Origin of the sequence: Allomuricauda sp. XS_ASV26, from assembly GCF_041224615.1 — a bacterium.
Taxonomy (GTDB): domain Bacteria; phylum Bacteroidota; class Bacteroidia; order Flavobacteriales; family Flavobacteriaceae; genus Flagellimonas; species Flagellimonas alginolytica.
On the sequence record NZ_JBGFGK010000033.1, the window covers coordinates 346,029 to 461,371 of the forward strand.

91 protein-coding genes and 2 tRNA genes (2 of these 93 cut by a window edge) are annotated in these 115,343 nt (G+C 40.5%); 41 read left to right on the top strand and 52 right to left on the bottom strand.

Translation table 11 applies throughout. The features are described from left to right. The 9 genes from AB9K32_RS13720 to AB9K32_RS13760 form a co-directional block, all read right to left on the bottom strand. Positions 1–354, bottom strand: the 5' portion of a protein-coding gene (locus AB9K32_RS13720; RefSeq protein ID WP_224835950.1) for an acyltransferase. 231 nt of this gene lie to the left of the window's left edge; the window shows 354 of its 585 coding nt (coding positions 1–354); its start codon is at positions 352–354; the stop codon falls past the left edge of the window. 104 nt (positions 355–458) lie between these two features. Beyond that, the gene (rfbC, locus tag AB9K32_RS13725; RefSeq protein ID WP_369885904.1) at positions 459–1,004 is read right to left on the bottom strand and encodes a dTDP-4-dehydrorhamnose 3,5-epimerase; all 546 of its coding nucleotides are present in this window, start codon (positions 1,002–1,004) and stop codon (positions 459–461) included. Further along, complete coding sequence (gene rfbA, locus AB9K32_RS13730; RefSeq protein WP_369885501.1) at positions 1,004–1,873, bottom strand: glucose-1-phosphate thymidylyltransferase RfbA; 870 nt, start codon at positions 1,871–1,873, stop codon at positions 1,004–1,006. Before rfbA ends, rfbC begins: the two co-directional genes overlap by 1 nt. 5 nt (positions 1,874–1,878) lie before the next feature. Then, the gene (gene rfbB / locus AB9K32_RS13735) at positions 1,879–2,940 is read right to left on the bottom strand and encodes a dTDP-glucose 4,6-dehydratase (RefSeq protein ID WP_252081020.1); all 1,062 of its coding nucleotides are present in this window, start codon (positions 2,938–2,940) and stop codon (positions 1,879–1,881) included. 31 nt (positions 2,941–2,971) lie between these two features. Next, on the bottom strand, positions 2,972–3,754 hold the full coding sequence (gene rfbD / locus AB9K32_RS13740) for a dTDP-4-dehydrorhamnose reductase (protein WP_369885502.1): 783 nt from the start codon (positions 3,752–3,754) through the stop codon (positions 2,972–2,974). A gap of 20 nt (positions 3,755–3,774) precedes the next feature. Beyond that, on the bottom strand, positions 3,775–4,707 hold the full coding sequence (locus AB9K32_RS13745; RefSeq protein ID WP_369885503.1) for a hypothetical protein: 933 nt from the start codon (positions 4,705–4,707) through the stop codon (positions 3,775–3,777). A gap of 66 nt (positions 4,708–4,773) precedes the next feature. Continuing rightward, on the bottom strand, positions 4,774–6,462 hold the full coding sequence (locus AB9K32_RS13750) for a hypothetical protein (RefSeq protein WP_224835955.1): 1,689 nt from the start codon (positions 6,460–6,462) through the stop codon (positions 4,774–4,776). A gap of 50 nt (positions 6,463–6,512) precedes the next feature. Beyond that, entirely contained in the window at positions 6,513–8,012 is a 1,500-nt protein-coding gene (locus AB9K32_RS13755; RefSeq protein ID WP_369885504.1) for a GH3 auxin-responsive promoter family protein, read from the bottom strand. Further along, the gene (locus AB9K32_RS13760) at positions 8,013–8,882 is read right to left on the bottom strand and encodes a M23 family metallopeptidase (protein ID WP_224835957.1); all 870 of its coding nucleotides are present in this window, start codon (positions 8,880–8,882) and stop codon (positions 8,013–8,015) included. A 168-nt stretch (positions 8,883–9,050) separates the two neighbouring features. Here AB9K32_RS13760 and tatA point away from each other — a divergent pair, with 168 nt between their 5' ends. The 3 genes from tatA (at position 9,051) to AB9K32_RS13775 (ending at position 11,948) form a co-directional block, all read left to right on the top strand. Next, positions 9,051–9,248, top strand: a complete 198-nt coding sequence (gene tatA, locus AB9K32_RS13765) for a twin-arginine translocase TatA/TatE family subunit (RefSeq protein ID WP_286037776.1) — start codon at positions 9,051–9,053, stop codon at positions 9,246–9,248. A gap of 218 nt (positions 9,249–9,466) precedes the next feature. Further along, positions 9,467–11,527, top strand: coding sequence for an OmpA family protein (locus AB9K32_RS13770; RefSeq protein ID WP_369885505.1), 2,061 nt, complete (start codon positions 9,467–9,469; stop codon positions 11,525–11,527). Positions 11,528–11,777: 250 nt separating this feature from the next. After that, positions 11,778–11,948 carry a DUF6747 family protein gene (locus AB9K32_RS13775; RefSeq protein WP_224835958.1) on the top strand — a complete coding sequence of 57 codons (171 nt, stop codon included), beginning with the start codon at positions 11,778–11,780 and terminating at the stop codon, positions 11,946–11,948. 76 nt (positions 11,949–12,024) lie between these two features. Here AB9K32_RS13775 and AB9K32_RS13780 read toward each other — a convergent pair whose 3' ends face one another. The 3 genes from AB9K32_RS13780 to pgk all read right to left on the bottom strand — a co-directional run bounded on the left by AB9K32_RS13780 (position 12,025) and on the right by pgk (position 15,947). Next, positions 12,025–13,023 (bottom strand): DUF4837 family protein, encoded by a 999-nt coding sequence (locus AB9K32_RS13780; protein ID WP_338197517.1) that lies wholly within the window; start codon positions 13,021–13,023, stop codon positions 12,025–12,027. Positions 13,024–13,035: 12 nt separating this feature from the next. Next, entirely contained in the window at positions 13,036–14,637 is a 1,602-nt protein-coding gene (locus tag AB9K32_RS13785) for a LysM peptidoglycan-binding domain-containing protein (protein ID WP_369885506.1), read from the bottom strand. Positions 14,638–14,756: 119 nt separating this feature from the next. After that, on the bottom strand, positions 14,757–15,947 hold the full coding sequence (gene pgk, locus AB9K32_RS13790; RefSeq protein WP_369885507.1) for a phosphoglycerate kinase: 1,191 nt from the start codon (positions 15,945–15,947) through the stop codon (positions 14,757–14,759). Positions 15,948–16,128: 181 nt separating this feature from the next. Here pgk and AB9K32_RS13795 point away from each other — a divergent pair, with 181 nt between their 5' ends. The 4 genes from AB9K32_RS13795 to AB9K32_RS13810 all read left to right on the top strand — a co-directional run bounded on the left by AB9K32_RS13795 (position 16,129) and on the right by AB9K32_RS13810 (position 19,214). Further along, positions 16,129–17,280, top strand: a complete 1,152-nt coding sequence (locus AB9K32_RS13795; protein ID WP_293298033.1) for a DNA polymerase III subunit delta' — start codon at positions 16,129–16,131, stop codon at positions 17,278–17,280. A gap of 15 nt (positions 17,281–17,295) precedes the next feature. Next, on the top strand, positions 17,296–17,691 hold the full coding sequence (locus AB9K32_RS13800) for a DoxX family protein (protein WP_293298036.1): 396 nt from the start codon (positions 17,296–17,298) through the stop codon (positions 17,689–17,691). A 147-nt stretch (positions 17,692–17,838) separates the two neighbouring features. Further along, positions 17,839–18,561 (top strand): nitroreductase family protein, encoded by a 723-nt coding sequence (locus AB9K32_RS13805; RefSeq protein WP_224835964.1) that lies wholly within the window; start codon positions 17,839–17,841, stop codon positions 18,559–18,561. Between the two features lie 56 nt (positions 18,562–18,617). Next, the gene (locus AB9K32_RS13810) at positions 18,618–19,214 is read left to right on the top strand and encodes a hypothetical protein (RefSeq protein ID WP_369885508.1); all 597 of its coding nucleotides are present in this window, start codon (positions 18,618–18,620) and stop codon (positions 19,212–19,214) included. Positions 19,215–19,245: 31 nt separating this feature from the next. Here AB9K32_RS13810 and AB9K32_RS13815 read toward each other — a convergent pair whose 3' ends face one another. From AB9K32_RS13815 to AB9K32_RS13840, 6 genes are all read right to left on the bottom strand, one after another. Then, a complete protein-coding gene (locus AB9K32_RS13815) occupies positions 19,246–19,752 on the bottom strand; it encodes an OmpH family outer membrane protein (protein ID WP_252081009.1) in 507 nt (168 codons plus the stop codon). Between the two features lie 238 nt (positions 19,753–19,990). After that, positions 19,991–20,821: a class I SAM-dependent methyltransferase gene (locus tag AB9K32_RS13820; protein ID WP_369885509.1), complete on the bottom strand. Its 831-nt coding sequence runs from the start codon at positions 20,819–20,821 to the stop codon at positions 19,991–19,993. Beyond that, positions 20,799–21,344 carry a hypothetical protein gene (locus tag AB9K32_RS13825; protein ID WP_369885510.1) on the bottom strand — a complete coding sequence of 182 codons (546 nt, stop codon included), beginning with the start codon at positions 21,342–21,344 and terminating at the stop codon, positions 20,799–20,801. The genes AB9K32_RS13820 and AB9K32_RS13825 overlap by 23 nt, the downstream gene beginning before the upstream one ends. A gap of 94 nt (positions 21,345–21,438) precedes the next feature. Further along, positions 21,439–23,307, bottom strand: coding sequence for a tRNA uridine-5-carboxymethylaminomethyl(34) synthesis enzyme MnmG (gene mnmG, locus AB9K32_RS13830; protein ID WP_369885511.1), 1,869 nt, complete (start codon positions 23,305–23,307; stop codon positions 21,439–21,441). 2 nt (positions 23,308–23,309) lie between these two features. Beyond that, positions 23,310–23,729, bottom strand: coding sequence for an rRNA maturation RNase YbeY (ybeY, locus tag AB9K32_RS13835; RefSeq protein ID WP_293298059.1), 420 nt, complete (start codon positions 23,727–23,729; stop codon positions 23,310–23,312). Continuing rightward, positions 23,722–27,048: a hypothetical protein gene (locus tag AB9K32_RS13840; RefSeq protein ID WP_369885512.1), complete on the bottom strand. Its 3,327-nt coding sequence runs from the start codon at positions 27,046–27,048 to the stop codon at positions 23,722–23,724. The genes ybeY and AB9K32_RS13840 overlap by 8 nt, the downstream gene beginning before the upstream one ends. A 261-nt stretch (positions 27,049–27,309) precedes the next feature. Here AB9K32_RS13840 and gltX point away from each other — a divergent pair, with 261 nt between their 5' ends. Both gltX and AB9K32_RS13850 read left to right on the top strand, forming a co-directional pair. Further along, the gene (gene gltX / locus AB9K32_RS13845; RefSeq protein ID WP_369885513.1) at positions 27,310–28,806 is read left to right on the top strand and encodes a glutamate--tRNA ligase; all 1,497 of its coding nucleotides are present in this window, start codon (positions 27,310–27,312) and stop codon (positions 28,804–28,806) included. A gap of 92 nt (positions 28,807–28,898) precedes the next feature. Beyond that, a complete protein-coding gene (locus AB9K32_RS13850; protein ID WP_293298067.1) occupies positions 28,899–29,837 on the top strand; it encodes an SPFH domain-containing protein in 939 nt (312 codons plus the stop codon). 65 nt (positions 29,838–29,902) lie between these two features. On the opposite strand, the gene AB9K32_RS13855 is transcribed toward AB9K32_RS13850, so the two are convergent. From AB9K32_RS13855 to AB9K32_RS13870, 4 genes are all read right to left on the bottom strand, one after another. After that, the gene (locus tag AB9K32_RS13855; protein WP_252081002.1) at positions 29,903–30,118 is read right to left on the bottom strand and encodes a DUF6327 family protein; all 216 of its coding nucleotides are present in this window, start codon (positions 30,116–30,118) and stop codon (positions 29,903–29,905) included. After that, positions 30,115–30,465 carry a phage holin family protein gene (locus AB9K32_RS13860; RefSeq protein WP_293298071.1) on the bottom strand — a complete coding sequence of 117 codons (351 nt, stop codon included), beginning with the start codon at positions 30,463–30,465 and terminating at the stop codon, positions 30,115–30,117. The genes AB9K32_RS13855 and AB9K32_RS13860 overlap by 4 nt, the downstream gene beginning before the upstream one ends. A 3-nt stretch (positions 30,466–30,468) precedes the next feature. Beyond that, the gene (locus AB9K32_RS13865; RefSeq protein ID WP_224835976.1) at positions 30,469–30,798 is read right to left on the bottom strand and encodes a YtxH domain-containing protein; all 330 of its coding nucleotides are present in this window, start codon (positions 30,796–30,798) and stop codon (positions 30,469–30,471) included. A gap of 297 nt (positions 30,799–31,095) precedes the next feature. Beyond that, positions 31,096–32,781 (bottom strand): glutamine--tRNA ligase/YqeY domain fusion protein, encoded by a 1,686-nt coding sequence (locus AB9K32_RS13870; protein ID WP_369885514.1) that lies wholly within the window; start codon positions 32,779–32,781, stop codon positions 31,096–31,098. A gap of 265 nt (positions 32,782–33,046) precedes the next feature. On the opposite strand from AB9K32_RS13870, the gene AB9K32_RS13875 reads away from it, so the two are divergent. The 6 genes from AB9K32_RS13875 (at position 33,047) to AB9K32_RS13900 (ending at position 53,108) form a co-directional block, all read left to right on the top strand. After that, positions 33,047–35,305 carry a gliding motility-associated C-terminal domain-containing protein gene (locus AB9K32_RS13875; protein WP_369885515.1) on the top strand — a complete coding sequence of 753 codons (2,259 nt, stop codon included), beginning with the start codon at positions 33,047–33,049 and terminating at the stop codon, positions 35,303–35,305. Positions 35,306–35,311: 6 nt separating this feature from the next. After that, on the top strand, positions 35,312–37,381 hold the full coding sequence (locus tag AB9K32_RS13880) for a PorP/SprF family type IX secretion system membrane protein (RefSeq protein ID WP_369885516.1): 2,070 nt from the start codon (positions 35,312–35,314) through the stop codon (positions 37,379–37,381). Between the two features lie 11 nt (positions 37,382–37,392). Then, positions 37,393–51,606: a T9SS type B sorting domain-containing protein gene (locus AB9K32_RS13885; protein ID WP_369885517.1), complete on the top strand. Its 14,214-nt coding sequence runs from the start codon at positions 37,393–37,395 to the stop codon at positions 51,604–51,606. A 19-nt stretch (positions 51,607–51,625) separates the two neighbouring features. Continuing rightward, complete coding sequence (locus AB9K32_RS13890; protein WP_224835981.1) at positions 51,626–52,585, top strand: type IX secretion system membrane protein PorP/SprF; 960 nt, start codon at positions 51,626–51,628, stop codon at positions 52,583–52,585. 44 nt (positions 52,586–52,629) lie between these two features. Then, positions 52,630–52,989, top strand: coding sequence for a dihydroneopterin aldolase (gene folB / locus AB9K32_RS13895; RefSeq protein WP_369885518.1), 360 nt, complete (start codon positions 52,630–52,632; stop codon positions 52,987–52,989). Positions 52,990–53,037: 48 nt separating this feature from the next. Then, positions 53,038–53,108, top strand: a tRNA-Cys gene (locus AB9K32_RS13900). A gap of 29 nt (positions 53,109–53,137) precedes the next feature. On the opposite strand, the gene AB9K32_RS13905 is transcribed toward AB9K32_RS13900, so the two are convergent. From AB9K32_RS13905 to rnr, 3 genes are read right to left on the bottom strand one after another with little or no spacing between them, the layout of a single operon-like run. Continuing rightward, positions 53,138–53,794 carry a LysE family translocator gene (locus AB9K32_RS13905; protein WP_224835983.1) on the bottom strand — a complete coding sequence of 219 codons (657 nt, stop codon included), beginning with the start codon at positions 53,792–53,794 and terminating at the stop codon, positions 53,138–53,140. Between the two features lie 2 nt (positions 53,795–53,796). Then, positions 53,797–54,477 (bottom strand): head GIN domain-containing protein, encoded by a 681-nt coding sequence (locus AB9K32_RS13910; RefSeq protein WP_224835984.1) that lies wholly within the window; start codon positions 54,475–54,477, stop codon positions 53,797–53,799. A 52-nt stretch (positions 54,478–54,529) separates the two neighbouring features. Next, a complete protein-coding gene (rnr, locus tag AB9K32_RS13915) occupies positions 54,530–56,713 on the bottom strand; it encodes a ribonuclease R (RefSeq protein ID WP_369885519.1) in 2,184 nt (727 codons plus the stop codon). A gap of 593 nt (positions 56,714–57,306) precedes the next feature. Between rnr and AB9K32_RS13920 the strand changes: the two genes are divergently transcribed. The 3 genes from AB9K32_RS13920 to AB9K32_RS13930 are packed head-to-tail and all read left to right on the top strand — an operon-like array spanning position 57,307 to position 59,098. Further along, a complete protein-coding gene (locus tag AB9K32_RS13920; protein WP_224835986.1) occupies positions 57,307–57,738 on the top strand; it encodes an RpiB/LacA/LacB family sugar-phosphate isomerase in 432 nt (143 codons plus the stop codon). Between the two features lie 5 nt (positions 57,739–57,743). Continuing rightward, a complete protein-coding gene (locus AB9K32_RS13925) occupies positions 57,744–58,658 on the top strand; it encodes a cation diffusion facilitator family transporter (protein WP_252080992.1) in 915 nt (304 codons plus the stop codon). Continuing rightward, positions 58,658–59,098, top strand: coding sequence for a GNAT family N-acetyltransferase (locus AB9K32_RS13930; protein ID WP_369885520.1), 441 nt, complete (start codon positions 58,658–58,660; stop codon positions 59,096–59,098). Before AB9K32_RS13925 ends, AB9K32_RS13930 begins: the two co-directional genes overlap by 1 nt. Before the next feature lie 103 nt (positions 59,099–59,201). On the opposite strand, the gene AB9K32_RS13935 is transcribed toward AB9K32_RS13930, so the two are convergent. The 9 genes from AB9K32_RS13935 to AB9K32_RS13975 all read right to left on the bottom strand — a co-directional run bounded on the left by AB9K32_RS13935 (position 59,202) and on the right by AB9K32_RS13975 (position 69,881). Next, entirely contained in the window at positions 59,202–59,732 is a 531-nt protein-coding gene (locus tag AB9K32_RS13935; RefSeq protein ID WP_369885521.1) for a hypothetical protein, read from the bottom strand. 55 nt (positions 59,733–59,787) lie between these two features. Next, positions 59,788–61,035, bottom strand: coding sequence for a DNA (cytosine-5-)-methyltransferase (gene dcm, locus AB9K32_RS13940; RefSeq protein ID WP_224835990.1), 1,248 nt, complete (start codon positions 61,033–61,035; stop codon positions 59,788–59,790). A 172-nt stretch (positions 61,036–61,207) separates the two neighbouring features. After that, positions 61,208–62,191 (bottom strand): DUF2157 domain-containing protein, encoded by a 984-nt coding sequence (locus AB9K32_RS13945; protein WP_369885522.1) that lies wholly within the window; start codon positions 62,189–62,191, stop codon positions 61,208–61,210. 48 nt (positions 62,192–62,239) lie between these two features. Continuing rightward, positions 62,240–63,196, bottom strand: a complete 957-nt coding sequence (locus AB9K32_RS13950; protein WP_338197480.1) for a hypothetical protein — start codon at positions 63,194–63,196, stop codon at positions 62,240–62,242. 111 nt (positions 63,197–63,307) lie between these two features. Beyond that, positions 63,308–64,933: a S41 family peptidase gene (locus AB9K32_RS13955; protein ID WP_369885523.1), complete on the bottom strand. Its 1,626-nt coding sequence runs from the start codon at positions 64,931–64,933 to the stop codon at positions 63,308–63,310. Further along, on the bottom strand, positions 64,917–65,303 hold the full coding sequence (gene rnpA, locus AB9K32_RS13960; protein ID WP_224835994.1) for a ribonuclease P protein component: 387 nt from the start codon (positions 65,301–65,303) through the stop codon (positions 64,917–64,919). The genes AB9K32_RS13955 and rnpA overlap by 17 nt, the downstream gene beginning before the upstream one ends. A 176-nt stretch (positions 65,304–65,479) precedes the next feature. Beyond that, positions 65,480–67,333: a M1 family metallopeptidase gene (locus AB9K32_RS13965; protein ID WP_369885524.1), complete on the bottom strand. Its 1,854-nt coding sequence runs from the start codon at positions 67,331–67,333 to the stop codon at positions 65,480–65,482. Between the two features lie 3 nt (positions 67,334–67,336). Continuing rightward, a complete protein-coding gene (locus tag AB9K32_RS13970) occupies positions 67,337–68,986 on the bottom strand; it encodes a S8 family peptidase (protein ID WP_369885525.1) in 1,650 nt (549 codons plus the stop codon). 28 nt (positions 68,987–69,014) lie between these two features. Then, positions 69,015–69,881, bottom strand: coding sequence for an MBL fold metallo-hydrolase (locus AB9K32_RS13975; protein WP_369885526.1), 867 nt, complete (start codon positions 69,879–69,881; stop codon positions 69,015–69,017). A gap of 221 nt (positions 69,882–70,102) precedes the next feature. Here AB9K32_RS13975 and AB9K32_RS13980 point away from each other — a divergent pair, with 221 nt between their 5' ends. Continuing rightward, entirely contained in the window at positions 70,103–71,950 is a 1,848-nt protein-coding gene (locus AB9K32_RS13980; protein ID WP_224835998.1) for a sodium:proton antiporter, read from the top strand. A 120-nt stretch (positions 71,951–72,070) separates the two neighbouring features. Next, on the top strand, positions 72,071–72,307 hold the full coding sequence (locus AB9K32_RS13985) for a hypothetical protein (protein WP_224836000.1): 237 nt from the start codon (positions 72,071–72,073) through the stop codon (positions 72,305–72,307). Between the two features lie 7 nt (positions 72,308–72,314). Here the strand turns inward: AB9K32_RS13985 and lepA are convergent, their stop codons facing one another. After that, on the bottom strand, positions 72,315–74,111 hold the full coding sequence (lepA, locus tag AB9K32_RS13990; RefSeq protein WP_338197463.1) for a translation elongation factor 4: 1,797 nt from the start codon (positions 74,109–74,111) through the stop codon (positions 72,315–72,317). A gap of 151 nt (positions 74,112–74,262) precedes the next feature. Here lepA and AB9K32_RS13995 point away from each other — a divergent pair, with 151 nt between their 5' ends. Both AB9K32_RS13995 and dusB read left to right on the top strand, forming a co-directional pair. Next, on the top strand, positions 74,263–76,683 hold the full coding sequence (locus tag AB9K32_RS13995; protein ID WP_369885527.1) for an outer membrane beta-barrel protein: 2,421 nt from the start codon (positions 74,263–74,265) through the stop codon (positions 76,681–76,683). Between the two features lie 52 nt (positions 76,684–76,735). After that, positions 76,736–77,728: a tRNA dihydrouridine synthase DusB gene (gene dusB / locus AB9K32_RS14000; RefSeq protein WP_369885528.1), complete on the top strand. Its 993-nt coding sequence runs from the start codon at positions 76,736–76,738 to the stop codon at positions 77,726–77,728. On the opposite strand, the gene AB9K32_RS14005 is transcribed toward dusB, so the two are convergent. Both AB9K32_RS14005 and rbfA read right to left on the bottom strand, forming a co-directional pair. Next, positions 77,725–78,930 carry an ABC transporter permease gene (locus AB9K32_RS14005; protein WP_369885529.1) on the bottom strand — a complete coding sequence of 402 codons (1,206 nt, stop codon included), beginning with the start codon at positions 78,928–78,930 and terminating at the stop codon, positions 77,725–77,727. The genes dusB and AB9K32_RS14005 overlap by 4 nt on opposite strands. A 2-nt stretch (positions 78,931–78,932) precedes the next feature. After that, complete coding sequence (gene rbfA / locus AB9K32_RS14010; RefSeq protein ID WP_369885530.1) at positions 78,933–79,328, bottom strand: 30S ribosome-binding factor RbfA; 396 nt, start codon at positions 79,326–79,328, stop codon at positions 78,933–78,935. 101 nt (positions 79,329–79,429) lie between these two features. Here rbfA and mce point away from each other — a divergent pair, with 101 nt between their 5' ends. From mce to AB9K32_RS14030, 4 genes are all read left to right on the top strand, one after another. Continuing rightward, positions 79,430–79,837, top strand: coding sequence for a methylmalonyl-CoA epimerase (gene mce, locus AB9K32_RS14015; RefSeq protein ID WP_369885531.1), 408 nt, complete (start codon positions 79,430–79,432; stop codon positions 79,835–79,837). Positions 79,838–79,896: 59 nt separating this feature from the next. Beyond that, positions 79,897–79,973, top strand: a tRNA-Ile gene (locus AB9K32_RS14020). A gap of 306 nt (positions 79,974–80,279) precedes the next feature. Further along, positions 80,280–80,549 (top strand): helix-turn-helix domain-containing protein, encoded by a 270-nt coding sequence (locus AB9K32_RS14025; RefSeq protein WP_138256705.1) that lies wholly within the window; start codon positions 80,280–80,282, stop codon positions 80,547–80,549. A gap of 2 nt (positions 80,550–80,551) precedes the next feature. Then, positions 80,552–80,797: a hypothetical protein gene (locus AB9K32_RS14030; RefSeq protein WP_138256706.1), complete on the top strand. Its 246-nt coding sequence runs from the start codon at positions 80,552–80,554 to the stop codon at positions 80,795–80,797. 309 nt (positions 80,798–81,106) lie between these two features. On the opposite strand, the gene AB9K32_RS14035 is transcribed toward AB9K32_RS14030, so the two are convergent. After that, positions 81,107–81,349 (bottom strand): hypothetical protein, encoded by a 243-nt coding sequence (locus AB9K32_RS14035; RefSeq protein WP_138256707.1) that lies wholly within the window; start codon positions 81,347–81,349, stop codon positions 81,107–81,109. A 474-nt stretch (positions 81,350–81,823) separates the two neighbouring features. Between AB9K32_RS14035 and AB9K32_RS14040 the strand changes: the two genes are divergently transcribed. The 6 genes from AB9K32_RS14040 (at position 81,824) to AB9K32_RS14065 (ending at position 93,782) form a co-directional block, all read left to right on the top strand. Beyond that, positions 81,824–84,574, top strand: a complete 2,751-nt coding sequence (locus AB9K32_RS14040; protein WP_369885532.1) for a substrate-binding domain-containing protein — start codon at positions 81,824–81,826, stop codon at positions 84,572–84,574. A gap of 244 nt (positions 84,575–84,818) precedes the next feature. Then, positions 84,819–86,186 (top strand): sugar porter family MFS transporter, encoded by a 1,368-nt coding sequence (locus AB9K32_RS14045; RefSeq protein WP_369885533.1) that lies wholly within the window; start codon positions 84,819–84,821, stop codon positions 86,184–86,186. Positions 86,187–86,206: 20 nt separating this feature from the next. Next, positions 86,207–87,820 carry a glycoside hydrolase family 32 protein gene (locus tag AB9K32_RS14050; protein ID WP_369885534.1) on the top strand — a complete coding sequence of 538 codons (1,614 nt, stop codon included), beginning with the start codon at positions 86,207–86,209 and terminating at the stop codon, positions 87,818–87,820. A gap of 11 nt (positions 87,821–87,831) precedes the next feature. Continuing rightward, entirely contained in the window at positions 87,832–90,990 is a 3,159-nt protein-coding gene (locus AB9K32_RS14055; RefSeq protein WP_369885535.1) for a SusC/RagA family TonB-linked outer membrane protein, read from the top strand. Positions 90,991–91,005: 15 nt separating this feature from the next. Next, positions 91,006–92,748, top strand: a complete 1,743-nt coding sequence (locus AB9K32_RS14060) for a RagB/SusD family nutrient uptake outer membrane protein (RefSeq protein WP_154917782.1) — start codon at positions 91,006–91,008, stop codon at positions 92,746–92,748. A 98-nt stretch (positions 92,749–92,846) separates the two neighbouring features. Next, positions 92,847–93,782, top strand: a complete 936-nt coding sequence (locus AB9K32_RS14065) for a carbohydrate kinase (protein WP_369885536.1) — start codon at positions 92,847–92,849, stop codon at positions 93,780–93,782. Between the two features lie 274 nt (positions 93,783–94,056). On the opposite strand, the gene AB9K32_RS14070 is transcribed toward AB9K32_RS14065, so the two are convergent. Continuing rightward, positions 94,057–94,233: a hypothetical protein gene (locus tag AB9K32_RS14070; RefSeq protein ID WP_369885537.1), complete on the bottom strand. Its 177-nt coding sequence runs from the start codon at positions 94,231–94,233 to the stop codon at positions 94,057–94,059. Between the two features lie 151 nt (positions 94,234–94,384). On the opposite strand from AB9K32_RS14070, the gene AB9K32_RS14075 reads away from it, so the two are divergent. From AB9K32_RS14075 to AB9K32_RS14085, 3 genes are all read left to right on the top strand, one after another. Then, on the top strand, positions 94,385–94,771 hold the full coding sequence (locus AB9K32_RS14075; RefSeq protein ID WP_369885538.1) for a hypothetical protein: 387 nt from the start codon (positions 94,385–94,387) through the stop codon (positions 94,769–94,771). Then, positions 94,768–97,068 carry a relaxase/mobilization nuclease domain-containing protein gene (locus AB9K32_RS14080; protein ID WP_369885539.1) on the top strand — a complete coding sequence of 767 codons (2,301 nt, stop codon included), beginning with the start codon at positions 94,768–94,770 and terminating at the stop codon, positions 97,066–97,068. Before AB9K32_RS14075 ends, AB9K32_RS14080 begins: the two co-directional genes overlap by 4 nt. 101 nt (positions 97,069–97,169) lie before the next feature. Continuing rightward, positions 97,170–97,691 carry a hypothetical protein gene (locus AB9K32_RS14085; RefSeq protein ID WP_260572766.1) on the top strand — a complete coding sequence of 174 codons (522 nt, stop codon included), beginning with the start codon at positions 97,170–97,172 and terminating at the stop codon, positions 97,689–97,691. Between the two features lie 278 nt (positions 97,692–97,969). Here AB9K32_RS14085 and AB9K32_RS14090 read toward each other — a convergent pair whose 3' ends face one another. From AB9K32_RS14090 to AB9K32_RS14135, 10 genes are all read right to left on the bottom strand, one after another. Then, positions 97,970–99,283, bottom strand: coding sequence for a phage integrase SAM-like domain-containing protein (locus AB9K32_RS14090; RefSeq protein ID WP_369885540.1), 1,314 nt, complete (start codon positions 99,281–99,283; stop codon positions 97,970–97,972). A 376-nt stretch (positions 99,284–99,659) separates the two neighbouring features. Further along, entirely contained in the window at positions 99,660–101,072 is a 1,413-nt protein-coding gene (locus AB9K32_RS14095; RefSeq protein ID WP_369885541.1) for an alkaline phosphatase, read from the bottom strand. Positions 101,073–101,096: 24 nt separating this feature from the next. Then, positions 101,097–101,534 carry a hypothetical protein gene (locus AB9K32_RS14100; RefSeq protein WP_224836008.1) on the bottom strand — a complete coding sequence of 146 codons (438 nt, stop codon included), beginning with the start codon at positions 101,532–101,534 and terminating at the stop codon, positions 101,097–101,099. Further along, on the bottom strand, positions 101,524–102,858 hold the full coding sequence (locus AB9K32_RS14105; RefSeq protein WP_252080967.1) for an ABC transporter permease: 1,335 nt from the start codon (positions 102,856–102,858) through the stop codon (positions 101,524–101,526). Before AB9K32_RS14105 ends, AB9K32_RS14100 begins: the two co-directional genes overlap by 11 nt. Beyond that, on the bottom strand, positions 102,855–103,484 hold the full coding sequence (locus AB9K32_RS14110) for an ABC transporter ATP-binding protein (RefSeq protein ID WP_224836010.1): 630 nt from the start codon (positions 103,482–103,484) through the stop codon (positions 102,855–102,857). The genes AB9K32_RS14105 and AB9K32_RS14110 overlap by 4 nt, the downstream gene beginning before the upstream one ends. Before the next feature lie 41 nt (positions 103,485–103,525). Beyond that, positions 103,526–104,953 carry a DUF3526 domain-containing protein gene (locus tag AB9K32_RS14115; protein WP_369885543.1) on the bottom strand — a complete coding sequence of 476 codons (1,428 nt, stop codon included), beginning with the start codon at positions 104,951–104,953 and terminating at the stop codon, positions 103,526–103,528. 2 nt (positions 104,954–104,955) lie between these two features. Further along, a complete protein-coding gene (locus AB9K32_RS14120; protein WP_369885544.1) occupies positions 104,956–106,362 on the bottom strand; it encodes an ABC transporter permease in 1,407 nt (468 codons plus the stop codon). Beyond that, complete coding sequence (locus tag AB9K32_RS14125) at positions 106,359–107,075, bottom strand: ABC transporter ATP-binding protein (protein ID WP_369885545.1); 717 nt, start codon at positions 107,073–107,075, stop codon at positions 106,359–106,361. Before AB9K32_RS14125 ends, AB9K32_RS14120 begins: the two co-directional genes overlap by 4 nt. Before the next feature lie 197 nt (positions 107,076–107,272). Further along, positions 107,273–107,524, bottom strand: coding sequence for a hypothetical protein (locus tag AB9K32_RS14130; protein ID WP_338197436.1), 252 nt, complete (start codon positions 107,522–107,524; stop codon positions 107,273–107,275). Between the two features lie 133 nt (positions 107,525–107,657). Beyond that, positions 107,658–108,044 carry a MerC domain-containing protein gene (locus tag AB9K32_RS14135; protein ID WP_224836015.1) on the bottom strand — a complete coding sequence of 129 codons (387 nt, stop codon included), beginning with the start codon at positions 108,042–108,044 and terminating at the stop codon, positions 107,658–107,660. Positions 108,045–108,197: 153 nt separating this feature from the next. On the opposite strand from AB9K32_RS14135, the gene AB9K32_RS14140 reads away from it, so the two are divergent. The 4 genes from AB9K32_RS14140 to AB9K32_RS14155 all read left to right on the top strand — a co-directional run bounded on the left by AB9K32_RS14140 (position 108,198) and on the right by AB9K32_RS14155 (position 110,385). Further along, the gene (locus AB9K32_RS14140) at positions 108,198–108,569 is read left to right on the top strand and encodes a Fur family transcriptional regulator (protein WP_224836016.1); all 372 of its coding nucleotides are present in this window, start codon (positions 108,198–108,200) and stop codon (positions 108,567–108,569) included. Positions 108,570–108,815: 246 nt separating this feature from the next. Next, positions 108,816–109,232: a GreA/GreB family elongation factor gene (locus tag AB9K32_RS14145; RefSeq protein ID WP_293298177.1), complete on the top strand. Its 417-nt coding sequence runs from the start codon at positions 108,816–108,818 to the stop codon at positions 109,230–109,232. A 42-nt stretch (positions 109,233–109,274) separates the two neighbouring features. After that, on the top strand, positions 109,275–109,634 hold the full coding sequence (locus AB9K32_RS14150) for a hypothetical protein (protein WP_224836018.1): 360 nt from the start codon (positions 109,275–109,277) through the stop codon (positions 109,632–109,634). 148 nt (positions 109,635–109,782) lie between these two features. Beyond that, positions 109,783–110,385: a hypothetical protein gene (locus tag AB9K32_RS14155; RefSeq protein WP_224836019.1), complete on the top strand. Its 603-nt coding sequence runs from the start codon at positions 109,783–109,785 to the stop codon at positions 110,383–110,385. Positions 110,386–110,394: 9 nt separating this feature from the next. Here AB9K32_RS14155 and AB9K32_RS14160 read toward each other — a convergent pair whose 3' ends face one another. The 3 genes from AB9K32_RS14160 to AB9K32_RS14170 are packed head-to-tail and all read right to left on the bottom strand — an operon-like array spanning position 110,395 to position 113,562. Beyond that, a complete protein-coding gene (locus AB9K32_RS14160; RefSeq protein ID WP_224836020.1) occupies positions 110,395–110,841 on the bottom strand; it encodes a 3-oxoacyl-ACP synthase in 447 nt (148 codons plus the stop codon). Positions 110,842–110,845: 4 nt separating this feature from the next. Then, on the bottom strand, positions 110,846–112,198 hold the full coding sequence (locus tag AB9K32_RS14165) for a PAS domain-containing sensor histidine kinase (RefSeq protein WP_224836021.1): 1,353 nt from the start codon (positions 112,196–112,198) through the stop codon (positions 110,846–110,848). Continuing rightward, on the bottom strand, positions 112,198–113,562 hold the full coding sequence (locus tag AB9K32_RS14170; RefSeq protein WP_369885546.1) for a sigma-54-dependent transcriptional regulator: 1,365 nt from the start codon (positions 113,560–113,562) through the stop codon (positions 112,198–112,200). Before AB9K32_RS14170 ends, AB9K32_RS14165 begins: the two co-directional genes overlap by 1 nt. 203 nt (positions 113,563–113,765) lie before the next feature. Between AB9K32_RS14170 and AB9K32_RS14175 the strand changes: the two genes are divergently transcribed. Then, positions 113,766–115,106: a TolC family protein gene (locus AB9K32_RS14175; protein ID WP_369885547.1), complete on the top strand. Its 1,341-nt coding sequence runs from the start codon at positions 113,766–113,768 to the stop codon at positions 115,104–115,106. An 8-nt stretch (positions 115,107–115,114) separates the two neighbouring features. Next, positions 115,115–115,343 carry the beginning of an efflux RND transporter periplasmic adaptor subunit gene (locus tag AB9K32_RS14180; protein ID WP_224836024.1) on the top strand. The gene runs 1,022 nt beyond the window's last position, so 229 of the gene's 1,251 nt are visible here — the first part of the coding sequence; the start codon lies at positions 115,115–115,117; its stop codon lies beyond the right edge, outside the window.

The window sequence follows — 115,343 nt, forward strand, 5'->3', positions numbered from 1 at the left end:
TGCATTGGCGCCAATGGTGGCGCCTTTTCTCACAATGGTCTTCATATACTCATCGCGCCTATTAATGGCGCTTCTTGGGTTTATTACATTGGTAAAAACCATGGATGGCCCTAAAAAGACATCATCTTCACATATAACACCTGTATAAATCGACACGTTGTTCTGTACCTTAACGTTGTTTCCTAGCACAACTTCGGGGGAAACAACTACATTTTGTCCTATATTGCATGATTCACCTATTTGACAATTGGACATAATATGGGAAAAATGCCAAATTTTTGTTCCTTTTCCAATTACGCAGTTATCATCTATTACTGCTGTTTCATGAGAGAAAAAAAGAGATTCGCTATCCATTGGGAATATTTCTAATTTTAGGGCAATGTATTTAAATTGGTTTCTAACGAAATTTGATCAAGGTTAAACTCTAGGACACAGAAATTAGACCTTTTATTCATAGTTTACGTGTCCATTTTATCCCAAAAGGGCAACTTTCTGTCCTTTTCAATAAGGACCAAATCACTGGTATTGAGCTGCCATTCCAATTTCAATTTTTGGTCATCGTACCTTATACCTCCCTCTGCACTTTTATTATAATAATTATCACATTTATATAAAACTCTTGCGGATTCGCTCAAAGTTAAAAAACCATGTGCAAATCCTCTTGGCACAAACAGTTGTCTTTTGTTCTCATTGCCCAGTTCAATGGATAAATGCTCGCCAAAAGTAGGGGAATTTTTACGTAAATCGACCACTACGTCCTGAATTCTTCCATCCAATACGGAAACCAACTTGGCCTGGGCATGTTCGCCTTTTTGAAAATGCAGTCCTCTTAACACTCCCTTTTTGGAATAGGACTGATTATCTTGCACAAAATTTACCTCTTGCCCAATGGCTTTACAAAATTCTTTATGATTAAAACTCTCGAAAAAATAACCTCGGTCATCCTTAAAGATTGTAGGTTCGATTACAAAACATCCTTTTAATTTGGTCTCCGTCGCCTTTATCATCCCTCTTTCTTCAAAATACCCAATAAACGTTCACCGTAGCCGCTCTTTATTAAGGGCTTGGCCAATTCTTTAAACTGATCTGCATTTATATATCCCATTTCAAATGCTGCCACTTCTATAGATCCGACCACAAATCCTTGGCGTTCCTCGATTACTTCTATAAACTGCGAAGCCTGCATTAGGGCCTGAAAGGTTCCTGTATCCAACCAGGCAGTGCCCCTGTCTAAAATACTTACGCTCAGTTTTCCTCTTTCTAGATACGCCCTGTTTACATCTGTGATTTCCAATTCGCCCCTTTTGCTGGGCTCAATGTTTTTGGCAATGTCCACGACTTCATTGTCATAAAAATAAATGCCCGGTACTACGTAGTTGGATTTGGGTTGCTTGGGCTTTTCTTCGATACTAATTGCCTTGCCATCCTCATCGAACTCCACAACCCCATATCTTTGTGGGTCGTTTACGCGATAGGCATAAACAATGCCCCCCTCGGGGTTATTGTTGCTCTGCAATAACTTGGACAATCCCGCTCCATAAAAAATATTATCGCCCAAAATAAGTGCCACCTTATCATCCCCTATAAACTCTTCCCCAATAATAAATGCTTCCGCCAGCCCGTTGGGTGAATCTTGGGCCGCATAGAAAAATGAGCAACCATATTTGTGGCCATTGCCCAACAATTCTTTAAAAAGTGGAAGGTCTTTGGGTGTGGAAATAATCAATATTTCCTTTATTCCTGCATACATAAGGGTAGACAAGGGGTAATAGATCATCGGCTTATCGTAAATGGGCATCAACTGTTTGCTCACCGATAAGGTAAGTGGGTGCAATCTACTGCCTGTTCCTCCTGCCAATACAATTCCCTTCATCCTATTTATGCTTGATATTGCTTTTTATAATATTCCAAGTAGTCTCCCGAAGTAACATGGTCTAGCCATTCCTTATTATCAAAATACCACTCTATTGTTAGCTCCAAACCTTCTTCAAATGTTACCGATGGTTCCCACCCTAATTCTTTATTAATTTTCGAGGCATCGATGGCATATCTTAGATCGTGTCCTGGACGATCCTTTACAAAGCTTATGAGCTTTGCCGAAGTGCCTGCCTGCCTGTCCAATTTTTTATCCATTAATCTGCACAATAATTGGGTCAGTTCAATATTCTTCCACTCATTAAAGCCGCCAATATTGTATGTTTCCCCCTTTTTTCCTTGATGGAACACCAAGTCTATGGCCTGGGCGTGATCTTTTACAAAAAGCCAATCCCGAGTATAGTTGCCATCACCATAAACGGGCAATGGTTTTTTTTGAATGATATTGTTGATGAACAGAGGAACCAACTTTTCTGGAAATTGGTTTGGCCCATAGTTGTTGGAACAATTGGAAATTACAAAAGGAAGGCCATACGTTTCCCCATATGCCCTTACAAAATGGTCCGAACTTGCTTTAGAGGCCGAATAAGGGGAATTGGGAGCATATGCTGTAGATTCCTTGAAAAAGCCATGACTTCCCAAACTACCATAGACCTCATCGGTGCTGATGTGATAAAACACAAACCCTGGATTATTCCGGAACAACCCCAAGGATGCATTCAGCAAATTAACGGTTCCAAAAACATTGGTCCTTACAAACGACAACGGGTCTGTGATCGAACGATCTACATGGGACTCTGCCGCCAAATGGATCACACCATCAAAATGATGTTTGGAAAAAAGCTTGTTTACAAAGTCCGTATCGGTAATATCTCCTTTGATGAAGGTATAATTGTCCGCGTCTTCAATATCTTTAAGGTTTTCCAAATTTCCTGCATAGGTCAGGGCGTCCAAATTGAAAACTTGATAATTTTCGTATTCGGAAACAAATCGCCTAACAACATGTGAGCCTATAAACCCGGCACCGCCGGTAATAAGAATGTTTTTGGAAATATTGTGCTCCATTAATATATGCTTAAAGCCCCTTAGGTTCTAATTATGTAGCAGCGAGAACACTATTCCTAGGTCTCCTTGCTAAGGTACGATAATTCCTGTCCAAAATAAGGTTGGCGGTTTCTTCCAAACCGTTTTCCTTGAGTATTTGTTGTGCAAAACCATACCATGTTGTAGGCTCCCCATCGGTATAGTGATAGGTTCCAAATGGCCTTTCTCCACAAACAATTTCATTTAAAATATAGTTGGCCAGGGCATCCGAATTGGTCGGGCATCCTTTCTGAGCATCTGTAATTCGCAATTCCTCTCCCGCCTTTGCCTTGTTCAAAATGGTACGGTAAAAGTTATGTCCATGTTTTTTATTGTACAACCAAGATGTCCGAACAATAAAATGGTTGGGTATTATTTTTTGAATAAACTGCTCTCCTTTTAATTTGGATGCTCCATAAACATTGATCGGGTTAGGCCTATCGTCTACCAGATAAGGGCCTTCCTTTTCACCATCAAAAACATAGTCTGTGGAAATATGTACCAATGTAACGTTATGGTCATTACAAAGCTCTGCTATATTTTTTGCCCCCTCGGCATTAATCTTAAATGCCAAATCAGGGTGTTTTTCGGCCTGTTCTACATGGGTGTATGCCGCACAGTTGATACAATAGCTATACGTGCTTTGGTGAATTACCTTGGCCAGATCTTCCCTGTTGGCAATATCAAGTTCATTAGAGGCTTTAAAATCGAAATCCAGGTTTGGAAAACCTTGTGCCACATGCATCAAGGAAAGCCCTAATTGTCCTTTGGAGCCCGTAACCAAGATTTTAGACATTTTGATGGAAAAACTAAGTGTTAAACTTCTATCTGTGAAGCTTTCTTGTTGAGATATTTAAGGAATGATAACAAAAAGAACAATCCTACTAACAACATGGGCAATAATATAATTTTCTTGCCAAAGAAAGCCTTGGTGACCTGATGAGGTTTGCCAAAGTTAATTATACTTATTGTGTTCGAAAATTCCTTGAGCTCTTTTTGCTTATCTTCAATGTCTTCAATTAACCTTGTTTTAAGGCTGAGTAAACTTGAGACATTCAGATTATCTTCATTTTGCAATATGAGTTTTCCGCTCTCAAATGTTTTGCTCGAGCCGTTAAATTTTGAAGAATATCCTTTTATAATCGTATCAATCTGTCCAATTAAGACTTTATTCTGATTTATTCTTGAAATTGAATTCTCTGTATGGACTGCTAAAAGTTCTTTAAAATAAGTATTTGAGTTAATAAACTTCATTATTTTTTCTGCAACAATTGCCCCTGAAGGATTCTTATATTTAAAAGTGACCTTGTGATTTAATTCGGAGTTTTTTAGAAGTTCATCGCGCAATACATCTGCTACTAAGTCTGTATTTTGAAATTTTTGAAGCGTCTCCAGATACTCCAATTCTTTTTCTTTTGAATTTTCTATATCTTTTTTTGTCGGCTCTATTGTTACTTGAAAGCCTTTTACTTCTTCCAACGTAACCCCTAATTCATCCAAAAAAGTTTTGTTTTCGGATTTAAGGTTTATATCAATTTCATCTATTACATCATACAAATAGTCTTTACTGTCCAGGTTGGGCCTAACGATTACATCCAACTGCATTTTTTCAGAAGTAATAAATTTTAATCCATACCCGATTGCCCCGCCTAGTACAACCAAAGCCGCGAGAATTATTGCGTTTTTCTTTAAATATAGAAAAACGCGCAAAAAGAAAATTCCAAGTTTATTGAACCATTTTCCAATCATTTGGAACAATTGCCCCAAATCTATTTCGTCTGAACTATTCTGATTTACTGGTTGGTCCGCCATTTTTTATGTATTGAATATTTGTTTAAGAATTCTGTCCGTAATCAAGTAAGTGGGTTTAACACCTGTAGTGCCCAGTCCGCCAGAAGCCAAGGTGCTCCCAGTTTCCAAGGGGTTGTCCGATGCGTAATAGGCATAGCGCACCTTAACTTCTTTGTTTATGCTTTTTCGTATTTGAGAAGCCGATTGTATAGCTTTTTGATAATGTACACCCTCCATTTCCAATCCGATCACGTTCCAAGTGGACTCGTGGAAAAACTGGAGTATGTCCCTGTTCTGAAGCGAGGTTCCCAACACTGTGACCATGGTACCTTCCATTACTTTTAGTCCATGTCCCTTAAAATCGGAGGCGCAGAGTTCGTTGTTAAAGGGGTAATTGTCCGCAGTTCCTTCGAAAATATGGGCGGATGGAATCATTAAATCTCCTTTGCCTCCTTCCAGAATTCCGGCCTTGCCCATAATGGAGACAGAATCCACATTCAAGAAAATCTTTTCACCATCCTCTTCCAAGGGCTTCAACAGTTCATCTATGGTTTCGTATGCTTGTTCCCCAAAGGCATAATCCATTACGAATATAACCGGCTTTTCGTCCTCGGAGATACCTTCCGGCAAATTGTAACAGCAGCTTTCCCCACCAAACTTTGCAGTATCAAATATTTGGACATCGATATTGGCCCCGGATTCATCGTCCAAGAAAATCATCCCATTGCTCTGTGCCAGTTCCTTTACTTTTTGGTTCAGCGATTTGTGTTTTTCGGAACCCAATGCTACATAAATGTCCAGGGAATCGTTGTCCGGAAATTCTTCGGCCAATGCCTTTTTGGCAAAAAGGGAATTCATTACACTGTGCATATTGGCACTGATGATATGCAATGGCCTATGTATTAAATTGTTCTGCTTTAAGGTGTTCTTTATTTTGTTGGCCCACTTTTCCCCATGAATGTGGTGCCCTAACCGTTCGCGCAACAACGGACTAAATGTAATGGTTCTTTTATTGCCAGTTGTTTCTTCCTCAATGGCCAATTTGCCCAACCAGTACATCACATTTAAAAAACGGTCTGGATCTTTCTGGGTTTTTAGCTTGTTCTGAATATCAACTACCTCATCAAAGGTTCTGCCCAAGATATTGGCACAATGTATCAGGGCCACTTCTCTTTCTTCATTATCTTTTTCCTCGCTCAGTACAAACTCGGTAAGTTTGTCCCAATCTCTAATGGTTGCATTCCCATCGTCCACCAAAACTCTTTTGGAAATTTTTCCGGACTCAATGAACAAGAAGGTAAGGTGGGTCAAAATATCGTAAATATCACTACGTCCACGGGTTATTTCTATGTTCATCTGTTCGTCGTCAATGCGGTAACAGTTTCGTCTTCTTTTTGGGGGAACAATAGGTTTTAAATGCGATTTGGCAAAGCCTTCATCCGAGGTAAGGTTAATAAATCGACATTCCTCAATGCCTTCTGGAAGACGTTCCAATACATAGATCAATCCGTTGAGCTCTGCCTTTTCCTCGGCAATTGTACCATATATTTCGGGCCTGAGCAGCAAAAGTGCACTGCGGAGGGCGTTTCCCGAAACGCCCGATGGTTTATAAAAACCGCGATTGAGCAAATGGCGCATGGTAATGTACAAGCGTTCGATCGCATTGGTAGATTCCTGTGCCCTGGTAGTCTGTTTTACTTCTGTTGCCATCATATCTTCTGGCAAAAATAAGTGAATTCCTATGAAAGTTAAACTGTTATGAGTCAACTAATTTTAAAGGACTGCAATCCGTCCGCCACTTTTCTATCGTTCGCAAGTCGCTGAACCTTGTTCTGCCCGCCCAGTTTACCGATGGATTTCATGTAATCCTGAAAGCCATTTGTTTTGACACTACTGATTTTTAAGGGCTGAAGGATATGTCCATCGATCAAGTCGAGATAGTAACTGTTCTGCTTTTTCATACTTGCCTCAATAATTCCGGCAAATTTTAATCGGTCAGTTGGTTCCCTTTCAAATTCAATGAACCATTCGTGATACGGGAGTTCCCCTTCTGGCGGATTGGTCTGTGGGGCAACGGTAAATTCGTTTACAAGGGCATCGGTCTGTTCCACTGCCAATCGAAGGGCTTCTTCCACTTCTTTGGCAATTACATGCTCACCAAAAGCGGAGATAAAGTGTTTTATGCGGCCGGAAACCACAATTTTATACGGGTCTTTGGAAATAAACCGAATGGTATCCCCAAGGTTATAGCCCCAAAGCCCCGCATTGGTAGATATTACCATAGCATAGTCCACACCCAGCTCAACCTCGGCAATGGTCAATCGTTTTGGGTTTTCGTCGAAAAACTCGTCTGCTCTTACAAATTCATAAAAAACACCCGCATCCAGCAACAGCAACATTCCTTTTTCCCTTTGGGAATTCTGATAGGCAAAAAAACCTTCGCTAGCGGGGAACAGTTCAATGCTGTCCACTTTTCTGCCGATCAGGTTTTCGAATTTTGCGCGGTATGGTTCATAATTTACGCCTCCGTAAATAAACAGTTGGAATTCTTTAAAAAGCTCCCCTACTTTTTTGCCCGTTTTTGCATTCAGCTTTTCAAAATACATTTGGACCCAAGAGGGAATGCCCGCTATAACGGTCATACTCTCCTCTTCGGTTTCCTCTACAATCTTGTCCACCTTTGTTTCCCAATCCTCGATACAATTGGTCTCCCAACTGGGCAAGCGGTTTTTTTGAAGGTAATTGGGAACGTAATGTGCCGATATGCCCGATAATCTTCCCAATTTTATGCCGTTCTTTTCTTCCAACATGGGGCTGCCCTGAAGAAAAATCATTCTGCCGTCCACAAAATCCGCATTACCGGTTTCGTGGATGTAATTGAGTATGGCATTTCGAGAGGCTTCTACCTGATTTTTAATTGATGGTTTGGTGATTGGAATATATTTGGCGCCAGATGTTGTCCCGGAAGTTTTGGCAAAATATATGGGTTTCCCGGGCCAGAGCACATCGCTTTTGCCATCAAGAATTTGCTGAACATAGCCTTTGAGCTCTTCATAATCCCTAATAGGAACTCTTTCCGTAAATTCTTGATGTGATTTAATGGTGTCAAAGCCATGGTCCCTGCCAAAAACAGTGTTCTTGGCTTCGGTTATCAATTGGTTAAAAACCTTTTGTTGGGTCTTAACGGGCTGCTTTACCCATTTATCGGTCTTTTTTGCAATTCGATTCGCAAATATTTTAGCTGCAAATGCTTTTAAGGACATTTAATTGAAATCAATATAGTTTTGTGGGTCCACTGGTTTGCCTTTTCTCCAAAGTTCAAAGTGTAGGTGTGGTCCTGTAGTAAGCTCTCCTGTATTTCCTATTGAAGCTATTACCTCGCCTGCCTTTACCATATCGCCTTGAGCTTTGCTCAACGAGCCGTTATGTTTGTACACCGATGTAATGCCTTCTTGGTGTTCCACGATGATCACATACCCTGTTTCGGTGGTCCATTCAGCAAAAAGAACGGTGCCGTCCGCAATTGCTTTGACCGGTGTATCTCTTGGCGCTACCAAATCCACAGCATAGTGCTTTGTTTTTGGGTCGAACCCTTGGGTCAAAGTACCGTTAACGGGAGAAAAGAAAAGTGTTCCAAGGTTTTCCACATCCCTTTCAAAAAGATTGTACTTGTCTTCCAGTTCCACTTCTTCACGCAAAAGCAAATCTTCGCGTATGGGTGTCAGGTCTACTGTGGAGGGGTCCAATTTGTACTGTTCGAACAGGGAATCCCTATTCGTCTGGTTATTCTCGATATCGCCGCGCAGTACTTTTCTAACATTGTCCAAGTACTTATTTGTATAGTTAAGAACAGTGACCAAAGAATCTGTTTTATAGGTAAGTTCCGTAGCCTGTCTCTTTAATTTTGTTGAGGAGTATCCCGGAATATATTCTCGAAGGGGCGTAAAGGCAATGATCAATGTCGTGAGCCCTATCAATACAATTATAAATAAGGTTCCGGTAACAAAAACATTGAGCCGATTGAGTTTAAACGAAATTTTCTCCTCAAAGGTGCTTTCATTAAGAATTACCAAGCGATACTTGTGCAGTAGCTTACGTTTTATCTCCTTTCTTTTCTTTTTGTCCTTTGCCATGGTCAACAAAGATAGTCTTAGATTTTAATATGGATGTTAAGCTTTTTAAAAAGCTACGCTGCTTACAAGTCTAAAAATCAGTTTTAAATCCTAAATTTCGTTAATCGAATATTCTCTTCCACTTCTTTTTAGTACCTTTACCTTTCTAAATTAAAGGTTTTTGAAGATATGATTGCTCAAACTATATTACTTGGAATGTTGGGCCCTTGGCAGATTGTCCTGATTGTTGCCGTGGTAGTTTTGCTTTTCGGAGGCAGAAAAATTCCGGAACTTATGAGAGGGCTTGGTAGCGGCATCAAAGAATTTAAGGACGCGACCAAAGAAGACGAGAAACTGGAAGGCGGAAAAAACGAATCTAATTCCTAAACGGATTTTTTGGGCGTTGAAACGCACTGGTTTTTAATTGGTTTTCGACCAACGACCACATATTTTAAGGTTTCAATGTCGATATTTCAGCCTTTCACAACAAAAAATTATCCCCCCAATTACCTTATCCTATTTTAGCGGTTACAACTAAACTGTTAGGCTTGCATGCTTAACCTCCAAATGAGCCTTTTTTGTTCATTTGTGCAGACGGAGTGGTAATGAAAAGATTGATCTTGCTTTTTTTCTTCTCATGCTTCCTAGGGTCAAATGCCCAGGAGCTTGCCCTTTCCAATATTGGAGAGGATACTTTGTTGTCCGATACACTGATGGACAATAACAGCGATGAATCCCCAAGTGAATTTGTAAAATACCTCGACGGGCTCAATAATAAAAAGCTCAATAAATACCTTGGTAAAAAAGGAGTGGCCGAAAAACTGGTCCAAAGAGGCAATTCGTACTTTAACAAAATGTGGTATGCCGAAGCTGCCCGCATTTTTGATATTGTCCTCGAAAAAACCGATACAAAGCACACCTACGAAATACTTTCCAAAGCTGGCGATTCCCATTATTACACAGGTAATCTGGAAAAATCGTACAAGTGGTACAACGAGCTGTACACATTATACGAAGATGAAATAAATACAGACACCTTTTTTAAATATACCCAAACCCTAAAGGGAACGGGAAAATATCGTAGAGCGGCAGCTTTGACCAAAATATTGAGGCAAAAAAGGGACGAGCCCCTGAACGAACTGGAATCGTTAAACACCAATACTTGGAAAGGCGCAACACAAGTGACGATCAAGAATTTGGATATTAACTCCAAGTATTCCGATTTTTCGCCCATGTTCCATAATGATTCGGATATCGTTTATGCTTCCGCAAAGGATTCTTCCATTTTGACCACACGTCGTTATCGCTGGACCAATCAGCCTTTTCTTGATCTCTACGTTTCAAAAAAGAAAAATGATGATGGTGATCTATTGCCGCCCAAAAAGTTTTCCAAGAAAATCAATACAAAATACCACGAGGCATCATCTGCCTTTTCTCCCGACCAAAAAACCATCTATTTTACCAGAAACAACTATGGTAAACGATTGAAGCGAGGTAAAAATGGTATTAACCACCTCAAGATCTATCGCTCACAAAACATAGATGGCCAATGGACCAGCGCAGAAGAACTTCCCTTTAATAGTGAAGATTATTCAACGGGACACCCTACTGTAAGTCCTGATGGCAAAAAACTATATTTTGTTTCCGATATGCCCGGCGGTTTTGGCGAAACGGACATCTATGTGGTGGATATTCTAGAAAATGGTGCGTTTTCCGAGCCCAAAAACCTGGGTAGGGCCATCAACTCGGATGCAAAGGAAATGTTCCCGTACGTAACGGAAAACATTCTTTATTTCTCGTCCAACAGACCAATGGGATATGGCGGGCTAGATGTTTACAAATCCGATGGTTCCGATGAGACTTTTGCAGGCGCGATGAATTTGGGCGAGCCCATTAACAGTAATAGGGACGATTTTTCGTATATCGTGGACGCCTCTAGCGGGAAGGGCTATTTTGCATCTAACCGAAAAGGAGGCAAAGGTGATGACGATATTTATTCCTTTGCCTACACTCCAAACCTAAATGCGATCACAGGGGTTGTGGAAGATTTGGCGTCAGGTGAAGCGTTGCCGAGCGCTACCGTATTACTATTGCAAGAAAATAGAATGATAAATGAAACAACCGTAGATGAAATGGGTCACTATTCCTTTCCCAACCTAAACCCAACTTCCAATTATATGGTGGTGGCGAAAAAGGAGGGGTACCTAAACGATAGTCTTGCGATACAAACCGCCGATAACAAAAATATAGTGGTGACCCAAAAGCTGAAGGCAGAGATCAAACAATCCGCTGCAGAGGCCATTGTTAAAACATTTGAACCCAACAATGTTTATTTCAACTTTGATAGCTACGAAATAACCCTGAGTTCCGCACAAGAATTGGATAAACTGATTACTGTGCTAAAATCGAACAAAGGGCTATCCTTAAAGATTGAATCCCATACCGATGCTATTGGTTCCAAGGCTTACAATAAATATCTTTCCGAGAAGCGGGCCAAGTCTACCAAAGACTATATGGTTTCGCAAGGTATAGACCCGAGCCGAATTATTAGCACCTCTGGATTTGGTGAAGACCGTTTATTGAACAATTGTGGAGATAGCCAATCCTGTCCTCCTGGTCAGCACCGTTTAAACAGAAGGTCGGAGTTTATCCTAATTGCCGAATAAGCTCTTACAGGCCTTAAAAAACTGTGTTTATCCGACTTAAAAACACAGAACTTCTACTGTTTATCGATGAAATTGATCGTATAGCCGATCAGGGCAATATGTAGTTTATCGATCAAAAGCACAATCTTACGGATTTAACACTTTTCACAACAGCATTCACCCCTTTTTTCCTGCGTTTCATCCCTTTGTTTTCGGTTCTCACCTTCGTAGTCGAATCTTTGACATGTCTTTAAATCTTAAAATCAAGCTTATGAAAAAATTAGTACTCGTCAAAGAAATCTATATGGATGCGTTCCGCAACTTGGGGCACATCATCGTGGAAAAATACTTTAAAATATTTGCCTGGTTCAGCTTTGTCATGTTCTTTATTGTGCTTTATGCCTTTATTTACAGGATAGCAACAGGCTTTGCGTTTGATTAATCAACCTAAGTTTTAAAGAACGAAAAAGCCCAGGCAATGTGCACTGGGCTTTTTTGATATTTGAATTTGGTTGTTCCTATCCTTTTGGAAGATCGGAATCAAACTTTATGGTCTTTAAAATGGCTTCCAGCTCGAACATGTAGTCTCTTTTTGCTTCGGATGGAGCAAAAGTGAATCCCTCGATAATCATTTTTCTATTGTTCTCCTTATCGTTGATAATGTAGGTTAAGAACGGACCCGCCATTGGGTAACCATGTATTTCCCAAACGCCTTTTACCTCAGCCGCTTTTTTGCCACCTATTTCTGCAGGAAAAACATAAGGGGCAAAAGCTTTTTCCGTAATCATATACGTGTTTTCATACGGGCCGGGAATAAAGCTTTTTCCAATGGAATCCCTCATTCTTACAATATCCTCCACAAAGGTAGAGTCGTTATTAAAATAGTCCCATGGCATCTCATAAGCAATAATGTTCATGGTTCCTTTTGGGATTTGAATGTCCATCCAAACAAATTTGTTTTCCCTTCTGCCCACTTTGTAAAGCGAGGGCACGTTAAGTTGTATTCCGAACTCTTCTTCTAGTGCTTTGTCCTTGCTCAAGGAACGCTCAAAGCGCTTCTGGGCCTCGGCAATCTCGTTTGCTTTGAATTCTTTTATTGCCCTATCGGCCAACGAATCCAGGTTTTTGATCAACACCTCTTCTGTAGGCCCGGTTACAACGGCTACTTTTTGAGGTTTTGAATATGCATCGTTTTTAATGTGGGCCAAGGAGGTAGAGTCTTGCTCCACATACAACAGTGATCGGGAATGGGTGGTTGTTCCCTTAAACACTTTTGGTGGTATCTGGGTTAGGCTGAACTTTGGTTCTATTTGCGGTAATCCTACAATCTGGGCCGCAAACTCTTCCCTTATTTTTTCGCCAACTGGGCCTCGCCAGAGTTCAGTATCCATAACTACCATTAAGGAGTTGATCCCTCCTGTGGATGGCGGTAAAAACCTTTCTTTTGATCCCGAGCTGTTACAAGCTCCCAATGCCAGCAATACGGTGACAATAAATAGTGTTCCTAATTTTTTCATCTTGTGTTAAATTTACGAAGAACAATCGCACAATTTTAGTTTTGTGCCCGGTTTTAGATTATTACCGCTAATACCGTTCCATTCTCGCAAATTTTCGATGGAAACACCGGGGTATTTTTTGGAAATGGTCCAAAGGGAATCCCCAGATCTTACTGTGTGGATTTTTGAGCCGTCCGCTACCTTTCCATTTGACTTGGAACTACTGCTATTGCTGCTTTTTTTAGCGATATACGGTTTTCTTGGAAAAATAGTTAAGCGCTGTCCGACCCTTAAATTATTGCTCCTAAGTCCGTTCCATCTTTTTATCTGGCTTACACCAACCCCATAGCGCTCCGCTATCTTGCCCAGATAATCCCCACTTTTTACACGATATCTTATTTGATCCTGTGCCTTGATCATACTGGGCAATGGTTTCTCCATGGAATCCAATTCCTTTTTGGCATAGGCATAGATTTCTTCCTCGTTGGAGACAAATTTTCCAATTTTTGAAACCGGCAGACGGAGTGCATAATTCTTCCCTTCCACTTTTGGGATAATATTCAATTTATAGGCCGGGTTCAACATTTCCAGCTCCTCTTTACCTATATCCACCAATTTGGATATTTGATCAAACGTTATCAGGTTTTTTACATGAACCGTGTCGGTTTCAAAATAAGCGCGTTCTGCTCTTTTATATTGTAGCCCATGTTCCTCCGCATATTCAAAAATGTACATGGTAGCCAAAAACGCAGGGAGGTATCCTGCTGTTTCACGTGGAAGAAACGGTCGGATGTTCCAATAGTTCTCATATCCCCCGGAGCGCCTTATGGCCTTATTTACATTTCCCGGTCCCGAGTTATAGGCCGCAAGGGCCAAATCCCAATCCCCGAAAATATCATACAATCTGGACAAGTACTTGCTCGCCGCTTTGGTGGCCATGATCGGATCATGCCTCTCATCAACATAACTGCTCACATCCAGCCCGTACATTTTTCCGGTGCTGTACATAAATTGCCACAGGCCCTTTGCCCCAACCCTGGACCTTGCCTTGGGATTGAGTGCGGACTCAACAATTGCCAAATATTTTATTTCCAAAGGAATGTTCTGGTTGTCCAGTTCTTGTTCAAACAGTGGAAAATAAAATTGACTGGCGGTCATCATCCGTTGCATTAAGTCCCTCCTTCGTGTTAAAAAGGATTTGATAACGCTTTCCAACGATGGGTTGTATGAGATGTGGAAGGGTGTTTTTTCATCCATTCGGGCTAAACGGGCCTTTAGTGTATCGGTGGGCAAATCCAGTAAAACAGCCGGCTCTTGTTCCGGTGCACTTTGGATTTCCAACAACATATCACTGAATAGCTCTGCGTTACTGTGAAGCTCTTTGAGCCAAAGGCTATCGTATCTCCATGCCTCTTCCAGATCGCGCAGTCTAAATTTGCCGTCCTCTTGCGTTTCAAGAGCCATCAATTGCCCATCTATTTTGATGTTTGATACGGCAATGGTGGCATTTTCACTCTCCTGATCCTTGGTTGAATCTCCATCAACATTCTGCTGATCATCCACTTGTTGTGCCGCCATATTCGAAGCTACGCAAAGAATGGCCGCAAAAACAGCTTTTTTAATTTTCTGGTTCATTTGGACAAGGTTTGATTTTTTTGGGGCGAACTAAATTGGCTTTTTTTTCTGAAATAGTAAAGCCAAGAGATAAAATTCTCTTTCTTTTAACGTTTCCCCAATATCTCAAAACGTGAGACTTAGCCAATTATTGCAGCAATTCCGGGCAAGGTCTTGCCCTCCAAGCTTTCCAACATGGCCCCACCACCTGTAGAAACATAGCTCACCTTGTCCTCGAAACCAAACTGTTTTACGGCCGCAACGGAATCACCTCCGCCAACTAGCGAGAACGCTCCACTTTGAGTGGCTTCGTCTATATAGTTGCCAACGGCTATGGTTCCTTTGGCGAAGTTTTCCATTTCGAAAACTCCAACGGGTCCGTTCCAAAGAATTGTTTTGGAAGCAAGAATTACTTGTTTGAAAATTTCAAGGGTTTTAGGTCCGGCATCCAAGCCTTGCCATCCATCCGGAATTTCGTTTACCTCCACAAATTGGGTGTCGGCGGCATTATCAAAATCATTGGCGGCCAAAACATCTACCGGTAAATATACCTGAACGTTCTTGGCTTTTGCCTGTTTTAGAATATCGAGCGCCAAATCCATTTTGTCATCCTCGCAGATGGAGTCCCCGACTTTACCCCCTTGGGCTTTTATAAAAGTGTAGGTCATACCCCCTCCGATGATCAAATTGTCCACCTTGTCCAGAATATTCTCAATAATGGTGATTTTGGAAGAAACTTTAGCGCCGCCCAAGATTGCGGTTACTGGTTTTTCCCCGGTTTCCATCACCTTGTCTATTGCTTTTATTTCTTTGGCCAACAAATATCCGAAACACTTGTTTTCGGGGAAAAACTTGGCCACTATTGTTGTAGAGGCATGGGCTCTATGAGCTGTTCCAAAAGCATCGTTCACATAAACATCCCCGTGTTTGGACAACTGTTCGGCAAACGATTCGTCTCCAGCTTCTTCCTCAGCATAAAACCTTAGGTTTTCCAGCAAAAGAACCTCGCCGCTTTTTAACCCTGCTACGGCTTCATCCGCTTTGTTTCCAACACAATCCTCCACAAATTTCACCTGTACCCCGATAATATCGGATACGGTTTCGGCGATATGCGATAGCGACATATCCGGATTTGCTTTTCCTTTTGGCCGGCCCAAGTGACTCATTAAGACCGCAGACCCGCCGTCTTCCAAAACTTTTAGTATGGTGGGTTTTGCAGCATCGATCCGGCTGGTATCGGTTACATTGAAATCGCCATCCAACGGCACGTTGAAATCTACTCGTATCAATGCTTTTTTTCCTTCAAAATTAAAATCGTCTATCGTTTTCATCTGTGTGTCCTTTTTTGAGAATTTCAAAAGTAAAGATTTCCTGCTTTTTCGGCTATTCATCCGGACTATTATTTAAAAGTTTCAGTGGATTTAACCTTTTCGTTGAATTCTGTTAAACCTTCTTTGGGATACCCTGTTTTCCTTAGGGAAACTTCAGCCGTTAAAAATGTATCTTTGGGACATGCTTTTTAAAAATGTTTTAGGCTTAGAGCACATCAAAAACCATTTGGTGACCACAGCTGAAACCGGAAGGGTGGCGCATGCTCAATTATTTGTGGGGCCAGAGGGTTCCGGCGTTCTGCCCATGGCAATTGCCTATGCCCAGTATCTGTTGTGTGGCAACATCGGTGGCGAAAATGAAGGAGGACATACCGATTGCAATACCAAATGCAACTCATTGTCGCATCCCGATCTTCATTTTGCTTTTCCCGTTTCCAATTCGGACAAGATAAAATCGCATGCGGTAAGCGACCATTATTTGGAAGAGTGGCGCCAATTTGTAAAAGAGCAACCATATGGAAACCTGTTCGACTGGTACCGGCATATCGGCATTGAAAAAAAACAGGGCCAAATCGGGGTGGACGAAGCCCAGGACATGGTTAAAAAGCTATCGTTAAAGTCTTATGAGGGCGGATATAAGATCTTGATTGTCTGGATGGCGGAAAAAATGAATGTCTCCGCTGCGAACAAGCTGCTAAAATTGATCGAGGAGCCTCCAAACAAAACCATTTTGCTCCTTTTGGCCGAAGATGAAGAACAAATCATAAACACGATCAGATCCCGTTGTCAAATTTTGAATTTTCCCCCACTTGCGGAACAAGCGATTACCGATGCGCTCCTCCTAAAAGGTGTGGACCAGACCGAAGCGTTGACCATTGCCTTGGAGGCAAACGGGAATTTTAATAAAGCTTTGGACCTATTGAACAAGGATTCCGAGGATTTGGTTTTCGAAAGATGGTTTGTACAATGGGTGCGCAGCGCATTTAAGGCCAAAGGTAACAAAGCTGCGGTACAGGAACTGATCTTGTGGAGTGACGAGGTGGCCAAAACGGGACGTGAGGTGCAAAAGAAGTTTTTGAATTACTGTCTCACCATGATGCGCCAAGCACTTTTGCTAAATTATAGCGCCACGGAACTGGTACATGCGAAAATACATATGGAGGGCTTTGACCTCAACAAATTTGCTCCTTTTGTACATGAAAACAATATTTTGGATATTGTAAAGGAGTTGGAACAGGCTATTTTTCACGTGGAACGTAACGGAAATTCCAAATTGATCTTTACGGACCTGTCCATAAAACTTACAAGGCTTTTGCACGCCAAGGCCGCCTAATTTAAAATATAGTTTATGAACAATGTATTCGCGAACGCCACAGAAATCCTCTTATTATTGTTTTTGACAATTACATTTTTGCAAAGTGGAATAGATAAAATTTTAGATTGGAAAGGCAATTTGGATTGGTTGACCGGTCATTTTTCCAAATCCATTTTTAGGGGAATGGTCCCCGGACTTCTGGGAATTGTTTTGGTATTGGAAATGTTATCGGGAATACTGGCCGGTGTCGGCGCTTTTCAATTTATTGTTGATGGTGAGAGCAGTTATGGCTTTTACGGCGCCATTCTGTCGGGAATTACCTTGCTGATGTTGTTATTGGGTCAGAGGGTCGCCAAAGATTACGTAGGTGCCCAAACTATTGTTGTGTACTTGATACCTACCCTATTTTTAGTGTTTTTAATGCAATAAGACACGTTTGGAGCACGCTCCCATATATGATTAAGAATAACCCTAAATGGAAATTGATATGGGCTGCAAGAACTCTTTGGTTTCTCATACAAAATCGTTTGATTTTCGTTTTTAATTTTAATCAACTCTACTTAATCCACCACCCCAATGACATTTGAAGAAGCCGTAATCCATCGTCGCTCCGTCAGAAATTATAAAGAAGAATCCATTGATGAAGAGGTCGTGAAACATTGCCTCCAAATGGCCACTTTGGCACCCAATAGTTCCAATATGCAGCTTTGGGAGTTTTACCATATCACAAATCCTGAGGTGCTTAAAAAACTTTCGGTGGCGTGTTTGGACCAACAGGCGGCCACAACAGCCCAACAATTAGTGGTTTTTGTTACACGCCAAGATCTTCATCGGACAAGGGAAAGAGATATGCTAAAACTAGAAACCAAAAATGTCCAAAAGAATAGCCCAAGAGAAAAACAAGAGGCCCGCATAAAGAGATGGCAGCTGTATTATGGAAGGGTAATGCCATTTTTATATGCTCGTTTTTTTGGTGTGCTTGGAGTTATCAGAAAAATTATGGTAAACATAGTCGGGTTGTTCCGACCTATGGTTTACCAAGTATCCGAAAGCGATATGAATGTGGTTGTACATAAAACATGTGCACTGGCCGCCCAAACCTTTATGCTGGCCATGTCTTCCAAAGGGTATGATACCTGCCCCATGGAGGGTTTTGATAGCAAACGGGCAAAGCGCATTTTAAAATTGCCCTATGGAGCACAGATCAACATGATTATCTCGTGTGGCATTCGTGCAGAAGGCGGGGTATGGGGCGATCGCATGCGTATTCCATTTAAAGAAGTTTATACGCGTGTGTAGCCTAAGTTTCATTATTTTATTTGGTTAATCTTTTTAAAAACCTAACCCCATTTTATATGGACACAGCAAGTAACAATTCCTGTACGCAAGACCTAAACCATATTAATGTTGCCCAATCCGACCTTCGCAAGGGTTACGGTTATGGGGCGTTGGGTGTATTGTCATCCGGATTGGTTTGGCTTGTTTCTGGATCAGTGGCGTTTTTGGTCAATGGCCAAACTGCGGTTTGGACACTTTTTTTCGGCGGCATGCTTATTCATCCTTTAGGATTGTTGTTGGCTAGGTTAACCGGTGTTCCTGGTAAACATTCCAATCAAAATGCATTGGGAAAACTGGCCATGGAGGGTACATTTTTTATGCTCATGTGCATTCCTCTGGCATTGTTGCTATCTGTGCAGGAGCATACGTGGTTTTTTCAAGGTATGCTTTTGATCATTGGTGGAAGGTATTTGACCTTTACCACGCTTTACGGGATTAAGATATATTGGATATTGGGCGGGCTTTTGGGAGCTACTGCCTTTGGGTTGTTTTTCCTAAATGCATCTCCCGGCCTTTCAGCACTTAGTGGTGCCGTGGTTGAACTTGCGTTCGGTGCTTTTTTATTCACATCATATAAAAAATCAAAGGCACAAAAACAAAAAGCCCGCTCTTAAAAGCGGGCTGGTGTACAACTGAACTATAATTTTATTTTTCGTATTTATCGTTCAATATTTTTAGAATGGCATCGGTAACGTCATTTGTTTCGTCCCCATAAATAACGGAGCCCCCGTCGCCACCTCCAAGGATGTACGTGAAACCATTTGCCTCGCCATAGGCTTTTATTTCTTTTTTCACCTTTTTTACCAAGCTGTCCATCTCTGCCTGACTGGATTGCTGTAACTGCTGCTCTTCTTGTTGCAACTGTTGACCAACAAATTGCCCACGCTGTTGTAGTTGTGCGTATTCCTCTTGTGCATTTTTCTGTGACATTTTCTGCGCCTTGGTCTGAAACTGTTGCAATTCCAATTGAAAAGCTTGTGAAATACTATCTCTTTTTTTGCCCATGGCATCCGCTTTGGTTTTGAACCTGGCCTCAACATCTACTTTCTCTTGATACTCGTCCATGATTCGTACACTATCCACAAATGCGATTTTGTTCTGCTGACATGCCATGGCGGTTATGGCAATTACAAGCACTAGTAATTTTTTCATCATTAAGTTTTTATAGATGGCAAAAATAGAAAAGGTTTTCAAATAGGGATAATTAAGTTGGAACGTTCTAAAAAGTTAAAATTGGAACTATAAGCTTTTCTTATTTATAGTTTCAATTTCTATTGAGCTCACTTATGTTCTGTGCGCTCAGAAACGCCCCTCTGAAAGCGTTTCTTTTTTGGCCAATGTAATTGTCCTATTTGGTGTGAAATGAGCTGTCCAAAAGGCTTAAAACGGCCTATTGCTTCTTTTTGAGGATATAAATCAGTGAAGAGTGTTCTTTGGTGAAGATGGCACTTAAATTTGACCATAGTCCAATAAAAAAGGCTTTGATCAGATAAAGCTTGTTGCCTTTGTATTTTTCTGAAAGCATGGAAACGTAAAATGCATCGAAGAGCATGGGTCTAATCTTTACCAATTCCATTTGATGTGCAGCAAATATTTTGGCGATCGCTGTTTTTGAAAAATGCCAAAGATGCCTAGGAACATCGTAACCGGCCCAAAACGACCCATAATGGTTTGCATCAAACGATTTAAAATTTGGGACAGCGATTACCATTACGCCGTCCTCTTCCAAAAGACCCACCAAAGTTTTAATATCTTTTTCCAAATCCGGTAAATGCTCTAGTACATGCCAAAGAGTGATGGCTTGGAACCTATTAGTGTTTATCTCTTCTATTTTGGCGCTTAGCCCCACACCTTTTTTTAGAGCTAGTTCCCTAGCCTTGTTGTTGGGCTCCACCCCAAAGGCTTCAAATCCTTGTTTTTCCGCTGCAAGCACAAAATCACCTGTTCCTGCACCTATATCGAGTAGCTTTTTTGATTTATTTATCTGATTATCAACTATTTGAGTTTTATTTTTTAAATTCCTTGACTTTACTAGCTGATATAATTTGTCTGTAAATGAGTTTTTGGCATCGGTATGCGAAATATAATCCTCACTTTCGTAATATGGGTCAAGGTTTTTTGGTTGTGGTTTAGTAACCAACATATCCAGGTCTTGATCATGATGTAGTTCAAATTCTTCGCCTGAAACAGAAAAGTCTTTAGTTTTTAAAAACAAGCTCATTATAATTATCGGTGGCCAAATATTCTTTCTTCAAATCCCGAAGATAGGACAAAACCAATTCTCTTGAAACTGAATCGAACGATAAACAATCTTCTTCTGTTGCACTGAATATTTCTATGGCGATGTACCAATTTCCTATTCGTGTAGCATGGACATCCTCAAACATGGGATCCATATCGGCCGCTCGGCTTAATGCCACATCCAACGCCAAAGGAACCAGGTTTATGGTTTTGGTCGGAATCTCGACTTCGTAAAATGAAAAATAAAAGGTTTGGTCATTGATTGTAAATGGTACTTGCACATCCACGTAATAATCGTCCAGTTGATATTTTATATTTACATAATGGTAAAACTCGTCGGCATCTTTTGGGTCTTCGAAAACAAAAACTGTTTTTTTGGGCAGTCCCCTTTTAAACTTTTTCCCTTGGGTTATTTTATAGTTTTTTATAGTGGGGGCAATACGCAGTGGTATACATGAATGCAAAAACATAACCGCTAACGCAAGAAGTAGATGCTGTTTCATTTTACAAGTTGATTTGCAAATACAAATCAAAAACTGAGCCAATTACATCCAGCCAAAAAGATAACAGTTGTTCCACGTGGAACAGTTTGGCTCCTTATCGCCCCAAAAAGACTAAAAGGACGCTTATATCGGCAGGAGAAACGCCACTTATACGTGAAGCTTGTGAAATGGTCACCGGGCGAATATTCTCAAGCTTTTCTCTTGCCTCATATGAGAGTGACTTTAATTTTGAATAATCGAAATTATCCGGGATTCGGACATTTTCCAACCTCTGAAGTTTATCCGCGTTTGTCTTTTCTTTCTCTATATAACCTGAATATTTTACTTGGATCTCGGCTTGCTCCAGCACTTCGGTATCGAGCTCGTTTTCCTTCACAAATTGTGCGACAGCATCCAATTGAAGCATGTGATCCATAGTAACCTTTGGTCTTGAAAACACCTTGAATAGTTTATCCGACTGCTTTACCAAAGATGAATCGAGCCCTTCTAAAATGGGGTTGATTTCTTCCGTATTGAAACTGGTTTTCTTGAAAAAATGAACAAAAGCCTCAGACTTTTTCATCTTTTCTTCCATCCTGTTTACCCGTTCTTCTTTAGCTAAACCGATTCGATATCCCTTTGGTGTTAAGCGTAAATCTGCGTTGTCTTGGCGTAGCAATGTTCTATATTCCGCCCTTGATGTGAACATACGATAAGGTTCCTCCGTCCCTTTGGTAATCAAATCATCGACTAAAACCCCAATATATGCCTCATCTCTTTTAAGTACAAAAGGTTCCTTTTCGTTAATTTTAAGATGAGCATTTATCCCGGCCATTAACCCTTGGGAAGCCGCTTCTTCATAGCCAGTTGTGCCATTAATTTGTCCTGCAAAATAAAGGTTGTTCACCAACTTGGTTTCAAGGGTATGCTTTAATTGTGTTGGAGGAAAATAATCGTACTCGATTGCGTAACCAGGTCTAAAAAACTTTACATGCTCGAATCCCTTTACGGATTTTAAAGCTTTATATTGAACATCTTCGGGCAACGAGGTTGAGAAGCCATTTACATAAACTTCCACAGTATTCCAACCCTCGGGCTCAACAAATATTTGATGAGAATCTTTATCTGCAAAACGATTGATCTTGTCCTCAATAGAGGGGCAATATCTGGGCCCTATACTTTTAATCCTACCATTGAACATTGGAGACCTTTCAAACCCTTCTCGCAATAAATCGTGAACCAATTTACTCGTATGCGTCATGTAACAATCTCTCTGTTCAGTAAGAACCGGTGTGTTTAAATACGAGAATTTTTCCGGCTGTGAATCTCCTGGCTGGGGAATCATTTTGGAGTAATCCAGGGACCTTCCATCCACTCTTGGCGGTGTTCCAGTTTTCATTCGTCCACTATCGAAACCAAGGTCAACTAACTGTTCAGTAATACCTGTCGCTGCTTTCTCGCCAGCTCTTCCTCCTCCCAATTGTTTTTCCCCGATGTGGATCAACCCATTTAAAAAAGTTCCATTGGTCAAAACAACCGCCTTGCCTCTAATTTCGAGCCCAAGACTTGTTTTTACGCCCACTACTTTATCCCCTTCAATCAACAAACCATTTACCATTTCCTGATAAAAATCGGCATTTGGTGTATTCTCCAAAGCCATGCGCCATTCCTCAGCAAACCGCATTCTGTCGTTCTGTGCTCTTGGACTCCACATAGCGGGGCCTTTGGATTTGTTCAACATTTTAAATTGAATGGCCGACTTGTCCGTGATGATGCCGCTATATCCGCCCAATGCATCTATTTCTCGAACAATTTGACCTTTTGCAATTCCACCCATTGCAGGGTTGCACGACATTTGCCCAATCGTTTGTAGGTTCATAGTGACCAGCAAAGTGCTTGAGCCCATATTCGCGGCGGCAGCGGTAGCCTCCGCCCCAGCGTGTCCTCCACCAACAACAATTACGTCATATTCCTTTTCAAACATAGCTATGGTTCCACGTGGAACATTTTAATTTTTTCATCTTCCTTTTTGCGCATTAACTCTTTTTCGGCAACCGTTTTATCTTTATATCCAGTAAGGTGCAACACCCCATGGCTCATTATTCTGCGTAGCTCATCCAAAAAATCTTCCTTAAACTTTTTAGCGTTTTCTTCAACACGCTCGGTAGAAATAAAAACGTCGCCAGAAATAACCGATCCATCTGTATAATCGAAAGTAATGATGTCCGTTAACGTATCGTGATTCAAGTACTCCTTGTTCAATTGTAACAAGTAATCATCTGTGCAGAAAATATAATCGATCTGACCCACCGAATAATCTTCTGAATCTACTACCCTAGTTATCCAATCTGAATACTTGGGTTTGTTCTCTAAAACAAAATCACTTTTAAAATGAAAATCAATCATTATCGAAATAAACCTTTACCTTCTTTTCAAAATTTTGGCGCAAAGGTAGTGCTTGTCTATTTAATATTTCAATGCTATTTCTATAATCCCGAAGGAGCTCCGGTCGTGTAGTAATGGGGTTATCGAATCTTTTAATGCTAGTGCTACTTTCCCTTTCTTTTTTCTCACCTTGTTCCATAGCTGCATTTTCGAGCTTCATCAATTGATGTTGAATGTTGTTAGCCTTACTCTGGGTGCGTTCCGTAATACCGTTCTGCAATAGGTCATTCTCAAATTCTTCCATTAAGTGAACCAGCTTTTTAGCGAGATTTTTATCAGACTCTTGTAACATATCCTCTAATTGCTGTTCCAACTTTTCCCTTAAATATTGCTGTTCCTTATAAATTTCGTAAACCTCGTTCAGGTCCATTTCACCAATACCATTGCCTCCCTCTTGCTCGCCTTTTTGCTCCTTCCTCTCAGAACTTCCCGTAGAACCAGATTCTCCTTTCTCTCCTTTGTTTCCCCTACCTTGGCCGCCTGCATTCCCCTCTTCTTGACCGCCACTACTCTTACCGGACTCCTGGCCTTCACTTTGGGATTGTTGTCCCTGTTTACCACTCCCGTTCATTTTTTCCTGGATATCCTTTTGCCCTTGAATGATATCCGGTAATTGAAAATCCTGACCAGACCCCTTACCCTGTCCGGGTTGCATATTTTGTTGCATATTATCCAGCACATTGGCCAAAAAATCAGCCAATGCATTTGTGGCATTAATAACATATTGCTGATAAGATGCTCCTTGATAAACCTGATTTTCGGCTATACTTTCCAATGATTTGTCTATGTTATAATACACTTCGGTTATTTGCTCATTAACAAATTCGGACAATTCTGCCCTCCGCAGTGAAAGCGCAAATAGACTATCATCCACATGTTCGAACAACCTACGTAAGTTTTGTTGGCTTTTTACTGTTCTTGAAAATTGAGAAATGTCAACATCGGCGTTCTGAATGTTATCGTATAGATTTTCTTGTTGAAAAGAAAATGTTACCAAATTATCCAATATTTGCCTTAACATTTCCGCGTCCTCAGCATCTGTTTCACCTCCGGCGGAGCTGGCGCTGGATTTCATGGACTGGCTCATTTCTTTCATTTTCTGGGCTGCGGACTTTTGCTTTTTGGAAGCGTTGCTTCCAGCTTGTTGTCTCTCTTCCGTTTGAGAAGATTCTTCCAATCCTTGATGCTTATTAATTTCATCTAGCGCCTCCTCTTGATCCTGTTTAATAGCATCTGTCTTTTTCTTATCCGTACCTAAGTCCAATGGTTTTTGAAGCTTATCATTGTCCTTCTCCAGGTCTCGAATCTCGTTTTCCAGCTCCTTAAATTCATCATTTAATCTGTTCTGATCTTTGTCACTAAACTCCTGACCCAATTTTAATTCCGACAATATTTCTTGCCTCTTGGCCAGTTGTTCAAGATTATTAGCTATTTGATTGGCTTTCTCAGTAACGTAGTACTTTTTGGTCAATTCCAAGATCTGTTCGAGGTTCCTTGCATTCTTACTTTGATTTTTACCTAGCTCCTCCAGCCTGTTCTGAAACTCTTCCTTTTCTAATTTTTCAGCAATTTTATTTAATTCTTCCAAAAGCTCGGCATTCTTCTTAGCCTCTGCCTCTTGTCGTTCCAAACGTTCCTGAAGCATTTTTTTAAGCTCAGTATCCTGCGAACTTTTCTCTATACTTTTGTTCAAATCATTGCTGAATTTTTGCATCAGCTCTTCCTGTTGTTTTTGCTTGTTCAAAAAATTCTTTATCTGGTTTTTCTCTTCATAATTAAGCGCCTTTTCCTCCTTTTGTAAATTAGAGATCTCGGACAGTATATCTTCTTGCTTCTTATATTCTTCCAATGTATTATCCAACTTTTTCAAAGTAGTGCTATGATGCTCCATCTCCCTGTCTATCAACTCTTTATCACTATATATAGTGGCATTAAACGTAGCGCTTTTTGTCACCTTGCCGCCTCTAATTCCATCATTATCAACAATTTCGAAAAACAGCTTGTACTGTTTACCACTTTCCAATGCCAATCCAGAAGGAAAAGTGTAGTAAAACTGATATACATTGCTATTTGGCTTTTCCAAAGACAAGCGTTGCTGGTTTTCTAAATCATCCGTTGGGTAAACCACTAAACGAATATCACTTATCCCATGATCATCGGCCGCTTCCCCAACAAAATATGATTCGTTCGGGTTCAATGAATCCATTACTTGATCTACTTGTACCGTAGCTTTTTGATCTTTGATCACGTTTAAACGATACGAGAGTTTTTCAAAATCCTTAACCCTCTCATTGGATGTCCGCAGTTCATAATCATAATCGTTAAATATTTTTCTATCAATATTAAATAGATCACCATCTTTTTGAAAAGCAAGGACTGTATCCATAGCTATCATCTTTATGTTTTCCACATAGTTTCCCAAAATATTCCATGTCACCTTGGTGCCTTCCGGGATATCCGCATTCCCAGTACCGCTAACCTTCTCAGACACCCGGTTTAAATACTTTGGAAAATCCAACTCCAACGTAAAATCCACCAATGTTGGAGTCCTATAACTATTTACAGTGTATGTTCTGGAATTCCATCCATTAGCAGAAAAATAGAACTTTGAACTTAATACTGGCGCTTGAAAAGTATATTCATAAAAATCGTTCTTTTTCTGCATTAACAACGGCTCATTATTAACAACGATTTCCACTTGATCGGGACGAACTTCGCCAACCGTTCTAACCTGGATTAGTAAGGCTTGGCTGTCCATAACCTCTAATGTGCTGTTCAATAAAACAAATGAAAAAGGTGCAGGTCTCTCAAAGGCGGTGTCGTATTGCACAACCCTTTTATGGGAGTTGAAAAACGACACCAAATCTCCTGTTAACCAAATAAAAACTAAAAGCATAAGGGGTATTACCACATATTTTGCATACCTATAGCTTTCTCTATAATCCACTGCTTTTGTGAAGGGTACCGGCTTTAGTTGTTCGGATCTTTGATCAATACTGGCCAACAACAATTCTGTTTTTTCATTGTTATCCGATAGTTCCAATAAATTATAGAGTTTATCTCCTACCTCTGAAAAATGTGACCCAATAAGTTTAGAGGCGTCTTTTGTATCAATTCCATTTCGGATTTTAAAAAGATACAGCAAAGGAACCACTATATAACGGTACAATAAATACAGCTCCACCAAAATAAAAACACAGAACAGCACCATTCTCCAAGCATTATCCAACCAGAGCCAGTATTCAAATCCAACAACAACAAACCAAAAAATTGTTCCCAAGCTTAAAAACAAGAACAAACCTTTAATCAATTCTTTAGCATAAAATCGTTTAGTGAAGTCCTCTAACTTATCTAATATGTGCTGATATCCATTCACAATAATGCATTTGTCTTACCAAATTACCTGATCCTTAGTAAACCAACAGAAAAATTTTGTTAAACCTTACTCTTTTCCAATTATCCGAACTACAGAAAGCAAGCATCCAAAATCTTTCCAATTCGTGTGGGGGAACGTATCTTTGCGAGTAAATTTAACACTGTTATGAGTCAGAAAGTACGTGTCCGTTTTGCACCTAGTCCCACCGGCCCCCTTCACATAGGAGGCCTGCGAACCGCATTGTTCAATTATTTGTTCGCCAAAAAAAACAATGGCGATTTTATACTTCGTATAGAAGATACCGATCAGAACAGGTTCGTAGAGGGTGCCGAACAATATATTATAGACTCCTTAAACTGGTCCGGAATTCCCTTTGATGAGGGCCCAGGCAAAGAAGGTGCTTTTGGTCCATATCGTCAAAGTGAACGAAAACATCTCTACAAACAATATGCTCTTGATCTTATCGCAAAAGATAAGGCCTATTACGCTTTTGATACCCCGGAAACCTTAAATCATCACAGAAAAGACCATGAGGCCAAAGGCAAAACATTTATTTATAATTGGCATAACCGTCTAAAACTGACCAATTCCCTATCTCTATCCCCGGAAGAAGTAAAGTCGAAAATTGATAATGGTAAGGATTATGTTATTCGATTTAAATCGCCGGAGAACCAACAACTCATTCTCAACGATAGCATTAGAGGTGAAATCAAAATAGACACCAATATTCTGGATGACAAAGTTTTGTTTAAAAGTGATGGTATGCCCACATACCATTTAGCCAATATCGTTGATGATCATCTAATGGAGATTTCCCATGTGATCCGTGGTGAAGAATGGTTGCCCTCTTTGGCATTGCACCAACTTCTTTATGATGCATTTGGTTGGAAGGCACCCGAATTTGCACACCTACCATTGATCATGAAGCCAGTAGGGAAAGGGAAATTGAGCAAGCGTGATGGAGAAAAGGGAGGTTTTCCTGTATTCCCACTAAGCTGGAACCAATCTGTGGGTTATAAAGAAGCTGGTTTTTTTCCCGAGGCAGTGATCAACTTTTTGGCGCTTCTCGGTTGGAACCCTGGAACCGAACAAGAAATATTCAGCCTACAAGAATTGGTAAACGCTTTTTCGCTGGAACGTGTAAATAAGTCGGGTGCGCGTTTCGATCCAGAAAAAAACAATTGGTATAATCAGCAGTGGCTACAAAAAAAGAGCGACGATGAACTCGCCCAACTATTTACTGTAAATCTTGAATCCAAAGGAATTTCCGCAAATTCCAGTTACATAAAACAGGTAGTTTATTCGATAAAAGAGCGTGCTGTATTTGTAAAGGATTTTTGGGAACTATCCGATTATTTCTTCACGGCGCCCACCATTTACAACGAAAAAGCGGTAAAAAAGCAATGGAAAGAGGATACGCCGGACATTATGAAGGGAGTAATTGATATACTAAAAGGTATAAACGACTTTGAATCTGCCATAGTAGAAGAAAAGGTTAAGGCTTGGATAGGACAAAAAGAACTTTCGTTCGGTAAGGTTATGCCTCCGCTGCGTTTGGTGATCGTTGGAGATATGAAAGGGCCGCATCTATTCGACATTATGGCTTTAATCGGTAAAGAAGAAAGTGTAAAACGCATAAGTACGGCTATTGAACAACTTTAGATTTTCAGGAACTGTAACAATATTCAATAATTGACTACTAATACATTGGTCGAGTTTTGTAATTTCCATTTCTAACATAAAATCTAAACACTATGGGCAACTATTTACTAATACCTATTGCGTTTGTCGCGCTTATTATTTTATTCAAATTTATCTTTATTGTTAAACAACAGACTGCAGTTCTAATTGAAACATTCGGCAAGTTTACCAGTGTTAGACACTCTGGCTTTCAACTAAAAATCCCATTAATCCAACGTATCGCCGGCAGACTGAGCCTAAAGATCCAGCAGCTGGACGTAATCGTTGAGACCAAAACATTGGACGACGTTTTTGTAAAGTTGAAGGTGTCCGTGCAATATGTTGTAATCAGAGAAAAAGTATACGAAGCATTCTATAAATTGGAATATCCGCATGATCAAATTACCTCTTATGTTTTTGATGTTGTGCGTGCAGAAGTTCCAAAAATGAAGCTGGACGACGTTTTCGTCAAAAAAGATGATATCGCCATCGCGGTAAAATCAGAATTGCAAGATGCCATGCTCGAGTATGGATACGATATAATAAAGACCCTCGTTACCGACATTGATCCAGATGCGCAGGTAAAAGCCGCAATGAACCGAATAAATGCATCGGAGCGCGAGAAAATTGCAGCACAGTTTGAAGGTGATGCCCAACGTATCCTTATAGTAGAAAAAGCTAAGGCCGAAGCAGAAAGTAAGCGTTTGCAAGGTCAAGGTATAGCCGACCAACGAAGGGAAATTGCACGTGGACTGGAAGAATCTGTTGAAGTATTGAACAAAGTGGGCATAAATTCCCAGGAAGCATCTGCATTGATTGTTGTTACCCAACACTACGATACCTTGCAGGCCATTGGTGAAGAAACCGACACTAACCTGATTCTATTACCCAACTCCCCTCAAGCGGGTAGCGATATGTTGAACAATATGGTGGCATCCTTTACGGCAAGTAACCAAATCGGAGAGGCCATGAAACGTAAACAAAACGAAAAAGATTCGGGCACAACCGAATAACTCTTTGTAATGAACAATAAAAAAGGCTCCCAATCGGGAGCCTTTTTTGTGCTGGTTACCAAATTCTAACCTAACTTTCTAAGCAATTTTTTTGCCACCAAAGAGATTGCGATTTTTTGGAACAATGGAGCCAAACCTCCCAATATATTGGCTGGGTAAAATTCCTCTTTGGTATTCTGTACCGCTAATTTTACCTTTTCCTCGTGTATCTGCCTTTGTAACTTTAGGATTTTAAGGTCTCGGTCTATCTCTTCAAAAGATGTGTATTCGGTATGCATCATAACTCATCAAAATAAAATTTAGAAAATCGTTTTAAAAGTGGCTTTTCTATCCTTTTTCTGAGAATAAAAAGAACAATACCTATCAGTACATAAAAGCATCCTACCAATAAAAAGCCCGTTGCGGTATTGCCCGTCCATGATCCCAACCAAAAAGCAGCGCTTATCGATAAAAACAAAAGGGCAATGGATGCAAAGCCACCTATAAACAATGCCTTTGTGGCCATAGTGATTCCTTTCATCATGGACTTAAAACTCTGCAGTCTGTATAGGTCCAGGCTGTTTTTTAGGTAGTTCTTCACACCATCCTCTACATAACCCACTTGCTCTTTAATGTCTTCGAATGCCATATATTACTTTTGAAGTTGGGCATTCTTTTCTCTAAGGTCTTCCAGCTTTTTCTCCAATGCTACTAAAATATCATCGGCCTTATAGCTCATATTGGAAAGGGTATCCTCCAATTTTTCCTCAAATTCAACTTTTTTGGCATCCGCCGTTTTAGAGAACTCATCCTTGGCGTTGTGAAGACTTTGTGCAAGATCGTCTTTGGCCTTAACGGCACTTTTTTTAATTTTCTTTCTGGTTTTCTTTCCTTTGTCCGGAGCATATAAAATTCCTATTCCGGCACCCACAACGGCTCCGGTTAATAATGCGGTTAATACGTTTCCAGTGTTATTTGACATAATGTTATCTATTTTTAATTAAACTTTGTTTTAACAAACCAATCAATCTGATGAACAATTGATTTATTCCAAAATTAAAGCGCCAAAAGAACGATGATCGATTCAATCGCTCTAATCCTTGACGCTTTAGATAACTTTTGACAAAATATTAAGAATAAAGCCTTTTAAGCAACCATAGTGGTTCACATCATGCAAATAGATTCCAGAAAAACAAAACGCTTGCAAAACGCAAATAAAAAGCAGCTTTTTGATAAGGTAACTCAATGGACAACAAGTACAGAATAAATAAGTCTTATACTATCCTTTTTGCTCCAATTTGGCCCAAGTGTCCCTTAAAGTAACCGTTCTGTTGAACACCAACTTTTCTGGAGTGGAATCTTTATCAACATTAAAATATCCCATACGTTGAAATTGCATTTGGTCTCCAACTTGTGAATCTTTGAGACTCGGCTCCAAATAACCTGTTACCTTTTGTAATGAATTTTGATTAAGAAAATCGAAAAAATCCTTGTCCTTATGACCATCTGGTGTTGGGTCCGTGAACAAACGATCGTACAATCTAACCTCTGCTGTAATGGCATGTGGTACAGAGACCCAGTGTAAAGTTCCTTTCACTTTTCGAAGACTTTCTTCGGTGCCGGAGCCACTTTTGCTTTTTGGGTCGTAAGTACATTGCACTTCGGTAATATTACCTTCGTTATCCTTTGTGCAGGTTTCGGCTTTAATAATGTATCCATTCTTTAAACGTACTTCACCACCAAGTTTTAACCTAAAGAATTTTCTGTTGGCCTCTTCTCTAAAATCTTCCTGTTCTATATAAATTTCCCTGGAAAATGGTACTTGTCGACTTCCTGCGGACTCATCCTCCGGATTGTTCTCGGCCACCAACCATTCTTCTTTTCCTTCTTCATAGTTGGTGATAACCACTTTTAATGGGTTTAAAACACCCATGACCCGTGGTGCAATTTTATTTAAATGCTCCCTTACACAAAAATCCAATAACGAGACATCTACCACGTTTTCCCTTTTGGCAATACCAATGATATCCGCAAAATTTCTAATGGACTCAGGTGTAAAACCTCTTCTTCGCAATCCAGAAATTGTTGGCATTCTTGGGTCGTCCCACCCGGAAACAACACCCTTTTCCACTAATTGCAGCAGTTTACGCTTGCTCACAACGGTATGGCTTAGGTTCCTACGGGCAAATTCCCGTTGTTTTGGCCTAAGTTTATTGGAAGATACCACTTGGTCTAAAAACCAATCGTAGAGTTCTCTGTGGGGCAAAAACTCCAATGTACACAAAGAATGAGATACTTGTTCAATATAATCGCTTTCGCCATGCGTCCAGTCGTACATGGGATATATACACCAATCGGTATTTGTTCTGTGATGTGCTTTGTGTAAAATTCGGTACATTACCGGATCACGCATCAACATATTGGAAGATGCCATGTCAATCTTAGCCCTAAGAACATGTTCCCCGTCTTTAAACCGTCCCTCTTTCATACCTTTGAAAAGCTCTAAATTCTCTTCAACGGAACGATTTCTGTACGGACTTTCCTTACCTGGTTCGGTAGGTGTACCTTTTTGTTCGGCAATTTGTTCGGAAGTTTGGCTATCTACATAAGCCTTTTTCTCCTTAATCAAGTATACGGCCCAATCGTACAACTGCTGAAAATAATCGGATGCATAACACTCTTTGTCCCATTTAAAACCGAGCCATTCCACATCGTTTTTAATCGCTTCAACATACTCTTTCTCCTCCTTGGCCGGATTAGTGTCGTCAAAACGCAAATTAACAGGTGCGTTGTACCGTAATCCCAATCCAAAATTGAGACAAATGGAACTTGCATGTCCAATATGCAAATATCCATTGGGTTCAGGAGGAAATCGGAACCTTAAATCGTTCTTTACATAACCTTTTGTTAGGTCTTCCTCGATAATGTGTTCTATAAAATTGAGCGATCTAGCTTCTTCTGACATACCCTTGATTTGATGCGCAAATGTAGTAAAATCCCATGTTGATAGCTATTTTTAGTGCATCTGTGTATACAAAGTAGGCATTTTCACAACAGATTTTCAGCGACCTACAACAATATCTTTCCATTCGTCGAAAATAGAATCATATTTGTTATTGGATTACTATATGAAAAAGAGACGCCTGAACACCGTCTTTTGAAAGAATTACTATTAAGGGGCACAAACTAACAGGGCTATATGGCCCATAACCTCTTAAAATCTAACGGTGATGAAAAAAAGTAATTCAACAAATAGCATTTTAGTTCTGGCCTTGGCTTTTGTGCTATTTGGTACCCTGAGCGTACACGCTCAAATTCTCAACAAACCTGTACCCGCAGACAACCCCAACCTAGCCGGAAACTCCGCTTGGACCGCGGTTTGTGCATCGGCAGGTTTTAACGAATACTTCGTAAACTTTACTTGGCTACCGCCCATGGTGGACAGTAGCAACGAATTTATCCTTGAATTATCGGATAGCGATGGATACTTTTCTTCACCTACCGAACTTGCCAGGGTTAGCGACAAAAACGGAACTTTTGATTTTGAGTTTGAGTTTGCCCTGCCAACGAACATAAGAGGTGACAACTTTAAAATGAGGGTACGCAGCACCAGCCCGGCCAAGACCAGTCCGCCGTCTGATGCATTTTCCATGTACTTTATCGACTATAATTCACCATTGCTAATTAGTGAGAACGGGAGCGGAACCATCCCTTCCGGAGGCCAGATTCAAATCTGTGGGGGAGGATCGGTAACCTTAAAGCCGCACAATATCCCAAATGCAGATTCTTATATCTACAATTGGTATCGAAGCGGTACACTACTTCCTCAAAAATCAGAGAGCATCACCGTTTCTGATCCTGGAATGTACTACGTAGAATTGGATTATGGCAATTGTTCGGGCTCGGCCAACACCTTGTCCAATACCATAGAAATAACAACTGGAACCAGTTCTGGGCTTGCTATTAACGGAGCCAGTTCCATTGAGGTTTGTCCCGGTGCAACACATCTTTTGGAGGCGAACATTAGCGGAATGGGATATACCTATACCTGGTATAAAAACGGAAATATAGTCAGCGGCCCTACGGTTGATGGTAGCTCGTATACAGTAAATGCCAACATCTCAGGGTTTGAAGGTTCTTATGTTGTAGAAATAGAAGGTTCCGGAATATGCAAAGAATCCTCTAACGCAGTTGTTGTTTCCAATTCAGGTTCTTTTGATATCACTTTGGACCATGAAGAAAATATTGTTTTGCTTCCGTCTCAGAATAAAACCTTATCCGTAAGTACCACCGCGACCAATGCTACCTATCAATGGTATAAAAATGGTTCGCCCATTACCGATGCAACCAATAGTTCTTTGGATATTGATACTGTGGGTGAGTACTATGTAGAAGTAACCGAAAATGGTGGTCCGTGTACCCCGGCACCTTTGGCTTCCGCTACTACAACAGTGGTTTCGCCAGAATCCTTTGAACTCGTAATCGACTATGTGGGCACTTACACTTCTTGCGCCAGTACCGACGCAACCATGAGCTTAACGACTATAAATGCAGTTGGCGAAAACGGCTCCAAAACAGATGTTACGGCCGATCTACATAGTTCTTTCAGTTACCAGTGGAAGCAAGAAGGTACCAACATAGCTGGGGAAAACTCCAAAACTATCACCATATCCGATCAAGAGGGCAACGGAAATTATACCTTATTTGGATCTATAGACGCTTTTGATGCTATTTCCAATGGACTTGAAGTTCAACTAGCTTCGAATGAATCCTTGGTAATAACCGCAAATAGCACGGTGCTCTGTGAAGGAGGAGAAGCTATTGTATTAAATAGTGGATTGGATCTTACCGACCAAGCCTTTGAATGGCAAAAAGATGGTACCGTAGTAGATACGGCTTCTGAAGCACTTACCGTAACCGCTGCCGGTGTATATCAATTGATCATAAACACAAATGATTGTCCATTGATTTCCAATGAGGTGACCATAACTAATTTTGATGAGTCTTTACTGGTACTGGATAAATCCAAAGACCTCATCATAATCGAAGGGGAAACCGAAACAATTACCGCTAGCGGTGCCGACTCCTATGAGTGGTACGATGCTGGCAACAACCTAATATCATCCAGTAATTCTTACGATTTTACAGAAGAAGGAGAATACTTGCTAATTGCCAGCTTTGGTACATGTACCCTTAGCAAGGTGATCACAATAACCTATAGGGATATGTTTGCCATACCGAACGTTATAACTACGAACGGTGATGGAATCAACGACCTATGGGTTTTGCCGAACACTTATTCCAGAGACCCCAACGTTCTCGTTACCATATTTAATGAGCGCGGAGAACAGGTATTCAGCCAAGCCGGCTACGAAAATAATTGGCCTCAATCCACCACATCCTTTAACAAACAGAGCATGATTTTCTATTACAAGATCACGCGAGGTGGTAAAAGCCTTAAACAAGGAACTATCACAGTTATTAAATAAGCAGCAATGCAAATCAACAAACCTCTACTATTACTAACTTTCTTGCTACTTGCCTTCTCACCAACGAGAGGACAGGAAGAGGAAGTGTACGTACCCTATAACGTGCCTTCTCAAAACCTTTTGAAGTTCAATCGATTTTTGTTGAACCCCACCTTTTCCACGGTTCGGGAAGACAAGTCGTACATCAATCTATTCCATAGAAACCAATCAGTATCTTTTGATGACAACAACCAGGTTTACTTCTTGAGCTATAGTGGTAGAGTTAGCGATAGAAGTGGTGTGGGTTTAAGCTTGTTCACCAACAGGGAAGGGCTGTTCAACAATTTTGGTGTACATGCCAACTACGCCTATGGTGTTAGGTTAAGCACCAACAGTACTTTTACTTTTGGTGCCAATGTTAGCTACTACCAAAGTGCATTCAACCGCGATCGAGTAAACTCTGTCGAAGTAGACCCTTTCTTGGATACTTTGGAAAGTAGCTCCTTGGTAAGCTTTCAACCAGGATTCAACTTCTCCATTGGTAAATTCGATATTGGTGGCTTTGCAGAGAACCTTTTCGATTATAATCTTAAAACCAGCGAATCGGTAACCGATTTTAACGAAAAAACCTATTCCGGTCACTTACAATATACCCATCAGTTCGAAAACGGAACAGGTATTATGGAGCAGGCCCGTTTAATGCCATTGGCAAGGGTGCGCAAAATAGGTGAAGAAGAAATTACCCTTGGTGGTAACCTTATCTTGGATTTGCCAAAACTAGGGTGGGTGCAAGCTGGCTACGATGACTTTTATGGTGCATCGGCAGGTTTAGGATTTAACCTTACCAAAAATATATCGCTGGGTTATACAGTAGAAAAAGGATTGTCCAACGAGTTCGAAAACTTTGGGGTCACCCACGAAATCTCTCTCGCCTATTCCTTTACCCCCAATCTAACGGAAGACAGGGTAATGTTGGAAAAAGAAGGAGAAGACTTAGTGTCGAACGAAGAAGATGTACCCCAGGACAGTTTAAGCATTACCGATAAAGACCTAGAAATAGCCCAATTAAAAGATAAATTGGCAGAAAACGATGCCATTCTCGATGAATTGCTCATGCGTCAAGATTCCATAGAATCCAACCGTAGGCAAGATCTTGAAAAACGCTTTGAGACCGTTATGAAGATGGTTCAGCGCGAAACCCGTGGACAAAACCCGGAGCTGGAGGAAAAGGCCAAAGAAGTGTACTTCGCCAATATGGACAGTGCCGATATCGTAACAAGAAAAAAGCAACCGCTTGCCAACCATGGTCTATCCAATACTACAGCTACCAAAAAGGTAATAAAGATCAACGAGGCAAAAGATAATACCAATAAGGCCTATGCCTCAACTGCAAGGGCAAAACAGGACAGAACCTATAGAAATACAAAAAACAATAAAGTAAAATTCAAAGCTCATGTTGTTCCAAATGTGGAAAGCGGACATTACTTGATCGCCAATGTGTTTAGGGACAAGGACAACCTGCATTCTTTTATAGAAAAACTACAGGCACAAGGCATTGAGGCCGATTACTTTGAAAATCCGAAAAACGGACTCAACTATGTCTATATCGCCGAGTTTAACGACAAGAAAGAAGCCTTACATGCCTATCGCACAAAAATGAACGGAACTTACCAAGGAGACGCCTGGGTAATGAACGTAAACGGAGGAAACTCGCCAATTGCTGGATACAATGAAGAAAGCAATACTAAAAAATCCAAATATGGAAATAGCTTATTGTCCAAAAACATCGCAGCAAATTCTGGAGGAAAACGCCATGTGGTAATAAGAACCCATTCTGGAGAAGGATTGCCCGAAGGGTATTACATTATTGCCAATGTGTTCGAAAACTCTACAAGCGCGAAAGAATTTGTTAAAGAACTAAATGCCAGAGGACTACATGCCAGTTACTTTATAAGCCCCCAGGACAAGCACAGGTATGTGTACTTAAAGAAACACGATACTTGGAGCAATGCATTGACCTCTTACTATACCAAACTCAACGCATCGTATGAAGACGATATGTGGATCATGCGAATAAAACCAAACACAACCATTTAACCACCACGCTTATGAAAGTATCACTACTCAGGTGGGGCATAACTACTTGTTTACTCCTGTTTGCATACGCGGGATTTTCTCAAGTAAAAAACGATTTCGATGTTCGTTACGCAAACGAAATTAGGGGAGACCTTACGTTTATTGCCAATAATATAGTAAACCGGGACTCCAACAATAGAGATCCGGAAGATCCATATAATAGCACTGGTTCAAGCTCCAGTTACAACGATGACCTCAACATGCAATATATTGATGTTGATGGCGACCCTAGTACCTTTAGCTCAAGTAGTGCAACTTTGGCAGTACCAGATTCGGATTGTTCAAGAATTAGATATGCGGGACTATATTGGTCTGCCGTTTATAGAGATAACAACCGTCGTACGGATTTTGACGAAATCAAGTTTAGGGTGCCAGGTGCCGGCTACGTAGATCTAACTGCCGATGAAATTCTTTTTGATGGTAATGGAGATTCCGATTTCGGCAGCTACGCTCCATATGCCTGCTATAAAGATGTAACATCCATATTAACGGGCTTGACCAATCCAGATGGAGAATATACCGTGGCCAATGTACGGGCCAGTTCGGGAGATAACGTTACTGGAGGCGTTTCCGGAGGTTGGTCTTTAGTGATCGTTTATGAAAACCCTACCTATCCAGGAAAATACATCACTACTTTTGACGGATATGCCGGTATTAAATCCGGAGAAACGGTAGATATTCCCTTTAGCGGATTTACCACTTTGCCAGCACCTTTCCCGGTAAACGCAAAACTTGGTGTAGCCGCCTTGGAAGGAGATAACCGTATTACCGGGGATCGACTGTCCATTAGAGCAGATAGCAATGGGTCTTTCACCACATTGTCTAACACGGCAAATCCATCCAATAACTTTTTTAATAGTAATATTACCAACGAAGGGGTAATTCAAACCAATCGTAACCCCAATAGTATCAACACCTTGGGTTGGGACGTAGATCTGTTCACCATACCAAACCCGAGCCGGTCCGTAATACCCAACGGAGAAACAGGGGCAACATTAAGAGCTTCGTCTTCACAAGATAAATACGATATTTTCTTCACCTCCTTGGATGTGGAGATCATTGAACCATCTATCAACTTGGCCAAAACCGTCGAGGATATAGGTGGTAACGATATTACTGGACAAGGTGTGCACCTAGGTCAATATCTGGATTATGTGCTTACTTTCCAAAACGTAGGAAACGACGATGCCACAAATTATACCATAAGGGACGTTCTTCCCATAAATGTGACCTTGGACGAATCCAGTATAACCATGCCCTCTGGGGTAACCTATACCTTCGATCCTGCAACCAGAACCATAGTTTTTACCATTCCCGATGATATTGTTGAGGAAGGAGATCCACCAGCAGTTATCCGTATGCGGGTACAAGTGGCCGAAAACTGTTTCGACTTTATCGATGCCTGTACGGATATCATTCAAAATTTGGCATATTCCACTTATCAGGGTGTTTTGAACTCAAACCAAATTACCGATGACCCCAGTGTTTACGATTTTGATGGTTGTGGATTTGGTTCTCCTGGTGCCACAAATTTCTTGTTGGACGACCTTAGCGCGTGTAACTTTAGTAGGACCGTACAACTCTGTGGTGAGGATGTATTGTTGAACGCGGGAGATAACTTTGACAACTACATTTGGTACCGCGACGAAAACGGTAACAATCAAATTGATATAGGAATCGATACGGTTATTACCGATGCCGATTCAGATACGGATCCCAGTACCATGTTGGTTACCGAAGTGGGCACTTATATTGTGGACAAGCAAGTGGCCGACCCATGTAAAGACTTTCAAGAAATAATTACCGTAGAATTGTTTGGTTCGGTTCAATCTAACCCAATTACAGCCTTGATCAACGACCCATCGAACAGCATAGATGGTGATATTGAAATATGCCCCAACGACGGTAGTGAACTGCCCGAAATTTTCTTGTGTGGACTTAACGATACAGAACTTCTACAGATCAACATTCCCGATGCTACACGAATCGATTGGGAACAACTGGACGAATCTAGCTGTGGAGACCCCGTAGATGGTTGTGCTAACACAAATACCGGTTGTACGTGGAATGTGGTTCATGCCGGAAACGATTTCTTGGCTTCGGACACTGGCCAATATAGATTGGTTATCTATTATGAGGATGGATGCTTCAGTAGATTCTATTTCAATATTTACAAGAATCCCTTGGATCCGAGATACACCAGCAGCGATATTATATGTGATACCGATGGAAACATCACCGTTACCAATGTCCCTTTGACTTATGAGTTCCAATTGGTGAACCAGACCACAGGAACGATTATAGCTCCTTACCAATCCAGCCCCAGCTTTACTGTTGATACCAACGGTGCCTACATGGTGGAAATAAGACAACAAGGAGTAACCGATGGTTGTATTTTTGTGTTGGACAATATCGGTATTCTGGATAGGGATTTCCAGGTAGATGTTGTTCCCCAGGACACCGATTGTAACGGATTGGGAGAAATTGCCATCTCCGTTCTCAATGTTGAGGCGCAATATTACTACGAAATTTCAAGTGGAGGCACCGTGGTGGATACCCACGGACCAACCAACGATAACAATTACACTTTTGAAAATCTGAACGATGGTGTTTACGACGTCACCGTAACCACAGATGATGGTTGCGACTATACCGAACAAGTTACCATTAACGATTTGACAGACCTAGAACTTACCGCGCGAATTTCACAACACATAACCTGTCGAGAAGGTAATATTCTAATGGAGTCATCAGGAGGAAAGACTCCACACACATATGCCATATGGTCCTATATTGATGAAGGGGGCAATACAATTATTTCCTATCCCTCAGTAAACGACATTCCGGCCTCTGCATATCAAACCAGTCAAATATTTGACATTTATGACCCGGGTCAATACACATTTGTTGTTGTGGATAGAAATAACTGTCACGATATTTCAAACCCTGTAACAATTGAATTTAGACCATCTGCAGATTTTGATCCAACCACGGTTACCGACGTATTTTGTTATGGAGATGCATCTGGTACAATTACTTTTAATCTCTTAAGCAGCAATGGCTACCAACTTACATATTATCTATTCGATGCCACTGGTTTTGATGAGAACAATTACGATTTGAACAATGCAATAGCCACAAATACCTCTGGTAATTTTCCGGGATTGAACAGTGGCGATTACGTTATTGTAATAAATCAAAGAAAAGGAAGTGCTTCTTGTGATTACTTCGAATATCAAAGTATTTCAGGACCTACTCTTGCTCTTGATGCAGATATTCAAATCTCACAAAATTATACTTGTACACAACTAGGAGAAATAAGAATGTTCAATGTTCAAGGTGGCTCTGCTCCTTATGAATACAGCATAGACGGGGTTAATTTTAGTCCCGATTCCGGCACCTTGTTAGAAGAAACATTTTCCAACCTCACGGATGGAACATATACTATAACTGTAAGAGATGCCAACCTTTGTACCTTTGCGGATTCTGTTACCATAGATCCTTTAGATCCTCCAACCGATATTGGTTTTACGGCAACCGATCCCCTTTGTCCAACTTTTGTTTCGGACGTAACCCTATCCGTTACAGGTGGAACACCTAATTTGATCTATGAAATTATTTCGCCTGCCGTTAGTGCGGTAAACAACGGAAACAATGCAACTTTTGCAGGTCTGTCTCCAGGAACCTATATGTTCCGGGTAACCGATAACAATGGTTGTTTCTATGATGAAAGTTTTACCATTGACCCTGTAACCGAAATCGCAGTAACAGGTCAATTGCTGAACAACATTACCTGTTTTGGTGATTCAGATGGAGAAATAAGGTACAATGTATCCGACTTCAATACCGATTATGATTATTCCGTAACTGGTCCTGCAACATTTTCGGGAACCGCCGAAACCAATGGAACAATCACTCTTTCTGGATTGGCGGAAGGAACCTATACCATTACCGTTACCGATAACTTTACCAACTGTACGGACACCGCAAGTGTTACCGTTGTAGCTCCGCCTGCAGCACTCAATGCTTCAGTTACTGTGGCACAACCCACTTGTATGGCCAATGGTTCGGTAGATATTGTTGCGGCTGATGGATGGGGAAGTTATACTTACGAAATTACTGCTGGCCCAGCAGGATACGTACTGCCAACAGCACAAGCTAACGGCCTGTTCACCGGTTTAAATATTGGTGGCACCTATACCTACACCGTTACCGACGCCAATGGTTGTGTGTTTACGGACACTTTTACACTAACGGAAGCCATTGCACCGGTTTTAGATATTGTTCCGAACGATATTTGTTATGACGATGCCACGGGATTGACTTTAACGGCCAATGTTACATCTGGAGGAGATGGAAATTATGAATACAGCCTAAATGGAGGTCCGTTCGTGGCCATAAATATATTCACAGGCCTCGGTCCGGGAACCTATACCATTGATGTTAGGGATGGGAACGATTGTACCGATTCGGCATCAATCACCATTGATCCAGAACTTAGTGTAACGGCATCAGCGCCCAACATAACAGCCTGTGGAACAGATACGGATGTGACCGTAACAGCGGCCGGAGGAGATGGAAATTACGTATATGCCATTGTAAATAATGGGGCTACACCAACCGCTGGGGATTTCGCAGCTGCAAACCCCATTACTATTACTGGGGCAGGAGATTACGATGTGTACGTAAGAGATAACAATGGTGCCGCAGGATATTGCGAGGCCGTTTACGATATTACCATTCTTCAAGACGATCCATTGGCCTTAACCATTGCCAATACGGACATTCTTTGTAGTGGTGAAGCTCAAGCCCAAATTACCATAACTGCGACAGGTGGTGAAGCACCTTACACCTACAGCATTGACAATGGGGCCACCTATCAAACTTCCAACATTTTTGTAAATCAAGCAGCGGGTAGCTATAATATCAGGGTTCGCGACGCCAACAATTGCGAGGTGACCCAAATTTACTCCATTACAGAACCTTTGACCCTTTCGGCTTCTGCCGCGGTAACTGCCTTGGCAGAATGTTTCCCTGGAATGGGTGCTGAGGTGCGTATCACCAATGCCATTGGAGGTACAGCTCCTTACGAATACAGTTTTGATGGCGGTTCCAACTATGGGACAAGTTCCATTGGATATCTATTGCCGGGGACACACACGCTTTACATTAGAGATGCCAACTTGTGTACCTATCCAATGTCCGTAACCATTGATCCAGAACCAACACCTCCTACCGCAACCACAACCATTGATTACGAGTGTGATGGTGAAGGAACCATTACGGTAACACCAAGCAGCACCGATTTTGACTATACTTACGAAATTAATGGTACGCCTAACACACCGGATACCAATAATGTATTTCCAAACGTACCCGTGGGCAACCATACCATTACGGTAAATTACACCAGTAACATAGCCCCTTCACCCAGTATTCTTTTATCCGAAAATTTTGGGGTGGGACCAAATACAAGCATCACCGAAATTGACCCTGCTTACTGTTACGAACCGCAAGATGGCAGTGCCAGCGCATGTGCAGGTTTTGGTGCGGACACACATATTCAAGATGGTGAATATTCTGTAACTCAAAATATTGTAAACCCTTATCCTTCTTGGCAAAGTCCAAACGATCATACTGGAGTGGCGAATGGGAGGTTCTTGGCCATAAATGTGGGTGGAGTAGCCGGTGTTGGTGGAATCGTTTACCAAAAAACAGGAGTAGAAGTAGTACCCAACCGTGATATCACTGTTTCGCTATATGCGTTTAACCTATTGCGTAATGGAACCAGTGGTGGTGACCCAACTATTGAAATTCAGTTGGTAGATGGAGGCGGAACAGTTATTGCCAGTACAACCACAGGAAATATTCCAAAAAACACAGGTGCCAACGATTGGCACAATTATACCGTAAACCTTAACCCTGGGGCAAACTCCAATCTGGATATCGTTATTAGAACCAACTCTGCGGTAATCAATGGAAACGATATAGCCATTGACGACATCGAAGCATACCAAATACCCGAGGTTTGTACCGATTCCTTAACCTTGAATGTAACAGTTGAAGATGGCCATGCTTTTGATGGTGCCATTACTTCCTTTACCAATATTTCTTGTAATGGTGCTGCGGACGGAACTATCGTTTTTGAAGCTGAAAACTTTGATCCAGCGATCGGATTTACGTATCAAGTGGATGGCGGTGCTGTATCGGCCGCCCAATTTGCCAGTCCTATAACTGTTTCCGGACTCGCAGCAGGCGCACATACCATCAACATAGTTGATCTACGGGACCCTGCCTGTTCAGTGGTGTTGAACCAAACCTTGACACAGCCCGATATTCTGGATGTAACCGCAACAATAACCAATGTACTGACCTGTACCAACGGAGGTGCAACCATCACGGCCACGGCCACCGATGGAACACCTGCTTATCAATATCAGCTAGAAGATGATCTGGGAGGTATAATCACAACTTTCCAAACTTCCAATGTGTTTACCGGACTTGCCGCAGGGGATTATGTGATCCGTGCAAGGGATATTAATTTATGTGAGGACACGACCAATATAACAATTGATCCTCCGGCAACCATCGCTTTTAATCTAACACCTACACTTTGTTATAGTGGAAATAATGATGGAAGTATTCAAGTAAATGTTACCGATGGAAACGGTACCTATCAATTTAGTTTGAATGGCGGTGCTTGGATGACGCCCACACCAACCGACGGTACAACATACCTTTTTGAAAACTTAACGGCAGGAACCTATACCATAGACGTACGAGATGCATTTGGATGTACAGCCACGGATACTGCAACCATTAATCCAGCATTGACCGCTTCAGCATCGTTGAACAGTGATTTGACCTGTTTGGCCGATGCCAGCATAACCATTAATGCAACTGGTGGTTCCGGTAGCTATTCCTACGAATGGTCCAACGATGGAGGAACCAATTATTTTGCAACCGGGTTCACTGGAAACGTATTCACTACAAATACCGATGGAACCTATCAGTTCCGTGTTACCGATACAGCTACTTGTACCACAGTAACAAATAGTGTTATAGTAACTCCGGCAACCCAACCTGTAATCAGCAATGTTATCCCAACAGATATCTTATGTTTTGGTGATAGTACCGGGTCTCTGAACGTTGTAATCGATACCTCGGTTGGCGTTCCGCCATACACCATTAATGTAGTAGAAACAAGTGGGCCTACCAACTATGGAACTCAGACCACAGGTTTGCCAGCAGGGTCTTATGAAGTAACCATAACCGATGATAAAGGTTGTGTTTCCGATCCGTTCCCTGTGGTTATTTCTGAACCAACTCCTATTTTGCCAAATGTAACGCACACCAATCTTACATGTGTTGCATCGACCACCGAATTGGGAACCATAACCGTTGATGCTTCAGGAGGAACACCAGATTATATCTATCAGGTATACAACACTGATTTCAGTGTAAACCTTACCTACGATACTTCTTTGGGAACCAATGATCATACCTTTACCGGTCTTGATTTTGGAGATTACACCGTACAAATTACTGATGCCAATGGATGTCAAAACATATCAACGGTTACCATTACAACAGGTCCGGATATATTGATAACCACGGCAGGGGCTTCGGGCTGTACGCCTGGTAGCGGTGAAATGACTGTTGAGGCTCAAGCTTCCAATGGAACTTTGGGTGTAGGAACATTCTATTTTGCCATCTATCCTGCTCCGGCTTTTAATGCGGCCGATCCTGCATGGTTCCCGGAAGATCCGCTACCAGCACCGGACAACACCCACTTGTTCACAGGTCTTACCCCCGGTGTAACTTATACTTTTATTGTTTTTGATACGGATACCAATTGTGAATATATTCAGGAAGCAACCGTTCCTGTGGCTACCAACTCTACTTTGGTATCAACTATAGATGCTTCAACCGATATAACTTGTACAGGAGCTGCCGATGGCACAGTAGATTTTACTATATCCGGTTATGGTGGAAATAATGTGAATTACGAGATTTTCTACACCAATACCCATACTACCACAGGTATATCGGATACAATATCGGGTGCAATCGGAGGCCCAGAAAGCGATACAGCAACAGGTTTGAGCCCCGGAGAATACTACATTCTTTTCGAAGAGGCCGATGGACCTAACGCTGGTTGTGTAATTGCTTCTGATGAATTCCTTATTGAACAAGCGCCCACTTTGCTAGATGTTACAGCTAGTTCACCAACTAACGACAACTGTAATCCAAATGCAGGTGTTATCACCGCATCGGCCCAATTTGGTCTTGCTCCTTACGAGTATCTGTATTTATTGGATACCGACCCCGCTCCTACAGCTGCTACCGCTGGATGGACAAGCAGTAACACGGCCAATGTAGAAGCTGGTGATTACATTGTGTATGTAAAAGATGCGAACGATTGTATACAAAGTGATCCCGTTACCGTTCTACTCGATCCAAGCCCAGATATTTCTCTGGCCATAATAGATGAATGTGTGGACGAAGGACTATTCCAGGTTATGGTTACGTTGGACAACCCAGCAGTGGCCATGGCACCGTTCCAAATTAGTATTAATGGTGGCGCATTCCAAAACTTTACATTCAATGGAAGCAATCAATATTTAATATCCAACCTATCTTCAAGTACAGGTCAATCAATAACTGTTCGAGACCTGAACGGATGTGCCGAAACAGAAACTTTTGATATTCATCCACCTTTGGAGTTTACGGTTACACAAACAGTAGCATTGGATTGTGAAATTGGTGCTGCCGGTAATGCCGAACTATTGATCGATGTAATCTCGGGATCTGGAAACTATGAGTATATGATCGATGGACCGGGCACAAATGATGTAGCAAGAGGTGTTCTTACATTGGATGCTTTCAATCAATTTACTTGGACAGGCGCAGCAGTTGCCGGTAGTTATGATGTGATTGTGTACGACATGGGTACAGCACCACCGAACTGTCCTAAAACCATAACCATAGAAGTTCCAGATGCACCTATTCCAGATTTTACAGAAACCCATGTAGATGTAACCTGTTTTGGTGGAAACGATGGTAGCATTACCCTAACAGCGGTCGATAATGGCATTCTGCCCCTGACCTATACTTTATCGCCAATGCCTGTTGGCGCTGTATTAAATGGAAATACTTTTGAAAATTTACCTGCAGGAACATACGATGTACGAGCAATTGGTGCAAATAACTGTCCCTTTGATATTACAGGGATCGTTATTTCCCAGCCAGATGCCATAACCAATGTAAACGCATCAGTAGTTGAATTCGGTTGTAGTGTTGGCAACAACATGAACAACGCGACCATCACGGTTGATACAGCCTCTATAACCGGAGGTAGTGGAAACTATGTTATCTATGAATTTATCAACGATGCGGGAGCTGTAGTGGTTCAATCCGGAAACAATCCTGTATACACCGAAACCGATATCAACGGTGGCAACTACACCATCAATGTATATGATAGTAATGGTTGTATAGGCACAACCACAGCTAGCATTGCAGCGTTTGATAGCTTGGACAACGCGACTATTACGGTTGATGCAGTTGCTACTTGTGCCACTGGCGAGGATATTACCATTACCGCAGTAGGATCTATCACTAATTCCAATACGCATCCGGCCAATTATGAATTTAGGGAATTGCCTTCTGGTATATTCCAGCCTACCGGAGTCTTTACAGGATTGAGTGTTGGAACACACAATTTTGAAGTAAGAAATACAATAACAGGATGTGTTAGAACTGTTTCACACGAAGTGGCCGATCCAGAAGTTTTAGATTTGAATGTGGTAAGCACCACAGATATTACTTGCTTTGGAGACACTAATGGCGAAGTTGTACTGAACCTTGTTGATGCTTCCAGCACTACCTATGCAAGTGCTACAAGTTATACACTGTATTACGATTTCTTAAATACTCCGACCAATCTGGGAGACGATACCATTACAACAGGTACAGACACCGACGGAAGTTTTACCATCACGGGACTCGCTGCCGGAACATATTATATCGAAGTAACGGATACCAATCCTCCGGGAGCTGCATGTCTGTACAGCGAATCCTTCACTATTGCGGGTCCAGCTGCTGCCATTACAGGAACCACTGTAGTAACCGATATTACCTGTTTGGGCAACGATGGTGCCATCCAGATTACCAATGTTGCCGGTGGATGGGGCGGATATTCCTACTATGTAGGTACTTCTTCTCCAACAGTGCTCGGTGACTATGTGGCCAGTCCAAACTTTACCGGACTCGTTGCTGGAACTTATGAAGCTTGGGTAATCGATTCTAGTGGTTGTGAAGAATTGGTGGATACCGTAACCTTAACCGATCCTAATCCGATAACTGCCACATTGCAAATCAATGTGGAAAACTGTACCGATCTGCAAGGTGAAATCCAAGTGGTGGGAACAGCAGGTGGACAAGGAAGCAACTATACCTATCAACTAATTAAAGATGGAACAAATGTTGGTTCTCCACAAACAAATACCATATTCTCAGGTCTTGGAGCTGGTTCCTATGAAGTGTTGATCGCCGATCAGTGGTCCTGTACCACAACTGTTGGACCAGTAGTTCTTACAGATGCCATGACAGCCAATACAACTGTGGTTAAACCTATAGATTGTGATATTAGCGATCCAGGCGGACAAATTACTGTTAATGTTTCCGGTGGATCTACAAATTTAGAATTCGAAGTAGAATTCCCGGATGGTTCAACGCCACTTCCAACAAACACTACAGGAGTATTTACAGGTTTAACCATGCCCGGTGTGTATACTTTTACGGTAACAGATAATGATACTGCCACACCATGTACTTATGTAGTTACCCAAGAATTGGATGATAAAGTTGATCCGATCATCGATAATGTTATCATACAAGATGTGAGCTGTAATGGAGGTTCCGACGGAAGTTTGACCGTTGTACTCGATCCTGCTACCGTAGTTGATCCTGTATACACCTACGAACTTTATGAAATGTCGGATTTGGTGAATCCATACCGATTTGCTCAATCGAGTCCTGTTTTTGATAATCTGCCTGCAGGTAATTACCAAGCTAGGGTAATCTCTTCAAGAGCATGTGAAGACTCTTTTGATGTAACCGTGGGCGAACCGTCTGCATTAACAGCATCTGCCTCTGCGACAGATTTTGCTTGTAGCCCAAGTAATAGTGTAAACGAAGCCACTATAACTATTTCGGCCCTTGGAGGAACAGCACCCTATACCTATAGTTTTGAAGGAAACAGCTTCACTTCCGATGCTACTTTCAATGTTGTGGACAATACGACCGTACAAACCATCAACTATATTGTTAGGGATGCCAATGGATGTGAATATCCGGATAGTATAACTGTTCAACCTCTGAACACATTTACCCTAAACTTAAATCAAGATATTGCCATTTCTTGTGTTGATCCAGAAACTGTGACCTTAACAGTTACTGAATTCATCGGTGGCGACACCTATACTTTTGAATTGTTGCCTGTTGGAAATCCTTATGGAGCAATCACAACCTCAACAGGAACAACAGCAACATTTGAGTTAACAGAACCTGGAAGCTATACATTCAGGGCTACCAATGATACTACCGGTTGCTATGTGGAGACTACACACAACATAGCTCCATACGATACCATTGACGTTGTGGCCACGGCAACATCGCCTGCTATGTGTTTTGGTGATGCAGGAACTCTGGAAATTGATGTAACTGGTTACACTGGCACTTACAATTATGAAGTATTCAATGCCGATGGTACAACAACTGGTATATCGGGAAGTGGTAATACAACCACGAATCCAATGTCCATAACCGATCCATTATTGGTAGGTGGAAACTACTTTGTGCGTGTAACCGAAACCGGGTATCCGGAATGTATTGAAGATTCCAATACCATTACCATAATATCGCCAAGTTCAGCATTGGATTATACACCACAAGAAGTGGCCAATGTAACCTGTACCAATGATCAAGGAGAAATATTGATAGCTCCTACAGGAGGTTATGCACCTTATAACATTGTATTGACCAACACTACTACAACACAGGTATATACCATAAACAATGTTGCAAGCCATGTGTTTACAGGTTTATCTGCAGGAAATTATACGGTAAGTGTTACGGACAATGGTGGATGTGTTGAAGATAGAACGATCACCCTAACGGAACCCATTCCGATTACTGCGGATATTGATGCTGCCCCAATAGATCTTTTGTGCTATGGCGACAATAGTGCTGCGGTTTGGGCTGATAATGTTTTAGGTGGCGAAGGTGTTTACCAATACCAATTAAATATTTATGATGCTACCGGAACAACCATCCAGTTCACCACTGGCGTACAAAGCAGTGATACATTTACAGGATTGGGTGCTGGAATATACAGCATAACCGTATCCGATGGCTGGAGCTGTGGTGTGGAAACCCCTCAAGTGACCATTACCGAACCAACAGAGGTTATGGCATCTTTGATCCAATTAAGTGGAATGACCTGTACCAACGATGCACAGATCCTATTGAGTGCGGCCGGTGGAACAGCCCCTTATTTCTATAGTACGGATGGCATAAGTTTTACGGCCATGAGCGGTGGAAATACCCATACGTTCGATGTAGCACCTGGAATATATCAATACTATGTTCGAGATGCCAACGGTTGTGATGCTATGATATCCAACCAGGTAACCGTAGATGCTGTTCCGGACCTAATGCTCGAAATAGACGATTCTGCAGCCATCATCAATTGTATGGGTGAAGCTTCTGCGACCATTATTGCAAGCGCAACCGGTGGTTTGGGCAATTATAACTACGAATTGTTCAGTGATGCAGCTTTGACCCATCTAGTAAATGGGCCACAAACCAGTGGAACCTTTAACGGACTAATTGCAGGAGATTATTATGTAAGAGTAACCAGCGTAGACTGTGTTGAGGTTTCACCTGTAATCACCATTGTTGATCCAGATCCTTTGGTTGTCGATAGGGAAGAATTTACCAATATCACTTGTTCTGGTATGGAGGACGGAACCATTACTGTTGAAGTTTCCGGAGGAACCGGTGAGATACTTTACGCCATTTCACCAAATCTAGATCAGTTCGATACCGAAAACACCTTTACAGATTTGGCACCAGGTATTTACGATGTAATTGCCCAGGATGTAAACGGATGCTTTATCACCTTCCAATTTGAACTTACGCAACCAGAACCGGTAGTTGCCGAGGCCATCAACATTATGGACGAGGTATGTTTTGAAAGCGGCGATGGATCCTTTGAAGTTCAAATCTCTGGAGGCACTGCTCCTTACCAAACCAGTTTAAACTCAACAGCAGATGAAAATTTTGTACAGGACCAGTTCTTGTTCCAAAATCTGACCGCTGGAACCCATGTAGTTTTTGTAAGGGATGCACAAGGTTGTGAAACCAATGTAATCGTTGAAATTGATCCTGGCGTAAATTTAGCGGCAACCGTTACACCAATGTACGAGTGTAGTGATATTGTTCCGGATAACTATTTGAACATTGCTTTTGAGGACGAATCCATTACCAACGACTTAATGTTCGCTTTGGATTCCACCGATCCGGCAGATATGCAATTAACGGCCGACTTTACCAATATGGCACCCGGCGATCATTACCTGACCGTAGCCCACGCCAATGGTTGTATGACGACTTATGACTTCACTATCGAAGCATTTGAACCATTGACATTAACCTTGGAGAATAACAACATCAACCAGATAACAGCAATAGCTGATGGTGGTGTAGAAGACTATACGTTCTATTTCAACGATATCGATAATGGAACCGAAAACACATTCTACATCAACAGAACGGATACCTACACTGTAACCGTTGTTGATCAAAATGGATGTGAGGCCACTGCGGAGATCTTTATGGAATTCATAGATATTGAATTTCCGAACTTTTTCACCCCAGATGGCGACGGTCTCAACGATATATGGCTACCTGACAACATTGAAGGGTTCCCGGACGTACTAATTATAATTTATGATCGTTATGGTAGAGTAGTGGAAGAGATGACCCGAAACGTACAGGGATGGGATGGCAATTACGATGGAAAACCATTGCCTACCGGAGATTACTGGTACGTTGTTAAACTGGAAGGTCCATTGGACGACCGCGAGTTTGTAGGCCATTTTACACTATATCGACAATAACACTTAACCTGCTAACCCCATGCTTAAAAAAGTATATTCAACAATCCTATTGGTTTCCTTGTCACTTTGTGCCAAGGGACAGGAGTTGACCGTACCCCAATTATCTCAATACATAGCCGACAATCCCTTTTTAATGTCCCCTACCTATGCAGGTATCGGCGACCATATAAAAGTTCGTTTAAACGGCTTAACGCAATGGGTAGGCATAGAGGATGCCCCGGATACCCAAACATTGGCAGCCGATGCCAGAATTGGAAACAGATCGGGGGTAGGTATGCTGCTTTACAACGATAGCAACGGTTTTACAAGACAACGGGGTGCAAGGGTATCTTTCGCCCACCATTTGACCTTGGACCGTTATGACGATATCTTCCTCTCGTTCGGTCTGTCCTATAATTTTAACCAATTTAGGATAGATGTGGAACAGTTTGAGGAAAACAATGGTCAGTTGCCTACAGACGATAAAGCCACAACAAATCATAACTTTGATATTGGGTTTTTATATCGGTACGATAAATTTTTCTTTAGTGCAAATGCCGGAAACGTCCTCAATAAAGATCTATCCAATTTCAATACAGATATTATACGGATAGAACCCAATAAACTTAGAAACTATTACCTGTATTCAGGATATAGTTTTTCCAAAAGTAAAAACAGTAAATTGGAAATAGAACCTTCCGTATTTTTTCAATGGTTTGAAAGTGATGGACGTTCGGTTACGGATTTAAATGCCAAATTCCGTTTTCGCGATTTTGAAGACTATTACTACGTAGGACTTACCTATCGCTTTTTGAACGACCAATTGGGAGAACCGCTTTATATTGCACCTTTGGCAGGTTTTAAAAAGAGTAACTTCTATTTTGGGTATTCCTATCAGGTAATTACCAACGAAATTTTGGGATATAGTACAGGTACGCACGTCCTCACCGTGGGTATGGATCTGTTCCAGGGAATCAGTAACTGTAGATGTATGTATTGATTTAACCGTTTTGTCCTATTTTTGCCCATTCTTAAATCACAGTTTTGGGAAAAATAAGATTAAAAAACATTAGAATACATTCCAACCACGGTTGTTTAAAAGAAGAAATGTTGATCGGAAGCGATTACCGTGTAGATCTAGAGGTAACCTCCGACCTTTCCAAACCGGCAGATTCCGATATATTGACCGAAACCGTGGATTACGTTCACCTCAACAATATTATAAAAGATGAAATGTTGGTGCGATCCAACCTTTTGGAACACGTTGCCAAACGTATTATAGATCGTATCTTTTTGGAATTGCCACAAGTAACCCAGATAGAAGTGGAAGTAGCTAAAATTAATCCCCCAATAGGTGGAGATGTGGAAAGCGTGGCCGTTATTTTAAACTCTCAAAGACAATAATAATCGTTTGGGTAAGCTAAAAAAAATAGTACATTTGCACTCTTAATCGGCATCGTGGCCGAGTGGCTAGGCAGAGCTCTGCAAAAGCTTGTACAGCGGTTCGAATCCGCTCGATGCCTCAAAACCCAGTACTTTGTGCTGGGTTTTTTTAACTGATCTTTTCTATTCCTTCTTTAATATCGAATTTTTCTTTGGGCAGGAATCCTTTGCTGATCAAAACAATGCCACAAATGATCAAAACAATACCTAAACCTTTTTTTATGACTACAATACGGTCTTGGGTCAAATAACGCTTTAACTGTTTGGCCAATATAATTTTTACAAGATCGGTCGCGAAATACACTAAGATCACCGTACTAAAAAATACCAACATTCGATTTGGATTGTTCTCTAAACTTGGTCCTACAACAATAATTAAACCGAGCCAAAATGCTAGAACACCGATATTGATGAAATTCAATAAAAATCCTTTTACAATTAACCCCAAATAGGTACCCTTGGAAGCTTTTACATTCGATTTTTTCTTGGCTTTTTTAACGAACAGATAAATTCCGTACACCAAAAGAATCATTCCTCCAAATACGAACAGTCCCGGCTCGTTACTTAGATTTTCCAACAATTGGAAACTACTGAAGTAGGCAATGATCAAAAAAACAATATCCGCAACTATAACCCCAATATCCAGACTTACTCCCGCTCTAAAACCTTTTGTGGCACTGGTTTCCAATAAAACAAAGAAAACGGGACCGATCATAAAGCTGAGCAAAAATCCTAAGGGAATCGCTGCTTGGATATCGTCAATCATTATTATTTTATTCTTTTTATTTTACCACCGAAAAGGGTGTGTTCATCCATTTTTTTTGGATCTCCGTACACTAGTACTTCGCCTCCGGCCTTTACATTGGCCTTTACGTAATCCGATGCATAAATTTCGGCATTTCCGCCCGCATTTACGTTTATTGTGGTAAATTTTGTCTTAAACGATTTTCCTTGATAGGATCCACCTGTGTTGATGATCACATCTTGTGTGTTGGAAAATCCTCCAACAATGATCTCTCCCCCGGATATGGATTTGATCAACAATTGGTCCACTTCGCAATTAATTTCCAATTCACCGCCTTCTTGGGCTTTAAGTTCCAATACATCTTGGATATAAGTATCATCGGACGAAATTCTCGCATCCTCGTTAACATCTATTACCACCAATTCCTCGGAGTGGTAGAGATCTACATAAGTTCTATAACCACTAAAGATCTTTACGATCTCCATCCTAATTTTAAGTACACCATTATTATTGACTATGGCGACATTCTTGGTATTGGCACCTGTAATCACCGCTTTGTTTTCGTTGGATCTTATCAAGTTGATGGAAATTCCATCGAACCCCTTTACTTCAGTGAACTTTTGTAGGTCTTGGGTTATGGTGGCGTCCTGAGCTTCAATAAATTGAAAGGACAGAAATATAATAACAATCGCAAATAATCTCATGTTATAAAAATTTGGTTATCAATAGAATAACAAATTCTGTTCCAAAATAGTATTATTTCTTTTTGCCTAACAACGAAAAATCCAAATGCCGTTTTACAAGATCGGTACTCTTCACCATCACATATACCTCATCTCCCAATTGGTACATTCGTTTGGTCCTTTCTCCGATTATGGCATATTGGCGTTCATCAAAAACATAATAATCATCTTTAATGTCCCGGATACGGATCATACCCTCACATTTATTTTCAATTATTTCCACATATATGCCCCATTCGGTAACCCCGGAAATTACACCCAAGAACTCTTGATCCTTGTGATCTTCCATAAATTTTATCTGCATGTATTTTATGGAATCCCTTTCCGCATTGGCGGCCAACAGCTCCATGTCGGAAGAGTGTTTACATTTTTCTTCGTACAAAGTGACATTTGGGGCCTTTTCCTTATCGAGATAATGCTGTAGCAATCTATGTACCATTACATCGGGATATCTTCGAATGGGAGAGGTAAAATGTGTGTAGTAATCGAACCCTAATCCGTAGTGCCCTATGTTTTCCGTAGTATAGATAGCCTTGCTCATACTGCGAATCGCCAAGGTATCCACTAAATTTTGTTCTTTTTGGCCTTTTACATCCTCCAACAACTTATTCAAGGATTGGTTAATGGACTTGCTGTCCTTAAGATTAATGCTATGTCCAAATCTGGAAATTACACCGTTAAGGGCCAATAATTTATCCTCGTCCGGCTTGTCGTGCACACGGTAAACAAATGTTTTTTTCTGCTTACCTATATACTCCGCCACCTTTCTATTGGCAAGCAACATAAACTCTTCTATTAGTTTGTTGGCATCTTTGGCTTCCTTAAAATATACACCTACGGGTTCGTTGTCCTTGGAAAGATGGAATTTCACTTCGATCTTATCAAACGAGATCGCTCCGGCATCCATACGGGCCTTGCGCATAATCTTGGCCAACCTATCAAATGTCAACACTGCATTTACAATATCTTGGGATACTGCATAGGCTTTTCCACGGATGGATATTTCCTTTGGAATTTGACTTTGTTCGGTTTCAATTATGTGCTGTGCCTCCTCGTAGGCAAATCGTTCATTGGAATTGATGGCGGTTCTTCCAAACCACTGATTTACCAATCGGGCATTGTTGTCCATTTCAAAAACTGCGGAGAAGGTATATTTTTCCTCGTTGGGCCGTAAGGAACATGCTTGGTTGGACAAGACTTCCGGCAACATGGGTACAACGCGATCCACCAAATACACCGAAGTGGCCCTATTGTACGCTTCTTCTTCCAAAATTGAATCGGGCCTAACATAGTGGGAAACATCGGCAATGTGGATACCTATTTCATAGTTCCCGTTTTCCAACTGTTGAAAAGAGAGTGCATCGTCAAAATCCTTTGCATCCTTTGGATCAATGGTAAAGGTCAACACATCTCGCATATCCCTTCGATTGGCAATTTCGGATTCTTTAATACTGGTATCCAAAGTTTTGGCATACTGTTCCACTTCGTACGGAAACTCATTGGGAAGGCCATATTCCGCTAAAATGGCATGAATCTCGGTATGGTGTTCCCCAGGTCTTCCTAACACTTCTATAATTTCACCGTAGGGAGAATCCGCATCTTTGGGCCAGTCTCCCAAAAGAACCAATACTTTATCACCATCGTTGGCATTTTTCAATTTTTCCGGTGGAATAAATATATCGGTGTACATTCTGGAATCCGTAGGACGAACAAAAGCAAATCTTTTTTGTTTGTCCACAATGCCAACATAAGATGTTTTTTTCCTTTCGAGTATCTTCGAAATTTCACCTTCCATTTTATTACTCTTCTTCCGTGGCCTTATAAATACTTCGACCGTATCACCATGGAAAGCTCCGTTCAAATTATTGTTCTGAACAAATACATCGTCCTCCAATTCTTCTACGATAATATATGCATTGCCACTGGTAGTAAGATCTACCCTACCTGTAAAATAGGTATGCAAAGAAGGTTTCATTTGAAATTTGCCCCTTTCCACCTCAACAATACGATCACTGGCCCTTAACTGACCTAATCGTTTGATCATCAGGTTTCTATCTTGTGTATCCGAAATACCCAATTTAGAAGCTATTTGCTTGTAATTAAAGGTTTTGGACGGTTCTTTTTCCAGGATGGTAAAAATGCCCTTGGTTATCTCGTTCTTCCGCTGGCTACTTGCTCTCTTCTTTTTCTTTGACATTAACGTCCTTATTTTTTTGAAAAATACAAATTATAATCCGTGACCAACAAGGAAAGAAAAAGTAATCACAAACAAATCTGCTTTTATCAACAATTATCAATATTATATTTTTTCTTCTTTTTTAAATTTTATAAAAATGATGATTATGATAGATCGTTGAAATGTGGAATAAAATTTTTAGAAAAAAGTTGTTTTGAACAGTCAAAATATTTTGTTCACAATTTGTCAGCGTACAAGAAATTTAAGAATCAGTCTTTTATATTTTTTATTCACGGTTTTTAATAACCGTTGTCAACATCAATTTATTGAAAAGTTAATGTGTTTTTAATGTTAATTACCTAACATAAATGTTTCATATTCGTTGATTAATTTTTAATGAAATCTATAGTCAAGGTTAAATAATTATTACTACTGATATATTTTATTAGAAATCAAAATTTCGTTACCATATTTTTTCTTAAAAGAATTAACAAAATATAGATGTTGTTAAGTGTTTGTTTTTTAACTAAATGCAAAAAGCTTCCCATTTTTATAAACAGCATCCCATTAAAAGATATCGTACCTTTGTTTAGCATTCATTTTAATACAAAAACATGAAAATTGCGATAGGAAACGACCACGCCGGAACCGATTATAAATTGGCCATTATTGGCCTATTAAAATCCAAGGGTATAGAAGTTGTCAATTATGGTACCGATGGTACGGATAGTGTGGATTATCCGGATTTTACCCACCCTGTAGCCACCGATGTGGCCAATGGTAATGTAGATATGGGTATTGTTCTCTGTGGTAGTGGCAATGGTGCTACCATGACGATTAACAAACACCAGAACGTAAGGGGAGCACTATGTTGGAATAAGGAGATCACACAGCTGGCAAGAGAACACAACGATGCCAATATCTTGAGCTTACCGGCACGTTTTATATCTCTACCGCAGGCCTTGGAAATGGTTGATACTTTTTTAAACACCAAATTCGATGGGGGCAGGCACGAACGCAGGATAGAAAAAATACCATGTAGATAAGTGATATGGGCCATCACCACCATCACCATTCACATGACCATTCCGATCTAAAAGGAAGAAATCTGCTTATTTCCATATTCCTTAATATTGGAATAACGGTGGCACAAGTTATAGGGGGTTTGCTCTCCGGTAGTTTGGCTTTGCTGTCGGACGCACTCCATAATTTTAGCGATGTACTTTCGCTGATCATAAGTTTTGTTGCTCAAAGGTTGGGCAAAAAACAAGCATGTAGAAAAAAAACGTTCGGATATAAGCGAGCAGAGATTTTGGCCGCATTTGTAAACGCGGCAACCTTAGTGGTTGTGGCCATAATTTTAATGAAAGAAGCCGTTGAAAGGTTGTTAAATCCCCAACAAATTGAATCCAATCTGGTAATTTGGTTGGCATTGATTGCTATTATGTTCAATGGATTCAGTGTTCTTCTCCTAAAAAAGGACTCTGACCATAACATGAACATGAAATCTGCCTATTTGCATTTGCTCACGGATATGATGGCCTCCGTGGCAGTTTTGGTAGGCGGTATATTAATGAAGTATTTTGAAATTTATTGGGTAGATGCCGTATTGACCATGATCATTGGAATCTACCTTATTTATATGGGATACGATCTATTGAAGGAATCCACAAAAGTGTTAATGCTTTTTACCCCAAAATCGGTCGTGATTCAGGACATTGTGGAATCCATTTGTACTATAGACCCAGTTAAAAATGTGCACCATGTCCATATTTGGCAACTCAATGAAGAAGAAGTTCATATGGAAGCACATATCGATTTTAAAGAAGATATTCGCCTATCGGAGTTCGATGAAATTTTGGAAAAGATAGAAGAGCACGTATACCATAAACATGGAATTAACCATGTGAATATACAACCAGAGTTTGATAAGTGCGATTCCAAAAGCATAATAGTCCAGGACTAATGGAAGTGGCCATAAAAACGTTCAATCAGCTCACTACAGAAGAGCTCTACCAAATTTTACGTCTCCGCAGCGAAGTTTTTGTAGTGGAACAGGATTGTGTGTACCAAGATGTGGACAACAAAGATCAAAAGGCCCTTCATATTATAGGCACAAAAAATGGTGAAATAGTTGCCTACACGCGTATTTTTAAACCAGGGGATTATTTCAACAATGTAAGTATCGGTAGGGTAGTGGTAAGCCAAGATCAACGTAAATATGGTCTTGGAAAACGGATTATGCAAGCCTCACTTGCTGCGATAGACCAAAGATTTCCGAATCAACCCATTGAAATTTCGGCACAATCCTATTTATTAAAATTTTATACGGAATTGGGATTTAAGGTCACTGGTGAAGAATATTTGGAAGATGGGATTCCACATAGGAGGATGCTGAAGGAGTAATTTTATACTGTTTTGCCACAGGGATGCTGAGCGAAGTCGAAGTACGCTGTGATTTTATTGCCTTAAAAATGAATTTCTTTATAAATTGGAGTAACAAAATTGTTTAAACCAACCTTTTCGCTACACCAATTTTGATCAAATACTCTAATTTAAGGATAAGATTCACCGGCTTTTCTGCCTTGTTTTTGGTAGAAAAGAACAAATATCCTTTACTTTTCGGGTTTAGTTGTTCTAAATTCAATTTACCATGGACAATCGGGTTTTTGGAAATAATTTTTTCCAGATGCTTTTGCGATAATTCAACTTTATCTAAGTGTTGAATTAATTTTTCCCGATTTACTATGGTGATGTTACATGAGGTAAAATGATCATCTTCATCCGAATAAATACTGGTGGCCAATGCATAAAAATGCGTCTTTTTGGAGGCATCGAAGAGCCAACCCTGTTTTTGGACTCCATTTTTCTGATAAAACAATTCAAAAGCAAAAGTGGGCAAGCTCTCGTTAATATAATCCAGTTGGGCTTTTTCATCAACATAAAACTGTTTTGAAGAACGTTTATCCTTTAGGATAACATCGATGCCCTGTAATTGTTTTTTAAGCTGTGAAATCCGCTCAAAACTATAATGCTTCAAGTGTTTTTGGTAATACGAGTCTAATAATGGGGTTAATTTTTGTTCTTTTTTTAGATCAGCTTTGAATTTGCTTTTCAACTTCGTTTATTTTCCGGAACAGGGAAGCACCTATCTTTTCCACAATCCCGACCACCAGGGCGTTGCCCATAAAAAAGGCGCGTTTGGTATCGGAAATACCCTCCAATTTGGTGTGATTGTCCGGAAACATGTTCAACCGTTCCAATTCAACTGGTAAAAGTCTTCGTGGTCCCTTGGAGGTTTGGATCACGTGTTTAAACCGGGATGGGGATTTACCGCCCTCACCGGTTATAATAGTTCTGGAAGGTTGATCAAGGGCATCGGGGAAAACCATACCGCCCTCGCTGTAATTGTATTCAAAACCTGCTTTGGTCTTGCGTATTTCTTTTTTGGAGCCTTTTAAATATTCCCACTTGGGCATATCGGACTCATTAATGTAATATTCTGGAGCAATGCAGTCATTTTCCAAAATGTCGGAAAGAACCGTTTTGGTTCCATCAAAATCGGGACTGGTTTTTATGGTTGTGACCTTACCGTTTAAGCAAATACCCGAGTTTAAGAACGGAGAAAGTTCTTTTTTACTGTTAAAAGTTTCGGATAAGGATACCAAATTTTCTTTTAAAACAAAAGAAACGGGTTTTGGCGTATTTTGGTCCACGGGAAAAGTCTCGGCAAATGTACCTTTTTCCAAAATCCATTTATTTGGCAGGGTTTTTCTTAGTTTGGAATGTAATGTGGTCCCTTTTAAATAGGCCAGAAAAAAAACGCGCCTTCGGCGCTGTGGCATTCCATAATCGGCCGCATTTATTACCCGCCATTCCACCGCATAGCCCAAATCCGATAGACTGCGCAGCATCACGGCAAAATCACGACCACGTTGAGTGGAAGGCGATTTTAACAAACGATCCACATTTTCTAAAAAAAGATATTTTGGTTTGTTCTTTTTTTCTGAAAGGATACGATGAATGGACCACCAAAGCACCCCTTTTTTGCCTATAAGACCTTTGGAGTTTTTTAAAGATGTGGCCACGGAATAATCTTGGCAGGGAAATCCGCCCACTAGTATATCGTGGTCGGGAATATCTTTGGTAGGTACCGTTTCGATATTGGAATTAGAGTGATTTTCCTTTCCAAAACGGGCTTCGTAAACCAAGGATGCGTGCTGCATTTTAGTAGAGGGCTCCCATTGGTTGCTCCAGACCACTTGATAATGTCCTGTGTTTTCCAGTCCCAAACGAAACCCGCCCACACCGGCAAAAAGTTCACATACCTTTAGTTTTTGCATGCCCAAAAATAGGATTTATTCCTTTTTAATTAATTCTAATTTCATGAATGAAAAACAGTTTTATAAAATGAAAAGATGAACACCACCGAAAAAATAAAACTGACTATCATAAACAGGATATTGAGAAATCGATTGAACTCCAATGTTTCCAGATTTTCGGAAATTCGTGAAGCTAATGGGTCGTATGGTAAATACATAATTTGGAGATGGTCAATTTCTTCTGAAGATTTTTTAAACATCGGATTAGAAAGGTAACCGCCACTATAATTATAACTCCTACGGTAAAAAAAGACCCTGCTCCATCGGATTCACTAAGTAGGAACGAACAAAATACAACAACCCAGCTAAAACATATTATTGCGATATAGAACAAATTCTTTTTTAGTAACCCCATCCAAATTCCCAATCCAGAAAAAAAGAAAAAAAGAAACAATAATAACCAAAAGGAATAATCTTGTTCATCTACGAGTATTCCACCCGTAACCCCTGCAGTTGCCACGGTTACAGCTGCTATGGCCAAGAAGTTGGTGAACCACTTGGGATAATAATTTGCTTTTAAGAATCTTGGTAAAAACAAAAAACAGATGAGCGCTAGAGTATTTAAAAGAAATAGAAGGATAAATACCTCCGATTCTGACCAATTTTCCACCCCTTGTTTGGCATAAAGTACAAGTGTAATATTCAAAAGCGACACGTAGATCAACCATAATGTAGGGAAGTTGGATATAAACACCCAGATAGTGATAAAAATGGTCCAGGCAAGGAAAAAGTCGTAAGCATTTGCTCCTGTTTGATATATCTGCCCAAATACCGCATACATTACACCAACTAAAACAGCCGCTCCCGTTAATATTGACTTTTTTATAAAAGCCTTCTGTTTTATAAATAATGCTAAAAATGTGAATATTAGTACAAGAGACTGAACAGCACCAAGCTTTAAAAACTTGTTTAAACTATCCCAGTTATAGGCAAAAAAGAAGATAATTCCTGCAACGGTAAACGAAATACCGAGCGTTAGAACAAGTAACTTTAAAAAACGCAGCCAAGCGTATTTGTTGGAATATACGTGATCAGACAAAGCTCTGTCCACGCCCTGTTCGGACCAATTGCTGTGCAGCACCACAAGTTTAATATCGTTACGGTCTGGCTTATCCATTCCAACCTATTTTAATATGTAATATAACCAATACCACGAATAGGGAAGTTAAATTACAATTTTATAAAACCAATAAATTACATTGGCCGAGAAAATGAACATAGTCAATAAAAGAATAAAGGACAAGTATTTTGATATGCCCTTGGCCTCTAAGTTTTCCGCCAATTTGGATAAAGAAGGATTTTTTGGCAAATACATTACATCTATAGTTTGCATACCGTATAGTGCGCCAACTTCCAATTTCCCAACTATTTTTCTATCGGATCCTTTAATGATGTTTCCAGAACCATCTTTAAAAGAGTAGAAAAACTCCACTAAAGGATTATGGTTTACCAATGTTCCAGTATCTTTAAAAGAAGTTATTTCCGCCGAGACGGTTTGCCCATAATAGATTAGGTCCCATTTTGATGTTTCCGCACTTTTATTGGACAATAGACCTGTTGTGCGCAATAATTGATATGCAATAACAATTATTACCAACACGAAAACTCCAGAATACCAAATATCTGAATTGGCGAACAAACGTTCATATTGGTTTGGTGAGATAAAAACCTTGTTAATGGCTTCGCTCATCAAAAGATAACAACCTGTAACATAAACAATGAGTTTTATACTACAAATAAGCACAAAAGTGAACGATATACGACTTTCGTTCAATGATAAAAAAACAGGGTCTTTCGGTTTTTTCGCCAGATTAATACCAATAGGAATGGTCTTGTCCACCTCAAAGCGATTTAGGTAGGGCTTACTGTCCCACACTCTTATTTTTCTATGTATGGGATATCCAGAAAGATTGTTAAATAACAACAGGAGCTCCAACAATGGTTTTTTGCCCAATTTAAGGGTTGTAACAGATAAGATGGTAGCTTGCCTTTTTACAATAGAACCGTTCTTTTGATTTCTGTAAATACAGAAATACCTACAGAAACAATATTTCATTAAATGATAAAGCCAAAAAAGCAAGATTATGCCAACCAAGGCCAGGGTAAGTATTGTGTAGGTCATTTACAGTTTTTGGCTTAAGGTAGTATCTAAAAACCTACCCTGACCCAAACAATTGACGGTTGACCCTTATGAGTTGACAGATACCCAATATGGGTTGTTGGCTACCAAATCTTATTGTAAAATACCATTGTATTTACTATTGTTGGCCAATAGTTCTTTGGCAGTTAAAATGGCATCGTCGTGGTTTAAATAATATTTATAGAGACCGTTGCGATAAAAGTATCGGGTGATGATCTCGTCTTCCAGGTTTTTCTGAATTTCTTTTTTATAGCTGTCCAACGCGGTGATCTTGCCCCGGTTTACGGCCAATAAGAGGTCTTTGTATTTTTCCTGTACATCTTGCCCTAAAAGCGAATCGTCGGCGTTGATAGACTCTTCTAAAAGCTTTTCCGTTTTTGTCTGAAAAGTAAAGTTCTGTTCTTTTACATAGGATTTGAAAGCCATATAATCACTTTCCGAAAATGAGAAATCGCTAACATCATCGAAATTATGTTCGTAGAAATAGTTCGTTGCAAAATCAAAAATAATATTGTTCGCCTCCAGAGCATCGATAAGGGAATTGGTTTTTAACGATTCAATGGTTACATCGGGCATAACACCGCCACCATCCCAAACTTTTCGGCCGTTTTTTGTGGTGAACTCATTAAACTTGGTGTTTCGAACTGCATTTCCTTCAGCATCCCGGTTCCAATAATCCAAAGACTGGATACATCTTCCGGAAGGGGTATAATACCTGGATATGGTAACCTTTAACTGTGTTCCATAGGTGAGTTTGAGCGGGCGTTGAACCAATCCTTTGCCAAAGCTTCTGGCCCCCAAGATTACGGCACGGTCCAAATCCTGCAAGCCGCCCGAGACTATTTCACTGGCGGAGGCACTTTTTCCGTTTATAAGAACAATCAAAGGAATATCTACATCTTCCGGCTTGTTCTTGGTCCTATATTCTTGGTTGAACTTTTTTACTTTCGATTTTGTGGTAACGATCAATTCTCCTTTGGGCACAAACAAGTTCGTAACGTTTATGGCTTCGGAGAGCAATCCCCCCGGATTTCCCCTTAAATCCAATACCAAACGCTCGGCACCTCGACCTTTAAGGTCCTGCAGGGCCAATTGCGTCTGTTTGGATGCCTTTCTATTAAAACGGGCAAGTACAATATAACCGGTTTTTTCATCGATCATATCATAAAAAGGAACGGCATCGACCTCAACACCTTCCCGGGTAATGGAAGTGGTTTTGGTTTCTCCCTGTCTTACAAATGTTACCTCTACCGTGGAATTGTTCGCTCCTTTTAATAGTTCTCCCGCATTGTCGTCGAAATCGGCAACCAATGTTTCACCTATTTTAATAATTTCGTCACCGGCCTTTAAACCGGCTTTGTCGGCCGCATATCCTTCATAAGGTTCCACAACCACCAATTTACTTTCGTACGAGCGCACGAGCGCACCTATGCCGGAATATTCTCCAGAATTATTGATTTTGTAGGATTCAACATCCTGCTCATTCAAAAATTGGGTGTAGGGATCAAGTTCGCCCAGCATGTTTTTTATGGCCGAGTCCATCAATTCTGCCGGATTGGTCTCGTCCACATAGTTCATGTTGAGTTCTTTGAACAATGTGGTGAATATTTCTATCTGCTTTGCAATCTCAAAAAAGTCGCTCTTAAAACTGCTGGCCCCAACAAAAATTGCCACAGCCAAAACGGGAACAAACACCTGCTTTTTAATCAATCTTTTCATGGAACTCTTTATTTAAAAATGACTCCAACAACTTTTTCATGGCTAGATCTACCTCTTTAAAGTTTGGGGTCTTCTTGCCAAGGTATAAAAATATGAACGCAAAGTTTCCCTCAATGTTGTTAAAAATAATGGGCTTGTTGAGCCGATAGGCTTCTCGCAACAAGCGTTTTATCCGATTGCGCTGCACAGCGGTCTTAAACTTTTTTTTAGGGGCGACCACGGCAACCTTTATGGGAACCTCGCCATTGGGAGCAGTCTTAACGTAAATTAGTTGTAATGGGAATTCACGCAGGGCCTTCCCCTCTGTAAAAAGAGTTTCGAACACTTTTTTATTGGTAAGCTTTTCTTTTTTTGGGAAAGAGAAATCCATTGAAGATCTTTTGTTTAAATTCTTTTTGGTCCCTGTAGTGGTTGGATGGGTGTTTTTTTCTAACATTGTTCGGACAGCTCCATTATTAAAGACAAATTACTCAAATAAGTCCGATATAGAACAAGAAAGGGCGACACAATTGGCCGCCCTTAAAATTTGTGTTTACTAAATTGAGACTATTCCTCTACTTGGTATACATTGTTTTCTCCATCGACATCTGCCATTAACTGTGATGGGTCGATCATTATGGCCTGTACCTTTTCCAGTGGCATTTCCACAGTAAATTCGTAGGTAGGGTATGCCCAAGGCCAATCTTCCAAAACGGTGCGCTTTAGGTTGGGATAAGGGTTTTCCTTTTCTCCATACATCATTCGAATTGGAACATAAAAGGTTTCCTGTGTTCCGTCCGTGTTTACCACCAAAATATCCAGTGGCATGGGCATTTCGCCAATACGTTCCATGGTTATCTTGGTTTTTTCGCCATCCGCCTCGACACTTTTAATGCCGTAGTCGATGGTGTTGGTTGTTTGTGTCCAATCGGTCAAATACCAACCAAGCTCCATTCCAGATACCTTTTCGGCAGTCCTTTTAATATCGTTGGGAACAGGATGTTTGAACTTGAAATCATCGAAATACTTTTTTATGGTCTCCATTAATTTATCCTGACCGATTATGTAACCTAACTGGGACAAGAAAATAGAACCTTTGCTATAGGCAGAAATGCCATAGGCAAAATTGGTGGTGTACCGATCGGCGTGAGTAGCTTGGGGCATTTCCAAACCAGAGTTTACCAAGGCGTAATACCCTCGGTACGATCCTTCGAATGGATTTTGCTTGTTCTGTTCCATAATTTGGTTCATGCACAGACTACTAATGAAAGATGTAAACCCTTCATCCATCCATTCGTGTTTGGATTCGTTGGTGGCCAGTACGTGCTGGAACCAAGAGTGTGCCATTTCGTGGACCATAACACCGACCAAACTTCCAAATTCACGTTCACCGGTGATCAAGGTACTCATGGCATATTCCATACCCCCATCTCCACCTTGCACAACAGAATATTGATCGTATGGGTATTTTCCTATGTTGTTACTGAAAAAAGTCATGGCTTCTGCCGTTTTGGGCTGAAGGTTTTTCCAGTTTTCTTGGAGTTCGGGCTTGTCCTTGTAAAAGAAATGGAGCGTGGGCCCATTTTCCATCTGGTATACATCGTGAATATAATCAGGGTCCGCTCCCCACATAAAATCGTGTACCATAGGGGCTTTAAAATGCCAAGTCAGCGTTTTTCCTTTGGTTTTTACCTTTGTGCCCGGGGTTTCGTAACCATGCCCTATTTCATTCGGGTTTTGGAGATATCCGGTGCCCCCGATGGTGTATTCTTTGTCCAATGTGATTTTTACATCATAATCGCCCCATACACCGTGGAACTCGCGAGCTATATACGGGTTTGCGTGCCATCCTTCAAAATCGTATTCAGAAAGTTTTGGGTACCATTGGCTCATGGAAAGGGCAACACCTTCCTTGCTGTTTCTTCCAGAACGTCTGATTTGTAACGGCACTTGGCCATCAAAAGTCATTTCTAACGTAGTTTTGCCCCCAGAAGGAATCGGTTTGGCCAAATCCACTACAAGAATGGTCCCCTCTTCGGTAAAACGAACGGGCTGCCCATCTTGGGTTAATGTTTTGGCGTGCAAATACCCTATTTCGTCTTCAGATAGCGAAGCAATTCTGCTTTTGTCGCCCTCCATCATTCTTTTGTCCGGATCTTTAATGTTTTGGAGCCTAATGTCCATTTCACTGCCCGGTTGAAAGGCATTGAAAAACAAGTGATAGTAAACGCGACTCAATTCATCTGGTGAGTTGTTGGTGTAGACCAATTTCTGGGTGCCAGTGTATCGATAGGTCTTTACGTCCATTTGCACATCCATGGTGTAGTCCACATGCTGTTGCCAGCTACTTGAATTTTGTGCACTTAGGAAGAAACTAGCTCCTAAAAAGGCTGAAAAAAGGAATGATTTTAAACGCTTCATATGTTATTTGGAATTGCTTTCTAGGGTCATTTTACCGTTTGAAATGTTATTTGCTAAAATTAAGGCATTATAGGCATTTGCCATTTTGCCGGACTTGGAAATTTTATCAAAAGACATGGCTTTGCTCTCATCGCCGGCCACAATAACGGAAGTTTTTGTTTGCAGACCCGATTGCATGATGATGCTCTTTACTTGTGCCGCGGTAAGATCTGGATGAAAAGAACGGATCAGCGCTGCAATGCCCGCAACAGCCGGAGCGGCCATTGAGGTCCCCCCTTGAAATTCGTAAGTATTGTTGGGCATGGTGGAATAAATTTTTGCTCCAGGAGCAAAAATGTCCACGTTTTGACTTCCATAGTTGGAAAATGATGCCACCATTTCCGACCCATAGCTGCTCGTTAGGGCACCTACAGTAATTAGGTTGTCCACATATTCCATATTTTCAAACTTGTGATCGTTCGGGAAGTTTTTGTTTTCTGGCAGTTGTAGGTCCAAGCCATCGTTGCCGGCGGCATGTACGATCAAAACATCTTTGGACTCTGCGTATTTTATGGCGTCGTAGACCCACTCGGCCTTTGGCGAGAAAGATTTTCCGAAACTACAGTTGATAATGGACGCTCCATTGTCCACGGCATATCGTATGCCCAATGCAATATCTTTATCATACTCATCCCCGTTGGGAACGGCTCTGATACTCATAATTTCGACATTCTTTGCAACACCGTTTATTCCGATACCATTGTTCCTTTGGGCGGCTATAATTCCCGCCACATGCGTTCCATGGCTCTCGGTTTCCACCATATTATTTGGGTTGCCATTTCCGTATACAATATCTGTGATGTCGTATGGGTCGTCCCCTACGGGAATTCGGCCATTAAAATCTTTGTTGAGGTTGTAGTTTACTTGTTCCGTAAAGTAGGTAATACCTTCCTCCAGTTCAGACAATACTTTTTCAATACTGTCGCCGTAGGTGAACATTTGTGTTAAAACAGCAATGGTTTGTTCCATTTGAGGGGTCTTTGCCTCAATCGATAGTAAATCTTCTTTGGTGTAGGAGTCCTTGCCCAATTCCTTTTTTACAACTTCATCGGCTCCTTTTACCACTTGGAAAATTTGCTCGTACTGTTGCTTGTTCTGCAATGCTTCGGGATATTCTTTATCCAATTTTAACCTTGCGGCAGCCCTATCGGAGGCATCGCCTATGTTTAAACGGAGCATTCTAACATATTCCAGTTGTTCGTTGTACGACTTGCCCAAAAAGTTATAGCCGTGCACATCGTCCACGTATCCGTTACCGTCATCATCTTTACCATTATTGGGAATTTCGCCCTTGTTCGTCCAAAGCACGGGCTTAAGGTCTTCGTGATCTAGGTCCATTCCAGAATCGAGAACGGCAACTACAACTGTTTTTCCCTTTCTGTTTTTAATGATTTCTCTGTAGGCCTTGTCCACACTCATTCCGGGAATGGTATCCGCGATAAGGTCCAAGTGACCCCAATTTTTTTTCTCCGCATCTGTAAGTTCGGAAACTTTTAAAGGTACGGCATCGATATTTTCAACAGGGGTCGATACCAATGTGGTGGAACCACATCCCATAAGAAAAAGAGATGCGCCCAAGGCAAAGAACGATAGTTTGCGATATGTATATTTCATAGAATTATTTTATTATGTAAGTGAGGATTTATTGTGTGTTGAACAATTCGTTGTAAGAGAAAAGCTGGTCCAAACGGGCTCCCTTTTCGGTCCTTTTCAGGGAACAGATCTGGTTATGGGCATCGTGTTCGAACAGTAATAGCCAATCATTGTCTAAAGCTTTTTCCAAAAATGAAGCCTTTTCCTGTAGCGTTAACAGTGGCCGTGTATCGTAGCCCATTACATAGGGTAGGGGTATATGTCCCACCGTAGGAATCAAGTCAGCCGCAAAAACCATGGTCTTTCCTTTATAATTTAAATGTGGCAGCATTTGTTTGTCCGTATGCCCATCTACAAAATGGATTCCAAATCCAAGCTCGGATTCTTGCAAAAAGGAACTTTCTTTTCGATCAATAAAATGGAGTTGACCACTTTCCTGCATAGGCAAAAGATTTTCTTTTAAAAAGGAGGCCTTTTCCCTTGCATTGGGTTTTGTGGCCCACTCCCAGTGGTCTTTATTGGTCCAAAAGCGTGCATTTTTAAAAGCTGGCTCGTATCCTGTTCGATCCTTGTTCCATTGAATGCTTCCACCACAATGGTCAAAATGTAGGTGGGTCAAGAAAACATCGGTTACATCATCACGATGAAATCCGGCATTTTTTAAGGATTTGTCCAAGGAATGATCGCCCCAGAGATAATAGTAACCAAAAAACTTTTCTGACTGCTTGTTGCCCAGGCCATTGTCGATCAAAATAAGACGTTCACCGTCTTCAATCAAAAGACAGCGAGCTGCAAGGTCGATCATGTTATTGGCATCGGCAGGATTTGTTTTATTCCATATGGATTTGGGCACTACACCGAACATAGCACCGCCGTCCAATTTAAAATTTCCTGTTTCTATGGGATAAATTGTCATGTAGAAAATAAAATGGTCTGCAAAATAAGAAAAGCCCCACCCAATTGCCGAAAAAATAAAGATTTATTAGCCGTATTTTAACAAAAAAGGGTTCATGGTAATACATTCGCTCCTTGAATCTGCTCAAATCGACATCGGCATTTGACCCGATTTCGATTGTGGCGATTAGAGCGGAACGATAATCTAAAAGAAAAACATTAAATTTCCGCAAAACTTGCACCATGGTCGAACTTGCGGGAATTATAATTCTTGGCATTATTGCACAATGGGTAGCTTGGCGCTTTAAACTGCCTGCGATTCTACCCCTTATTTTAATAGGTTTGTTGGTTGGCCCCATTGCCACCCTGTACACTGAAGACGGATCTAAACTTATAGAACCTATTTGGAACGGCAATAAAGGCCTATTCCCGGGGGAGGGACTCTACTATTTTGTTTCCTTGGCCATTAGTGTAATCCTATTCGAGGGAGGACTTACACTTAAAAGGGCAGAAATATCAAATGTTGGTCCGGTAATCACAAAATTGATAACCATTGGAACCATTGTGACTTTCTTTGGAGCTGGTGTGGCCGCACATTATATTTTCGGGTTATCGTGGCAAATTTCCTTTTTGTTCTCCGGTTTGATCATTGTTACGGGACCAACTGTGATCACACCAATTCTACGGAACATCCCCCTTAAAAAAGATGTGTCGGCCGTTCTAAAATGGGAAGGAATTTTGATAGATCCTATAGGCGCGCTCGTTGCTGTATTGGTTTTTGAGTTTATAAGTGTTGGGGAAGGACAGGCATTTACCCAAACGGCTTTGATCGAGTTCGGCAAGATTATTTTGTTCGGAACCACATTCGGATTTACGTTTGCCCATGCACTTGCCTTTGCCATAAAAAGAAATTTTATACCCCATTATTTGTTGAACGTGGTTTCTTTATCAACAGTATTGTTGGTTTACGTAGAGTCCGACCTGTTTGCACACGAGTCGGGACTATTGGCCGTTGTGGTAATGGGAATGGTTATGGGGAACATGAACCTCCCCAATTTAAAGGAACTGCTCTATTTTAAGGAATCTCTTAGTGTTCTGCTGATCTCGATCTTATTTATTTTGTTGGCGGCCAACATCAATATGAGCGATTTGGAACTGATCTATACCTGGAACACGGTAGCTCTATTTGCCGTAATTGTATTTATAATACGGCCGTTGGGTGTATTTTTAAGTTCGCAGGGATCCAATTTAAAATTTAACGAGAAGCTATTTATCGGCTGGGTGGGGCCAAGAGGTATCGTTGCTGCTGGTATTGCCTCTCTTTTTGGTTCTAAACTGATGCAAAGGGGAGAGCCCGGGGCAGAATACATTACCCCATTGGTGTTTATGATTGTTTTGGGCACCGTTTTGTTGAACGCTACCACCGCAAGGTTTTTTGCAAAACTTGTGGGCGTCTTCCTGAAAAAATCTGAAGGCATTCTGATTATCGGCGCATCCAAGCTCTCCAGGCTAATAGGGAATTACCTTAGAAAGAACAATAGGCATGTTGTTCTGATCGATAACAACCAGAACAATGTGGAAAAAGCCAAAAAGCTTGGTATGGAAGCGATTACGGCCAACATTTTTTCTGATTCGCTAACCGACAATATCGAGTTGAACGACATGGGCTATCTCATGGCTTTGACCGGCAACTCGGACATTAATAAATTTGCGATTAATAAGTTTCAAAAACAGTTTGGGGAAAACGGCGCTTTCCGTTTGGTGAACACAGAGGAAGTCAACGATCCGGAGAACAACCCAAAAGAAGGACTGTTTTCCCACACCGATGATTTTATTCAATTGATGGATACCGTTCGGAAACATCCTACCATCCATGAAATTGACCTTAAGAACAAGGAACATTACGATAGCTTGATCGACATCACCAAAAAGATGAGGGATATAGTTCCATTGTTCACCAAATCACCTAGTGGTAGTATTGATATAATACCTGCCAACAGTAAGGATTTCTCCCCTAAAGGAGAAGGCTATAAATTGGTTTACCTTGGTAAAATATTGGAAGCCGATGTGGATAATGGGGCGGAAGAATAGCTGAAAACCTAAGAATTTCCCCCACACATCAACTCAAATAGGGCACCCATCAATTGAGGCCCGATTATAAGTTCCAGTACAAGTATTTTGGTGTTTTGATAATCAAAAACTCATTTAAAAATGAAAAAACTTGTACTGGCAGCAATGGTTGCTGTTTTTGTGATTTCCTGTTCTAAGGACGATGAAAATGATTGTGAATCTTGCGAAAAGGCTAAAATCTGTGATAATGGTGATGGAACCTATACTTTTTCCTATGATGGGGAAGAAGAAATAGTAAAGGAAGAAGTGCTGGAATCATTGAAATTGACACCAAAGGAATATGTGGAACTCGTTTGTATTGCAGGAAGCTCAGATTAGACTCCTGTCAATCATTCAACTTTAGAACGGCCATAAAAGCTTGTTGTGGGATTTCCACATTACCTACTTGGCGCATTCGCTTTTTACCTTTTTTCTGCTTTTCCAATAGCTTACGTTTACGCGAAATGTCCCCACCGTAACATTTTGCGGTAACGTCTTTACGCAATGCTTTTATGGTCTCTCTGGAAATGATCTTGGAACCAATGGCCGCCTGTATCGGGATGTCGAATTGCTGTCTTGGAATCAACTCTTTCAGTTTTTCGCACATCTTTTTACCAATATGGTAGGCGTTGTCAAAGTGAACCAAAGCGGAAAGCGCATCTACGGGTTGGGCGTTCAACAAAATATCTACCCTTACCAGTTTTGATTGACGCATTCCGATCGGGGAATAATCAAAAGAGGCATAGCCTTTGGATACAGTTTTTAAACGATCGTAAAAATCAAATACGATTTCTGCCAAGGGCATATCAAAAATCAACTCTACACGTTCGGTGGTCAAATAGGTTTGGTTAACGATTTGCCCGCGTTTCTCGATACAGAGCGACATTACGTTGCCCACAAAATCAGCTTTTGTGATAATGGTCGCTTTAATGTACGGTTCTTCTACCCGATCTATGGTCGAAGGGTCGGGCAGGTCGGAAGGGTTGTTTACGATAATTGGTTTTTCATCACCTTTGGTGGTGTATGCATGGTAGCTCACGTTGGGCACCGTGGTTATTACCGTCATATCGAACTCACGTTCCAAACGTTCCTGTATAATTTCCATGTGCAACATGCCCAGGAACCCACATCGGAAACCAAAGCCCAATGCGGCACTGCTCTCCGGGGTAAATACCAAAGAGGCGTCGTTCAACTGCAGTTTTTCCATGGAAGAACGCAAATCTTCAAAATCTTCGGTGTCAACAGGGTAAATTCCGGCAAAAACCATAGGTTTTACATCCTCAAACCCTCCAATCGGGTTTTTGGTGGGATGTGCAGAATCCGTAATGGTATCACCCACTTTAACTTCTCGGGCATCTTTGATGCCGGTGATCAAATAGCCCACATCTCCTGTGGAAATTTTCTTTTTTGGCACCTGGGTCAATTTTAAGGTTCCGATTTCATCGGCCTCATAAGACTTTCCGGTGGCGACAAATTTAATTTTCTGTCCTTTGGTAATTTCTCCGTTTACGACCCTAAAATAAGTTTCGACCCCTCTGAACGGGTTATAAACAGAATCAAAAACAAGAGCTTGAAGCGACTCATTGGGATTGCCTTTTGGGGCAGGAACACGTTCTATTATCGCTGTTAATATGTCTTGGATACCGAGGCCTGTTTTTGCACTTGCAGGAATTACATCTTCTGGGGAGCACCCTAAAAGATCCACAATATCATCGGTAACCTCTTCAGGGTTGGCGCTTGGTAAATCAACTTTGTTGAGTACGGGAATTATTTCCAGATCATTTTCCAGCGCAAGATAGAGGTTGGAAATGGTCTGTGCCTGAATGCTCTGCGCGGCATCTACCACTAAAAGTGCACCCTCACATGCGGCAATGGATCGGGATACTTCGTAGGAGAAATCCACGTGCCCGGGAGTATCGATCAGGTTAAGCACATATTTTTCTCCGTTGTGGACGTAGTCCATTTGGATAGCGTGGCTCTTTATGGTAATGCCCCGTTCGCGTTCCAAATCCATATTGTCCAATAACTGGTCCTGTTTTTCGCGTTCAGTGACCGAACCGGTAAAGTCCAACAAACGGTCTGCCAAGGTACTTTTACCATGGTCTATGTGCGCAATGATGCAAAAATTCCTGATCTTCTCCATATCAACTATAACATACCCAAAAATGGGATATAATCAACTGCAAATATAGTTGTTTTATATACCTGTAAATGCATTTTTACAAATAAGAAAAATCGACTCCTATATTCCTCAAAAATAATTTCTTAGATTTGAGGTTCAACCCAAACCTCGAATGAAGAACCTGACCATTGCCATTTTATGGGTACTCTTTGCTATATGCTGTACTTACGGACAAACCTATAAGGTTACGGGCAAGGTTGTGGACGAGCAAAACCAGATTGTTCCATATGCCAATATTTTATTGCTTCGAGCGATCGACTCCACTTTTGTTCAAGGGACTTCTGCCAACGACGAAGGTTTTTTTGAACTTGTTGAGGTTGCACCCGATCTTTATCTTTTACAGGCAAGCTATGTAGGGAGGGGCTCGGAACCCAGGGCTTTGGATATTACCACCGATGTTTCCCTAGGGGCATTGATCATTCCCTTATCGGACAACGAACTGGACGAAGTGGTGGTCACCGCTCAAAGGCCAAAGCTACAACGATTGCCGGACAGACTTGTCTTTTCGGTGGAAAACACAGTGGTCTCCCAGGGCACATCTTGGGATATTCTAAAAAATACGCCCGGAGTTATCGTAAATCAAGATCAATTGTTGATTCGTGGCCAGAACGCAACAGTTTACTTGAACGACAGGAAGGTTCAGTTATCCGGACAGGAGGTACAAGATTTGCTACAAGGCTTGTCGGGAACAAATATTAAATCGGTAGAGGTTATTGCCAACCCTCCGGCAAGTTACGATGCCGAGGGCGGCCCTATTTTGAACATTGTAACGAGTAAAAATATTGTGCCGGGATATAAGGGCAGTGTAAACGGAACCTTCACTCAGGCCGTTTTTCCCAAGTTTAGCATGGGTACAAGCCATTATTACAAAACGGACAAGCTTAATTTGTTTGCCAATTACACCATCAACCCCCAAAAGGAAATCAACAAAACGAACAAGGGCATCAATTTTATAGATAGTAGTGATGCCGTTTTCTCTGTTTGGGATACTGACTATGATCAAACCAATAGATCGCAATCGCAAAATGCGAGTTTTATCCTGGATTATACTTTCGATGCTCAAAACAGCCTGAATGTAACCTCCAATTTACTGTTTAACCTAGATCAAGAGCAGGAAACTGTTCTAAACACCGATATGGGAAATGCACAGGCACAATTAGATTCCACCTTTGCCACGAGAAACGGCTCTAATTTGGACAATACCAACTTGGCCTTTGATCTTACCTATGTGCATAAATTAAAGAAGGAGGGCGCGCAGATTAGAGCAAACGGACATTATACGTACTTCAATGGAGAAATGTTTCAACGACTGTCCACCAGTTATTTTGATGCCAACGGTTCCTTTTTAAGGGATTTTGGATTTGATACCGATTCCGATCAAGAGATAAAGATTTTTACCGGACAACTGGACTATTCTACACCTATTGGCAGTATGTCTTTTGAATCCGGGGCCAAGCTATCTTCGATTACTTCGGAGAACACTATGGACTTTTTCAATTTCAATGGATCGAGCAACACCGTGGACGCATCCCAATCCGACAGATATATTTATGATGAAGATGTTTACGCGGCTTATATGAGCTTAGTAAAAAACTGGGAGAAATGGTCCATGAAACTTGGTGTTCGTGGAGAGCTTACCAAGGCCAAAGGGAATTCGATCACCTTGGGCGAGACCAACACCCAAGACTTTTTTGAACCCTTCCCATCGGTTTATTTGCTGTATTCGCCATCCGACAAACATAGCTTTGCGTTTGATTATGGAAGAAATATAAACCGGCCCAAGTACAACGATCTGAACCCTTTTCGATTTTTTTACAACGAGAATGATTTTGAAGAAGGAAATCCAAGCTTGAGACCGAGCTTCAGCAACAACTTCAATTTTAATTACACCCTGAACAGTGAGTTTTTCTTCGACGTGTACTATCGTGACAATGGCAGTAATATTGCCTATTTGGTGTTTCAGGATAACCAAAACCAAACCTTGGTAGAATTCAAACAGAATGTTTTGGACAGTAAGTCCTACGGGCTGGACTTTACCTTGAGCAAATCCATTGCCCCAGCTTGGTTTATGTATGCTTATACGTCCCTTTTTCACGAAGAAGAGACCTTTTTGGCCGAAGAAAGTGGCAATGTTCCGTACACAAACGAAGTTAATGGCGTTTATGCCTATTTGGGGAATTATTTAACCCTTTCCAAAGATGGTACCTTTACGGGAGAGATAGCGGGCACCTATGTTTCCAAGTTTCTTTTTGGATCATATGTGTCGGATGAACAATTCAATCTTACCATAGGCTTAAGAAAGACCCTCTTTGATAATAAAGTTACAGTATCGCTTGCCGCTGAGGATATTTTGGAACAATATGTTCCCACTTACCGCTCTAAGTATTTGAATCAGGACAACTTTTACCGAAGACGGCCTGAGACTCAATTTATCCGCTTTGGATTTACCTATAATTTCGGAAACTTTAGGTTGGAGGATAACGAACGCGGCATCGATAAAAAAGAGCGCGATCGACTGCAATCACCGAACTAGCTTTTTGGTTTTAAGCTATTTTGTACTTTTGCAGTCCAAAAAACAGTAGGATTTGCCAAAAATTGGAAACATAGAACTACCTGATTTTCCGCTTCTTTTAGCTCCGATGGAAGATGTGAGCGACCCTCCTTTCCGCAAACTTTGCAAGGAACAGGGCGCCGATGTGGTCTATACCGAGTTTATTTCTTCGGAAGGGTTGATTCGGGATGCCGCAAAAAGCGTGATTAAACTGGACATTTACGAAAAAGAACGCCCTGTGGGCATCCAGATTTTTGGCGCCGAATTGGATTCTATGCTCCAAGCTGTGGATATTGTGGAAGCATCGAACCCGGATATCATTGACATCAATTTTGGCTGCCCGGTAAAAAAGGTAGTGTGTAAAAATGCAGGTGCCGGAATTTTACGCGATATTCCCTTAATGGTGAAGCTTACCGAAGAAATTGTGAAAAGGACCCATTTGCCCGTAACGGTAAAAACCCGATTGGGATGGGACAACAGTTCCATCAAAATTGTTGAGGTGGCCGAGCGTTTGCAAGATGTTGGTATTAAAGCAATCTCTATCCATGGGCGTACCCGTGTGCAGATGTACAAGGGCGAGGCCGACTGGAAACCTATTGCACAGGTAAAGAACAACCAAAGGATGCATATTCCCGTATTTGGCAATGGCGATGTGGACACGCCCGAAGCTGCCGTAAAAATGCGCGACGAGTTTGGGTTGGACGGAGCCATGATAGGTAGGGCAAGTATTGGTTACCCTTGGTTTTTTAAGGAAGTAAAACATTTTTTCGAAACAGGAGAGCATTTAGCCCCCCCAACAATGCAGGAAAGGGTCGATGCCGCGCGCAGGCATTTGCAAATGGCTATTGATTGGAAGGGCGAAAAACTGGGCGTTTTTGAAACACGAAGACATTATACCAACTATTTTAAAGGGATTCCACACTTTAAGGAATACCGGATGAAGATGGTAACCAGTGACGATGCCGCAGATGTTTTTGCCGCTTTTGACGAGGTTCAGGAAAAATTTGGGGATTACCAGTTCGCTTAAGCGGAAATCAATTTTTCGTTGATTCGGCTACTCGCAATTTTTGAAGAAATAAAGCCCAGAACCACAATGGTTCCAATCACGATCAATACGTTGAGGGCATTAAATTCCACCGGATAGGCCAAAGAAGGAGTAATTTTGAGCCAACCAAAAACCAATTGTGAAACAATCAACAAGGAACCGATCAGCACACCGATCAGCCCGCCAAAAGAGGTGACCAATAAGCCTTGGATAAAATAGATTCGTCGCAATTCTTTAATGGTTGTGCCCAAGCTATATAGTGTTTTGGAGTTCTGTTGTTTGTCCAAAATCATCATAATAATGGCCCCAACTACATTAAACAGAGCAATAATCAGTACTAGGGTAAAAATCAAATAAGTTGCTAAATTTTCGGTGTTGAGCATCCGATATAAAGAGGTGTTCTGCTCCCTGCGCGTTAAAACCGAAACCTTATCCCCCAAAATCCCAACAATGGAATTCCTGACATCTTCTGCCGAGGCATTCTCCATCAATTTAAAATTGATGCCAGATATATCCGTACTATCTTTTTGCAATAATTCTTGTACTACGGGAAGATGTGCAAAAACGTATTTTTTGTCCAATGTTTCTTCCACAGCAAAAACGCCGCTCACCACCAAGGCAATATCATCATAAGGTTTGGCATTTAATCCTTGTTGGGAAAAGGAGCCTTCGCCAGGTTTTGGGACCAAAACCTCCATGGCCGAACGATTATTGATTGGCACACCCAGTAAGTTATAGATCCCGATACCAATAACACTACTGTATAAATCCGAGCCCCAATTACCAAAAATTAAAGTGCTGTCCACACCGGTAACATTGCGATAATTTTGATCCACCCCCTTAATATAGGCAATGGTACTTTTTTCTTTATAGGTAAGGTAAGCCCGTTCTTCCAGTTCTTTGGAAAAGCTGGCCAAGCCTTCAATATGGTTCAGGGCAGATTCTTCGTCCGCAGAAATTGAAAAATGCTTTCCAATAGCGGGAGAAGCTTTGAGGTCGGGATCAAATGTGTTGGAAAAAGAAAGACTGAACGTTTTTAGACCGGCAAAAGCGGAAAGCACGATAAAAAGGGCCGCGGAACCGATCACAATCACCAAAAAAGTAATAAAATTGATGATGTTTACCGCATTTTGACTGCTTTTGGACCGTAAGTAACGTTTTGCGATATAAAGCGGGAAGTTCAAAATCAGGATTTCTTACGTTTATCGAGCAAGTCTCTGTTCTCTATTGGGTTTTCTTCCCCTTTTAAGGATTTTTCGATTCCTTCAATATACTCCAAGGAATCGTCCAGATAAAAATTGATTTCAGGCACACGTCTAAGTTGGTGTTTGGTACGCTGGGCCAGTTCGTGGCGAATGGCCACTTGGCTCTCTTTGATGCCCTCCAATAATTTTTTGGCCCCCTTGTTCGGAAAAATACTTACATAAGCTTTGGCCAATGATAAGTCCACAGTAACGGAAACCTTGGATACAGAGATCAAAGTTCCCTTAAGGCCACCATCGGTAGCGGCACGTTGTAAAATATCGGCCAGGTCTTTTTGAATGATTCCTGCTATCTTTTTTTGTCGTTGTGTTTCCTCCATGGTACAAAAATAAGCGAATTAATGACTAACCTCACTTTATGAACCGATTACAGTGCTTAATTTTGAAAAAAGGTAGAAAATTAAGGCAAATTACATTTCCTATGGAAAAAATTGAACATATCGGAATCGCGGTAAAAGATTTGGAGACATCGAACAAGCTTTTCGAAAAGCTGTTGGGTGTACCGCACTACAAAATTGAAGAGGTGGCCTCGGAAGGGGTAAAAACCTCTTTTTTTAAATCCGGGCCCAATAAGATAGAATTGTTGGAAGCTACCAAGCCCGACAGCCCTATTGCCAAGTATCTGGAGAAGAAGGGAGAGGGCATCCACCATATTGCTTTTGCAGTGGAGGATATTGCATCCGAAATTGATCGTTTAAAAAATGAAGGTTTTACTGTTTTGAACGAAACCCCAAAAAAAGGTGCGGACAACAAACTGGTGGCGTTTTTGCATCCAAAGGGCACAAATGGGGTGCTGGTGGAGGTATGTCAAGAAATAAAAGAGGGGTAGAACGGTTAAATCCTTGCGCTGAAGAAAAATAAACACTAATATTGCATCCGCAAAATGCGGGTCCTATAGCTCAGCTGGTTAGAGCACCTGACTCATAATCAGGGGGTCCATGGTTCGAGCCCATGTGGGACCACCAGTAAAATAAGGCAGTCACAAAGTATTGTGACTGCCTTATTTGTTTCATCAGCGTGCTTTCAGCGTGTTTTTTTGGAATGTAGGATTTGGTGTTTTCACTATTTATTTAAAACTATTTCGTTTACATATTGAACACAATATGGCTCGGGTTTGCCATATTCAATACTCTCTTAGTTTAAATATACTTGACATTCATTATTCAGTCCCACTTATTGACTTTTTTAGACAGTTTATCTAATTATTCAATCCACTAGGATATATTTTAATATATTCCTTAAGCAATAATTAAACCAACCGATTTTCAATTATGCAAGTTGTTTGTCTACAAGAGGAAGCATTTTATGCATTGTTTCGGAAAGTAATTGAACATGTAGAATCGAAAAGACCAAACACACCAGAGAGATGGATTGATGGTGAGGAGGCTATGTCGATTTTGAAAATTAAGTCGACTACCACCCTTCAAAAACTAAGGGATGAAGGAAAGGTCAGGTTCTCACAGCCTCAAAAGAAGATTATTCTATACGACAGAGTGTCTATTATGGAATACATTGAAAAACACGCACGTGAAACTTTTTAACTATGGAAGAAGAGATTAAAGTTGACGAAAAGTTTAAAAGCGCCTTTAATTTAGGCTATCGTTTGGCTGAAGAGTTGAACCTTAAAACTCCTTTGATTCAGAATCAAGAAAAAATCATGCCCGATAATCCAATGCATTTGGGAATGCAGTGCTTTATTGATGAAGCCAAACTTTTAAAAGATAAGAAACAGGAAAAATCGGTAGAAAACAGTTTTAAAAAAACAAGGAACAAAGGTTTAGGGTTATAGAAACCTAATTTTACTGATTTTTAATACTTTGGTTTAAGTTGTCTATTGTCTTTCATGGCGATTATAGTGACAATATTCCCTTTGAACACATAATACACTGTCGTTCTTTTGTGTATGACGGCCCTCCTTATTAGTTTTTTACTTTTAGATTCGGGGTAAAGGGTCGGGAAATTCGAAACCGTATTTTCAAATTGTTTTAGCAGGTTCTCAAATTTAAGGACTTCTTTTTTATTGAATTTGACCCTAAGAAATTCCTTAATGTCAAGTGCATTTGAAAGTGATCTTTCTGTCCACTTTACCTGAACAAAATTATCCATTGGCCAGACCGTTCCAAAAATCTTTTGAACTCATTGTACCTCCTTGTTCAAAATCCCTGATACCGGCAAGAATATTGACCCTGTCACTTTCGGTCAGTTCATCCCACCAATCCCCCGATTTACCCTCACTTGAAAGCTTTACAGAATTGAGCAACCCAACAAGCGTATCATCCTTTAAAGACTCAATCCAATTAACGAGTTCCTTTTTTGTAGTATTTAGTTCAGAAGTGCTCATATCAATTCTATAAAAATAAAAATACAAAAATCGGGCAACTAAAAATCTATGTTTGCAGGAAATCATTTACTTTGAACTTTAAAAAATACTTCTTTAAACATTTTTAGTACTTCATGATAGAAAAGTTTATGGTATTTGGCCATAGCAATTTTGCTATTACTTTTCTTTAAGATTATAACAATTTGCTACAATTCTTTTAGGTTAAACAGGTTTATTTAAACCTACCAATTGTTACAATTAAAAAACCTCATTAGTGAAAAATCTACAGGCGGAAGTTCTAACACCGTAAAAAGAAGGGATTGTAAGAAGTGAAGTAGTTTTAATCATAAAACTATTCAAAAATACACTACTTTAAAAGAGTATTCAATTGGGAATATTTATCCAAATTTGTAATTTTTCAAATATTTTTTCAACTTTTAATAGAAAAGGATGGATAAATTTCAATTTAATTAAACTTATGCTCGTCACAAATTCATGAAACATATCAGGTATATTTTCATCTTAATCAATATTTCATTGGCTTTTTCCATTTTGTCATGTGACAGAAGTAAAGACGTTGAAAAAATACATATTGGTTTTTCCCAGGCCATGACGAATGACGATTGGAGGCGTTCCATGAATAACTCCATGGAATTGCAGGCTTCAATGAACCCTGAAATTGATTTGCAAATTAAAGATGCTAATTATGATGTGCTTACACAAATAAAACAGATAGATGAGCTGATTGCAGATAGCGTAGATGTTCTAATTGTATCGCCTATTCAATCTAAACCTATTACGGCGGTTGTTAGGAAAGCAATTAATGCCAGTATTCCTGTTCTGGTTGTAGACAGAAAAACTGAAGATCAACAATATACAGCCTATTTGGGAGCTGATAATATCGAAATAGGAAGAAATGCGGCTAAGGAAATTATCGCTTCAAATAGAAAAGACTCAATTCGAATTATTGAAATAAGAGGTATGGCCGGATCTTCTCCTGCAGAAGAAAGGACGATGGGTTTTCAACAGGTAATAAATCAATTCAAAAATGCAAAGATAGTTGCGAAAATAGAAGGGGACTGGGAGAAGGAGTCTATTCAGGAATCGCTGAGACAACTGCTAAATAACGATATTAAAGTTGATTATGTATTTGCCCATAATGATAGAATGGCAGTTGGTGCATGGGAGGTAGCACGCAAGTTGGGAATAGAAAATGAAATTAGTTTTATTGGAGTAGATGGTCTAGCTGGAACTAATGGAGGAATTCAGGCGGTAAAAGATGGAATTTTAAAGGCAACGGTTCTCTATCCTACTGGTGGAGATGAAGCAATTAAATTGGCTTTGAAAATCCTAGATAACGAATCTATACCTAAAAATAACATTCTCTCGACTACTATTATCAACGAGTTGAACGCTGACATTATGAACAACCAATTTGAAAAGATAAATGATCAACAAAATCAAATGGAAGAACAGTTGGCTGCGATAAAATTACAAGAGGAACTTTATTATTCGCAAAACAACCTTCTTAAAATTACAATGGCATTGTTGGCAATTATTCTAAGCCTTACAGTATATAGCGTTTATTCCATCTTTGCAATTCGAAAGAAAAATAGGCAACTGGAATTGACTAACGAAAAGGTTACCGTGCAGCGGAATCAAATCGAAAAAATTGCGAAGGAGATCAAAATAAGCAATGAAGCAAAGCTAAATTTTTTCACAGGGCTTTCTCATGAATTTAAAACGCCCCTCACGTTAATTTTAAGTTCTATAGAGTCGATAAGCGACTATGCTAAAGAAAAAGGCTCCAGAATGGGGAACGAAATAGAGTTAATACATAATAACTCCAATAGGTTATTGAGATTAATTAATCAATTACTTGATTTTAGAAAAATCGAAGACCGTAATTTTAATCTAAAGGCATCCAAAACTAATTTATACAACTTTTCAAAATTAATATTCCAAGATTTTGAAAGGGAAGCCATGAAAAGAAATATTGATTTCAAATTAACTTCCAATAATGAATCCTTGGATATTTTTATAGATAGAAATTTAATGGATAAGGTATATTTCAATCTTCTTTCCAATGCATTTAAGTTCACACCAGACAATGGTAAAATAGGTGTATATATAAAAGATGATGAAAGTGCCAATATTGTGAAAATTCACTTTAAGGACACAGGAATTGGTATACCTTCGAACGAAATAGATGGTGTTTTTCAAGCATTTTTTAAAGGTTCTAATAATAGAAAAAACAGCTCCGGCATAGGTTTACATTTGAGCAAGGAATTTGTGGAGATGCACAAAGGTAATATTGAAGTTGAATCTCTACACGGTACGGAGTTTATTGTATCACTTTACAAAGGTCAAGCACATCTAGATGAATCAGAAATCATATCGGAACAAGATTTGGTTGATTCCAATATAATCGATTTTTCTTCTGACCAATTAATAGATGATAATTATTTAATTGAGGCTCCTAGCAAAAACAAAGAGAAATATTCAGTTTTGATAATTGAGGACAATAAAGATCTTTCTTTGTTCCTTAAAAATAAACTACAGTTGGAGTATGATATTCATTTATCAGAAGGTACGGATGCAATTGAGAAAGCTTTTGAGACTATTCCGGATATTATACTTTGTGACATTAATCTTCCGGATAAAGATGGCTTCGAAATTTGCGAGATTTTAAAAAAGGATTTGCGTACATCGCACATACCTACTGTAATACTAACTGCACTAGGCAATAAGGAATCCTATATCAAAGGACTTCAATCCGGAGCAGATTTGTATCTTACGAAACCATTCAGCTATTCTATTTTGATTCAGTCAATTAAGTCTTTGCTCTATAATAGAGAAAAACTCAGGTATTATTTTACCAGTAACATCCATAAAATTGAAGAAATAAATTCCTTTGGGGATATAGAACAAAAATTTATTAGCCAATTAAATACATTGATAAATGATAATTTGGGCAATTCTGATTATTCAGTTGAAAATCTGGCCGAAAATCTTACTATCTCACGTGTCCAGTTATACAGAAAGGTCAAGGCAATTATGGGTATAAGCATTAGTGATTACATAGGCAATATCCGCTTGGAAAAGGCTAAAACCATGCTCGAAAATGGCTCATTAACAGTTTCAGAAATTGCTTATGCCAATGGTTTTTCTTCTCCAAATTACTTCTCTACTGCCTTTAAAAACAAATACGGTATTTCCCCTGCGGCGTTTCGTAAGTCTGTTTGAGTTACAGTTCAACCATTCCTTCCAACACTTTTCATCTTAGAAGTAACAATATCGAACATAATGTAACATGAATATACTTGCTACATACTCGATAATGTTAAAAAATTATTTTAAAATATTGATAATCAATTACTTAACATTTTGTGATATGTTTCTTAACCAAAGCATAACACATTGACACATTATCAAATTACACACTTCATTTTTGCGAATACTTTAGTGACATCACTAGAGAATTACGATTATGAGAAAAATATGGATTTGGTCGATTACCGCTGCATTGGCTGGTTTTCTTTTTGGCTTTGACACAGTAGTCATCTCAGGAGCCGATAAAAAACTACAAGCATTATGGCAATCTTCCGATATATTCCATGGTACAGTTGTAATGGCGATGGCCTTGTGGGGAACCGTAGTTGGGGCAATTTTGGGTGGTATTCCTACGAATAAGATTGGGAGAAAGAAAACTTTATTATGGATAGGTATACTCTATACAGTATCTGCATTAGGTTCGGCTTTTGCAAATGACCCTATAACTTTCGCAATATTCAGATTTATTGGTGGTCTGGGAGTAGGTGCATCAACCATAGCAGCTCCTGCCTACATTTCTGAAATAGCTCCACCAAAGGACCGTGGGAAGTTGGTAGGACTTTACCAATTTAATATAGTTTTCGGCATTTTAATAGCTTTCTTATCGAATTACTTGTTAAGCGGTGTTGGAGAAAATGCATGGCGATGGATGATAGGCGTAGAGGCCATACCTGCATTTGTTTATACCCTGTTCGTACTTACGGTTCCAAAAAGTCCAAGGTGGTTGTTGACCAAAATGCGTACTGATGAGGCGAAAAAGGTATTACAACTTATCAATCCTGAACAAGATCCAGAAGTATTGTTGCTAGAAATTAGGACAGAAAGCAAAAACAACGTTTCCGACGAAAATATACTTATAAAGAAATATAGGTTTCCACTGATGTTGGCTTTTTTAATTGCAATGTTCAATCAATTTTCTGGCATCAATGCATTTCTTTATTATGCCCCTAGAATATTCGAAGAGGCAGGCTTAGGCGAAAGTACCGCTCTATTAAGCAGTATTGGGATAGGGGTAACCAATCTGATTTTTACCCTTATAGGAGTCTTGCTAATTGATCGGCTAGGAAGAAAACAACTAATGTACATAGGTTCTGTCGGGTACATTATTTCCCTATCACTAGTAGCTTGTGCTTTTTTCCTTCACTGGGAAAGTATTGCAGTGCCTATTTTTCTATTTCTCTTTATTGCTGCACATGCTGTAGGACAGGGAACCGTAATCTGGGTGTTCATTTCTGAAATTTTTCCAAATCATTTAAGAGGCTCGGGTCAGTCGTTCGGTAGTTCGGTGCACTGGATTTTGGCAGCCATTATTCCCTCGTTGGTGCCTGTATTATTCACAGCAATTGGTGCAGGTACGGTGTTTGCTTTTTTTGCTTTTATGATGGTACTGCAATTGTTGTTTGTGGCTTTTGTAATGCCGGAAACAAAGGGTATATCGCTAGAAGAGTTAAGTAATACCCTAACAAGGGGAAGGAAGGACAAAATCGAAAATATTATTGGTTTTAATGAAGGGAAATCTAACTGAAAATTATAAAGACCATAAAAATGAAAAATAAAGCATTAAAATTAACTATCGTAATAGGAATTTTTTCAATGATAGCTTCTTGTAAAAATTCTATGGAAAGGAGAAACGACAATGTTGAAGATAAGCAAGATACACTTGTCAGTTCCAATGAATTGTTATACCGTCCAAATTTCCATTTTTCACCAGATACAGGTTGGATGAACGATCCAAATGGAATGTTTTTTTATAACGGGTATTACCACCTATATTTTCAACACTATCCAGATGGCACTAAATGGGGGCCTATGCATTGGGGACATGCTGTTAGTAGTGATTTGTTCAATTGGAAAGAGCAACCTATAGCGCTGTATCCAGATGATTTGGGCTATATTTTTTCCGGCAGTGCTGTTGTAGACCACGAAAATACATCAGGATTTGGAGTAGATGGCAAAGTACCTATAGTTGCAATTTTCACAAGCCACGATCCTAAAAAAGAGAAAACGGGTGAAATAGATGTGGAAAATCAAAGTATCGCCTATTCGCTGGACGAAGGTCTTACATGGACAAAATATGAACGCAATCCTGTTTTAAAAAATCCAGGTTTCAGAGATTTTAGAGACCCAAAGGTTAGCTGGGATGATGAAAGGAAACGATGGACAATGGTTTTGGCCGCTGGTCAAGAGATACAATTCTACACCTCAAAAGACCTAAAGTCATGGGATAAACTTACAAGTTTTGGAGAAGGTATCGGTAATCATGACGGAGTATGGGAATGTCCGGATTTCTTTCAATTACCGGTTGTTGGCAAGTCAGAAAAAAAATGGGTTTTGTTGGTGAGCATTAATCCTGGCGGGCCTAATACCGGCTCTGCTACCCAATACTTTGTAGGAGATTTTGATGGCTCTGATTTTATTTTGGACGAATCATTCAAACAGGAGATGGAAAAAGAGCATAGTTTCTGGGTAGACTATGGTCGTGACGATTACGCGGGCGTTACCTTTTCCAATATTGAAAACAAAGATGGCGGCAAGCTATTTATGGGATGGATGTCCAATTGGTTGTATGCCAACGAGGTCCCTACTGAAAAATGGCGAAGTGCTATGACGATAGCCCGCACATTGGAATTGACAAAGGATGAAAATACGTTTCGATTAGTTGCGAATCCTGTCCCAGAACTAAATCAATTTAAGGTTGAGAAGCTTAAAAATTTAGATGTCCCACTTGAAGGAAAGACTTTGCTTACTACTTCTAAGGCAATCGATTTTACTCGAGCTCAGATCAACTTTAAAGTTGAAGATTTGGTTGATGGGATTTACACTTTTGAACTGACGAATAGCAAAGGGGATAAGTTACGGTTTGGTTACGACGCCACAGGGGGTAACTATTTTGTAGATAGAAATAAGGCGGGGATAACTGATTTTTCGAACAAATTTAGTGACCGGATTGCCATAGCTCCAAGGATTTCTACACAAAAGGATTGGTCAGGAACAATTGTTCTGGATAAAACTTCCATAGAATTGTTTTTTGACGACGGCCAAACCGTTATGACAGAAATTTTCTTCTTAACGGAACCCTTTACAGAATTACATATAACAACCGAAAATCAAGAAATTATTCTTGAATCAATAGAAATACATGAACTAAAAATTAACTAAAACTATCTATTATGAAATTGAAACTTTTCGTATTGACCTTGCTGTCTCCAGTATGCCTTATATGGGCACAATCGGTTACGGTAACGGGAACGGTAACATCTCAAGATGATGGCATGCCGTTGCCGGGTGCAACGGTTATAGTGGCGGGTACCACTACTGGTGCACAAACTGATTTTGACGGCAACTACACCCTTGAGGATGTACCATCAGATGCAACTTTAAGATTTAGTTACGTAGGTTTTTTGTCCACCAATATTCCTGTCAATGGCCAAAGTACGATTAATGTCGCTTTACAAGTTGACGCTCAACAACTTGATGAGGTGGTCATTACAGGATATACTGCAGAACGTAAAGTGGATTTGACCGGTGCGGTCACAGTTGTTGACATAGCACCCATAGAAGGTCAAAGTTTAAGTTCTGGTAACGCCATGCAAGCCCTACAAGGACGGGTTGGGGGTCTTTTTATTGAGAAATCCGGTGACCCTACGGGGCTGAACAGTAGAATACTGATTAGAGGTCTTACCACTTTAGGGAATAATGATCCGCTTTACATTATAGATGGTGTTCCAACAAAAAGGCAAGAGGTATTCGCAAGTTTAAATCCTGCAACTATCGAATCCATTCAAGTATTGAAAGATGCGTCGGCCTCTTCAATATATGGGTCAAGAGCAGCAAACGGGGTCATCGTTGTAAGTACAAAAGGAGGTCTCAAAGGAGAACGACTTACGGTTAGTATCAATTCCAATTTATCTGTCCAATCAGAGCGAAAACAGCGCTATGATATGTTGAGTTCCCAACAACGTGGTGAAGCTTTGTGGAGGGCATCCGTAAATGATGGAGCAGATCCTAATGCAGGTTATGGAGAAATATACAATTTTGATTGGAATAATGACTTTAACAATCCCATACTAAACAGTGTTACCGTTCAGCCTTTTGTAGGAGGAGACCCAAATGTACCTTCAGGTAATACCAATTGGCAAGACGAGCTTTATGAAACAGGATATGTATTCAACAATGAGGTTACCGTTTCGGCAGGTTCAGAAAAATCTTCTTTACTTATAAACTTGGGATACCTAAAGAATACAGGTATGCTGAAGTATACAGGTTATGATAGATATACCGGTAAAATTAATGGCACCACCAATTTGTTTAATGACAGGTTAAAACTCGGTGTCAATACACAAATATCAACTTCAAATGAAACTTTGGTAGCAAGTGACGTGGGGGGTGCACCCACAACAGGTTTATCGATAACCCTGGCGCCTACCATTCCCGTTTATGATGCAAATGGTGAGTTTGCTGGTCCATTGGGAGCTGGGTATTCCGATAGAAATAACCCACTTTTAATGCAATATTTAAACAGGTGGGACAATGCTATTAAGAACAACTTCTTTGGAAATATTTTTGCAGAATTGAGCATTCTTGATAATCTAAAGTTCCGCTCTAATTTAGGGATAGATTTTAGTGATTTTAAACGTAAAAATATAGAGCCAAGAGTATTTAACGGTTTTATTACGAGGAGCAACAATAGGTTGATTTTAGATACTAATAAGTTCAGAACGTTGACCTTTTCAAATACTTTGAACTATAATGTAGCGTTTGGTAAGCACAAAATTGGAGCCCTATTAGGTATAGAGTCTATAAGAGAAGATTTTGATACTATTTTTGCGCAGGCAGATGATTTTGCAGTAGAACAAGAATCATATTTTGTACTTTCTGCCGCAACCGGTGCGAGAACAAATAATGGTATATCTACCCAATACAGCCTCGCTTCACAATTTGGGAAATTAAACTATTCATTTGATGATAAATACTTGGCATCCTTTACAATCCGTAGAGACGGTTCCTCAAGGTTTGGAGCTAACAATAGATATGGTATTTTTCCAGCAGCTACACTGGGTTGGAGAATTAGTCAGGAAGAATTTCTCAAAGACAGTGAAATACTTTCCAATTTAAAACTAAGGGCAGGTTATGGAGAAGTAGGTAACCAAGAGATTGGTAATACGGCTCGGTTTGGTTTATATGAGTCTCGTTACGGTCAAAATCAAGCTCAGTTGACAGGAGGATTTTTTGAAATTTACTATAATGTGGGTACGGCATATGATATAAATGGAAACAATACAGGCACGCTGCCTTCAGGGTTCGTCTCAACTCAGGCTCCTAATCCTAATTTGAAATGGGAAACAACCAAAGAATGGAACTATGGTATTGATTTTGGGTTTTTAAACAATAAAATAAGCGGATCCTTTGATTATTTTACTAGGGAGACCACGGATATCTTGACTACTCCTCCCATTGCATCTGTAATTGGAGAAGGTCAACAAAGAGTATTGAACGGTGCCGCAACTGCTGCTAGAGGTTGGGAATTTAACTTAGGATATTCTAATGTATGGGAAAGCGGATTCTCTCTTGGTGTTTCCACTAATTTTGGTGCTTTTAAGGACGAAATTACATTTCTACCAGAGGAGGTGAGAGCAGCCTTTCCTGGGACGGCCCAAAATTCAATTCTTGGACAATCACAAACGGCAATTTTTGGCTATCGCACAGATGGTCTTTTTCAAAGCCAGGCAGATGTTGATTCCCATCCTACCGGAGGGGTGCAAACAGGCAATGCTAGACCGGGAGGTATAAAAATTGTGGACATTGACAACAATGGTGTAATCGACAGCAATGACCGTGATTTTATTGGTAATACCTTACCTGACTTAGAATATGGTATACGTCTTGATTTAGGATACAAGAATTTTGATTTCTCTGTTTTTGGTTCAGGGGTTGCCGGTCGTATAGGTGTTGACTCCTATATTTTTTGGAACAACTTTGTACAGGGTAGAGATAATGCGGGTCTTGGCGTGTTAAATGCATGGACCCCTCAAAATACAGATTCTTCGATACCTTCACTTTCCTTGGTAAACAACTTTACGGATACTTCAGACTATATTTTTAGAAACAACTCTTACTTTAAAATAAGGAATATGCAAGTGGGATACTCATTGCCAACTGATGTGATAGGAAAAATGGCAGGAATGACCGGTTTAAGAGTTTACCTGCAAGGAGAAAATTTATTTTGGTTTACCCCCAAAGGATATATTGGAGCTGATCCAGAGAGAATAGATGTGAACCGTATTCCGGTACCAACCGTGTATTCACTAGGCTTGAACATTAACTTTTAACAAATAGCGATAATCATGAAATATAATAAAATAATAACAACGGTGATATGCGCAACTCTTTTGCTCACTGCCTGTTCAGATAATTATTTAGAGTACGAACCTGAGGGGGTATTGTCCAGCGAAAACGTGGCAACCGCCGAGAATGCGGAATCTTTGGTCATTGCAGCATATGCAGGAATTGCCAATGATGAAATGATTGGACCATTAACACATCAATGGGTTTATGGTAGTGTACGTTCGGACGATGCTTATAAAGGCGGTGGCGGCCGAGGTGATGTTGACGTTGTAGATAAATATGAGCAATACAATCTCACTATTGCAGATATGGGAGATTGGATGGCGCCTAGAACGTGGACCGATTATTACAAGGCGATTTCTAGGGCAAACTTTGCACTATCTGTCATCAATGATATACCGGACAGTGAATATGCACAAAAAACAACTAGACAAGCAGAATTACGCTTTTTAAGAGCTCATTCGCATTTTATGTTAAAGTTGATTTTTAAAAAAATACCATATATCACCGAGAATTTAACCCAAGAAGAAATTGCACAGACCTCAAATGATGTAGATAATGATGCTTTATGGAATACAATCGCTGATGATTTTCTTTTTGCCTATGACAATCTACCACAAGCTCAAGATCAAGTTGGCAGGGCAGACCGAAATGCTGCTGCTGCATATTTAGCCAAATTAAGGTTGTTTCAAGCTTATGAGCAAAATGATCAACATCAAGTAACGAATATAAATACCTCACGTTTACAGGAGGTGATTGATTATGCGGATGAAGTTACCGGTAGTCTACAACCGGATTTTGGGGAAAATTTCTTGGATGGATTTGACAATGGACCGGAATCTATCTGGGCTGCCCAGTTTTCAATTAATGATGGTACAACTGTGGGAAGGGTGAGTTTTGTAACTGGGTTAAATTCGCCACATGGTACAGGGCTTTATGGCTGTTGTGGATTTCATTTGGCCAGTCAGAATATGGTTAATGCATTTAGGACTGATGGAAATGGACTTCCCTTATTGGAAACATTTAATGACTCCGACATTTTCACCAACGTAGATGCTAATGGAATAACCCCTCCCGACAGTGGGTTGAGTGTTGACCCAAGGATTGATCATACGGTGGGAATACCTGGAAGGCCTTATAAATATAGAAATACGGTAAATGATACAGGAGACATGATATATAATTTTAGTTGGGCAAGAGATCCGGGAGTATATGGCTTTTTCGGGAATATGAAAGAGCAGCAAGCGCCTGATTGTTCGTGCTATGTTAAGGAAGGACCATTTGTGGGCACTTCCAAAAACGTTGATTTTATTAGGTATGCCGATGTTCTCCTCTGGAAGGCAGAAGCTTTAATTCAATTAGACCGATGGGATGAGGCCTTACCTATAATTAATCAAGTTAGAAATCGTGCTGCTGCTAGTACTCAAAGGCCTTTGGATGCAGGGGCAACTGATATTTATAACATAGGTACTTACGCTTCTTTTCCATCGAAGGAATATGCATGGCAGGCCTTAATGTTTGAAAGAAGGTTGGAGTTTGCCATGGAAGGACATAGGTGGTATGATTTAGTAAGATGGGGAATTGCGGAGGAAACACTAAATGCATATTTGGCAGAAGAAAAGACTAAAAGAGATTTTCTCGCAAACGCTAGTTTTACAGCAGGTAGAGATGAATATTACCCAATACCACAAAGAGAAATTGATTTTACTGGTGGATTATATGTTCAAAATCCCGGGTATTAAATTTTCAAGGACAATAATAAGTTGAGTTAGTTTTGTTAGTTTGAAAGGCACTGGAAAATCTTTCCCGTGCCTTTTTATTACAGGATAATTGAAAATAAATGAAAAAATCAGTGCACAAAATGAAAGCAGTATGTTTTGGAGAAGTCCTTTTTGATAGTTTTCCAACTTATTCTAAAATTGGGGGAGCTCCCTTAAATGTTTCTCTAAGGTTACAATCTTTTGGTGTGGATGTATCGATTGTAAGTAGTATTGGTGACGACGAAAGAGGAAAAAAAATTATGAACCATCTAAACAATTCGGGAATAGATACTAGTTGTATTTACAAGCATGGGGATTTTCCGACTGGGGTGGTAAATGTGGGCTTGAATGATAAGGGAGTGGCTTCTTATGATATCCCCTATCCTGTAGCTTGGGATAAAATTCCTTTTTTAGATAAATATGCTAAATTGGTTAGGGATTCTAATTTCTTTGTATTCGGAACACTGGTATGTAGAGATGATGTTTCTAGGTCTACTCTGAAAGGATTATTAAAACAAGCTCGTTATAAAGTACTGGATGCAAATCTTAGGTTTCCCCATTATAATCCCAGGCTGTTGGTTGATTTAATGATGGAAGCTAATTTCATTAAGTTTAACGATGATGAGCTTTTCGAAATTGCAACTTTATTAGGGTCAAAATACAACTCTTTGGAACAAACCATAGTTTATGTTGCGACTAAGACTAATACGAAAACTATATGTGTAACAAAAGGCGCTTATGGTGCAACACTATATCAAAATAAATGCTTTTATTACAATAGTGGCTATAGAATAAAGGTAGTTGATACAGTTGGTTCCGGGGATTCTTTCTTGGCATCTCTCTTGTTTAAACTTTTCAGTGAACAAGGACCGCAAAAGGCGTTGGATTATGGATGTGCAGTTGGTGCAATGGTAGCTAGTTGTGAGGGAGCAAACCCTTTTCTTTCAAAAGAAAAGATTACTCTGTTTATGAATCCTCAAAAATGTAATTTTAGTATTGAAAAACAGGCCCTTTAAGTTATACTATAATCTAGAAGGTATTTCTTTGAACAAAGCTTTGTATTCGTGGTCTTTTTATAGGTTTAGCTAATCATCCTATTCTAGGATGGTATCCTTCAAAATGTCTTATATTTAAAAATAATTATTGCAATTTGGTTAACATCAATAATAGATTATTGGAGTTTATACGGGTTTACTAAATTATATCCTCCCCTGCGGAATACGGCCAGACCTCCTACTCCAATTCTCCCATGCGGACACGCTTCGCCGGTCCGCAACGGTCGTCCTTCCGCTACAGGCCGCCCGACCCCCTCGGTCGCCCAAAAGTACAAGCGGCGTAGAACGCCCCTTGACCTTTCCTTCCCCTACCCACAAAACCGTCATCAACGGATTTTTTCAGGATTTCGACATCCCAGTTAAGGCCATATAAAACATCGGTTTGGTCCCATTTGTCCCTATGTGGTTTCATATGATTCAAGATCATAAATAATTGAAAATAAATTGGTTATATTAAATATTCTCCCGTTATATTTATCCGTGTAACGGATAGCGAGGTGTATTCTAAGTAACTTAGAATCGGCTACTTCTGGCGAAGTGTTCTGCTAAAATGAGCATCTAAAATGAAACCTAGAAAAAGGGGAAGGAAACGATTGGGGAACAAGAAGCGATGGCATAATATAATGCTCAGGTTCAACGATGCCGAATATGAAAAACTGAGGGCCATTTGCGAAAGCTACAATTTGGACATTTGCCAAAGAGGAACCCTCGGTCCATTGCTTCGAAGATTGGTCCTGAACGGCAAAACAGAAGAGAAGGAAAGATTGCCCGATACTTTGGAGCTTGCCTACCATATCAACAGGATAGGGAACAACATAAACCAATTGGTAAAGTTGGCCCACCAAAAGAATTTAAGAAGCCCTAACATAAGCTTCGAAACGGAAATAAAAAGGACCAACGAACTGCTCTACGAACTTTTGGAAATAACGCTGAAAGCAAGAACGGAATGATAGCCAAGATAATTTACGGACAGACCTGCAGGGGAACCTTGGACTATATCCTCGGCAAGGAGGGCATGCAGGTCCTCGGTTATGGGAATACTTTTTCCCAGGATATCCACCCGAAGTTTTTCGGGAGCCTGCTCCATTTTCAGGGACAGCGCAACGCGACGAAGAACCGCTATGCCCATATCAGCCTGAACCTGCCCCACGACGAGCATGTCGATGACAGTACCTTTTTTGAAATCTCCAAGGAATATATGGAAAAGATGGGCTATGGGGAACAGCCCTTCATGGTCGTAAGACACAACGATACCAAACATGAACATGTGCATATCTTAACCACCAATGTCAATGACAAGGGACAGGTTCTAAGTCTCTACAATAGCAAGAGAAGGAGCATGGCTACCACAGGTTATCTGGAAACTAAATTTAATCTTGAACCTGTCCCAAGGACAAAACAGGAGAAGCAACTCCCGATTTTCAGATTACCGGAAACGAGAACCAACAACGATGATATCCAAGGAACACGATACTACATACAGGACGTATTGAACCGCATCCTACAGAGATATAAGGTCAGGAGTTTCGAGGAGCTGGCCCGACTTGTAAAGCCCTATCATTTTGAGGTCAGACAGACCCAAAGCACAACGGGAAGGGCAGGGGTAGCCTTTGGACTGGACAACCGACAAGGATACCGAACCCGATTTATCAATGGTTCCCAGATACACCGACAAATGAGCGGCCCGAAACTCCAAAGGATCTTCGACAGTCATAAAAGGTCCAAGCTGTTGCCGATGCACCGGAAGCGGCTTTTGAAACAAATAGGGACGACCTACGATTTATTCAAGACCATCCAACCGCACGACCTCAAGGAAGTGCTCAAGGAATATAAGGGCATGGATATCGAACTTGATATAAAGAGGGATACCATTGAAGGGTATACCATCTACGACAAATCAGGATATGTCTTCAGGGAAAAGGAACTGGGCAAACATCTAAGCATGCAGAAGCGGTTGGATATTTTCGGCAATGGCGATGCATGGACCGAAATAAACATTCATAGCAAACAGTTCCTAATAGAAATGCAAAAATTGATAAGGGAAGCGATTCGAACATCGTACTTGAAATCAAAACAGAAAAAAGGATTGCTATCGGAACATATCGAAACACTCAGTTTTACGGACATCGTTCCAATCCTAATGGAATCGGAAAAGCACCGCTTCCTTGAAAAATATATGTCAAGCGAGCAGAAACATCTATTTAGGAAAAACCTACAAGAAACCTTTCCCAAAACCCAACAAAGAATACATGACACGGAAACCATAAAGGAAAAGGAAGCCCTACAGGGAAAGTTCGATTTGATAGGGGATGTATTGAGAAAAGGCGTTTTCAATGTAGGGGCAACTGATGGTAGCGTTAGGCACCTGTTCCAGGCCTTGGGTGTGAGATACCAGAACAACAAACTACTGTTCAACGATTCGGAAAAATATTCCGTTCCTGTTCCCTTGGGAAATCTTCCCTTTCCAAAAAAAATGGAGGAGCATGTATCAAATGGATTTGTCCGACAGAACCATCTCATGTTAGAAATGATGATAAAGCAGGATGTTGACAATGTATCCAAGCAAACGGCCATCTCCTTTTTTCTTCCGATGGTCTTTCCAGGACTGTTCAAACGTATGAATTCAGATTATAGACAGCGATACGAAAGACTTGCTTTAGGCGCTTACCTCAAACATGCCGAACGGATGCATGCATCGTTCGAGAAATCCCCAAAGGACTACATCGCTTTTTTCAATGCCAAGGGATTCTATTTTGAGAAAGGAGAAAGCGGTATCAACATAAAGTCGATTTACACCAACATAAACTCAAGTTACAAGATGCCAAAAAGAACAAACCTTTATTTAGGTTCCATCCCAGATTTGGAAACGACCTTAAAGCAACAGCAACCGGTTTTGGAAAATCTCATCAAAAATAGAAGGGACAACCTCAAGAATCTATGGGCCGGTCATTTGATGGAACTGGGCCACTACGATAGGGTCGCTTACATGGTGACAAATGAAAGCGTATATCCTAACCTTGACAGGAAAGCAACTATACATCACATGGATAAAGGGCTTCGTAAAGCCATACAGGAGCGGATAGCAAGTAAAAACACCTTCAAACAAAACCGACTATTGAGAAAGGGTGTTTATGCTATCGGCTCGCTATTGGACAAACCAACAGGGAACCAAGAAGATTACAACGGGTTTAAGGATGAGTTGACTGACTATACAAAGAGAAGGAAGAATCGGGGAATTTCATTTTAGCGGCAAAAGGGCATATCGAAAATGAAAATACTTTGGCTATGATGGTTACTTTTTGTGGTTAGGGAGAAAAAAATGTAGTTATTTATAATACAAAACATAATATGACCAGTATAAAACAAAAGAAAATAGAGAGGTATATTTTGGATGAGTTTTTAAAGTACACTATGCTTAAGACAACTATTGTTGATATTGATGAGATGGAAACACCTGATTTTATATTGACATGCCCAAATAAAAAAATTTCAGTCGAACATACTAAATATCTAAATTCCAAGCTGAAGAAAATCGAGGAATTCAGGAAGGAGGTATTAAATGGTGCCGAGAACAAATTCAAAAAAAATAACAATGAAGCTTTGAACGTTTATTTTCATTATACCCAACAAAAGATGGATGTTAAAACTTATTCGAAATCATATTTTGTGGATTTGTTGCACGATACGGTTTATGATATTTATGCTGTCAACAAGGATAGAAAGTTCTACGTCTCAACTAAAAGGAATAAAATAGAAAATGAGTATTTCAACAAAATCAGTGTCTCCAATGATACAGATAATAGTCTTTGGCAATGGATAGGAGCATCGTGTCGAATTTGCCGATATAAAGGAAATACAGAAGATTATTGATAGAAAATCCAAATTAGTTAATGCATATGAAAATTTAGTAGATGAGAAATGGCTTTTGATAGAAGCAGGAAAAGGTCATAAATCGTCAAGTTTTAGGTTTGACCAACTTGTTCGAAAAAGTATATCAATTAAATGTTTTGATAAAGTATACTTATTTGATTCGACTTCTCGTGAGTTTTTTCTTTTGGACTAGAAATCACAGCATAAAATGTAAAGGAATCATCAAAGTATCTTAGGTCAAATGAAAAAGTAAGTTGTCCATTTTATGGATAGGAATATTACGCTTTTGTGATTTTGGCATTTATTTCATCTAGGATTTTCTCCGAAACGCTTCTGCCGTAGTGTTTTTCGGTAACTTGAACACTTGAGTGCCCTAGGCCTGAGGAAATCTTCCGTATATCGATTCCCATGTCCAACCCAATATTTGTCCAAGTATCTCGTAATGTGTAGGTAGTAATTTTTTTATCGATGCCAGCAAGCGCTGCAATTTTTCCAGCGTACTTATTGAAAATTTTAATCTTTCCTTTATTGACCTTGTATAAACGTTCAGGTGAAGTATTATTTGGGATAATCGGAAAAAGATACTCATTATCGTCCTGACCGTTTAAATAGTGGTTGATAATTTCCAAAGACTCAGCGTTCTGTAGGACACTAAAATAATCACCTTCATAGTGCGTTTTTTTGCGAAAATATTTGATACGGTTATCCTCAAATTGAAAGCGTTTTAAAATGGCCATATCAAAAAAGTTCATACCCATATTATTGAACATGAACAGTAGATAGTTGCGATTGTCCCAAATAGGGGTAAATGGTGGCAACTCTAACTTCCTGATTTTTTGGATATCCTGCAAATCGATGGGTGAGGGAGCGTTTGCGTGACTTTTCTTTTTAATATTCGACAAAGGCTTGTGGTCTTTCAAATCTTCATAGGTTTTCCTTGCATCGTTCATAATGGCCTGTAGACTTCGAAGAAATATGGCCGGAGTATTTTTTGAGGTGTAACGATTTAATAGGTAAGCTTTGAAGTCTTTCGAGAAACCATAATCGATGGCCTTGATCTCCATGTCGAAATCCTTGAATTCCTCTAAAGGTATCATTTTATCATCCTTGATTTCAAATAAGGATTTGATTTTAGAATCCGCCAAACCTCTTAAATGCCTCCTATATTTAATTAGGGATTTTAAGGCATCCTCATAAGAACTTGCAGTTGAAAACCTTCCTTCAATACGCAGGCGGTTCAAATATTTTGCACCATGATTTAAAATGGTGCGGGATTGCGATTTTTTAAAGAATCGTTGTTCGATTTCTGATTTTAGGCGATTCATTTCCCAATTTTTTATTTCTCCAGCGTGCTCATCTAGCCATAAATCCACATCTGAATATATCTTAATTGTCCTTTTAGTGTGGCGCACAGCGCTCATAACGCCTTTAATTTTACCTGTGGTAAAATCATATTGATTCTCCTTTAAGTGCAAATTGAAAGGAATGTCGCGTGTTTTTCGGTTATGGCTGATACGTAGTACCAAAGGAAATTTTTTACCTTTAACTGTGTTAGAGGCGCGTCTATCGAAGGTGACCTTAATTGTTGCCATAAGAAAAAGAGATTATTGTTTAATTTTTTTCAGCGTGCTTTCAGCGTGCTTTTTTTGGTTTTGAATGGTTTAAAACGAATTTAAAGATAATTAAAAACCCCATAAATGGGCGTTTCAAGACATATAAAACCATTTGAGACCATAAAGAGACTGACTCATAATCAGGGGGTCCCTGGTTCGAGCCCAGGTGGGACCACGGAAAACCTCTCTAAGTCTTTGATTTGGAGGGGTTTTGTTTTTCTAATACTCGGCTTTATATTTAACGACCTAGTTACTGGGAAATCCTGCAGGATACCCCGATAGGACAAAGGAAGTCAAAGTCCCATCGGTTGTATTCCAAACAAGAATTATTCTTTTCAGGTTTTGCCCTACATCCTTAGAAGTTGTTTTCCACCTCTGCCGCTTCCAACATAAGAAAGTGCAAGTCTGTATTTTTTATAAAAGGATTCAATAATTCGCTACCGGGACCGTACATGGCCAATTCCACATAATCTGCGGAGTGTTGCATGCTTATCCAGCCTACGGAGGTGTGCTTTTTCTGGATTTCCGCCAACGCATTGAACGGAAGGTTCCTAGGATTGTACCACCCGTCCTTGGGTTTTAAGGAGGTATAATAGCTCAGCAAGGTTTTCGCCTCTTCGTCCGTCAATGCAAATCCATTGGCAAATTCCACTCGCTCCTTTAAGTTGCTCACGGATGTTTCCTTGCCAATACTGTTCAAGATCCATTCATTGGTATGTTTGTAGTTTTGAACGGTATCAAAATTATCGTTAGCATTTTTTCCATAAATGAGCCCTGGGTTGGCATTGCCATGATCGGTAGTTATGATAACCAAAGTGTCTCCATCTTTTTCAGCAAAATCCATGGCAACCTGCACGGCTTCATCAAAGGCGACTTGATCATATAGCAGACCGGCAATATCGTTGGCATGTGCTGCCCAATCCACTTTTCCGGCTTCTACTTGTAGGGTGAATCCTTTTGGACTGTCGGACAGGTTTTCTATGGCTTTTTGAGTCATTTCCGCCAAACTTGGAATATTTTCCATGAGTTCTTTGTTGCTTTCCCTATCCTTGGTGTAGGCCAGGCCATTGTCCGAAAACACACCAAGAATTTGTTGATGGGCCGGGGCGGACATCATTTCTTGTCTGGACCGTGCCACCACATACCCTTTGTTTGCAAAGGCGCGGTACATATCTTTTTTGTCCTTTCGTTTTTCGGCATCAAAATATTCGTTGCCTCCCCCCATCAACACATCAAACCCATGCTCCAAGTATTTTTCCGCTATGGATGCTTGGTCGTTTCTGGATTTTTCGTTCACGCAAAAGCCCGCGGGAGTGGCATGTGTAATGGGCACGGTTGTAACGCATCCGGTCTTTTTTCCTGCGGATTTAAATTTTTGCCAAATAGGAAGGTGCTGCTCACCATTTACGCCGTAGTTTATTCCTCCGTTGTTTATTCTGGCACCTCCTCCCCAAGAAGAGCTAGCAGCAGCGGAATCGGTTACCATGGAATTGGCCGAGGCCATGTCCATTAGTGCACGGTTCACCTTATTTTCCCGGTATAGGTTTAGCCAATTGCTGCCTTTTCCCGTTTTTCTGGAGAGGTAAAGGTCGGCCATGTTCAGGGTACCCGTGCTCATCCCGTCGCTCACCAATAAGATGATGTTCTTGGCTTTTTTTCTTTTCCATTCACTCTCAAGGTCCGACGCCCTTACCGTTTCAAATGGTGTAAAAATCGAGGCACCTACGGCTGTTAAGGCCCCGTTTCTAAAAAACTTTCTTCTGTTCATTTTTGATTATTATATTGTGATAGGTTAATTCATTTTTTGAGCTACGGCATCGGTAAGGATGTAGTTAAAGTGCTGAACATCGTCAGCGTTCAACTTTAGAGTCCCGGTTACGTAAAGTACATCGTCGGTATTAAAATTGGGCTTGGACCTAAACTCGAGCTCCATGGCTGTTTCCGGCCCTCCCATTCCACAGAAAAAACAAGAAGCCATTGGGTTTTTGGACAAGATGAACAATTTGCCACTAGGGTCAATGTTCAAAAAGTATCCTGTAATGGCCACTTTTTTGCCCTCGAGAGATTTCATGTGATCGCTAAATTCCGGGTAAAGAAAGTTTTGATCATAAGCAGGAAAAAACTTTTCTGTATAATCGATACGGGCCAAATCCCACCAATTTATTTCGGTTTGTGAAAAACAGAACGTTGTGGACAATAGAAAAAAGGCAATAATTATGTTATTTCTCATGGCTCAATATTTTTGATATGTTCATTTTAATGATAGGGTTAATAGCAAGTAGAATGGAAAAAAGAACCATTAACAAAACCAATACAGCGGTTTTGAACAATTCTTGGAATCCAAGCTCAAGCGGCATTTTTTGTTTGTATTGATCGGTTATCATCTCAAATATGAAATAAATCCCTATTTGCGATAAAAGTACACCAATAACAAAAGCAATAAGGGAAATCAACAATCCTTCGTAGGCCACCATTTTGATCAACTGAAAAGTATTGGCGCCGTAGCTCCGCATAAGTGCGAGATCAAAAGCGCGATCACGGACCATGCGGTACAGACTTATAAAAATGGTGATACAGGAAATTACGAGGATGGCATAGGCTATCCAGGTAATGGTTTTTACACCGACACCAGTAAATTGATAGAGTCGCTCCAGTTCAAATTTTGGAAGTGCCGCTTGCATGTTCGTGTTTTCGTTGATGGTTCGGGGAGTGGTCAAAAGTGCCATCGGATTCCGAAATGAAATCAACATAGAAGTGATTTCTTTTTCGTGCTCCTCTTGATGTCCGTGTTCCGTTTCCTGTTCGTGCCCTTCATGTTCATGTTCTTCTTCATGTTCGTGTTCATGTCCTTCCTCATCATGATGGTGTTCTCCCTCTTCATGGTGGTGCTTCTCTTGTTCTACCACCCCTCCTTCCTTTGAATAACTTGGCTCTGATTCGTGATCGTGCACATCCCAAACAGTCTGTAGTCCGGTAATGATCAATCGGTCCATAACCTTGTGGGTGGGCTCGTAAATTCCGACCACTTTTAAAAGGTCGTTGTGGGCATGCCCGCCTGTTTCTGCCAAGCCATGCGAGCTTTGAAATGTATCGCCGATCCACAGACCGGTAGCATCGGCAATTGTTGCACCAATGGCAACTTCCATTGGTTTTTCCGGGTTTTTCCCTTCTTTTAGTATTGCATTGTAAAGAGCGGTAAATTCTGGGGTTGTCCCTACAATCCTGTATCCCATATAATTATCGCCGTAAGAAATGGGCACGCCTTTTTCTATCATGGGGTTTTTCAATAATTTCTTGGCTTCTTCATAAGGAATATTGCCTGTAGGATTGTCTATATGGAGCACGGAGGCGAGAACCAATTGCAATGGGCTGCCTTTTGCACCAACTACCATATCTATATCCCCTAAACTATTTTCCATTTGTTTGCGGAAGGATGTATCCAACTGCTGAATTCCGACAAGTAGGGCAATACTAACGGAAAGGATCAAAATGCCCAAGAAAGTATATAGAGGCTTGTACCTAAAGTTTTTTACACTGATTTTCCAAATGTTCATAGTTCCAAGGTTTTGTTGAACAATGGTTTAATGCGCTGGTCGTGGGTAATTACAATCAAATTGGCATTGTTGGCGTCCGCTTGCTCAATTAAAAGTCGCATCACCTTTTTACAATTTGTATCGTCTAGGCTAGAGGTGGGCTCATCGGCCAAAACAAGTTGTGGGCGGTGCACTATGGCCATGGCTATGCCCAACCGCTGCAGCTGTCCCTCACTGAGTTCCCTCACTTTTTTGTTTTTACACATTTCAATATCGAGATGCTCCAGCAAATCTTTGATCACGGTTTTGGAAATGGTTTTTTTGGCAAAAAACAGTCTTGCCTCCAAGTTTTCCATAACGCTCAAAGATTGTACCGCATGGTTGTTTTGAAAAACAAGGCCGATATTTTGACCTCTAAATTTATCCAACTGTTTGTTGGTTAGTTTTTGAATATCCACATCATCTATGTGTATACTTCCATCCGATGGAGAGAGCAGACCCGCCAAAAGATGTAAAAGTGTGGTTTTCCCGATGCCAGACTTTCCCAAGATCAAAAGATTTTGGTTTTTGCTCAATGTGATGTCGGGGAACTCGAAGATGGTGTTGTCGTTATCGTATTTAAATTTAAGATTGTTGGTTTGTATCATACTACATGGATCATTATCACGTATATCCGGTTATTGTTATTTTATTGGCTCAACATTCCTTTTTTCTCCGACCTACCTTGCACCGCAAACCCAAAAGTAAGCAGTGCTGCCGCTATCAACAGCAAAACCACAGAGGAAAACCCAATATTTCTATTGGTATTATTGGAATATGTAAATTGTGGGAGTGATGCATAATCTTGCTGCGAAAATGTTGCGTTGTTATATAAAAATGTGATCAAATGCGTTCTCCAAGTTTCTGCAAATTCTATGACTTGTCCCCGATAATTTTCATAATCTGCGGTGGATGTTCCGGCCAATTGGTTCAACGACTCCTGAACCACAATGGCAGGAGATAACCATTGTAATTTTCTGGACCATTCTTGTTGTTTTTGTAATTGATCTTCATACTCCCCCACTATGGGCTCTAATTCTTCTTTTACAATTTTTTGAGAGGCCATATACCGGTGATAGAAGTTTCTGGATTGTGTGGAATCGTTAATTGCATATTCCGGATGGTCCCTAAGAAAGTTATCCAGGATCTCGTCCTGTTTTTTGGTCGCCTCTGCTTTGTGCTCCCGCATTTCACTAATCAATATGGTTCGTGAAGGCATGGGATAAAGCGTACTTGCCGTTTGATTGAGTACCGAAGGGGTCAAGAGTACAAAAATTACCCAGAGAATTATTAGTGATACGGCATTTTTTGCCGAACTATCCACAAAAAGGTTGACCAAAAATGCAAGGGCAAACCAAAACAGCATATAGCACAAGGTTAATCCCAACAGGCTCAAAACGCTCAGCCAATCCGGTGCTTGAATACCAACGACGAGAAATACGATATACAAGGAAAGTGTTACCAATATCGACAACCAGAAAAAGCGAAGAATCAATTTTTGAAACACCCATTTTCGAACGGATATGGGCTGCGAGGCCAATAATCGCAAAGAGCCTTGCTCCTTTTCCGATGAAAGCACATTATAAGTAAAGGCAATAATAAGCAATGGCAGAAGGTATACAATTACAAATGCCAGATCAAAGCTTCCGAAAAGAAGCTGAACCGGACTTGTCATTTCGGTAAAGTTCAAGGCAAAATCATCCCCGGATACCGTTGGTTTTACATAATGGGTAAAAAGATCTGCCTGCCCAGTGGAAACAAAAGCCATGGGTTGGGGTTCCATTGCCGCCACCCTTGGGTGATAGTTCCCAACGGCCATTGGACTAGTGGGAATGGTCCATGGGGAGGCACTCACCTCCATACCACGTTCAACGGAATCCAATAATTTGAGCATGGCCCGGTCGGTTTCCTCAACCTCTTTTTTGGCAGAAGAAATATCATTTGTTCGTTTTTCGACCTTTGTGCTACCATTATAGGTGGAAAAACCAAAAAGGACCAATAATAATACGCTCAAAAGTTGAATCCAACGGCTGCGCAACAATAAGCGCAGTTCGTATTTAAAATTGTATGGTAACATAGTTAAATGGATTTTGTGGTTATAAGAAAAGCGCCAAAGGAAAGCAGGATCCACGCACCCAGAATCCACAAACTCGAAGCGTTTGTAGTAAGGATTGCATTGAGTTCTTGTGGATTATAGCTGAACTCGGGTAGTTTGCCCCAAAAATTGGCATTGGCCCGATAGTCCCATTCGCCGTAGGAAGAATTTTGTGCAAAATTGTCGTTCAAAAACTTTTGTGTGGCAATTCTATAGTCCTCTGCCGCATCCGAAAAATCCCAATGGGCGGAGTAATCGGTGCGTGCAATTGCCATGCTTAAAAAACGAGTGGGCAAATACGGGGATATTATTGCCAAACTTTGATAAAGGCTGGACTGTTTTGAATATTGTTCCTTTAAATATTTGTAGTGCTTGGCGTATATTTCTGCTTCGTGCTCCTCGCCTTTCTGCATTCGGTAAGCATCAAAATTAAAAGGAAGTTTGTGCAGGCTGTCCACCCCATGCTCGGCCAATACTTGCTGTTCCAACATTTTTGATTCTTTGCTCCAGGGGTTGTGGCCGTCCAGGCCATTTTGTTTGTCCTTTAAAACATTGGCAGCAAATTCCTGTCGGGTCGGATAGGGGTGTTTGGATTCGGCAATATTACTGGCTGCCTTGGGCACTGCCAAACAGGCCAATATCCAAACGGATAAGGAAAGCACCAAGGCTATCCCGGATTTTTTTGCTTTCAGTGAAATAAATAATACAATATTTAAGAAGATGATGTAATATCCAATGTACACCAAGGATAAAATGAATAAGGATTGCCAACGGAACACACCAAAATCTTTGAGGTTGGACAGCACGATGCCAGCAATTACAAAAAGAACAATCGTTGCAATGAGCACCGGAAAAAACAGTGCGCTCCATTTACCTATTGCCCATTTCCATGGCGTAATGCCCTGACTTTTTAATAAAGTCAAGGTACCCATTTCCCTCTCCTTGGTAAAAATGTTATATGCCAATAAAATAATCAACAATGGAATTATGAAAAGCAAAATAAAATCTGGTGTAAGATCCCCAAAACGTGCTAATCCGGTTTGATCCGCTGCAGCACTGAATTGGGCTTCATTCCTGTTGTGGGCCGTTAAAAAAATTGAGGTTCCGACGTACTTATCAACACCTTGGTCCACTAAGGACAAAGGATATTTAGGTTTAAATGCATATGTGCCGTAATGTGCTGCGGAATGTGGGTTTTTTTCACCTTGGTCGTCCCATATGGCCCTTTCTGCGCTCTTTGCGTTTTGATACTGCTCATTTATATGTTGATACTGCCGCGCACTGATCCAAACTGCGATACCCAAAAGTATGGTTACAATGGCGAACGCAACACGAACCCGACCGTCTCGCCAAAGTTCCTTGCTTTCTTTTATGAAGGTTTTTACGATCATGGCAATACTTCTTTATAGTTCATCGTATCCAAGTATGCTTTTTCCAATTCTGGAAGCGAAATGTCACTTGCGACAAATTGTTGGCGAAGTTGGCCATCTTTCATAATACCGATATGGGTCGCGACCTCTTTGGCTCGGAAAAGATCGTGGGTTGCCATTAGAACAGCAACCCCTTTGTTTTTAAGGTTTTGCAACAATTCACCGAACTCATTGCTGGCTTTGGGGTCTAATCCGGAAGTGGGTTCGTCCAATAACAGTACCTTGGTGTCCTTGGCCAGAGCAAGGGCGATCTCTACTTTTTGTCTCATTCCCTTGGAAAAAGTGGATATCCGTTTTTTAAAGGCAGTTTCTTGCAGTCCAGCTTCCCTTAAAAAATCCGTTAGTGTTTTCGATGAGAGTTTTTTGCCGGCTATCCCGGAAAAATAGTCCAGGTTTTCAATAGCGGTCAGGCTGGGGTACAGCATAAGGTTTTCAGGGATATAGGTGACGAATTCCTTGGTTTTTAGAGGATTCTTAACTACATCCATCCCATTTATTTCGGCAGTGCCCGAGGTTGGCTTAATAAAATTAAGTAACATGTTTATTGTGGTGGACTTACCGGCACCATTGGCGCCGAGCAGGCATAATATTTCACCTTCTTTTACCGAAATCGAAAGATTATCTACGGCAACAAAGTCACCAAATTTTTTGGTAAGGTTATTCGTGGTTATCATTTTGGTGTTGGTTTATTTATTATTTCTATCAAAAACCCTATCTATATGTGAAAAGTATAGGCTAAAATGCGGGTAAGAAGCCAAATTACGTATTTGTTATACGGTATTTTGCTCCCCATATAGTTTACGACCATTGGTTTTGGAGAAATATGCGCAAATGCACTCGCCATTACCAATAAACAGAAAATATTGAGGTACTATGTGGTGAGTGGTGGTGGCCTGCAGAAAAGCTGGCTGGAAGCTAAAATACCAACAGTAATAAATCTATATGCCTGTGATATTTGTTTTTTGGGCCTGGGTTCTTCAACTAAAAGGTCATATGCCGTGGCCGATGGTGTAATTTCCGGTGCCTGTTGTGTTTTTATAATATGGTCACCAACAATGCAGTGGGCGTACTGGTCTTGGTCTTCATCGTGGACCAAAACATGGAGTCCAGCCATTTTGACCATTAAAAAAATGGTTAAAAAGAGTAAGCCGATCCCTTGTTTTACGTAGCCTTGTTGCATAAGGCAATAAAGTTATTATAAATAATGTTAAAGAGGCCTTAAAGTTGAAGGGGCAAAGAATAAAAGTTGAAAATGGTCAGTGTTTGTGGTCAGCTTTTGAGGGCATAATTTTCCAATTGACAAAGTGGGCCACAGAAACCAAGATGGCACCGCTTACAGTGTTGACCGTTTCCCAAGCTTCGCTAAAATCCAGTCGTCCTAGGGCAATAATTCCGAAACCAACAGCCGCGATAAGCAATGGCCTTGAATTGTGATGCGCTTTTTTATAGCTTGGCCAGAGCGATATGAATACAAATACAATTCCAAGTCCAATAAAGGACCACTCGATAATTGGGTTGTGCAAAAAGTGCAGGCTGGACAAAGACGAGAACGACAATAGAATGGGAACAGCGGCACAATGTATTGCGCATATCAGTGAACTTGTCATAGCTATAATATCGTAAGTTTGTGTTTTTGCTTTCATATATTGTATTTAATGGTTCGCTGTTTTACGACAACACCAAAACCGATACAAGTGTTTAGCTGCTGTATATTGTCCATCCTTATAGGATGGTCGTAAAACTTTTGTCAAAATTATGAATAATTTATATTATTGCAACAAAGTCGCGATAAATTTATGAAAAGAAGAAATACACCATCAAAACAAGCCGTGTTGGATATTCTTTTGAAGAGCGATGAGGCCATTAGCCATGATGTAATCATGGGTATGGTAGATTTGGATATCAATAGGGCGACCGTTTATAGAATATTGAACCAGTTTTGTGAAGACGGATTGGTGCATAGCATTGTGGCAGAAGATGGAAAGCAATACTTTGCTATTCAGAAGTGCAAACAAAACGATCCTATGGAGCACCATTTTCATTTTAGGTGCACTTCGTGCGACACGATATCCTGTTTAGATCAAGAAATACAGATCAAATTGCCAGCTGGTTACGTTATGGAAAAGGCCAATTGTGTAGTTACCGGGGTTTGTGGAAACTGTGCATAACAAACTTTTATGCGGGCAATATTTCTCTAGCAGTTTAACCGGCAACTTTGACCGGGTCAAAATGTTCCACCTGGGTATTTTTTACCCGATTTACTAAAGATCTCTTCAACATCAACATATTGTAAATAATTGGTAGTCAGCAACATAAAACTAACAATATTTAACAATGCTTTCCTGTGGCATATACTTTGCTCTATTCTGCCAAATATTGGATGCGATTCGTGTCCTGTTCGCTAAGTACTGAGAATGAAATATGGAAGGCTGATTTTGGAGAAAAAGGACTTTGTTACCTTAAAAAAATTGCTTATTTTCTATAGGTATTATGAGGACTACTCTCATAAAGATGCACTGGAGCGGTTGAGCGAAAAAATTGGAATGGCAATGGTCGAAGATGAAATGGATATGCCGGACGATGTGGTTCGATTAAACTCTCAAGTAACAGTGGAATCGACATATGGAGCACGGAAAACTTTTCAACTCGTTCCATCCATCCAAGGCGATATCAATAAAAAAACCGTTTCAGTAGTGAGTATGGTCGGGGCCAATTTGGTAGGACATGCAGTAGATGATCATATCCAATTTGGATTTCCTTCAGATGTTCAATCCTTTAGGATTGTTGATGTGGCAAAAAACCATCGATTATCCTCGAGTTTTGAAGTCTAAAAAGAACTGGGCATTTAATTATTAACCTTAAATAGTATAGATATGAGAATTTTACTTTTCACATTTTTGATGGCGGTAGCATCCGTAAATATTCATGCACAGAATGTAACACCACAAGATATCAAGGTTGGCGATGTACTAGAGATCGGCAAGCCGGACATGCCACAATTTAAACACATTGATTTTCCCAGGGCCAACTTCATTATTAAAAAAGGAGGGATAGCGGATTTTAAAAAAGTGGTCGGCAACAAGGTGGTTGTAACCGAGATCCAAGAGACCAAAGATGGTGTGGTAGAGGTAAAACTTAAAAAAACAGATGGCAAAAGATTTTTTAATAGCCATTCAGTGGTAAAAGCAAATTTAAAAAATGCACTTGAGTCTGGCGAGTTGAGTGTATTATAATTGCTTGATTGTGATGTTTTCCGCTCAGCTAAAAGCTATTAGGTTTGCTCATGAATGGTTAGCAAGGCTGGGCGGATTTTTCATTTTAAAATGAATGTGTATTATCGGAACAACCAGAATTTGAACACTTTAAAAACAAAATGCCACAATGGGTAACATAAAACAACGTATTAATTCGGGATTTATATTGGCGGCGGCATTTTTATTGGTACTTGCTTCCAACCGGTTGAACAACAGAAACTTTTCTACCGTGGAACAAGGAGTAGATTCGGTTTTTGAAGATCGTTTGGTGGTCCAGGAATATATTTATACCCTTAACAATTATTTCCACGAAAAGGAATTGTTTTTGGCGAACAATGCGGTTTATTTGGATAAAATGCCTCAGCATCCGGATATCAAGAACATCCTAGTGGATTTCGCCAATACCGAATTGACCATTGATGAATCCCTACATTTGGAAGAGTTAAGGGAAAATTACGCGGCCCTAAAAAGATTGGAGGACGATCAGGGCAACAAAGAAAAAATTATTTCCGTACTGAACAGCATTAGCAACAATCTTGATGAACTTTCTGCAGTGCAATTGTCCGAAGGAAAACAATTGACACAGCGCTCCAAGAGATCTCTTGGCATGAACCAGTTGTTGTCCACTCTGGAAATTGTGTTTTTGATCATTATTGGAATACTCTTTATCGTGATAGTTTTTAAGCGCGAAAAAAGTTCGGGAATGAAACTTGTGGAGGAGGATTCCTAAAACAATCTTTTAGCCAACCTTGGTAATTTGGTGCGTATTTCCATTAAAAATAAAAGTGTCTCCTTTTTCCTTTCCCATAAGTAATTGGGCAATGGGCGCACTTGTCGAAATACAATAGAATTTCTCTCCTGCTTGTTCGAACACTCCAGCAGAAATGGCAATAAAATAGTGGGCCATACTGGTTTCCACACAGGAGCCCAACCGTATTTTACCAGAAGGCGCATCAATCTTAATTTTATGGAGAATGCTCCGGGTAGCTTCAAGTTCTTGTAATTGTTGGGCCAGCTTTTCCTGTTCCAGTTGCACCATGGCCCGCCCGGTCTCATGCTTGTCACCTGCAGAACTTTTGGTCTCGGAACTTAAGGATTCTTGGAGGCCATCGCTTTGCTTTTTAAGCCGGGCCGTTCTTTCTTCAACAAAGTTCCTGCAGAATTTTAAAAGCTCTTCTTTCACCATATTGTTACGCAAAAGTTAGTCGAAAAACGGTTTCCTTTTTGGGAATGGACCGTACCTGTATGTTTCCGCCGTGCAATTGCATTACTCTTTTGGATAGGCTTAGACCAATACCTGTCCCCTCGCTTTTTGTGGTAAAAAAGGGAACAAAGATCTCATCCATCATTTCGGGAGAAATTCCAGGGCCATTGTCCAGTATCTCAATATATTTGGAGCCATTGGTGTCTATGCCGGCCATTACATGGACCTTACCATTATCGGCATACTCTACGGATTGAAGCGCATTTTTGACCAAATTGATCAAGACCTGGCCTATTTGCTTTTCATCAATATAAAATTCTAAATCTTCGGGCTTGCAAAACACCTTGAACTCGCTTTCCCCATCCAATAATCTTGCAGACATGAGCACATTGATCTTTTCCAAGAGGTCTTTGCCCTTGACCAACGATTTATTGGGTTCGGGCACATGCAGAAGGCTACGGTAAGATTGTACAAAATCCATTAGGTCGCTTCCTTGTTCTTTGATCACTTCCAGCCCTTTCAAAGTATTGTTTATCTGACTTTCCTCCAACTCTGCCATTGGTGTAATTTTCCCTCCTTTTCTATAATATTTAATAATGGAGTCCGATATGGAGGCAATGGGCGTAATGGTGTTCATGATCTCGTGGGTAAGCACTCGGATAAGCCGCACCCAAGATTCAGTCTCTTTTTCATCCAGTTCTTTATGGATATCCTGAACTACTACCAACAGCAAAGACTGTCCATCCAAGGACAAGTGTGTCGATTTTAATGCCAATTGGGTTTGTTCCCGTTCGTTGGTCAACTGAAACAATTTGCGCTCAAAGGGCTTAAAATTTTTAAAAATCCGATATAGATTTTCGTCCACTTGTTTGAGCTGTTTTATGTGGTTTAAGGGAGTGTAGTCCAATAGTTGTTCCAGGGTAGGATTGGCAAATAGAATATGTCCCTTGTCATTATAGGTCATTATACCAATACTGGCCTGTTTCAATATTTCTTGATAGTACTGCTCCCTGACCTGTAATTGTACATGTACTTCTTGTATTAAACCATTTACCCGGTTTAGGCTTTTGTTCAGCTCTTTAAAAGATTCAATGGTAACGCCCTCGGGAAAACGTAGCGTAAAATCCTCGTTTTTTATTGCATCGAAGAAGTAAGCGATTTTTCGGTTGGTGCGGTTTAAAAAAGTGATCAGGGAAAACACGAGTAAAATCAAAGCGACGGCAGAGATACCTAAAGTAAAATACCATTGTTTAGATACTGAGAATGCCAGAACAAGTGCAGTAAAGGTGAGAAATAACACCCGTATGATCATTTGAATATAAAAGTTTCTACTTGCCATCAGTCACCTTTTTTCTTCAGTTTATTGTAGAGCGTTTGTCTCGAGATGCCCAGTTGCTCCGCGGCCGCACTGTAGTTTCCTTCATTTTGTTCCAGCGCCCTCAGAATCATTTGCTGTTCCATCTCGTTTAGGGTCATAGGCTCGTTGTCCATAGATTGCATGGGCTTGGCGTGCAACAGAAAATCCGAAGGCTTTAAAACATTGCCATCGGATAGGATAACCGCTCGTTCCATGGTATGTTGTAATTCACGAACATTGCCTGGCCATGCATATTCCAGGAGTTTTTCCTGTGCAGTTTGATTTATCCTTAGCCCCCCTTTATCATATTTATGGGCAAATTTTTTAAGGAAAAAGTCTGCCAACACTAAAATATCATCATCCCTATCTCTGAGGGGGGGGACTTCGATATGAATGGTATTGATGCGGTACAATAGATCTTCGCGGAACAATCCATTGGCGACCATCTGCTCCAAATTGCAATTAGTGGCACAGATAAGCCGAATATCCACATCGATAGGTTTGTTCGAGCCTACCCTTACCACTGTTCTGTTTTGGATGGAGGACAATAGTTTTGCCTGCATTTGTAGGGAAAGGTTACCAATCTCATCCAAAAAAAGCGAACCTTGGTGTGCGGCCTCGAATTTACCCGCCCTATCTTCTTTGGCATCGGTAAATGATCCTTTAACATGCCCAAAAAGTTCACTTTCGAACAAGTTTTCGGCTATGGACCCCATGTCTACCGGAATAAAAACTTCTTCTTTTCGGGTCGATAATCTGTGCAGCTCACGAGCAATTAGTTCCTTTCCAGTGCCGTTTTCGCCGGTAATCAGTACGTTAACGTCCGTTTTTGCCACTTTTGACACTAAGTTCAACACCGTGGTAAGTGCTTTGGATTGGCCGATAATATAATTTCTTCCCTCGTTAATGACCTGTTTTAGATGGTTCTCTTTTTTCTTGAGCTTATTTATTTCTTGTTTGGACTTTCTAAGCTCATGGGCGGATTTTACGGTAGTCATTAAACGTTCGTTGTTCCATGGCTTCAATACAAAGTCGGACGCTCCTTGCTTCAGGGCCTTTACCGCTAAATCCACCGCTCCATAGGCTGTCATCATTATTACTGAGGTGTCCGGGGATCGTTTTTTTATCTCGTTGAGCCAGAACAGTCCTTCGTTCCCGGTGTTGACACCGGCAGAAAAATTCATGTCGAGAAGCACAATGTCTATTTTTTCCAAGTTTGGAAAAGAGGTGATCTGGTTGGGATTGAATATCGTTTGGACGCTTTTGTACTCAAACTGCAAAAGAATTTCCAAAGCACTCAGTACGCTTTTGTTATCATCAACCACTAAAATATTGGCATCGACCATAAGACTACTATTTCCTATTCTTTTTTAAAACTAGTAAATGCCAGAGTACAAATGCCAAAAGTGTAAAATATTTGGACAAATTTTGTACAAAATTTTTACACCTCATTCAAGCATATTATAACTTTACGGACACAACTGTCTGGTAATCAGCAATAATTTATTTTGGCACAAGAATAGCCTTGAATTTGGCACAGGATATCATTATGAGATTAAAAACATACATAACATCATTATTTCTTATCACATCCGTGGTAGCGTTCTCGCAAAAGTTGTGGACTTTGGAAGCATGTGTGGACTATGCCATTGAACACAATCTACAGGTAAAGAACACTACATATAATAATGATTCCAGCAAAGAATCTTACAGACAGTCGGTCAGGGATTTGTTGCCTACTGTTTCTGGCTCGGCCGACTACACCATTCGATACGGTAGGTCCGCAGACCCACAGACCAACGATTTTGTGAACACGGATTTTTTTAGCAATAATTATTCACTCAACGCCAATTTGGATCTGTTCCGGGGCTTTCAAAAATTGAATACCATCCGCGCATCCAAATTTATCTACAAGGCTACCCAAGAAGATATATTACAGGAAAAATTTTTGTTGGCCTTTAGGGTAATGAGCGCGTATTACGATATTAAGTTTTTTGAAGGGTTGGTGGCCAATTCCCTGGAGCAGCTCGAAATTTCGCAAGGAAATTACGACTTGGTGGCCAAGCAGGTGGAATTGGGCTTGATGGCCGGCGCCGATCTTTACGAAGCAGAATCCAATCTATTGGGGGATAAACTGTTATTGACCCAAAACAGGAACCAACTTACCAATGCCAAACTGGTATTGATCCAAGAAATGAACTGGACCGGAGCGTCCGATATACAACTGCAGGAAACCATGGGCCAGGAAATGGCGGCCATGGAAGAGCGGATTTCCCTGGACTCGCTGTACAAAACAGCAAGAGATTTTGTGCCGTTGGTAAAATCACAGGAATACCGGGTCACGGCAGCAAAAAAGCAAATGCAGGCCACAAGGGGCTCCTTATATCCTTCTTTATCTTTATTTGCGGGTTACGGCACCAGTTATTTCGAAACGAACGTGGATCAGAACGGAGAGGTGATTCCATTTAAAACACAGTTTACGGACAATCAGTCCAAATTTGTAGGAGCGCAATTGAACATTCCGATCAGTAGTGGATGGTCCAATCACTCACGGGTAAAGCAACAGAAAATAGCCTATATGCAGGCCAAAAACAATTTAGAGATACAAGAGCAGGAACTATTACAATTATTACAACAATTGGTGCAGGACAACAGGGCCTTAATTGCCGAGTACGAACAGAGTGCCAAACAAGTGGAATCTCAAAAAATTGCGTTTGACATTGCACAAAAACGTTACGAAAAAGGACTGATCAACGCATTGGAACTTTTTCAGGCAAAAAATCTGTACGGAGTTGCACAGAACCAGAACCTGCAAGTAGGCCTAAGACTTAAAGTAAATCAAAGCACCATAGATTTTTATAACGGGCTGCCCATTTTCAATATCAACTAAAACATACCATGGATATACAATTAGAAAAAAAGAAAGGACTTAAACTCAAACACTACGGCTACATCGCTTTGGGGATATTACTATTGTTTGTTGGTTATAAATTGGTATTTGCCAGTTCCATGTCCACTTTTAGAACCGAAAAAGAACGTTTATCACTTTCCACGGTTACCGATGGCAAGTTTGACGACTACATTACCATTAATGGTAATGTGGCGCCGATAGCTACTATTTATATGG

What these genes read in the sequence shown, in the direction of transcription:
- rfbA (WP_369885501.1), bottom strand. Translation starts at nt 1,873, where the DNA reads ATGAAGGGAATTGTATTGGCAGGAGGAACAGGCAGTAGATTGCACCCA.
- rfbB (WP_252081020.1), bottom strand. Translation starts at nt 2,940, where the DNA reads ATGGAGCACAATATTTCCAAAAACATTCTTATTACCGGCGGTGCCGGG.
- rfbD (WP_369885502.1), bottom strand. Translation starts at nt 3,754, where the DNA reads ATGTCTAAAATCTTGGTTACGGGCTCCAAAGGACAATTAGGGCTTTCC.
- AB9K32_RS13745 (WP_369885503.1), bottom strand. Translation starts at nt 4,707, where the DNA reads ATGATTGGAAAATGGTTCAATAAACTTGGAATTTTCTTTTTGCGCGTT.
- AB9K32_RS13750 (WP_224835955.1), bottom strand. Translation starts at nt 6,462, where the DNA reads ATGATGGCAACAGAAGTAAAACAGACTACCAGGGCACAGGAATCTACC.
- AB9K32_RS13755 (WP_369885504.1), bottom strand. Translation starts at nt 8,012, where the DNA reads ATGTCCTTAAAAGCATTTGCAGCTAAAATATTTGCGAATCGAATTGCA.
- AB9K32_RS13760 (WP_224835957.1), bottom strand. Translation starts at nt 8,882, where the DNA reads ATGGCAAAGGACAAAAAGAAAAGAAAGGAGATAAAACGTAAGCTACTG.
- tatA (WP_286037776.1), top strand. Translation starts at nt 9,051, where the DNA reads ATGATTGCTCAAACTATATTACTTGGAATGTTGGGCCCTTGGCAGATT.
- AB9K32_RS13770 (WP_369885505.1), top strand. Translation starts at nt 9,467, where the DNA reads ATGAAAAGATTGATCTTGCTTTTTTTCTTCTCATGCTTCCTAGGGTCA.
- AB9K32_RS13775 (WP_224835958.1), top strand. Translation starts at nt 11,778, where the DNA reads ATGAAAAAATTAGTACTCGTCAAAGAAATCTATATGGATGCGTTCCGC.
- AB9K32_RS13780 (WP_338197517.1), bottom strand. Translation starts at nt 13,023, where the DNA reads ATGAAAAAATTAGGAACACTATTTATTGTCACCGTATTGCTGGCATTG.
- AB9K32_RS13785 (WP_369885506.1), bottom strand. Translation starts at nt 14,637, where the DNA reads ATGAACCAGAAAATTAAAAAAGCTGTTTTTGCGGCCATTCTTTGCGTA.
- pgk (WP_369885507.1), bottom strand. Translation starts at nt 15,947, where the DNA reads ATGAAAACGATAGACGATTTTAATTTTGAAGGAAAAAAAGCATTGATA.
- AB9K32_RS13795 (WP_293298033.1), top strand. Translation starts at nt 16,129, where the DNA reads ATGCTTTTTAAAAATGTTTTAGGCTTAGAGCACATCAAAAACCATTTG.
- AB9K32_RS13800 (WP_293298036.1), top strand. Translation starts at nt 17,296, where the DNA reads ATGAACAATGTATTCGCGAACGCCACAGAAATCCTCTTATTATTGTTT.
- AB9K32_RS13805 (WP_224835964.1), top strand. Translation starts at nt 17,839, where the DNA reads ATGACATTTGAAGAAGCCGTAATCCATCGTCGCTCCGTCAGAAATTAT.
- AB9K32_RS13810 (WP_369885508.1), top strand. Translation starts at nt 18,618, where the DNA reads ATGGACACAGCAAGTAACAATTCCTGTACGCAAGACCTAAACCATATT.
- AB9K32_RS13815 (WP_252081009.1), bottom strand. Translation starts at nt 19,752, where the DNA reads ATGAAAAAATTACTAGTGCTTGTAATTGCCATAACCGCCATGGCATGT.
- AB9K32_RS13820 (WP_369885509.1), bottom strand. Translation starts at nt 20,821, where the DNA reads ATGAGCTTGTTTTTAAAAACTAAAGACTTTTCTGTTTCAGGCGAAGAA.
- AB9K32_RS13825 (WP_369885510.1), bottom strand. Translation starts at nt 21,344, where the DNA reads ATGAAACAGCATCTACTTCTTGCGTTAGCGGTTATGTTTTTGCATTCA.
- mnmG (WP_369885511.1), bottom strand. Translation starts at nt 23,307, where the DNA reads ATGTTTGAAAAGGAATATGACGTAATTGTTGTTGGTGGAGGACACGCT.
- ybeY (WP_293298059.1), bottom strand. Translation starts at nt 23,729, where the DNA reads ATGATTGATTTTCATTTTAAAAGTGATTTTGTTTTAGAGAACAAACCC.
- gltX (WP_369885513.1), top strand. Translation starts at nt 27,310, where the DNA reads ATGAGTCAGAAAGTACGTGTCCGTTTTGCACCTAGTCCCACCGGCCCC.
- AB9K32_RS13850 (WP_293298067.1), top strand. Translation starts at nt 28,899, where the DNA reads ATGGGCAACTATTTACTAATACCTATTGCGTTTGTCGCGCTTATTATT.
- AB9K32_RS13855 (WP_252081002.1), bottom strand. Translation starts at nt 30,118, where the DNA reads ATGATGCATACCGAATACACATCTTTTGAAGAGATAGACCGAGACCTT.
- AB9K32_RS13860 (WP_293298071.1), bottom strand. Translation starts at nt 30,465, where the DNA reads ATGGCATTCGAAGACATTAAAGAGCAAGTGGGTTATGTAGAGGATGGT.
- AB9K32_RS13865 (WP_224835976.1), bottom strand. Translation starts at nt 30,798, where the DNA reads ATGTCAAATAACACTGGAAACGTATTAACCGCATTATTAACCGGAGCC.
- AB9K32_RS13870 (WP_369885514.1), bottom strand. Translation starts at nt 32,781, where the DNA reads ATGTCAGAAGAAGCTAGATCGCTCAATTTTATAGAACACATTATCGAG.
- AB9K32_RS13875 (WP_369885515.1), top strand. Translation starts at nt 33,047, where the DNA reads ATGAAAAAAAGTAATTCAACAAATAGCATTTTAGTTCTGGCCTTGGCT.
- AB9K32_RS13880 (WP_369885516.1), top strand. Translation starts at nt 35,312, where the DNA reads ATGCAAATCAACAAACCTCTACTATTACTAACTTTCTTGCTACTTGCC.
- AB9K32_RS13885 (WP_369885517.1), top strand. Translation starts at nt 37,393, where the DNA reads ATGAAAGTATCACTACTCAGGTGGGGCATAACTACTTGTTTACTCCTG.
- AB9K32_RS13890 (WP_224835981.1), top strand. Translation starts at nt 51,626, where the DNA reads ATGCTTAAAAAAGTATATTCAACAATCCTATTGGTTTCCTTGTCACTT.
- AB9K32_RS13905 (WP_224835983.1), bottom strand. Translation starts at nt 53,794, where the DNA reads ATGATTGACGATATCCAAGCAGCGATTCCCTTAGGATTTTTGCTCAGC.
- AB9K32_RS13910 (WP_224835984.1), bottom strand. Translation starts at nt 54,477, where the DNA reads ATGAGATTATTTGCGATTGTTATTATATTTCTGTCCTTTCAATTTATT.
- rnr (WP_369885519.1), bottom strand. Translation starts at nt 56,713, where the DNA reads ATGTCAAAGAAAAAGAAGAGAGCAAGTAGCCAGCGGAAGAACGAGATA.
- AB9K32_RS13920 (WP_224835986.1), top strand. Translation starts at nt 57,307, where the DNA reads ATGAAAATTGCGATAGGAAACGACCACGCCGGAACCGATTATAAATTG.
- AB9K32_RS13925 (WP_252080992.1), top strand. Translation starts at nt 57,744, where the DNA reads ATGGGCCATCACCACCATCACCATTCACATGACCATTCCGATCTAAAA.
- AB9K32_RS13930 (WP_369885520.1), top strand. Translation starts at nt 58,658, where the DNA reads ATGGAAGTGGCCATAAAAACGTTCAATCAGCTCACTACAGAAGAGCTC.
- dcm (WP_224835990.1), bottom strand. Translation starts at nt 61,035, where the DNA reads ATGCAAAAACTAAAGGTATGTGAACTTTTTGCCGGTGTGGGCGGGTTT.
- AB9K32_RS13945 (WP_369885522.1), bottom strand. Translation starts at nt 62,191, where the DNA reads ATGGATAAGCCAGACCGTAACGATATTAAACTTGTGGTGCTGCACAGC.
- AB9K32_RS13950 (WP_338197480.1), bottom strand. Translation starts at nt 63,196, where the DNA reads ATGACCTACACAATACTTACCCTGGCCTTGGTTGGCATAATCTTGCTT.
- AB9K32_RS13955 (WP_369885523.1), bottom strand. Translation starts at nt 64,933, where the DNA reads ATGAAAAGATTGATTAAAAAGCAGGTGTTTGTTCCCGTTTTGGCTGTG.
- rnpA (WP_224835994.1), bottom strand. Translation starts at nt 65,303, where the DNA reads ATGGATTTCTCTTTCCCAAAAAAAGAAAAGCTTACCAATAAAAAAGTG.
- AB9K32_RS13965 (WP_369885524.1), bottom strand. Translation starts at nt 67,333, where the DNA reads ATGAAGCGTTTAAAATCATTCCTTTTTTCAGCCTTTTTAGGAGCTAGT.
- AB9K32_RS13970 (WP_369885525.1), bottom strand. Translation starts at nt 68,986, where the DNA reads ATGAAATATACATATCGCAAACTATCGTTCTTTGCCTTGGGCGCATCT.
- AB9K32_RS13975 (WP_369885526.1), bottom strand. Translation starts at nt 69,881, where the DNA reads ATGACAATTTATCCCATAGAAACAGGAAATTTTAAATTGGACGGCGGT.
- AB9K32_RS13980 (WP_224835998.1), top strand. Translation starts at nt 70,103, where the DNA reads ATGGTCGAACTTGCGGGAATTATAATTCTTGGCATTATTGCACAATGG.
- AB9K32_RS13985 (WP_224836000.1), top strand. Translation starts at nt 72,071, where the DNA reads ATGAAAAAACTTGTACTGGCAGCAATGGTTGCTGTTTTTGTGATTTCC.
- lepA (WP_338197463.1), bottom strand. Translation starts at nt 74,111, where the DNA reads ATGGAGAAGATCAGGAATTTTTGCATCATTGCGCACATAGACCATGGT.
- AB9K32_RS13995 (WP_369885527.1), top strand. Translation starts at nt 74,263, where the DNA reads ATGAAGAACCTGACCATTGCCATTTTATGGGTACTCTTTGCTATATGC.
- rbfA (WP_369885530.1), bottom strand. Translation starts at nt 79,328, where the DNA reads ATGGAGGAAACACAACGACAAAAAAAGATAGCAGGAATCATTCAAAAA.
- mce (WP_369885531.1), top strand. Translation starts at nt 79,430, where the DNA reads ATGGAAAAAATTGAACATATCGGAATCGCGGTAAAAGATTTGGAGACA.
- AB9K32_RS14025 (WP_138256705.1), top strand. Translation starts at nt 80,280, where the DNA reads ATGCAAGTTGTTTGTCTACAAGAGGAAGCATTTTATGCATTGTTTCGG.
- AB9K32_RS14030 (WP_138256706.1), top strand. Translation starts at nt 80,552, where the DNA reads ATGGAAGAAGAGATTAAAGTTGACGAAAAGTTTAAAAGCGCCTTTAAT.
- AB9K32_RS14035 (WP_138256707.1), bottom strand. Translation starts at nt 81,349, where the DNA reads ATGAGCACTTCTGAACTAAATACTACAAAAAAGGAACTCGTTAATTGG.
- AB9K32_RS14040 (WP_369885532.1), top strand. Translation starts at nt 81,824, where the DNA reads ATGAAACATATCAGGTATATTTTCATCTTAATCAATATTTCATTGGCT.
- AB9K32_RS14045 (WP_369885533.1), top strand. Translation starts at nt 84,819, where the DNA reads ATGAGAAAAATATGGATTTGGTCGATTACCGCTGCATTGGCTGGTTTT.
- AB9K32_RS14050 (WP_369885534.1), top strand. Translation starts at nt 86,207, where the DNA reads ATGAAAAATAAAGCATTAAAATTAACTATCGTAATAGGAATTTTTTCA.
- AB9K32_RS14055 (WP_369885535.1), top strand. Translation starts at nt 87,832, where the DNA reads ATGAAATTGAAACTTTTCGTATTGACCTTGCTGTCTCCAGTATGCCTT.
- AB9K32_RS14060 (WP_154917782.1), top strand. Translation starts at nt 91,006, where the DNA reads ATGAAATATAATAAAATAATAACAACGGTGATATGCGCAACTCTTTTG.
- AB9K32_RS14065 (WP_369885536.1), top strand. Translation starts at nt 92,847, where the DNA reads ATGAAAAAATCAGTGCACAAAATGAAAGCAGTATGTTTTGGAGAAGTC.
- AB9K32_RS14070 (WP_369885537.1), bottom strand. Translation starts at nt 94,233, where the DNA reads ATGAAACCACATAGGGACAAATGGGACCAAACCGATGTTTTATATGGC.
- AB9K32_RS14075 (WP_369885538.1), top strand. Translation starts at nt 94,385, where the DNA reads ATGAAACCTAGAAAAAGGGGAAGGAAACGATTGGGGAACAAGAAGCGA.
- AB9K32_RS14080 (WP_369885539.1), top strand. Translation starts at nt 94,768, where the DNA reads ATGATAGCCAAGATAATTTACGGACAGACCTGCAGGGGAACCTTGGAC.
- AB9K32_RS14085 (WP_260572766.1), top strand. Translation starts at nt 97,170, where the DNA reads ATGACCAGTATAAAACAAAAGAAAATAGAGAGGTATATTTTGGATGAG.
- AB9K32_RS14090 (WP_369885540.1), bottom strand. Translation starts at nt 99,283, where the DNA reads ATGGCAACAATTAAGGTCACCTTCGATAGACGCGCCTCTAACACAGTT.
- AB9K32_RS14095 (WP_369885541.1), bottom strand. Translation starts at nt 101,072, where the DNA reads ATGAACAGAAGAAAGTTTTTTAGAAACGGGGCCTTAACAGCCGTAGGT.
- AB9K32_RS14100 (WP_224836008.1), bottom strand. Translation starts at nt 101,534, where the DNA reads ATGAGAAATAACATAATTATTGCCTTTTTTCTATTGTCCACAACGTTC.
- AB9K32_RS14105 (WP_252080967.1), bottom strand. Translation starts at nt 102,858, where the DNA reads ATGAACATTTGGAAAATCAGTGTAAAAAACTTTAGGTACAAGCCTCTA.
- AB9K32_RS14110 (WP_224836010.1), bottom strand. Translation starts at nt 103,484, where the DNA reads ATGATACAAACCAACAATCTTAAATTTAAATACGATAACGACAACACC.
- AB9K32_RS14115 (WP_369885543.1), bottom strand. Translation starts at nt 104,953, where the DNA reads ATGTTACCATACAATTTTAAATACGAACTGCGCTTATTGTTGCGCAGC.
- AB9K32_RS14120 (WP_369885544.1), bottom strand. Translation starts at nt 106,362, where the DNA reads ATGATCGTAAAAACCTTCATAAAAGAAAGCAAGGAACTTTGGCGAGAC.
- AB9K32_RS14125 (WP_369885545.1), bottom strand. Translation starts at nt 107,075, where the DNA reads ATGATAACCACGAATAACCTTACCAAAAAATTTGGTGACTTTGTTGCC.
- AB9K32_RS14130 (WP_338197436.1), bottom strand. Translation starts at nt 107,524, where the DNA reads ATGGTCAAAATGGCTGGACTCCATGTTTTGGTCCACGATGAAGACCAA.
- AB9K32_RS14135 (WP_224836015.1), bottom strand. Translation starts at nt 108,044, where the DNA reads ATGAAAGCAAAAACACAAACTTACGATATTATAGCTATGACAAGTTCA.
- AB9K32_RS14140 (WP_224836016.1), top strand. Translation starts at nt 108,198, where the DNA reads ATGAAAAGAAGAAATACACCATCAAAACAAGCCGTGTTGGATATTCTT.
- AB9K32_RS14145 (WP_293298177.1), top strand. Translation starts at nt 108,816, where the DNA reads ATGAAATATGGAAGGCTGATTTTGGAGAAAAAGGACTTTGTTACCTTA.
- AB9K32_RS14150 (WP_224836018.1), top strand. Translation starts at nt 109,275, where the DNA reads ATGAGAATTTTACTTTTCACATTTTTGATGGCGGTAGCATCCGTAAAT.
- AB9K32_RS14155 (WP_224836019.1), top strand. Translation starts at nt 109,783, where the DNA reads ATGGGTAACATAAAACAACGTATTAATTCGGGATTTATATTGGCGGCG.
- AB9K32_RS14160 (WP_224836020.1), bottom strand. Translation starts at nt 110,841, where the DNA reads ATGGTGAAAGAAGAGCTTTTAAAATTCTGCAGGAACTTTGTTGAAGAA.
- AB9K32_RS14165 (WP_224836021.1), bottom strand. Translation starts at nt 112,198, where the DNA reads ATGGCAAGTAGAAACTTTTATATTCAAATGATCATACGGGTGTTATTT.
- AB9K32_RS14170 (WP_369885546.1), bottom strand. Translation starts at nt 113,562, where the DNA reads ATGGTCGATGCCAATATTTTAGTGGTTGATGATAACAAAAGCGTACTG.
- AB9K32_RS14175 (WP_369885547.1), top strand. Translation starts at nt 113,766, where the DNA reads ATGAGATTAAAAACATACATAACATCATTATTTCTTATCACATCCGTG.